95 protein-coding genes and 2 pseudogenes are annotated in these 106,100 nt (G+C 69.9%); 45 read left to right on the top strand and 52 right to left on the bottom strand.

Going from position 1 to position 106,100, the window contains the following annotated elements; genetic code table 11:
* The first annotated feature begins 840 nt into the window (after positions 1-840).
* The 3 genes from KBC94_RS16610 (at position 841) to KBC94_RS16600 (ending at position 5,142) form a co-directional block, all read left to right on the top strand.
* The gene (locus tag KBC94_RS16610; protein ID WP_294372408.1) at positions 841-3,774 is read left to right on the top strand and encodes a DEAD/DEAH box helicase family protein; all 2,934 of its coding nucleotides are present in this window, start codon (positions 841-843) and stop codon (positions 3,772-3,774) included.
* A gap of 219 nt (positions 3,775-3,993) precedes the next feature.
* Entirely contained in the window at positions 3,994-4,182 is a 189-nt protein-coding gene (locus KBC94_RS16605; protein ID WP_294372404.1) for a hypothetical protein, read from the top strand.
* 63 nt (positions 4,183-4,245) lie between these two features.
* Positions 4,246-5,142: a universal stress protein gene (locus KBC94_RS16600; RefSeq protein ID WP_294372401.1), complete on the top strand. Its 897-nt coding sequence runs from the start codon at positions 4,246-4,248 to the stop codon at positions 5,140-5,142.
* Between the two features lie 47 nt (positions 5,143-5,189).
* Here KBC94_RS16600 and KBC94_RS16595 read toward each other — a convergent pair whose 3' ends face one another.
* Entirely contained in the window at positions 5,190-6,518 is a 1,329-nt protein-coding gene (locus KBC94_RS16595) for a pitrilysin family protein (protein WP_294372399.1), read from the bottom strand.
* Between the two features lie 3 nt (positions 6,519-6,521).
* Complete coding sequence (locus KBC94_RS16590) at positions 6,522-6,779, bottom strand: helix-turn-helix transcriptional regulator (protein WP_294372396.1); 258 nt, start codon at positions 6,777-6,779, stop codon at positions 6,522-6,524.
* A gap of 192 nt (positions 6,780-6,971) precedes the next feature.
* Between KBC94_RS16590 and KBC94_RS16585 the strand changes: the two genes are divergently transcribed.
* Positions 6,972-8,705 carry a ShlB/FhaC/HecB family hemolysin secretion/activation protein gene (locus tag KBC94_RS16585; protein ID WP_294372392.1) on the top strand — a complete coding sequence of 578 codons (1,734 nt, stop codon included), beginning with the start codon at positions 6,972-6,974 and terminating at the stop codon, positions 8,703-8,705.
* 79 nt (positions 8,706-8,784) lie between these two features.
* Complete coding sequence (locus KBC94_RS16580) at positions 8,785-12,051, top strand: filamentous hemagglutinin N-terminal domain-containing protein (protein ID WP_294372390.1); 3,267 nt, start codon at positions 8,785-8,787, stop codon at positions 12,049-12,051.
* Here KBC94_RS16580 and KBC94_RS16575 read toward each other — a convergent pair.
* The gene (locus tag KBC94_RS16575; protein WP_294372387.1) at positions 12,017-13,942 is read right to left on the bottom strand and encodes an ATP-binding protein; all 1,926 of its coding nucleotides are present in this window, start codon (positions 13,940-13,942) and stop codon (positions 12,017-12,019) included. The two genes, KBC94_RS16580 and KBC94_RS16575, sit on opposite strands and share 35 nt — an antisense overlap.
* 8 nt (positions 13,943-13,950) lie before the next feature.
* Positions 13,951-14,640, bottom strand: a complete 690-nt coding sequence (locus KBC94_RS16570) for a response regulator transcription factor (RefSeq protein WP_294372384.1) — start codon at positions 14,638-14,640, stop codon at positions 13,951-13,953.
* 234 nt (positions 14,641-14,874) lie between these two features.
* Between KBC94_RS16570 and KBC94_RS16565 the strand changes: the two genes are divergently transcribed.
* Genes KBC94_RS16565 through KBC94_RS16545 form a run of 5 tightly spaced genes read left to right on the top strand, consistent with a single transcriptional unit; the run spans position 14,875 to position 19,040 of the window.
* Positions 14,875-16,392, top strand: a complete 1,518-nt coding sequence (locus tag KBC94_RS16565) for an AMP-binding protein (protein ID WP_294372382.1) — start codon at positions 14,875-14,877, stop codon at positions 16,390-16,392.
* The gene (locus KBC94_RS16560; protein WP_294372381.1) at positions 16,389-16,835 is read left to right on the top strand and encodes a PaaI family thioesterase; all 447 of its coding nucleotides are present in this window, start codon (positions 16,389-16,391) and stop codon (positions 16,833-16,835) included. Before KBC94_RS16565 ends, KBC94_RS16560 begins: the two co-directional genes overlap by 4 nt.
* A 46-nt stretch (positions 16,836-16,881) precedes the next feature.
* A complete protein-coding gene (locus KBC94_RS16555; RefSeq protein ID WP_294372379.1) occupies positions 16,882-17,868 on the top strand; it encodes a tripartite tricarboxylate transporter substrate binding protein in 987 nt (328 codons plus the stop codon).
* A gap of 39 nt (positions 17,869-17,907) precedes the next feature.
* Positions 17,908-18,726: an SDR family oxidoreductase gene (locus KBC94_RS16550; RefSeq protein WP_294372376.1), complete on the top strand. Its 819-nt coding sequence runs from the start codon at positions 17,908-17,910 to the stop codon at positions 18,724-18,726.
* The gene (locus KBC94_RS16545; protein ID WP_294372373.1) at positions 18,723-19,040 is read left to right on the top strand and encodes a hypothetical protein; all 318 of its coding nucleotides are present in this window, start codon (positions 18,723-18,725) and stop codon (positions 19,038-19,040) included. Before KBC94_RS16550 ends, KBC94_RS16545 begins: the two co-directional genes overlap by 4 nt.
* Before the next feature lie 143 nt (positions 19,041-19,183).
* Here KBC94_RS16545 and KBC94_RS16540 read toward each other — a convergent pair whose 3' ends face one another.
* The 12 genes and pseudogenes from KBC94_RS16540 to KBC94_RS16485 all read right to left on the bottom strand — a co-directional run bounded on the left by KBC94_RS16540 (position 19,184) and on the right by KBC94_RS16485 (position 29,868).
* The gene (locus tag KBC94_RS16540) at positions 19,184-20,182 is read right to left on the bottom strand and encodes a tripartite tricarboxylate transporter substrate binding protein (RefSeq protein WP_366934724.1); all 999 of its coding nucleotides are present in this window, start codon (positions 20,180-20,182) and stop codon (positions 19,184-19,186) included.
* Positions 20,183-20,224: 42 nt separating this feature from the next.
* Positions 20,225-20,398: pseudogene (locus KBC94_RS16535) on the bottom strand (acyl-CoA dehydrogenase family protein); the annotation flags it as partial.
* The gene (locus KBC94_RS16530) at positions 20,377-21,183 is read right to left on the bottom strand and encodes an enoyl-CoA hydratase/isomerase family protein (protein WP_294372369.1); all 807 of its coding nucleotides are present in this window, start codon (positions 21,181-21,183) and stop codon (positions 20,377-20,379) included. The gene KBC94_RS16530 and the pseudogene KBC94_RS16535, both read right to left, overlap by 22 nt.
* Entirely contained in the window at positions 21,180-22,880 is a 1,701-nt protein-coding gene (locus tag KBC94_RS16525) for a long-chain-fatty-acid--CoA ligase (protein WP_294372366.1), read from the bottom strand. Before KBC94_RS16525 ends, KBC94_RS16530 begins: the two co-directional genes overlap by 4 nt.
* Positions 22,881-22,944: 64 nt before the next feature.
* On the bottom strand, positions 22,945-24,096 hold the full coding sequence (locus tag KBC94_RS16520; RefSeq protein WP_294372363.1) for an acyl-CoA dehydrogenase family protein: 1,152 nt from the start codon (positions 24,094-24,096) through the stop codon (positions 22,945-22,947).
* A gap of 22 nt (positions 24,097-24,118) precedes the next feature.
* The gene (locus KBC94_RS16515) at positions 24,119-24,946 is read right to left on the bottom strand and encodes an SDR family oxidoreductase (RefSeq protein WP_294372360.1); all 828 of its coding nucleotides are present in this window, start codon (positions 24,944-24,946) and stop codon (positions 24,119-24,121) included.
* 45 nt (positions 24,947-24,991) lie between these two features.
* Entirely contained in the window at positions 24,992-25,453 is a 462-nt protein-coding gene (locus KBC94_RS16510) for a MaoC family dehydratase (protein ID WP_294372357.1), read from the bottom strand.
* Positions 25,446-25,889 (bottom strand): MaoC family dehydratase N-terminal domain-containing protein, encoded by a 444-nt coding sequence (locus KBC94_RS16505; RefSeq protein ID WP_294372355.1) that lies wholly within the window; start codon positions 25,887-25,889, stop codon positions 25,446-25,448. The genes KBC94_RS16510 and KBC94_RS16505 overlap by 8 nt, the downstream gene beginning before the upstream one ends.
* Positions 25,886-27,085, bottom strand: a complete 1,200-nt coding sequence (locus KBC94_RS16500) for a lipid-transfer protein (protein ID WP_294372350.1) — start codon at positions 27,083-27,085, stop codon at positions 25,886-25,888. Before KBC94_RS16500 ends, KBC94_RS16505 begins: the two co-directional genes overlap by 4 nt.
* A 124-nt stretch (positions 27,086-27,209) precedes the next feature.
* Positions 27,210-28,286 carry an AraC family transcriptional regulator gene (locus KBC94_RS16495; RefSeq protein ID WP_294372348.1) on the bottom strand — a complete coding sequence of 359 codons (1,077 nt, stop codon included), beginning with the start codon at positions 28,284-28,286 and terminating at the stop codon, positions 27,210-27,212.
* A gap of 70 nt (positions 28,287-28,356) precedes the next feature.
* Positions 28,357-29,553 (bottom strand): CaiB/BaiF CoA-transferase family protein, encoded by a 1,197-nt coding sequence (locus tag KBC94_RS16490; protein ID WP_294372346.1) that lies wholly within the window; start codon positions 29,551-29,553, stop codon positions 28,357-28,359.
* A gap of 93 nt (positions 29,554-29,646) precedes the next feature.
* Positions 29,647-29,868, bottom strand: coding sequence for a DUF3606 domain-containing protein (locus tag KBC94_RS16485; protein WP_294372344.1), 222 nt, complete (start codon positions 29,866-29,868; stop codon positions 29,647-29,649).
* 209 nt (positions 29,869-30,077) lie between these two features.
* Here KBC94_RS16485 and KBC94_RS16480 point away from each other — a divergent pair, with 209 nt between their 5' ends.
* The 3 genes from KBC94_RS16480 to KBC94_RS16470 all read left to right on the top strand — a co-directional run bounded on the left by KBC94_RS16480 (position 30,078) and on the right by KBC94_RS16470 (position 33,173).
* Positions 30,078-30,245 carry a hypothetical protein gene (locus tag KBC94_RS16480; protein WP_234196831.1) on the top strand — a complete coding sequence of 56 codons (168 nt, stop codon included), beginning with the start codon at positions 30,078-30,080 and terminating at the stop codon, positions 30,243-30,245.
* 235 nt (positions 30,246-30,480) lie between these two features.
* Positions 30,481-31,266 (top strand): 3-oxoacyl-ACP reductase FabG, encoded by a 786-nt coding sequence (gene fabG, locus KBC94_RS16475; protein ID WP_294372337.1) that lies wholly within the window; start codon positions 30,481-30,483, stop codon positions 31,264-31,266.
* Between the two features lie 56 nt (positions 31,267-31,322).
* Positions 31,323-33,173, top strand: coding sequence for a glycoside hydrolase family 15 protein (locus KBC94_RS16470; protein ID WP_294372334.1), 1,851 nt, complete (start codon positions 31,323-31,325; stop codon positions 33,171-33,173).
* Positions 33,174-33,322: 149 nt separating this feature from the next.
* Here KBC94_RS16470 and KBC94_RS16465 read toward each other — a convergent pair whose 3' ends face one another.
* The 3 genes from KBC94_RS16465 to KBC94_RS16455 are packed head-to-tail and all read right to left on the bottom strand — an operon-like array spanning position 33,323 to position 35,980.
* Positions 33,323-34,204 (bottom strand): glyoxalase/bleomycin resistance/dioxygenase family protein, encoded by an 882-nt coding sequence (locus KBC94_RS16465; protein ID WP_294372330.1) that lies wholly within the window; start codon positions 34,202-34,204, stop codon positions 33,323-33,325.
* A 10-nt stretch (positions 34,205-34,214) separates the two neighbouring features.
* The gene (locus tag KBC94_RS16460) at positions 34,215-35,111 is read right to left on the bottom strand and encodes an SMP-30/gluconolactonase/LRE family protein (protein WP_294372327.1); all 897 of its coding nucleotides are present in this window, start codon (positions 35,109-35,111) and stop codon (positions 34,215-34,217) included.
* 20 nt (positions 35,112-35,131) lie between these two features.
* Positions 35,132-35,980 carry an IclR family transcriptional regulator gene (locus KBC94_RS16455; RefSeq protein ID WP_017759483.1) on the bottom strand — a complete coding sequence of 283 codons (849 nt, stop codon included), beginning with the start codon at positions 35,978-35,980 and terminating at the stop codon, positions 35,132-35,134.
* A 196-nt stretch (positions 35,981-36,176) separates the two neighbouring features.
* Here KBC94_RS16455 and KBC94_RS16450 point away from each other — a divergent pair, with 196 nt between their 5' ends.
* From KBC94_RS16450 to KBC94_RS16435, 4 genes are all read left to right on the top strand, one after another.
* On the top strand, positions 36,177-36,860 hold the full coding sequence (locus KBC94_RS16450; RefSeq protein WP_294372318.1) for a hypothetical protein: 684 nt from the start codon (positions 36,177-36,179) through the stop codon (positions 36,858-36,860).
* A 78-nt stretch (positions 36,861-36,938) separates the two neighbouring features.
* Positions 36,939-38,528 (top strand): GMC family oxidoreductase N-terminal domain-containing protein, encoded by a 1,590-nt coding sequence (locus tag KBC94_RS16445; protein WP_294372317.1) that lies wholly within the window; start codon positions 36,939-36,941, stop codon positions 38,526-38,528.
* A 44-nt stretch (positions 38,529-38,572) separates the two neighbouring features.
* Positions 38,573-39,583: a TRAP transporter substrate-binding protein gene (locus KBC94_RS16440; protein ID WP_294372316.1), complete on the top strand. Its 1,011-nt coding sequence runs from the start codon at positions 38,573-38,575 to the stop codon at positions 39,581-39,583.
* 32 nt (positions 39,584-39,615) lie between these two features.
* Positions 39,616-40,377, top strand: a complete 762-nt coding sequence (locus KBC94_RS16435) for a glucose 1-dehydrogenase (protein WP_294372423.1) — start codon at positions 39,616-39,618, stop codon at positions 40,375-40,377.
* Positions 40,378-40,384: 7 nt separating this feature from the next.
* On the opposite strand, the gene putA is transcribed toward KBC94_RS16435, so the two are convergent.
* The gene (gene putA, locus KBC94_RS16430) at positions 40,385-44,152 is read right to left on the bottom strand and encodes a trifunctional transcriptional regulator/proline dehydrogenase/L-glutamate gamma-semialdehyde dehydrogenase (protein WP_294372419.1); all 3,768 of its coding nucleotides are present in this window, start codon (positions 44,150-44,152) and stop codon (positions 40,385-40,387) included.
* Positions 44,153-44,322: 170 nt separating this feature from the next.
* On the opposite strand from putA, the gene KBC94_RS16425 reads away from it, so the two are divergent.
* The gene (locus KBC94_RS16425) at positions 44,323-44,817 is read left to right on the top strand and encodes an Lrp/AsnC ligand binding domain-containing protein (RefSeq protein ID WP_294372315.1); all 495 of its coding nucleotides are present in this window, start codon (positions 44,323-44,325) and stop codon (positions 44,815-44,817) included.
* Positions 44,818-44,869: 52 nt separating this feature from the next.
* Here KBC94_RS16425 and KBC94_RS16420 read toward each other — a convergent pair whose 3' ends face one another.
* Entirely contained in the window at positions 44,870-45,769 is a 900-nt protein-coding gene (locus KBC94_RS16420; protein WP_294372416.1) for a formylglycine-generating enzyme family protein, read from the bottom strand.
* Positions 45,770-45,990: 221 nt separating this feature from the next.
* Between KBC94_RS16420 and KBC94_RS16415 the strand changes: the two genes are divergently transcribed.
* A complete protein-coding gene (locus KBC94_RS16415) occupies positions 45,991-46,464 on the top strand; it encodes a copper chaperone PCu(A)C (RefSeq protein WP_294372314.1) in 474 nt (157 codons plus the stop codon).
* A gap of 5 nt (positions 46,465-46,469) precedes the next feature.
* Here the strand turns inward: KBC94_RS16415 and KBC94_RS16410 are convergent, their stop codons facing one another.
* From KBC94_RS16410 to KBC94_RS16390, 5 genes are read right to left on the bottom strand one after another with little or no spacing between them, the layout of a single operon-like run.
* Entirely contained in the window at positions 46,470-46,766 is a 297-nt protein-coding gene (locus KBC94_RS16410) for a Dabb family protein (RefSeq protein WP_294372312.1), read from the bottom strand.
* Positions 46,767-46,769: 3 nt separating this feature from the next.
* Entirely contained in the window at positions 46,770-48,662 is a 1,893-nt protein-coding gene (locus KBC94_RS16405) for an ABC transporter permease (RefSeq protein WP_294372310.1), read from the bottom strand.
* A 22-nt stretch (positions 48,663-48,684) separates the two neighbouring features.
* Entirely contained in the window at positions 48,685-49,377 is a 693-nt protein-coding gene (locus tag KBC94_RS16400; protein WP_294372414.1) for an ABC transporter ATP-binding protein, read from the bottom strand.
* Entirely contained in the window at positions 49,377-50,144 is a 768-nt protein-coding gene (locus tag KBC94_RS16395; protein ID WP_294372307.1) for an ABC transporter ATP-binding protein, read from the bottom strand. Before KBC94_RS16395 ends, KBC94_RS16400 begins: the two co-directional genes overlap by 1 nt.
* 9 nt (positions 50,145-50,153) lie before the next feature.
* Complete coding sequence (locus KBC94_RS16390; RefSeq protein ID WP_294372304.1) at positions 50,154-50,933, bottom strand: SDR family oxidoreductase; 780 nt, start codon at positions 50,931-50,933, stop codon at positions 50,154-50,156.
* A gap of 186 nt (positions 50,934-51,119) precedes the next feature.
* Here KBC94_RS16390 and KBC94_RS16385 point away from each other — a divergent pair, with 186 nt between their 5' ends.
* The 3 genes from KBC94_RS16385 (at position 51,120) to KBC94_RS16375 (ending at position 53,740) form a co-directional block, all read left to right on the top strand.
* Positions 51,120-51,518 (top strand): cupin domain-containing protein, encoded by a 399-nt coding sequence (locus KBC94_RS16385; RefSeq protein ID WP_017759469.1) that lies wholly within the window; start codon positions 51,120-51,122, stop codon positions 51,516-51,518.
* Between the two features lie 49 nt (positions 51,519-51,567).
* The gene (locus KBC94_RS16380; protein WP_294372300.1) at positions 51,568-52,785 is read left to right on the top strand and encodes an ABC transporter substrate-binding protein; all 1,218 of its coding nucleotides are present in this window, start codon (positions 51,568-51,570) and stop codon (positions 52,783-52,785) included.
* A 91-nt stretch (positions 52,786-52,876) separates the two neighbouring features.
* Positions 52,877-53,740, top strand: coding sequence for an IclR family transcriptional regulator C-terminal domain-containing protein (locus KBC94_RS16375; protein ID WP_294372298.1), 864 nt, complete (start codon positions 52,877-52,879; stop codon positions 53,738-53,740).
* A 30-nt stretch (positions 53,741-53,770) separates the two neighbouring features.
* Here the strand turns inward: KBC94_RS16375 and KBC94_RS16370 are convergent, their stop codons facing one another.
* A complete protein-coding gene (locus KBC94_RS16370; protein ID WP_294372295.1) occupies positions 53,771-54,475 on the bottom strand; it encodes an FCD domain-containing protein in 705 nt (234 codons plus the stop codon).
* Between the two features lie 91 nt (positions 54,476-54,566).
* On the opposite strand from KBC94_RS16370, the gene KBC94_RS16365 reads away from it, so the two are divergent.
* The 5 genes from KBC94_RS16365 to KBC94_RS16345 all read left to right on the top strand — a co-directional run bounded on the left by KBC94_RS16365 (position 54,567) and on the right by KBC94_RS16345 (position 60,087).
* The gene (locus KBC94_RS16365) at positions 54,567-55,424 is read left to right on the top strand and encodes a fumarylacetoacetate hydrolase family protein (protein WP_294372292.1); all 858 of its coding nucleotides are present in this window, start codon (positions 54,567-54,569) and stop codon (positions 55,422-55,424) included.
* 1 nt (position 55,425) lies between these two features.
* Positions 55,426-56,274, top strand: a complete 849-nt coding sequence (locus KBC94_RS16360; RefSeq protein WP_294372290.1) for a polysaccharide deacetylase family protein — start codon at positions 55,426-55,428, stop codon at positions 56,272-56,274.
* A 76-nt stretch (positions 56,275-56,350) separates the two neighbouring features.
* A complete protein-coding gene (locus KBC94_RS16355) occupies positions 56,351-57,322 on the top strand; it encodes a tripartite tricarboxylate transporter substrate binding protein (protein ID WP_294372288.1) in 972 nt (323 codons plus the stop codon).
* A 46-nt stretch (positions 57,323-57,368) separates the two neighbouring features.
* Complete coding sequence (locus KBC94_RS16350) at positions 57,369-58,349, top strand: tripartite tricarboxylate transporter substrate binding protein (protein ID WP_294372286.1); 981 nt, start codon at positions 57,369-57,371, stop codon at positions 58,347-58,349.
* A gap of 28 nt (positions 58,350-58,377) precedes the next feature.
* Complete coding sequence (locus tag KBC94_RS16345) at positions 58,378-60,087, top strand: CocE/NonD family hydrolase (protein WP_294372284.1); 1,710 nt, start codon at positions 58,378-58,380, stop codon at positions 60,085-60,087.
* Positions 60,088-60,327: 240 nt separating this feature from the next.
* Here KBC94_RS16345 and KBC94_RS16340 read toward each other — a convergent pair whose 3' ends face one another.
* Entirely contained in the window at positions 60,328-60,582 is a 255-nt protein-coding gene (locus KBC94_RS16340) for a hypothetical protein (protein WP_294372282.1), read from the bottom strand.
* 204 nt (positions 60,583-60,786) lie between these two features.
* Between KBC94_RS16340 and KBC94_RS16335 the strand changes: the two genes are divergently transcribed.
* Positions 60,787-62,250, top strand: a complete 1,464-nt coding sequence (locus KBC94_RS16335; RefSeq protein WP_294372279.1) for an ELWxxDGT repeat protein — start codon at positions 60,787-60,789, stop codon at positions 62,248-62,250.
* An 8-nt stretch (positions 62,251-62,258) separates the two neighbouring features.
* Here the strand turns inward: KBC94_RS16335 and KBC94_RS16330 are convergent, their stop codons facing one another.
* Genes KBC94_RS16330 through KBC94_RS16320 form a run of 3 tightly spaced genes read right to left on the bottom strand, consistent with a single transcriptional unit; the run spans position 62,259 to position 64,925 of the window.
* Positions 62,259-63,062 (bottom strand): ABC-2 family transporter protein, encoded by an 804-nt coding sequence (locus KBC94_RS16330; RefSeq protein ID WP_294372275.1) that lies wholly within the window; start codon positions 63,060-63,062, stop codon positions 62,259-62,261.
* A 22-nt stretch (positions 63,063-63,084) separates the two neighbouring features.
* The gene (locus KBC94_RS16325) at positions 63,085-63,930 is read right to left on the bottom strand and encodes an ABC transporter permease (protein WP_294372272.1); all 846 of its coding nucleotides are present in this window, start codon (positions 63,928-63,930) and stop codon (positions 63,085-63,087) included.
* Positions 63,927-64,925, bottom strand: coding sequence for an ATP-binding cassette domain-containing protein (locus KBC94_RS16320; protein WP_294372269.1), 999 nt, complete (start codon positions 64,923-64,925; stop codon positions 63,927-63,929). Before KBC94_RS16320 ends, KBC94_RS16325 begins: the two co-directional genes overlap by 4 nt.
* Positions 64,926-65,228: 303 nt before the next feature.
* Here KBC94_RS16320 and KBC94_RS16315 point away from each other — a divergent pair, with 303 nt between their 5' ends.
* Positions 65,229-65,786: a DUF3592 domain-containing protein gene (locus tag KBC94_RS16315; protein ID WP_294372266.1), complete on the top strand. Its 558-nt coding sequence runs from the start codon at positions 65,229-65,231 to the stop codon at positions 65,784-65,786.
* 413 nt (positions 65,787-66,199) lie between these two features.
* On the top strand, positions 66,200-66,427 hold the full coding sequence (locus KBC94_RS16310; protein ID WP_294372264.1) for a hypothetical protein: 228 nt from the start codon (positions 66,200-66,202) through the stop codon (positions 66,425-66,427).
* Between the two features lie 140 nt (positions 66,428-66,567).
* On the opposite strand, the gene KBC94_RS16305 is transcribed toward KBC94_RS16310, so the two are convergent.
* The 3 genes from KBC94_RS16305 to KBC94_RS16295 all read right to left on the bottom strand — a co-directional run bounded on the left by KBC94_RS16305 (position 66,568) and on the right by KBC94_RS16295 (position 71,308).
* Complete coding sequence (locus KBC94_RS16305; protein ID WP_294372261.1) at positions 66,568-68,781, bottom strand: PQQ-binding-like beta-propeller repeat protein; 2,214 nt, start codon at positions 68,779-68,781, stop codon at positions 66,568-66,570.
* Between the two features lie 71 nt (positions 68,782-68,852).
* Positions 68,853-69,938: a ThuA domain-containing protein gene (locus KBC94_RS16300; RefSeq protein ID WP_294372258.1), complete on the bottom strand. Its 1,086-nt coding sequence runs from the start codon at positions 69,936-69,938 to the stop codon at positions 68,853-68,855.
* 587 nt (positions 69,939-70,525) lie between these two features.
* Positions 70,526-71,308 carry an IclR family transcriptional regulator gene (locus tag KBC94_RS16295; protein ID WP_294372256.1) on the bottom strand — a complete coding sequence of 261 codons (783 nt, stop codon included), beginning with the start codon at positions 71,306-71,308 and terminating at the stop codon, positions 70,526-70,528.
* Between the two features lie 154 nt (positions 71,309-71,462).
* On the opposite strand from KBC94_RS16295, the pseudogene KBC94_RS16290 reads away from it, so the two are divergent.
* The 7 genes and pseudogenes from KBC94_RS16290 (at position 71,463) to KBC94_RS16260 (ending at position 78,151) form a co-directional block, all read left to right on the top strand.
* Positions 71,463-72,479, top strand: a pseudogene (locus KBC94_RS16290) (TRAP transporter substrate-binding protein).
* Positions 72,480-72,505: 26 nt separating this feature from the next.
* The gene (locus KBC94_RS16285; protein WP_294372252.1) at positions 72,506-72,949 is read left to right on the top strand and encodes a type II 3-dehydroquinate dehydratase; all 444 of its coding nucleotides are present in this window, start codon (positions 72,506-72,508) and stop codon (positions 72,947-72,949) included.
* A gap of 55 nt (positions 72,950-73,004) precedes the next feature.
* Positions 73,005-73,592, top strand: a complete 588-nt coding sequence (locus KBC94_RS16280; RefSeq protein ID WP_294372250.1) for a TRAP transporter small permease — start codon at positions 73,005-73,007, stop codon at positions 73,590-73,592.
* The gene (locus tag KBC94_RS16275) at positions 73,589-74,869 is read left to right on the top strand and encodes a TRAP transporter large permease subunit (RefSeq protein WP_294372247.1); all 1,281 of its coding nucleotides are present in this window, start codon (positions 73,589-73,591) and stop codon (positions 74,867-74,869) included. The genes KBC94_RS16280 and KBC94_RS16275 overlap by 4 nt, the downstream gene beginning before the upstream one ends.
* A 166-nt stretch (positions 74,870-75,035) precedes the next feature.
* Entirely contained in the window at positions 75,036-75,986 is a 951-nt protein-coding gene (locus KBC94_RS16270) for a helix-turn-helix domain-containing protein (protein ID WP_294372244.1), read from the top strand.
* 216 nt (positions 75,987-76,202) lie between these two features.
* Positions 76,203-77,627, top strand: a complete 1,425-nt coding sequence (locus tag KBC94_RS16265) for an NtaA/DmoA family FMN-dependent monooxygenase (protein WP_294372242.1) — start codon at positions 76,203-76,205, stop codon at positions 77,625-77,627.
* Positions 77,628-77,650: 23 nt separating this feature from the next.
* The gene (locus KBC94_RS16260) at positions 77,651-78,151 is read left to right on the top strand and encodes a flavin reductase family protein (protein WP_294372240.1); all 501 of its coding nucleotides are present in this window, start codon (positions 77,651-77,653) and stop codon (positions 78,149-78,151) included.
* A gap of 69 nt (positions 78,152-78,220) precedes the next feature.
* Here the strand turns inward: KBC94_RS16260 and KBC94_RS16255 are convergent, their stop codons facing one another.
* From KBC94_RS16255 to KBC94_RS16235, 5 genes are all read right to left on the bottom strand, one after another.
* Entirely contained in the window at positions 78,221-78,907 is a 687-nt protein-coding gene (locus KBC94_RS16255) for a GntR family transcriptional regulator (protein WP_294372238.1), read from the bottom strand.
* Positions 78,908-79,020: 113 nt separating this feature from the next.
* The gene (gene hydA / locus KBC94_RS16250; RefSeq protein ID WP_294372236.1) at positions 79,021-80,475 is read right to left on the bottom strand and encodes a dihydropyrimidinase; all 1,455 of its coding nucleotides are present in this window, start codon (positions 80,473-80,475) and stop codon (positions 79,021-79,023) included.
* A 24-nt stretch (positions 80,476-80,499) separates the two neighbouring features.
* Positions 80,500-81,231, bottom strand: coding sequence for an amino acid ABC transporter permease (locus KBC94_RS16245; protein ID WP_294372234.1), 732 nt, complete (start codon positions 81,229-81,231; stop codon positions 80,500-80,502).
* A gap of 86 nt (positions 81,232-81,317) precedes the next feature.
* Positions 81,318-82,142 (bottom strand): ABC transporter substrate-binding protein, encoded by an 825-nt coding sequence (locus tag KBC94_RS16240; protein WP_294372231.1) that lies wholly within the window; start codon positions 82,140-82,142, stop codon positions 81,318-81,320.
* Positions 82,143-82,198: 56 nt separating this feature from the next.
* Positions 82,199-83,095, bottom strand: coding sequence for a dihydrodipicolinate synthase family protein (locus KBC94_RS16235; RefSeq protein WP_294372229.1), 897 nt, complete (start codon positions 83,093-83,095; stop codon positions 82,199-82,201).
* Positions 83,096-83,202: 107 nt separating this feature from the next.
* On the opposite strand from KBC94_RS16235, the gene KBC94_RS16230 reads away from it, so the two are divergent.
* Both KBC94_RS16230 and KBC94_RS16225 read left to right on the top strand, forming a co-directional pair.
* Positions 83,203-86,136 (top strand): FAD-dependent oxidoreductase, encoded by a 2,934-nt coding sequence (locus tag KBC94_RS16230; protein ID WP_294372226.1) that lies wholly within the window; start codon positions 83,203-83,205, stop codon positions 86,134-86,136.
* A gap of 11 nt (positions 86,137-86,147) precedes the next feature.
* Complete coding sequence (locus KBC94_RS16225; protein ID WP_294372224.1) at positions 86,148-87,410, top strand: M20/M25/M40 family metallo-hydrolase; 1,263 nt, start codon at positions 86,148-86,150, stop codon at positions 87,408-87,410.
* A gap of 71 nt (positions 87,411-87,481) precedes the next feature.
* Here KBC94_RS16225 and KBC94_RS16220 read toward each other — a convergent pair whose 3' ends face one another.
* From KBC94_RS16220 to KBC94_RS16190, 7 genes are read right to left on the bottom strand one after another with little or no spacing between them, the layout of a single operon-like run.
* Positions 87,482-88,273: an SDR family NAD(P)-dependent oxidoreductase gene (locus KBC94_RS16220; protein ID WP_294372222.1), complete on the bottom strand. Its 792-nt coding sequence runs from the start codon at positions 88,271-88,273 to the stop codon at positions 87,482-87,484.
* Positions 88,270-88,782, bottom strand: coding sequence for a nuclear transport factor 2 family protein (locus KBC94_RS16215; RefSeq protein ID WP_294372219.1), 513 nt, complete (start codon positions 88,780-88,782; stop codon positions 88,270-88,272). Before KBC94_RS16215 ends, KBC94_RS16220 begins: the two co-directional genes overlap by 4 nt.
* A gap of 11 nt (positions 88,783-88,793) precedes the next feature.
* Positions 88,794-89,648, bottom strand: a complete 855-nt coding sequence (locus tag KBC94_RS16210) for an SDR family NAD(P)-dependent oxidoreductase (RefSeq protein ID WP_294372216.1) — start codon at positions 89,646-89,648, stop codon at positions 88,794-88,796.
* The gene (locus tag KBC94_RS16205) at positions 89,645-90,616 is read right to left on the bottom strand and encodes a tripartite tricarboxylate transporter substrate binding protein (protein WP_294372213.1); all 972 of its coding nucleotides are present in this window, start codon (positions 90,614-90,616) and stop codon (positions 89,645-89,647) included. Before KBC94_RS16205 ends, KBC94_RS16210 begins: the two co-directional genes overlap by 4 nt.
* On the bottom strand, positions 90,613-91,206 hold the full coding sequence (locus tag KBC94_RS16200) for a carboxymuconolactone decarboxylase family protein (RefSeq protein WP_294372208.1): 594 nt from the start codon (positions 91,204-91,206) through the stop codon (positions 90,613-90,615). Before KBC94_RS16200 ends, KBC94_RS16205 begins: the two co-directional genes overlap by 4 nt.
* A 7-nt stretch (positions 91,207-91,213) precedes the next feature.
* A complete protein-coding gene (locus tag KBC94_RS16195; protein ID WP_294372204.1) occupies positions 91,214-92,209 on the bottom strand; it encodes a tripartite tricarboxylate transporter substrate binding protein in 996 nt (331 codons plus the stop codon).
* An 8-nt stretch (positions 92,210-92,217) separates the two neighbouring features.
* Positions 92,218-93,075: an SDR family oxidoreductase gene (locus KBC94_RS16190; RefSeq protein WP_294372202.1), complete on the bottom strand. Its 858-nt coding sequence runs from the start codon at positions 93,073-93,075 to the stop codon at positions 92,218-92,220.
* A gap of 139 nt (positions 93,076-93,214) precedes the next feature.
* Between KBC94_RS16190 and KBC94_RS16185 the strand changes: the two genes are divergently transcribed.
* The gene (locus KBC94_RS16185; protein ID WP_294372200.1) at positions 93,215-94,258 is read left to right on the top strand and encodes a substrate-binding domain-containing protein; all 1,044 of its coding nucleotides are present in this window, start codon (positions 93,215-93,217) and stop codon (positions 94,256-94,258) included.
* 24 nt (positions 94,259-94,282) lie between these two features.
* Here KBC94_RS16185 and KBC94_RS16180 read toward each other — a convergent pair whose 3' ends face one another.
* From KBC94_RS16180 to KBC94_RS16155, 6 genes are read right to left on the bottom strand one after another with little or no spacing between them, the layout of a single operon-like run.
* Positions 94,283-95,230 carry a nitronate monooxygenase gene (locus KBC94_RS16180; protein WP_294372199.1) on the bottom strand — a complete coding sequence of 316 codons (948 nt, stop codon included), beginning with the start codon at positions 95,228-95,230 and terminating at the stop codon, positions 94,283-94,285.
* Positions 95,227-96,219 (bottom strand): nitronate monooxygenase, encoded by a 993-nt coding sequence (locus tag KBC94_RS16175; RefSeq protein WP_294372197.1) that lies wholly within the window; start codon positions 96,217-96,219, stop codon positions 95,227-95,229. Before KBC94_RS16175 ends, KBC94_RS16180 begins: the two co-directional genes overlap by 4 nt.
* Positions 96,216-97,325, bottom strand: coding sequence for a CoA transferase (locus KBC94_RS16170; RefSeq protein WP_294372196.1), 1,110 nt, complete (start codon positions 97,323-97,325; stop codon positions 96,216-96,218). The genes KBC94_RS16175 and KBC94_RS16170 overlap by 4 nt, the downstream gene beginning before the upstream one ends.
* The gene (locus KBC94_RS16165; RefSeq protein ID WP_294372194.1) at positions 97,322-99,451 is read right to left on the bottom strand and encodes an acetate--CoA ligase family protein; all 2,130 of its coding nucleotides are present in this window, start codon (positions 99,449-99,451) and stop codon (positions 97,322-97,324) included. Before KBC94_RS16165 ends, KBC94_RS16170 begins: the two co-directional genes overlap by 4 nt.
* A 15-nt stretch (positions 99,452-99,466) precedes the next feature.
* Positions 99,467-100,612, bottom strand: a complete 1,146-nt coding sequence (locus KBC94_RS16160) for an acyl-CoA dehydrogenase family protein (RefSeq protein WP_294372193.1) — start codon at positions 100,610-100,612, stop codon at positions 99,467-99,469.
* Between the two features lie 59 nt (positions 100,613-100,671).
* Positions 100,672-101,487 (bottom strand): IclR family transcriptional regulator, encoded by an 816-nt coding sequence (locus KBC94_RS16155; RefSeq protein ID WP_294372190.1) that lies wholly within the window; start codon positions 101,485-101,487, stop codon positions 100,672-100,674.
* Positions 101,488-101,657: 170 nt separating this feature from the next.
* Between KBC94_RS16155 and KBC94_RS16150 the strand changes: the two genes are divergently transcribed.
* From KBC94_RS16150 to KBC94_RS16130, 5 genes are read left to right on the top strand one after another with little or no spacing between them, the layout of a single operon-like run.
* Positions 101,658-102,641 carry a tripartite tricarboxylate transporter substrate binding protein gene (locus tag KBC94_RS16150; protein WP_294372189.1) on the top strand — a complete coding sequence of 328 codons (984 nt, stop codon included), beginning with the start codon at positions 101,658-101,660 and terminating at the stop codon, positions 102,639-102,641.
* A gap of 42 nt (positions 102,642-102,683) precedes the next feature.
* Positions 102,684-103,115 carry an OB-fold domain-containing protein gene (locus KBC94_RS16145; RefSeq protein WP_294372177.1) on the top strand — a complete coding sequence of 144 codons (432 nt, stop codon included), beginning with the start codon at positions 102,684-102,686 and terminating at the stop codon, positions 103,113-103,115.
* Positions 103,112-104,266 (top strand): thiolase family protein, encoded by a 1,155-nt coding sequence (locus KBC94_RS16140; protein ID WP_294372173.1) that lies wholly within the window; start codon positions 103,112-103,114, stop codon positions 104,264-104,266. Before KBC94_RS16145 ends, KBC94_RS16140 begins: the two co-directional genes overlap by 4 nt.
* Positions 104,267-104,281: 15 nt before the next feature.
* Positions 104,282-105,103 carry an enoyl-CoA hydratase-related protein gene (locus tag KBC94_RS16135; protein WP_294372169.1) on the top strand — a complete coding sequence of 274 codons (822 nt, stop codon included), beginning with the start codon at positions 104,282-104,284 and terminating at the stop codon, positions 105,101-105,103.
* Positions 105,104-105,143: 40 nt separating this feature from the next.
* Positions 105,144-105,959: an SDR family NAD(P)-dependent oxidoreductase gene (locus KBC94_RS16130; RefSeq protein ID WP_294372166.1), complete on the top strand. Its 816-nt coding sequence runs from the start codon at positions 105,144-105,146 to the stop codon at positions 105,957-105,959.
* The last annotated feature ends 141 nt before the right edge of the window (positions 105,960-106,100 follow it).

Raw genomic sequence — 106,100 nt, 5'->3', positions numbered from 1 at the left:
TTGCGCCCTTCGAAGGTCAATCTGGCATTCTTATGGCTGTTCACTCGGAAGGTCCCTCTGGTGACTGAAGCGTGGTAACTCCAGTCTCCCAGACCCTTCCGGGTGAACAACCTATTGAGACATGACAGCTAGTGCTGCAGCAAACAGTATTGCGGTTGAGGATTGGCGTGCGCGTAACGCTGCCGTGCTCGGCGAGATTGAAACCCGTTGGCAAAGGTTACTTGAACAGAAGGCCGGGGGCAGCGTCAGTCGGCGTGAGGCGCTAGATGCTTGGTCTAAAGAGCTCTACGAAAGCACCAAGAAAGATTTCTACATCCAATTGAGAAGGGGTGGCGAAGACGTGTATCGAGCCCGGTGTGAAGGTTTCCCTCGTTACCTGCATACGGCCCAACGCATGCAACTTGGAGTCGCGTTTTCTGACACCCTTCGACGTATTCGTCAAGCGCCAAAGTGAAGTTAGCTGTGTGGCACACGAGCGTCTGCATTCTGGCGGCGCGAATGTCTCTGATGGGCCCTCAGCGGACTTTGGCGCCGCTCAAGACCGGACGCTCGCGGGCCTCTGCAGTCCAGTGGCCTTGCAGCCTTTTGGACCGCTGACCATGGGCGGCCATGTGTAGCTGGCGAAGACAACATCCGCCGGCTAATGGCTTAGCGTGTGCGCGAAGAGTTGGCAGATGCGCTGCTCTTCCCGCTGCAGCTGTCGTTGTTGAGTGATGTGAACTTGGACGAGGCGGTACGCTCTACGCCCGCGGTCAATGGGCAGAAGGATCCTAAGGGGGATTCCACGCCCAAGCGATAGACGTCAAGATTGGCGCAAAAACATCTCAAGGGAGGCATTCATTGTCGTACTTTCAAGATAACGCATCTCGATTTGTACTGCGCGAGGGGACTGGCCCAAACACGGGCCTGCGGCGAGGTCAGGTTGGAGCGCTTTATGCTCTGGCGGCGCACCTTATCGAACGACAGGAACCAGGCATCCTTTCGCTGCCAACGGGCTACGGAAAGACCGCCGTCCTCACCGCTGCCTGCTTTTTGGCCAGATGCCGGCGAGTTTTGGTGGTCACGCCAACCAACGCGCTGCGCACGCAAACTGCCAAGGCATTTCGCAGCCTTGAGACGCTCAGGAAGCTGACGGCGCTGCCCTCTGAAGCTGAGCTACCGGGCCCGGCCGTAGAAGTTGTCGAGGACCGCATCAACTCAATTGAAGATTGGCGGCGCCTCGAGGCCTTCGACGTGGTGGTCTGCACACCGTACTCCGCCAGCCCGGAGATTGCCGGAGTGCCCGTGCCACCCGACGACCTGTTTGACCTCGTGCTGATGGATGAGGGCCACCACTCGCCAGCCCGTACTTGGTCCGAGTTCATTCGAGCCACACCGAATGCTCGTCACGTACTGCTCTCGGCCACCCCGTTTCGACGTGACCGACGCCAGCTCCCAGGTCGGCTGGTCTTCTACTACCCCTTGCGAAGAGCCGTTGAAGAGAGTGCCTTTGGCAAGGTCAGTTTCGTCCCGGTCGTCGTAGCTCCTGAGGCGCTGCCAGAGGCGAAAGATGCTGCGCTTGTCGCTCGCGCGGTGGAGGTTTTCCGCCGTGACCAGGCGCTTGGCCTGCAGCACCGAATCCTGGCCCGCACCGAGCGCGTGGTGGATGCGGAGCGCCTCGCCACGGCCTACGTCGCGGCGGGTCTTCGCGTAGAGGCTGTCTCAAGCCGAAAGTCTAAGCAGCAGGTAGAGGAGACCGAGCGCAAGCTGCAAGACGGGGAGCTTGATGGCGTCGTCTGCGTGGACATGTTCGGAGAGGGCTACGACTTTCCGAAGTTCAAGATCGCGGTCCTGCATAGCGCCCACAAGACGCTCGTACCCACACTTCAATTCATCGGACGGTTTGCTCGTACCAACGACCAAAACACAGGCGCCGCTACCTTCCTTGCGGTGCCCCGTGAAGTTGACTCCGAGAGTTCCGAGCTCTACCGTGAAGGTGTCGACTGGGATGTTCTCCTTGCCGACGTGGTGGGGGTGCGCCAGCAACTTGCTATTCGGGAGCGAGAAGCTCTTCAGGCCTTTGCGCAGGCCGGACACCCTTCAGCCGACTACGAAGCTGTCAACCCAGGTGCTTTCCGTCTCTCACAGCACATAGCTGCTTACCGGACCGGTCAGCCGCCCGACTTCGACGAGTCGCCCGAGGCCTTGAAGGCGCTACAGGTGACGAATGCTTGGAAGAGCGACGATGGCACGACTTACCTGCTGCTGACCAAGTTGGTGCGCTCGCCGGTCTGGTACCGCGACGACCATCTCATCGACGCGTCGCACGAGTGCTTCTTGCTGAAGTATTTCCCTGCCTCGCAGCTGCTGTTTATCACTGCCACTGAAAGGTCCGAGCGTTACTACGCAGAGCTCATCGAGTTCTTCTTTGACGGCAGCGCCATACCGCTGGCGTTCGAGCAGCTGCGCAAGGTCCTCAATGGTATGAGCGACCAGGAGTTCTACAGCGTCGGCATACGAAGCACTTCACCCACCGCCACCGCAGAGTCCTACCGCATCGTTGCGGGCAGCAACGCTGACCGAGGAGTGCGCGACACGGACGCCGCGAACTTCACCCAGGGCCACTTCATGGGCCGCGGCCAAGTCAATGGTGCGGCTGAGGTGATCGGGGCAAGCGCAGGCGGCCGAGTATGGTCTAACGGCAAGCTATCGATTCCAGAGATCATTGACTGGATGGATGCCCTCCATGGCCGCATCACTGCAAACCAGGTCAACATCGGGCGTTCGGGTCTTGACTTGTTGTCGTTTGGTGAATCCCTTCAGCGCTTGCCTGCAACAACCTGCATGACGGACTGGGGCAAAGATGCGTACCGTGACAACCCGCAGGTCTTGATTGGCGATGGCGGTGAAGCCGTCTCGACCTGCGTGCTTGACCTCGAAGTCAGCAACATTGCGGTTGCTGGTGATGGCTTGTCCTTGCAGTTCCGTGTCGGGGATGGTGTCCGCCATCGGCGTGTGCGGTACCGGCTTGCCCAAAGCCCGCACTATGCATTGCTCGACGATGAGCCGCGCTTTCGCGTCAACTCTTCAGAGGGGCAGTACGAGTCCTTGGAGGAGTGGCTTGAAGACAACTCGCTCACCTTCTTCACCAAAGAGCTCGACTCGTTCACCCGCAGCACGCTGACTCGACGCCGGCAAGGAGCCGGACTGCGGCCAGAGAGCATCGTGGTGCACGACTGGGCAGGCTGCGACATAGACGTCGAGTTCGACAACCGCAACCCCGCGCGACCGACCGTCCAGAAGTTCTTGCAGGACCATCTTGTCGCCAATGCAGGCGCAGCCTTCGTCTTGTACGACCACCGATCAGGAGAGGCGGCCGACTTTATTGTTGCCAAGGAGCTACCTGGACAGCGCTTATCTATCTCGCTGTATCACTGCAAGGGCGCTGGTGGGCCGGTGTCGGGCGAGCGGGTTGACGACGTCTACGAGCTCGCGGGCCAGTCTGCCAAGTCAGGAAAGTTCCAGCGCAAAGAGCTTCTGCTGCGCCACGTCGAAAGGCGCACGTTGGCCCGGCCACGGGGCGGTGTGTCGCCGTTCATTGTTGGCAATCGGAATGATGCGCTTGAGCTGCTTAAAGCCTACGACCCAATCGCTTATCAGCTCAACGTCTATGCCGTTCAGCCTGGGTTGGCATCGCAAGGCATTGTGGAGAATGTTCGCACTGTCATGGCCGCAGCCAACGACAGCTTGACTGCACAGGGTGTCGAGCTGCGCTGGATGGTAAGCAATCCTTAGGCAAGTGGCCCGACCCTTTGGCCCCAGGCACAAGACGGACGAAGTCAATCGCGAGGTCCATCGCTGGCTGATCTCCGTCCAGCGTCTCCTCCCGCACTGCGGTCTTGCGTCCGCTCTCGGGCGTTACCCGTGATGTCAGCTTCTGGCCGGAACCGGCCGGTCGAGAGGATAGCCGGAAGGACGGCTACCGCTGCAAAGCCGCCGCTGAAGACGGGAGGCGTGGACACCGGCCCCGATGTCCCGCCCGAATACCAAGCACGGGTCTTTGACCGCTTCTTTCGTATGCCAGGCGGCAACACAGACGGCAGCAGGTTGGCGGCGCGGCTTGAGCAGGAAGCTACTGCTGGCGCCACGCTCGGCGAGATCAAGAGCCGCCGTGCCGGCGGACCTGCCCAGCCGGGCATTTGACAGAGCGCAAATCGCGTTCCTGAAGGACGCGCACGATGGCGACATCCCTTCTTCGTCGATGGGATGCGTCCGTTCCGCCTTGAGCGCCGACGCGGCGAGACGCTCGTGCCGTCGGCGCATGCGAGAGGCGCAACCATGTCGACCCTACCCCGATCCATCCTCGTCCACCTCGACAGCTCGCCGCACGGCGCCGCGCGGCTGAGACTCGCGGCGGAGCTCGCGCGGGCCTTCGATGCGCACTGCCATGCGCTCCCGTGCATCCTCAGCGCGTACGAGCGCTACCCCTACGCCATGGATTTCACCGGTGCGGCGCTGTCGTCGCTCCAGACCCTGGATCGGGAGGCGCTCGACCGGGCACGGACGACCTTCGACACCGTGGCCGCTGACACGGACCGCATCGGCTGGCTGTCACCGCGCGGCAGCACGCCCTGGGCCTTCGCGCAGTGCGCGCTGTTCCACGACCTGGTGGTGCTGGGTCAGCGCGATCCGTCCGATCCGCAGGTGGACGAGGTTTCCGCCGGCTTCGTCAGCGCCGTGATGATCGCGAGCGGCAAGCCCACGCTGATGGTGCCGTGGGCGGGCCGCTTCGACATCCTGGGCCGGCGCGTGCTGGTGGCCTGGCGGCCGACGCGGGAGTGCGCCAGGGCCGTCTCAGCGGCCATCCCTTGGATGCGGCTTGCGCGGGGCGTCGACCTGGTGTCGTATTCGGACGCGGCCCTGCAGGAACTGGCGCCGTTGAAGGAGTACCTGCAACAGCACGGCATCGACGCCGTGGTCCATGACGGCGGGCGCGAGCACGGCGACGCGCCCGAGCGCCTGCTTTCGCTCGCCGCCGATCTGGGCTCCGGGCTGCTGGTCATGGGTTGCTGGGGCCACAGTCGCGTTCACGAGTGGGCGACGGGCGGCATGACGCGGAGCGTGCTGGCATCGATGACCCTGCCGGTGTTGATGGTGCACTGACGGGCGACTCACGCCGGGCGTAGGCGCCGGCTCCGTGCAGCCTGCGTCTACCCTCGCGGCAGCGCGCTCAGGCGTGCCGACAGCGCCTTGGCCTGCCGTGCCGTGGCGGCCTTGCCCGTGATCGCCACCGCCGGCGCATGCGCGAGCATGCCCTCGAACACGGCGCGCACTTCATGGGCGCCGATGTCCTCGATCAGCGCCAGGGCCTCGTCCATGGGCATCACCGTGCCGGTGGCCAGCAGCTCTTCCACCGCCTGCTCCATCGTGCCGTAGGTGCGTTCGGCGGTGCGCACGCGCGACACGGTCAGCTGGTTGCGGGCGCGCTCCAGGTGCACGGGATCGACGGCCGTCGCATGCGCGCGCAGCAGGTCGCCGGTGGCCGTGACCAGCGCGTCCAGCTTGTCCGGCGTGGTCACCGCACTGACCACGAAGTTGGCCCAGATGTCGCCCTTGTCGATGCTGGCGTCCACGGTGTAGGCCAGACCCAGCTTCTCGCGGATGGTGTCCGACAGCGGGGACGACATGCCGTTGCCCAGCAGGTTGGCGGCCAGCTGGGCCGTGAGGCGCCAGCGTGTCTGCGCCACCGCATGCGTGTCCGACGGCGCGATGGGATAGGCGATGTTCACGAACACCTGCGACACCTGGGTGAAGCGCCGCGCCAGGGCCTGGCCGACGTAGGCGGCAGGCGCAGGCGCCTGCGTCGCTGGTGCAGCGGGTGAGGCCGGCATGGCGCCGAAGAGTTCTTCCGCCAGCGCCAGCCAGCCTTCGACGTCGAAGTGGCCGGCGGCCGCCACGACAGCATTGCCGCCCACATAGTGCGCCTGCACATGGCGCACGAGATCGTCACGGCGGAAACCTTCGATGTTCTCCAGCGTACCGATCACCGGCATGCCCATCGGGGCATCGCCCCAGATGGCGCGGTCAAGCAGGTCGTCGGCGCTGTCCTGGGGGTCCTCGTCGTACTCGATGGCCTCCTGCCGGATCACCTCCAGCTCGCGCTGCAGTTCGTCTTCGGGAAAGGTGCTGTTGAGCACGATGTCCGCCGTCATGCGAAGCAGGTCGTTCGCATGCCGACCCAGGCCGGTCATGAAGTAGGCGGTGCTGTCCTTGCCGGTGAAGGCGTTGACGTCGGCCCCCAGGCGCTCGGCGTCGAGGTTGATGGCCTGCACCGAGCGCGTGGCCGTGCCCTTGAAGGCCATGTGCTCCAGCACATGGCTGATGCCGTTGGTGGCCGGCGTCTCGTCGCGCGAGCCGACGCGCAGGAAGACGCCAACGCTGGCGCTTTGCACCTGCGGCATGGGCACGGCGAGCAAACGCACGCCATTGGGCAACGTGCGGACGAGGGCGGCCGAAGGCGAATGGGAGATCGACGCCATCGCTCAGCGGCCCCGCGCCTGCAGCGGCTGCACGCAGATGCCGTACAGCGCCAGCAGGCCGACCATGTGGCCGACGGAGACGCCCGGCTCGCCGGATTCGATGCGGCCGATGGTCTGCACGTGCACGCCCAGGCGCGCAGCCGCGGCGGCCTGGCCTTCGCCGGCGGCCAGCCGGGCCGCCTTGGCCGCGGCGCCGAGGGTCTGGATGGTGTGGAGGGCGTCGTCGCCGATGTCGGTGGAAATGCGCTTGCCTTGGGCCATCGGGGCATTGTCGCTGGCAGCCCGGCGTGGGGCTGCGCCACGTCGGCCCCATCACGCCCGCATCGCGCTGTCAAGGCCATGAGTATGGCTGTCGAGCCCTGTGCCGCCACTTCCATACTGCCCGCCAGACAGACCAAGCGGGGCATGACAAGGGTGATGGATGCGGATTCGGCACAACGCAGCCTGCCACGCATGAGGCGTGCGAGGGCATGGCAGGCCGGCGCGTGGTGTGTCGGCACGCTGGCCGTCGGCGCCTGGATGCCCTCGCAGGCGCAACCCCTGCCTGGCGCACAGGCACCCGTTCCGCCGCGCCTCGAAAGTGTGGTCATCCTGGGCCGCTCGGGTGTTCCGGCGGAGCGGCTGCAGGCCGCCGTGGCGGACCTGCAGGGGAAGCCGATGGACGAGGCCCTGCTGGAACGTGTGCGTTTGACGGTGGCCGCAGCCCACGATGCGGCAGGACTGCGGCTGGTCAGCGTGGACCGCCCCGTGGCACAGGGTGGCGTGCTGCTGGTCCGGGTGCATGCTTTGCGGGTCGCGCGCATCGCCGTGCTGGCCGACGACGGGACGACGGACGGGGCCGCCGCGGGTCTGGAGGCTGTACACGCGGCGCTGCCCGCGCTGCGCGAAGGCGAGAGCCCCAATCTGGACGTGCTGGACCAGCAGCTGCGACTCGCCAATCTGCAGCCGCACCGGCGCTGGGCGCTGGACTTCCGGCCGGTCGACGCGCCTGCGGCGCCCGCTGCGCCGCCCGCGCCCACGCAGCCCTTCGACAGCCAGCCGGGTCAGACCATCGCCTCCGCGCAGGACACGCCGCGCACGCAACCGCCGCCGGGGCGTCCGCGGCTGGCGCCCCGCGATGTCCCGCCGCCACTGGAGGCACGCGTGCGGGTCGAGGGCGACGGCGCGTTCTACGGCCGTGCGCTGCTGGACAACGCCGGCCAGGAAGCCACCGGCCGCGAGCGGCTGCGCATGCAGCTCGGCCATGGCGATCTGTTCGGCGCGGGTCGGTCGCTGGACCTCACGGCCATGACTTCGCTGCGCCAGCCCTCGCGCCAACACCAGTTCGCGCTGCGCTACCAGCAGCCGCTGCCGACATGGAGCAGCCTGGTGTCGGTGGAACTGCAGTCCTCGCGCAGCCGGCCCGGGCGCGTGAACGACTACTTCGACGTGGCCGGCAACAGCGACGGCGGCGTGCTGGCGCTGCGCCGGCTGCTGCCGCGCGTGGCCGGGCTGGAGCCCTATGCCGAGGTGGCGCTGGAGTATGCGGTGCATGAGGACGTGATCGATTTCTCGGGCACCAACCTCGGCGGCAAGGTGGGCATGGCACCGCTGGCATTCGCGCTGGGTGCCACCTGGCAGAGCGGGCCCTGGCGCGCATTCGGGCAGGTGCAGTGGCGGCACAACACCGGCTGGGGCGCCCATTCCTCGGCGGCCGACTATGCCCGTGCCCGCGCCCAGGCGCCGGTCCACTGGAACAGCCTGCAACTCGCGGCCGAGTTGCGTCGCGCGCAGGGCGCCGGGCAGGAATGGGTGCTGCGCGCGCAAGGCCAATGGAGCGACGACGCGCTGGTGCCGGCCCAGCAGATGCGCACCGGCGGCGCCACCCTGGTCCGCGGACTGGAGGAAAGCGAGCTGTCCGGCGACCGGGGCCTGGCGCTGGCCACCGAGTACTGGTGGCCGCTCAGCGCCGGCCATCGCTGGGGCCTGATGCTGGATGCCGCCGCCCTGCATCGCCAGGCGCCGCAGGCGGGCGAGGCCCGCTCGGCCAGCGCCGTGACGGCGGGGCTCGGCTGGCAATGGCAGCCCAACGCGGCCCGCGGCCCGCGCCTGTCGGCCGCCCTGGGCCAGGTGCTGCGCGAGCGCCATCTGCCCGTGAGCCGGCGCGGCGACCGGCGGCTGCACCTGCAGCTCGACTGGCCCTTCTGATGTGTGCGGCATGGGCTTGCGCCCGCAAAGGCTTCCGATGAAACCCAACACCTGCTCCGCGCGCCGCCCGCTTCGGCCGATGCGACCGCTGCGTCTCGCACCGCTGGCCCTGGCCGCGCTGCTCGCCTGCGCCCCGTCGGCCCGCGCCCAGTTGCCGCTCAATGCCCAGCTGGTCAACGGCTCGGCCGTGATCAACCAGTTCAGCAACGGGCTGCAGATCATCAACAGCCCGGGCGCCATCCTGAACTGGGACAGCTTTTCCATCGGCGCCAACCGCACCGTGCGCTTCGACCAGCAGACGGCGCTCAGCGCCGTGCTCAACCGCGTCACGGGCACCGCCTTCAGCGACATCCAGGGCACGCTGCAGTCCAACGGCCGGGTGTTCCTCATCAACCCCAACGGCATCGTCTTCGGTGCCGGTGCGCGGGTGGATGTGGCCGGGCTCGTGACTTCCACGCTGGCACTGCGCGACGAGGACTTCCTGGCCGGCAACTACCGCTTCGCCTGCGCCAACGCCATCGCATGCGAGTCCGGCGTGGACGTGCTGAATCCGAATGCCAACCGCATCCTGCTGCAGGATGGCGCGCAGATCACCACCCGCACGGCCGGCGAAGGCGGCCAGGTGTGGCTCATCGCGCGCGAACGCATCGTCAGCGAAAAGGGCAGCCGCATCGAGGCCCCCAGCGGCCAGGTGATCGCCGCTGCGGCGCGCGAGGTCAGCATCGCCAGCCCGCAGCTGGGACAGATGACATTCACGCTCACCGGGCCCGTGGGCAGCCGCATCGACCTGGCCGGAGAGATCGAGGCGCCACGGGGGGCGGCCGGCTTCTTTGCGGACACCGTCCGGCTGGCCGGGCCGGTGAGGGCGTTGTCCGATCCTCGGGCGGCGGGGCAGATCGTGGCGCGCGCCGCCAGCGAACTTCGCGTGGAAGGCGATGCGCGGCTGGACGTGTCGGGCACGCCCGGTGCCGATGCGGGCGCGATCCGGCTCTCGGCCGGCCAGACCGTGCGCCTGGCCCCGTCGGTGGACGTGGCGGCCGATGGTGGTACTGCCGTGGCGGGCCAACCCCTGGCCACCGGCGGGCTGATCGACATCGAGGCAGCGCAGGTGCTCCTGCCACCGGCGACGCGAGTCGTGCACGCACGCGGCCATTCCGCGGAGGGCCCCGACCTGAGGCAGTACGGCCGCGTCGACGTGCGCGAAACGGGCGAATTCACCTACGAACGATCCAGCCTCGTCGAGTTGACCGGCACCGGGCAGTCCACCAACACGGCAGGACCGGTCGGCAACGGCGGCTTCCAGTGGCAGAGCAGCGATTCGGCGGACAAGCACACGCTGGTCGATGTGGCGCAGGCCGGCGACGGCCAGTACGTCGTGCTCACCGTGCAGCGCCTGGAAAGCGGCGTCAGCACGTCGACCACCGCGGCCGACGAAACGCATACCGAGTCGCAGAGCCGATCCGTCTTCGAGACCTATACCCTGCGCCGCATCGACGCCACGGGCCGGGTGGTGCAGACACTCGCGGTGGGCACCCAGACCCGGTCGGGCACCGACACGGCACCGCCGACGGAATACAGCGTGAAGGGCCTGAGCCAGGGCGGGTGGGTGATCGTCGAGCGCGGCGGCAGCGACCGGATGCGCTTCCTCGACGCCAGTGGACGTGAAGCCGCCACGGTGGCACTGGCCTCCGGCAGCGTGGTGCAGGTGCTGGCCAGTGGCGGTGTCCTGGTCGACACGGGGGATGCCGCGACACGGCAGGTGTACGGCGCGGACGGTCGGCGGGTGACCAACGCCGCGGCAGTCCTGGCGGCCGAGCCGCCGACGGTCGCCGTGGCGCCGGGACGGCCGGAGCTGCAGTTCAGCGTGCAGCCCGGACTGGACGAACGTCGGGGCTGGCGCATGGGCGCCGACGGCACCACCGTCGAATACGTGGACCGCACCACGGGCGAAGTCGAGCGCAGCGTGCCGATGGCGGACCTGCGCGGACTGACGAATGGCGTCGGTGTCGATGCCATCGCCTATCCGACGCTGACGCTGCGGGGGTCGCCGGTTCAAAGCAGTGCCGCCAGCGGAGGACGATCCGAGTTCAGCGAAACCACCAGCGGCGCGCTGCTGGACGGCCAGGTTTTCTTCCGGCTGCCCGACAGCAGCAGCCGCAGGGTCTCCGAGCGCACCTCGGCGTCCACCGAGGCGATGCGCTACGACGAGAGCCTGGCCGGCGTCCGGGCCGTCGGCTTCGGCCGCCAGGTGCTGACCGTGAGCACCCTGGCTCAGCAGGGCCAGCGCGAAGGCCTGAATTCCAGCTCGACCGAGGCCCGCACGCTGGCGGTCAGCGAGTTGCGCCGGGTGCTGGTCCAAACGCCCGAGGCGCTGGCCACGGTGACTGCCTCGGCAGCCACGCCGCCGCAGCTGGCGACCGCCCCTGGCCAGTCGAATGGGGTGAGGGAGGTCCCGCCCCCCGCGCCACCGCCGCCATCGCCTCCGCCTCCGCCTCCGGGCCCTGGCCCTGGCCCTGGCCCTGGCCCTGGCCCGGCTCCGCAGCCGCCATCTCCAGCGCCACCGCCGTCTGCGCCTTCACCTACGCCGGCGCCAGCGCCTGCGGCAGCGCCCACCGCGCCCCCGGTACCGGCCGCGCCCGCGCCGGGCGTTGCGCTGGTCCCAGAGCCCCGGCCCAGCGATCTGCCACCGCCGCCGCGCCCCCTGTTCGAGCCGGGGCCGCCGGCACCATCGAGCATGCCGGGCGTGCCGGCTTCTGTGGTGCGCGACGACAGCGGGGACGGTGGGCTGGCCGAGTGGACGCAGGCGGCGGAGGACGTGGTGCGCGAGACCCTGGGCGAGCGTGGACTGAAGCGCTTCCGCGAGGCCGAGTCGCGCCGCGAGCAGGACGGGGTGCTCGCCGAGGCTGGCTATGCCCAGGCCGTGGGCCCCGAGCTGTACCAGGCCACCGAGTACATGGGGCCGCACATGCGCCAGGCACTGTTCAAGGGGCTCGGCACGCTGCAGGGCCTGGGCTACGGCGAGGGCGAGAGCGACCCCTTCTGGGAAGGCCTGCAGCGCGCGTTGACCGTCAAGAAGTCCAGCACCAATCCCGACGGCACACCCGGTGTCGCACGCACGCCGCTGGAGGTGCCGCTGGGCATCCTGGCCGCCGAGCTGGAACAGGCCGAGATGCCTGCCGAGCGCGACGCCGTCCGGGCCCGGATCCTGCGCGAGATGGTGATCGCCGGCCGCGAGGAAGCCGGCGAGACCGTGGACGACACCGAGGATGTGGTGATCTACGAAGGCGAGAAGGGCGGCACGCGCGTCGTCATCACGCCCGAGGGCGAGGTGCGGCAGACGCAGTGACGCGTTCCGTCGCGGGACTGGCCGCCGCGCCGGGCGCGGCCGCAGGTCCCGATGCGGCGGCCGGCAGCCGCAGCCGGACCAGGGTGCCGGGGCCCGGCCGCCGGGGCGCGACCGCCAGATCCACGCCGGCCTGCCGTGCACGCTGCGCCATCGATGCCAGCCCGTTGCCGCGTCCCTCGCCCAGGCCGCAGCCGTCGTCCTCCAGGCGCAGCGCGATCGCCGTCGGTTCCGCCTCGGCATGCACGACGAGCGTGGTGGCGCGGGCGTGCTGCAGCACGTTGGAGATGGCCTCGAGCAGGATGTACTGCAGGTGCCGCATGGCGGCTTCGGTGGCGCCCGCCCAGGGCGGCAGCATGGGGACCGACCATTCCAGCTGCAGGCCGGCGTCCTCGATGCGCCCTTGCAGGCGAAAGCGCAGGCTGGCCAGCAGGGCATTGACGTCGCCCAACGGCAGGTTCAGCGCGTCGATGGACAGGCGCAGCTGGTCCAGCGAATCGCGCAGCGTCTGCATGACCTGCGCCCGGGATGCCTGGCCGCCTTCGATCTGACGCATCGCCGTCACCAGGTGGGCCCCGGCGCCGTCATGCATGTCGCGAAGGATGCGCTGGCGCTCCGCGGCCACCGACCGCTCCACTTCCAGGCTCTGCAGCCGCGCGTGCTGCACGGCCAGCTCGCGCTCGCGCTCGGCCAGACGCGATTGCAGCGACTGCTGGAAGCGGTCGACCTGCCGGCGTGCCTGCTGGAACCGCGTCCCGGCGATGCACAGCACGGCGATGTCCACGAACATCGCAGCCAGGACGGTCCAGCCCAGTGCTTCGTAGCCCGCTCCCAGGATCCGCGCCAGCAGGACGTCGCGCACCAGGCTGGCCCAGCCGATGAGCAGCATGGCCAGCATCCACAGGCGCGCGCTGTCGGGTCGGACGCCTGCGCGCCAGAGCGTCCAGCCCAGGTGCAGCGCCAGGGCCAGCCAGGCGGTCACGAGCGCGACCATCCACGCGGTCACGGCATTGGCGGCCACAAGGGGCGGCAACCACCATCCGGATGCCGCGACCATCGGGCCGGCCGCGAACAGCGCCCACGCGAGGCGCGACTCCACGCGGGGCCGCCGCTCCCAGACGCTGCGCACCAGCAGGTAGGTGATCAGGCATCCGAGCCAGAAGATCAGCAGCGTGATGCGGAACCACAAGTGCCAGTCGAAGCGGTCGCTTTCCCAGGTCAGCGTGGCGATGCGCAGGCTCCACAGCAGCACGCAGCCGGCCGCCAGCAGGTACAGGCGTTCGCGTTGCTGCAGCCACAGCATCAGCGCGAAGGCGGCGATCATGGCCGACAGCAGCGACACCGCGCGCGGCAGGGTGACGCGGCGCCATTCCTGGGCGTCCCACGCCACGCGCATGGTGTGCTCCGGTCCGACCTGGACCACGCCGATGCCGGCGCGCCGGCTGCTGTCGGCGCGGATGACGATCTCCAGTTCGTTGTCCGCCCGCAGTTGTGCGACGGGCAGCAGGATCAGCACGGGCCGCTTGTTGGACCAGCCGTCGTTGATGCGGTCGATGCGGCCGGCGGCGCCCACCACCGCGCCATTGAGCCGCACACGGTAGGCATTGCCGATGCGCCCGATCATCAGGGCCATCGACTCGGCGCCAGCGGGCATGTCGGACTGGAAGCGCAGACGCAGCACGGCCCAGCCGGCCTGGCGGGGGCGCAGGACGTCCCAATGCAACGGCAGTCGAACTGGCAGGGCCTGTTCGGTGCCACCGCGCGCCAGACGGATGTCCACCACGCCCGTGTCCAGCGTCTGCACGCCGGCTGCATGGGCCCACGGCGATGCGGCGACGCCGGTCAGCACCAGCAGCAGCCACAGCGCCAGCGATGACAACGGCGCCCGGCCCACGGCTCGCCTCAGCGCCCGCCCAGCAGGCCCATGCGGCCTGCCTCGAAAACGGCTTCACCGCGCGAATGCACCGCGAGCTTGGCATAGAGGTTCTTGATGTGGCCCTGCACCGTGTGCTTGGTGATGCCCTGCAGCCGGGCGATCTCCGCATAGGAATAGCCGCGGGCGATCAGGTCCAGCACCTCGGCCTCGCGCGGCGTCAGGCCGGGGCTGCCACCCTGCTCCGCGGCCGGTGCTTCGTCCGCCGGACGCCGCATCCGCAGCAGGAGCTTGCGCGCGATCATCGGCGAGATGGGCGAGGCACCCTGCTTGATCTCCACGAGGGTGCGGGCCACGTCGGCCGGGGTGGAGTCCTTCTGGATGTAGCCGACGGCGCCGGCCTCGACGCAGGCGAGCACCGTGTCCTCGTCGCCGAAGACGGAGATGACGAGCACGTCGCACCCCGGCTGGCTGCGCGCCACCTCGCGCAGGAGCGACAGCGCATTGCCGTCCGGCAGTGCCAGGTCCGTCAGCAGGATGTCGGCCTGGCCCGCATCCCGGAACCAGGCCTGCGCGTCGGCCAGCAGGCCGAACTCGCCGGCCAGCGCCAGATCGGGATGCGCCCGAACGCAGTCGGCGAAGAAGCGTCGGATGTCTGCATCGTCCTCGAGGAGGACGACGCGCCAGCGCGAGGTCGGCGAAGGGGGCGGATTGGGCATGGGCAGGCCCGAGCTTAGCGTCAGGCTTGCAGGTGGAACCCCCATGGACATGGGGGCACCCTGCGTCCGGTCGGCCATCCTCGCTGGCGGCGAGGGGTACTTGGGCACCGCTCCCACGCACCGGCCCGATTGGAAGGTTTCGCCAACGCCCCCGACCGATCCAGCCATTGGGTGCGGCGCCGGCGCTGCCTACGCTCGGGCCGTCTGAACGAACCCGCCCCGAGCGTCCGCACCGTGTACCTCACCCAAGGCCTGCATCGCGCCCTGCAGAGACATCCCGAGAAGATTGCCCTTACCCACGTCGGTGACGGCTTCGTGCGGCAGCACCGCTTTGCGCAACTGCTGGACGACGTCGCGCACCATGCTGCGGCCTTGCGCGGGCGCGGCGTGGCGGCCGGCGATCGCGTGGCCCTGCTGGCGCCCAACGACGACCTGCTGGTGCGCGCCCTCCATGCCTGCTGGTGGCTGGGGGCCGTGGCCTGTCCGCTCAACGTGCGCTGGTCGGCGGCCGAGGTGGCCCACGCGGTGGCCGACAGCGGCGCGCGGCTGCTGCTGGTGGGCGACGGCCTGGCGTCCGCGATGCCGGACGGCCTCGATGTGCCGGTGCTGCGCCTGGCGGCGCTGGCGGACGAAGCCGCCACCTGCCCGCCGGTGCCCGACACCCGCACCGGCGGCGATGCGGTGGCCTGCCTGCTCTACACCGGCGGCACCACCGGGCGCGCCAAGGGCGTGGTGCTCAGCCATGCGAACTTCTGGACGGCGTCGATGACGCGCGGTGCGGAGCTCAACAACGCGCCGGAGTCGGTGTCGTTGCTGGTGGCGCCGCTCTTCCACGTGGCGGGCCTGGGCCGCCTGGTGGGCCAGACGCTGGTCAGCGGCAGCGCCATCACCATGGCCCAGTTCCGGCCGGCCGATGTGCTCGCGGCCATCGAGCGCCACGGCATCACCGACGTGATCCTGGTGCCGACCATGCTGCAGGCCCTGCTGGACGAGCCGGGCTTCGCGCCCCGGCGCGTGCGCAGCCTGGACCGCATCGCCTTCGGTGCGGCGCCCATGCCGCCCGACCTGCTCGACCGGGCCCTGCTGGCCTGGCCGCATGCCGAGTTCTTCCAGGCCTATGGCCTGACCGAGACGGCCGGCGCGGTGTGCATCAACCTGCCGGTCAACCACCGCTCGGCCGAGGCGCGTGCCGCGGGCCGCCTGCAGTCCGTGGGCCGCGCCGGGCTGGGCGCCGAGATCGAGATCGTCGACGAAGGCGGCCAGCCTGTGCCCCGTGGCACCGTGGGCGAGATCGTGGTGCGCGGACCCATGGTCACGCGCGGCTATTGGCGCAACGACGAGGCCACCGCGGCGGCCTTCCGTGACGGCTGGTTCCGCACGGGCGATGCGGGCTGCATGGACGCCGAGGGTTACCTGCGCATCGTCGACCGCATCAAGGACATGATCATCACGGGCGGCGAGAACGTGTACTGCGCCGAGGTGGAAGGCGCCCTGCGCAGCCATCCGTCCGTGGCCCAGGCGGCCGTGATCGGACTGCCCGATGCCCATTGGGGCGAGCACGTGCATGCGGTGGTTGTCGCCCGGCCGGGCACCGAAGCACCGACGCTCGATGCACTGCGCGACTGGTGCCGCGAGCGGCTGGCCGGCTACAAGTGCCCGCGAAGCCTGACGGTGCTGCCGCAACTGCCGCTGTCGGCCGCCGGCAAGGTGCTCAAGAACGTGCTGCGCGAGCAGGCGCGCGCCGCCTCATGAGCGCCGCGCCGCAGGCCCCCGTTGCCGGTCCGCGCCCGGTGACGGGCGACGATCCGCGCCAGCTCTTTGCCAGGGTGCCCTTCTGCGCGCTGCTGCAGATGCGGCGCGAGCACTCGGCGGGCGGCCGCGCACGCATGAGCCTGGACGCCCGCGAAGAGCTGGGCAATGTCATCGGCGCCGTGCATGGCGGCGTGGTGTCCACGCTGCTGGACGTGGCCATGGCCAGCGCGGCCGTCTCGCAGGTGGACTTCGCGCGCACCGCCGTCACGCTCAACCTGAGTACCAGCTTCCTGGAGCCGGGCCACGGCACGCTCACCGCCGATGCGCAGGTGGTGGCCACCGATGGCCAGGTGGTCTGGTGCCGCGCCGTCGCCACCGATGCCGGGGGCCGCACGGTGGCGCGGGCGCATGGCAGCTTCCGCTACCTGCCGCTTCCACGCTGACCGCGCACTGCCTGCCGACCCCACCACAACGAAGGAGACACGACCCATGACCACCGTCATCGCCTCGCCGCGCCGCCGGCGCCTCGTCGCCGGCCTGGCCGCACTGAGTGCCGTCCCGATGGCCTTCACGGCCCGGGCCAATGCGCCCTACCCCAGCCGCCCCATCCAGCTGGTGCTGCCCTTCCCGCCAGGCGGCTCCTTCGACCCCGTGATCCGCGCGCTGGCCGAGGCCGCCTCGCGCGAGCTCGGCCAGCCCGTGGTGCTCATGCACCATCCGGGCGCCGGCGGCGTGACGGGCACGGCCAACGTGGCGCTGATGAACGAGGCCGACGGCTACACCATCGCCGTGATCCACAACTCCGTGATCCGCGCCCCGCTGGTGCAGCGGGTGAACTGGGATCCGCTCAAGGACTTCAGCTACCTGGGCAACCTGTTCGGCCTGACCACCGGCGTGTGCGTGGCGGCCGATGCGCCCTGGAAGCGCTTCGACGAGCTCATGGCCGACGCCAAGGCGCGGCCCGGCAAGATCAGCTGGGGCAACGTGGGCGCCATCAGCATCAACCGCATCACGGCCGAGCGCCTGGCTCGCTCGGCGGGCACCTCCTTCAACATGGTGCCCTACAAGGGCGGCGGCGAAGCCTTCCAGGCGCTGATCGGACGCCACCTGGACGTGTACTCCGATCCCGGCTTCGGTGCCCAGGTGCAGGGCGGGCGCGTGCGCCTGCTGGCCACCTTCACCGCGCAGCGGCTGCCCAACCATCCGGACGTGCCCACGCTGCGCGAGCTGGGCCACGACTTCGTGATCGAGTCGCCCGTCGGCCTGGTCGCGCCCAAGCGGCTGCCTGCGCCCATGGTGCAGCGGCTGCACGAGGCCTTCCGCGCGGCTTCCGCCTCGCCGGCCTACCTGCGCCAGCTCGACCTGTACGACATGGTGCCGCAGCCGAGTTCGCCCGAGGCCCATGCCGCCTTCGCCCGCGAGCAGTTCGCGCGCGACCAGAAGATGCTGGCCGAGATCGGCTTCAAGCCCGAGTAGCGCAGCCCGCTGCCCACGCCCTTCCACAGGACCTTTGCCATGACTGCATCCCCCGCCGCTCCCGTGTTCGACTTCTCCGGCCGCCATGTCTTCGTGGCCGGCGGCTCTTCCGGCATCAACTTCGGCATCGCGCAGGGCTTTGCGCGGGCCGGTGCGCGCATCGCGCTCATCAGCCGCTCGGCCGACAAGGTGGCCACTGCCGTGTCGCAGCTCGAAGCCAAAGGCGCCGAGGCCTTCGGCCAGGCGGCCGACGTGCGCCAGCCCGAGGCCGTGCAGGCCGCGCTGGAAGCCGCGGCCGCCCGCTTCGGGCCCATCGACGTGCTGGTGTCCGGCGCGGCCGGCAACTTCCTGGCCAGCGTGCTGGACATGTCGCCCAATGCCTTCCGCACGGTGGTGGACATCGACCTGCTGGGCAGCTTCCATGTGGCCCGGCTGGCCCATGCGCACCTGCGACAGCCGGGGGCATGCGTGATCCAGATCTCCGCCAGCCAGGCTTTCACGCCCACGCCCTTCCAGGCGCATGTGTGCGCGGCCAAGGCGGGCGTGGACATGCTGACCCAGGTGCTGGCCATGGAGTGGGGCCCGCAGGGCATCCGCGTCAATTCCATCGTGCCCGGGCCCATCGCCGACACCGAAGGCCTGCGCCGCCTGGCGCCCACCGACGACACGCTGGCCGCCATGGCCCGGCGCGTGCCGCTGCGCCGGCTGGGGCAGACGCAGGACATCGCCCGCATGGCCATGCTGCTGGCCAGCGACTGGGGCAGCTATGTGACCGGCGCCATCATCCCGGTGGACGGCGGCCTGGCGCTGACCGGCCCGCGCGACTTCAGCGCCGCTGCCGCGGCCAGCCGCCGATGAGCGCCGGTGCCGGCAGCGACGTGGAGGCTTGCGCGGCAGGCGACGACGCCCTGCGCAGCACCGTGCTGCTGCATGCCGCCCTGGCCCGCGCGGCCCGCAGCCGGCTGGACGATGTTCGCCGCCCGCTGGCGGCCATCGACATGCAGCTGATGTTCAGCGGCGTGCCGGGGGATTCGCCACAGGCCCAGGCCCAGGCGACCGGTGGCGGACGGTCGGTGTGCTTCTGCGAGGCCGAGTTGCGCGATGCGCAGGGGCGGACCGTGGCGCGGGGCATGGCGACCTTCCGCTATGCGGCGGTGGGGGCGTCGAAATAGGGCGGAGAGCTGGGGCGGCTTTTGACCGAAGGGGGCCGATGGATGCGCCCCCTCTCCCCACCCCCTCTTCCGCGAGGGGAGAGAGGCTCTGGCTGCGGCGCGATGCGGCCCGCCTTGAGCCGTCCACCGCAGTCGAGGCTTCTTCAGTTCAACCGGATCTGCGCGTCCCGGATGATGGCCGCATAGGCCGCCGCATCGCTGCGCAGCACGGCGGCGAACTCGGCCGGCGTGTCGCCGGCGGGCACCAGGCCCAGCGCCTCGATCTTCTCGCGCACGTCCGGCAGCGCCAGGATGCGCAGCGACTCGGCCGAGAACTTCTGCACCACCGGCTGCGGCGTGCCCGCCGGCAGCAGCATGCCGAACCAGCCCAGCGGCTCGAAGCCGGTGAGGCCCTGCTCCTTGAAGGTGGGCACATCGGGCAGCCAGCTCACACGCTGCGTGCCGGTGATGCCCAGCAGCTTGAACTTGGGCAGGTGCGGCCGTGACGAGCCCGCGTCCACGAACGCGGCCGACAGCTGCCCGCCCATCATCGCGTTGACCAGCGGGGCGCCGCCCTGGTAGGGCACGTGCACCATGTCCAGGCCGCCCTGCAGGTTCAGCAGCGAGCCCTGGATGTGCGACGAACTGCCCGCCCCGTAGGAGCCGTAGCTGTACTTGCCCGGCTGCGCCTTCACCAGCTCCACGAACTCGCGCACGTTCGAGGCCGGCGTGCTGCGCGGCACGGCCAGGATGCTGGGGCTCAGGGCCACGCGCGTGACCGGCACGAAGTCCTTGAGCGGGTCATAGGGCAGGTTCATGAGCGGGATCTGCTGCACCAGCGCCACGATGCTGAAGAGCACGGTGTGGCCGTCGGGCGCGGCGCGCGCCACCAGCTGTGTGCCCAGGGTGCCGCTGGCACCGGGGCGGTTGTCGACCACCACCGGCACCTTCCAGGCCTCACCCAGCTTCTGCGCCACCAGGCGCGCGAGCACGTCGGTGGCGCCGCCGGCCGGATAGGGCACGACCATGCGGATGGGCCGGTTGGGATCGGGATAGGCGGGCGAGGCCTCGGCCGCGGCCGGCAGCGAGCCGGCGAGGCCCAGCGCTCCCGTGGTGCCGGCGAGGGCCAGCCCGAGCAGCGAACGGCGTGCAATGTGCATCATGGTGTGTCTCCTGGGTTCTTCGTGGTGGATGCGGGAAGCGGCTCAGCGCGCGGCCTGGCGCACCATGTTGCGCGCGATGACCATCTGCTGGATCTGCGTGGTGCCTTCGTAGATTCGGAACAGGCGCACGTCGCGGTCGAAGCGCTCGATGCCGTGCTCGGCCATGGAGCCCGCGCCGCCGAAGATCTGCACTGTCAGGCCGCGGGCGGCCAGCTGAAGGGCAGCGGGCGTTTGTCCAGGAAGGCGGCCACGGCTTCGCGGTGGGCCGGCGTACCGGCCGCCACGGTCTGGGCATTCGCCTCGGCGTCGAGCGCCTGGGCCAGGGAGGGCATGCCGTCGGCCAGTGCGCGCTTGATCAGGCTCACGGCCGTGGGCGATGCGCCGGTGAAGCTGCGCGCAATGGCCCAGGCGCGCGGCAGCAGCGCCTCCGGTGCATGCAGCTCGCTCACGATGCCCAGGCGCAGGGCCTCGTCGGCGCGCACGTCGCGGCCCGAAAGCATGAGCTCGCGCGCCCGCTGCACGCCGACCACGCGCGGCAGCGTGTAGAAGGCGCCCACGTCCGGCACCAGCCCGACCTTGATGAAGGACATGGCGAACCAGGCGCGCGGCGTGGCGATCACGAAGTCCGCCGCCAGCGCGAGGCTGAAGCCCGCCCCCGCCGCGGCGCCGTCGACCGCGGCGACCACCGGGCGGTCGAGCGTGAGCAGGTCGCGCAGCCATTCGTGCACGTTGCCCAGGCGCTCGCGCCACTGGCCGCTGTCGATCTGCAGGCTGCCGATGTTGCGCAGGTCGCCGCCGGCACAGAAGTGGCCGCCCGCGCCGGTGAGCACCACGGCGCGGATGTCGCGGTCGCGCCGCACCGTGCGCACGGCTTCGGCCAGCTGGTCACGCAGCACCAGGTCGAAGGCATTGCGCTTCTCGGGGCAGTCGAGGGTGAGGGTGGCGACCTGTTCGCGCACCTCCAGGCGCACCATGTGCCGGGCTTCTGGCGATGCCGTCATGCGGCCTCCTGGGTGGGGATGAGGGCCGCGCGGGCTTCGGCCTCCTGCAGGGCACGCCAGGCGACCTTGCCGGTGGCCGAGCGCGGCAGCGCGGACAGAAAGCGCACGCTGCGCGGCACCTTGTAGGCCGACATGCGCGTGCGGCACCAGTCGAGCAGGCCGGCCTCGGTGAGGGTGCGGCCGGGCCGCGCGACGACGAGCGCCCGCACCGTCTCGCCGCGGCGCGGGTCGGGCACGCCGACCACGCAGGCTTCGAGCACGGCCTCGTGCTCGTAGAGCATGGCCTCGACCTCGGCGGGCCAGACCTTGAAGCCGCTGGCATTGATCATGCGCTTGAGGCGGTCGCGCATGAAGAAGTAGCCCTCCTCGTCCACATGCGCGAGGTCGCCGGTGCGCAGGTAGCGCTGGCCGTCGATGGTGACGAAGGCCTGGGCATCGGCCTCGGGCTGGCGCCAGTAGCCGAGCATGAGCTGCGGACCGCGGGTGACCAGCTCGCCTACCTCGCCGGGCGGCAGCGGCGCCAGCGACTCCGGATCGACCACCAGCGAATGCACACCCTGCGTGGGCAGGCCCAGGCACTGGCGCTTGCCGCGGTCCACGGGGTTGGCATGCAGGAAGGCCGCCGTCTCGGTCAGACCGTAGGCCTCGTTGTAGGCCAGGCCGAAGCGCGCCTGCAGCATGGCGGCCACCGCCTCGGGCATCGCGGCGCCGCCGCCGGAGAGCATCGAGAGGCTGCTCAGGTCGGCCGTGGCCGCCTCGGACTGGGCGAAGAAGTCCATCACCATGGCCGGCGGTGCGGCCCACGCGCTCACGCGGTGGCGGGCCACCAGGGCCACGGCCTGGGCCGCGTTCCAGCGGGGCATCATGACCACGGTGGCGCCCAGCGTGATCGGCAGGTTCATGCCGTTCTGCATGCCCAGCATGTGGAACAGCGGCGCCACGCACAGGAAGACAGATTCCGAATGCAGCCCGCGCCACACCTGCGAGGCCAGGTTGGAGGCCAGCAGCGTGGCGTGCGAATGCCGGCAGCCCTTGGGCGCGCCGGTGGTGCCCGAGGTGTAGGGCAGCGCCGCCAGCGCATGCACATCGGCATGCCAAGGCGGCGGTGCCAGGCCTTCGGCAATGGCCGCCTCGAAGCCGTGGTAGGGCCCGTCGGGCAGCGGGCGTCGTGCCTCGGCCAGCGCCGGCACGCCCTGCACGGCCTCGGCCTGCGTCGAGGCGCCGTCGCCCGAGAGCGCATCGGCATAGGCCAGCACGAGCACCGCATCGAGCAGGCCGTCGGCCACCGCCTGCTGCACCGGCCCAAGCAACTCCTGCGCGCAGATGGCGACGCGTGCGCCGCTGTCGTGGGCATAGTGGGCCAGCTCCGGCGCGGTGCTCATCGGGTTGACCGGCACCACCGCCGCGCCGGCGCGCTGGATGCCGAAGGTGGCGACGACGAACTGCGGGCAGTTCTGTGCCACGAGCAGCACGCGGTCGCCCGGCCGCACGCCCAGGCGCTGCGCCAGATGGCCGGCCAGCGCGCAACTGCGCTGCCAGAGGCCCGTGTAGTCCAGCGTGCTGCCGGCGAACACGATGGCCGGCTTGTCGGGCCAGCGCTCGGCGGCGGTCTGCAGGAAATGCGTGAGCGGCACCTGGGGCACCCGCACGTCGGCGGGCACGCCACGGGGCCAGAAGGGACGGGGGAGCGAGGGCATCGGCGTTGTCTCCGTTCATGCGCGCCGCCCTGCACCGGGGCGGCGGAGTGGGATCACGGGGCGGTCACAGGTTGCGGGCGATGAGCTCCTTCATCACCTCGCTCGTGCCGCCGTAGATGCGCATCACGCGCGAGTCGACGAAGGCCCGGCAGATCGGGTAGTCCATCATGTAGCCGTAGCCGCCGTACAGCTGCAGCATCTCGTCCAGCGCGCGCCCGAGCTCCTCGGTGGCGAAGAGCTTGGCCATGGCGGCCTCGTCCAGCGTCAGCCGGCGGCGCAGGTGTTCCGCCAGGTACTGGTCGACCATCATGCGCACCGCCGTCGCGCGGGTGCGGATGCCGGCCAGCGCGAAGCGGGTGTTCTGCATGTCCAGCAGCGGCTTGCCGAAGACGATGCGCTCGCGGGTGTAGCGCACCGTCTCCTCGTACATGGCCTCCAGCTTGGCCGCCGCGCCGAGCGCGATGACGAAGCGCTCCTGGGCCAGCTCCTGCATCAGGTAGCCCAGCCCCTTGTTCTCCTCGCCCAGCAGGTTGCCGGCGGGAACGCGCACCCCATCGAAGAAGAGCTCGGCCGTGTCGGCGGCTTCCTGGCCCATCTTGTCGAGCTTGCGCCCGCGCCGGAAGCCCGGCCGGTCGGCCTCCACCAGCAGCAGCGAGACGCCCTTGCCGCCGAGGTCGGGGGCGGTCTTGGCGACGACGACCACCAGGTCGCAGTTCAGGCCGTTGGAGATGAAGGTCTTGCTGCCGTCGATGACGTAGTCGTCGCCCTCGCGCCGGGCCGTGGTGCGGACGGCGCGCAGGTCGCTGCCGGCGCCGGGCTCGCTCATGGCGATGGCCAGGATGGTCTCGCCGCTCACGCAACCGGGCAGCCAGCGCGCCTTCTGCGCCTCGGTGCCCAGCCGCGCGATGTACGGCGCGACCACATCGGAATGCAGGCCGAAGCCCAGGCCCGAGATGCCCGAGCGGCCGATCTCCTCGACGATCACGGCCGCATGGCCGAAGTCGCCACCGCCGCCGCCCCAGGCACTGTCGAGCGTGGGGCACAGCAGGCCCTCGCGGCCGGCCTTGAGCCAGGTCTCACGGTCCACGCGGCCTTCGCGGTCCCACTCGGCCTGGCGCGGGCGGCATTCGCGGTCCAGGAAGCGGCGCACGGTCTGGCGCAGCAGCTCATGGTCGTCGCGGAAGACCTGGCGGGGGTAGGTGAGGATGCTTTCCATGGTCGCCCTCGCGTGCGCCGGCTCAGGGCTTGCCGCCGCCGCAGACCAGCACCTGGCCGCTGACGAAGTCGGACTCGGGAATGCACAGCAGGTAGACGGCGCCCGCGGCTTCTTCGGGCGTGCCGCCGCGGCCCAGCGGAATGGTCTGCTCGATGGACTTGAGGATCTGCGGATTCACGCCCACGCGGATCTGCCGGCCGGCGATGTCGATGCTCGCGTCACTGCCCGCGGCCGCCTCGGTCAGGCGCGTCATGATGAGCCCGAAGGCCACGCTGTTGACGTTGACGCGGTAGCGGCCCCATTCCTTGGCCAGCGCCTTGGTCAGGCCGTTGATGCCGGCCTTGGCGGCGGCGTAGTTGGCCTGGCCGGCATTGCCGTAGACGCCCGACACCGACGAGATGTTGACCACCTTGCGATGCACCGGCCGGCCCTCGTCGGCCTCGCGGCGGGCGGCGTCGCGGATGAAGTCCGCGGCCGCACGCAGCACGCGGAAGGGCGCCGTCAGGTGCACGGCGAGCATGGCCTCCCATTGCTCGTCGCTCATCTTCTGCACCACGTTGTCCCAGGTGTAGCCGGCGTTGTTGACGATGATGTCGAGCCCGCCGAAGGTGTCGATGGCGGTGGCGACGAAGCGCTCGGCGAAGCCGGCTTCGGTGACGCTGCCGATGCAGGCCACCGCCTGCCCGTCGCGGGCCTGGATGTCGCGCACGGTCTGCTCGGCCGGGCCGGCGTCCAGGTCGTTGATGACCACGCGGGCGCCTTCGCCTGCGAGCTTGAGGGCGATCTCGCGGCCGATGCCGCGGCCGGAGCCCGAGACGATGGCGACCTTGCCTTCGAGTTTTCTTGACATGGAGTTCCTTCGGCGGAATGGGGAGCGGATGCGGTGGTCGGTGGTTCAGTCCAGGGCGACGACGGCCTCGCCCTGCAGCTTGATCTGGCCGGCCTCGTTGGTCGTCTGCAGCAGCAGCCGCGCGCGGCGCTCGCCCTGCTCGACGACGATCCCGGCCACTTCGCCGGTGCAGCGGATGGCCTCGCCGACCTGGGTGATGGCGGCAAAGCGCACATCGAAACGGCGCACGGCTTGCTGCGGCACCCAGTCGGTGAGCAGGCGGCCCAGCCAGGCCATGGACAGCATGCCGTGCGCGAACACGTCGGCCTGGCCGGCGGCGCGGGCGAAGTCCCTGTCCACGTGAATGGGGTTGTGGTCGCCCGAGGCACCGCAGTACAGCGCCAGCGTGAGGCGGCTCACCGGTGGCAGCTGCAGCGGCGGCAGCCGGTCGCCCACGCGCAGTGCGGCGAGCTGTGCGGGCGCGAGCCGGGTGGCGGCGGGCGCGGTGTCGGCCAGGACTTCAGCCATGGCGCATCACCGTCACGCTGCGCAGGTCGGCCACATGCTCGCCGCGCTGGTTGCTCACATGGGTCTGGCGTACGACGAACTCCAGCGCGCCGCCCTTCTTGTCGTAGATGTCCTCGATGCGCTGCGCAAAGCGCAGGCGGTCGCCGGCATGGGCGAGCCGGTGGTAGGCAAAGCCCTGCTCGCCATGCAGCAGCCGGCGGTAGTCCAGCCCGAGCAGGTTGCGGATGGCGGCCGGATCGGGCGACTCCATCTCCAGGCAGAACAGGAAGGTGGGCGGCACCGGCAGGCCCGGATGGCCCGCGGCGCGGGCTGCGGCCTCGTCGGCGTAGACGGGGTCCGTCTGGCCGGTGGCCTTGGCAAAGAAGCGCAGCCGGCCCGGCTCCACGTCCACCTCGAAGGGCGGCATGGCATGGCCGATGTACTGGCGGTCGATCATGCGCCGACCTTCTCGTAGAGCGTGACCACGCAGGCGCCGCCCAGCCCCAGGTTGTGCTGCAGCGCCAGCCGTGCGCCTTCCACCTGCCGCTGCTCGGCCTGGCCGCGCAGTTGCCAGACCAGTTCGGCGCACTGGGCCAGGCCCGTGGCGCCCAGCGGATGGCCCTTGGACAGCAGGCCGCCCGACGGGTTGGTCACCACCCGGCCGCCATAGGTGTTGTCGCCGTCGAGGATGAAGCGCTCGGCCGTGCCCTCGGGCGTGAGGCCCAGCGCCTCGTAGGTGATGAGTTCGTTGGCTGTGAAGCAGTCATGCAGTTCGACCACGTCCAGGTCTTCCGGACCCACGCCGGCGGTTTCGTAGACCTGATTGGCGGCGGCCACGCTCATGTCGTAGCCGACCACGCGGCGCATGTCGCCGCTGTCGAAGGTGCTGGGGCGGTCGGTGGTCATGGCCTGGGCGCGGATCGCCACGCTGGAATCCAGGCCGTGCTTGCGGGCGAACTCCGCCGAGCACACCACCGCGGCCGCCGCACCGCAGGTGGGCGGGCAGCACTGGTAGCGCGTGAGCGGGTCGAACACCGTGGGCGCGGCCATCACCTCTTCAAGGGTGAGCGTCTGCCGGAACACGGCCAGCGGATTGCGGGCCGCATGCTGGCGCGCCTTGACCGAGATGCGGCCGAAGGTGTCGGGCCGGATGCCATGCGCGCGGATGTAGTCGCGCCCCGCGCCGCCGAAGAACTGCGCCGCGCGCGGTGCGGCCGCGTCGAAGCCCTGGTGCTCGGTCATGACCTCGGCGAAGCGGGCCATGGGCGACGGGCGGTCGCCCCAGGCGCCCTTGAGCGCGCCGGGCTGCATCTGCTCGAAGCCGAGGGCGATGGCGCATTCGACCATGCCGCTTTCCACCGCCTGGCGCGCCAGGAAGAGCGCACTGGAGCCCGTGGCGCAGTTGTTGTTGACGTTGAACACCGGAATGCCGGTGAGGCCCACGCCGTAGATCGCGGCCTGGCCGGCGGTGGAGTCGCCGTAGACATAGCCCACATAGGCCTGCTGCACCTCGGCATAGTCGACGCCCGCATCGCGCAGGGCGGCCTGGGCGGCGCGCATGCCCATCACGGTGTAGGGCTCGCTGGCGCCGGGCTTGGTGAAGGGGATCATGCCCACGCCCACGACGTGGACGGTTCGGCCGGTTCGGGTCATCGGTGGTTCCTCTGGCGTTGCTCCATGGCAGCCAGTGTGGCCAGCGCCCCCCGGACGGCCAATCGCGGATCGGCGCAAAAGGATTGGCAGAAAACATCGCCGGCCCGGGGGCCGACAGTCGCCGTCAGTGCGACAGCTGCGGCTCGGCGGACGGCGCCGCCGCGTCCTGCGCCCGCGCCAGGTAGCGCTCGCGATACGCGCCGGGCGCGAGCCCCGTCCACGCCTTGAAGGCACGGTGGAAGGTGCTGGCCTCCGAATAGCCCAGGCGCTCGGCGATCTCGATCAGCGTGAGGTCGGGCCTCGACAGGTACTCCACCGCCACGTCGCGGCGCAGGCTGTCCTTGATGGCCTGGAAGCCCTGCCCTTCGCGCTGCAGCCGCCGGCGCAGGGTCTGCGGCGTCATGGCGAGCGAGGCGCTCACCTGCTCCAGCGACGGCAGCTCCTCGTGCAGGTGACGGCGCAACACGCGGCGGATGCGTTCGGTCAGGCTGGTGTGGTCGCGGTAGCGCACCAGCAGGTCGCCGGGCACGCTTCGCAGGAAGCCTTCCACGCTCTCGGTGCTCTGCACCACCGGCAGGTCGAGCCAGCGCGACTCGAAGCGCAGGCCCATCCAGTCGCGGCCCGCACTGACCGGCGCCTGGAAGAGGCGCGAGGCCTCGGAGCGCTGCACATTGACCGAGCGGTCGTAGACCACCTCCTGCAGGGGAATGCGGCGCGCCACCAGCCAGCAGGCCACGCCGAAGGCGAAGAACATGAAGGAGCGCTGGGCATACTCGAGCGGTGCCGAAGGGGGCTGCCGCGTGTCGATGCGCAGCGTGACCAGGCCGCCGTGGCGCTGCACATGCACGCCGATATCGGGCAGCACCTGGTGCGCATAGCGGGCGCCCTGGCGCAGGGCCTCGCCCAGCGTCTCGCAGCGCACCAGCATGCGGCAGCCGGTGGCGAAGGTGCCCAGCGGCACCGGTCGGCCGGCCAGGCCCCAGAGCTCGTCGCGCATGCGGCGCGTGAGCTGCACGACCAGCGTGGCGTACTGCGCCTGCGTGACGCGTGCGAGGTTCGAGCCCAGCAGCGTGGGCGCGATGCCCGCGCGGCGCAGCAGCGCATCGCAGTCCAGCCCGCGTGCGCGGGCCCCCTGCAGGATCTGGTCGACCTGCGCGATGGCGATGGTGTGCTGGACGGGGCGGGCGAAGCTGGGAGGCATGGCAAGGGGCGCGGGCCGCGGCGGGCCGGCGCCGACCGTACCCGAAAGCCACCAGCGGCTCAATGGGGCCTCAGCCGATGGCGGCCACGCGCCGGAGCTGCTCCCGCTCCTCCTCGCTCCAGCCGAGTTCGGCCAGCACCTCGTCGGTGTGCTGGCCCGGCGCGGGTGCATCGTGCCGGACGGCGAAGTCATGGCCGCTGATGCGCACCGGCGGGCCAAGCTGTTTGTCGCCCGCAGGAGCGGTGACGGCCATGCCCCGGGCCTGCATCTGGGGATGGGCCAGGGCCTCGTCCAGCCGAAGCACGGGCGTGACGCAGCAGTCCTCCTGCGCGAAAAGGGCGGCCCAGTGGGCCTGGCTGTGTTGGCGCAGCACGGCGGCGACCTCGGCCTTGACGGCATGGCGGTCGGGCGCCTCGGCGTCGGGCAGGTGGTCCGCCAGGTCGGGACGGCCGATGCACGTGCAGAAGCGGCGCCAGAACTTCGGCTCCAGGGCACCCACCGCCATCCAGCGGCCGTCGGCGGTGGCGTAATGGTCGTAGCAGGCCAGCGCGCCGGTGAGCTTGTCGGTGCCCAGGGGCCGAGCCCGGCCACCGCGCGCGACGGCCATGTGGGGAATGACGGCATGGGCCAGCAGCCCGTCGGCGATGGCGACATCCACATGGCGCCCGCGGCCGGTGCGAGACGCGTCGAAGAGCGCCGCCAGGATGCCCATCACCGCGGGCATGGTGCCGCCCAGCAGATCGGCCACAGGGATGCTGGACAGCGCGGGCGGCGCGTCGGCGCGGCCCATCTGGTCGGCCACGCCGGTCAACGCGGCGTAGTTCATGTCGTGGCCCGCGGCATCGCGCATCGGCCCGGTCTGGCCATAGCCGGTGATGCTGCAGTAGATCAGCCGAGGGTTGTGCGCCTGGACGGCGGACACGCCCACGCCCAGCCTGTCCATGACGCCCGGGCGAAAGGACTCCACCAGCACGTCGGCCCGCTCGCACAGCCGCAGCAGCGTCTGTACGCCCTGGGGCTGCTTGAGGTCGAGGCGGATGCCGCGCTTGTTGCGGTTGACCTGCCGGCGCACGCCGTCGACGGCATAGTCGCCGGCCCCCAGGTCCTCGATCTTGATCACGTCCGCGCCCAGGTCGGCGAGGTGCAGGGTGCACATGGGGCCCGGCAGCAGCCGGGTCAGGTCCAGCACGCGCACGCCCGCCAGCGGCGCGCCCTGGGCGCTGGCGGCGGGCGAGGTCGGGAGTCGGTCTTGGGTGTCGTTCCACATGCGGGCCACTCTAGGCAGCGCGGGGCTGCGCGGGAATGGCCCAAAGCCTCATCCGGCTTCGCAGGAACGATCAAGCCCCGGAAGGGTCGAGGTTCAGCCGCCCGCCTTGTCGACCTGGTCGTCGTTGGTCGAGGCCCGCGTGCCCTTGAGGTGCATCTCGACGTCGGGGGCCTTGTCACCCACGGCGGCCACGGCCTCCTTCAGCTGGACGGCCGTGACGTCGAGCTTGCGGCCCCAGCGCTCGAGGGCTTCGGGGGAGTCGACGTCGATGCGTTCAATGCCGTCGGCGCGTGCGGAATCGTTGGAAGGGGTCATGTTCAGGGTCTCCATAGGAAAGGGGCGACGACCCATGCTGCGGTGTGGGACGCTTGGCGCCTGTAGGCTGTCGCCGCCCGGCGTCGCGGGCCATTCAAGCCTTCGGGATCGCCGGGGCGGATGAAGACTCGTCCGACAGCGGGTGGCGCTGCCCACGCGCGGCGTGCCGCCGGGCCACTGGCACACTGCCCGATTTGCAAGGAGTTGCCGTGTCCTCTTCCGCCTCACCCCAGACCGCCGTGCTGAACGTGAGCACGCGGCCCTTCTCGGTCAGCGCACGGGTCGAGGTCACGCCCGGCGGCATGCTGGCCATTGCCGCGCTGGTGACGGGCATCCTGCTTTCCACCGCCTTGATCGTCCAGGTCGCCAAGCGCTGAGCGGGTGAAGACGGGCGTGCTCGCCAGCGTCCGCTTCGGCACGTCCGCTCGAACGCGTTCGACCTGCCGGCACCGACCGGCAAGGCTTCCCGTCAGCCAACCATCCGTCCGGACGCTCAGCCGCTGTCTGCCTCGTCCGACGCGCATGGGCCCCGGCCGATGCGCCAATGAATCCGTGCCATCAATGTGGCGCCGCGGCCCCCGCATCGGCGGGCTGTGTCGAACAGGGATTCGCATGGACCTTCATCTCGAACAGAAGCGCGTGCTCGTGACCGGCGGCAGCTCCGGCCTGGGGGCCGCCATCGTCAAGGCCTTCGCCGACGCCGGCGCCCGCGTCGCCATCAATTACCGCTCCAAGCCCGAGGCCGCGGAGGCGCTGGCCGATGCCTGCCGTCACACGCCGGCTGGCCGGCCGATCACGGTGCATGCCGACATCGCCGACGCGCAGGCCGTGGACGGCATGTTCGAGGCGCTCGACCAGGCGTGGGGCGGCATCGATGTGCTGGTCAACAACGCCGGCATCGACGGCGAGCATGCCCTGGCCTGGGAAGCCGATGCGAAGGCCTGGGGCCGCGTGATCGACGTGAACCTCAAGGGGGCCTTCCTGTGCGCGCACCATGCGCTGCGTCGCATGGTGCCGCAGAAGTCGGGCGTGATCCTCAACACCACCAGCGTGCACGAGACCATCGCCTGGAGCGGCTACAGCGCCTACTGCGCCAGCAAGGCCGGCCTCACCATGATGGGCCGCACGCTCGCGCAGGAGGCGGCGCCGCACGGCGTGCGCGTGCTCAGTCTGGCGCCCGGCGCCATCAGGACGCCGATCAACCGCGACGTGTGGGAAGACCCGGAAGGCCATGCCGACCTGCTGCGCAAGATCCCGCTTGGCCGCATGGGGGAGCCGGAGGACATCGCCGACATGGCGGTGGTGCTGGCCTCGCATGCGGCGCGCTACATGACCGGCACCACGGTGTTCGTGGACGGCGGCATGACCGATTACCCCGACTTTGCGCACGGCGGATGAACGGCCCGCGTCCGACCACGACCCCTCGCGCCGCGGTGGCCGAGGGCGAAGCCGCCGTGCCTTCCGTCCCGCACCGCCGCATCGAGGACTACGCGCTCATCGGCAACATGCTGTCGGCGGCGCTGGTGGGCCGCGACGGTGCCATCGACTGGCTGTGCCTGCCGCGCTTCGATTCGCCCGCCTGCTTCGCGGCCTTGCTGGGCGAAGAGCGCCATGGTCGCTGGAAGGTGGCCCCCGTCGACGCAGACCCGCAGGTGAGCCGGCGCTACCTGGCCGACTCGGCGGTGCTGGAGACCCGCTTCCAGACCGCCACCGGCGTGGTCACTGTCACCGACTTCATGCCCCGCAGCGACGACGACCCCGCCCATGTCGACGTGGTGCGCATCGTGGCGGGCGTCGAGGGCGAGGTGGCGATGCAGCTCGACCTGACGGTGCGCTTCGCCCATGGCTGCACGGTGCCGTGGGTGCAACGCAAGGACTATGGCCTCAGCATGGTCGCGGGGCCGGATGCCATCGAGCTGCATGCCGACCTGCCGCTGGAAGGCCACGGCATGAGCACGCGTGCGCGCTTCACCGTACGCGCCGGCGAGCGCGTGCCGATGACGCTGGCCTATCACCCCTCCAACCGGCGCCCGCACTTCGTGGAGGACCGGGACGAATCGCTGGAGCGCACGGTTCTCTGGTGGCACGACTGGGTCGGCCGCGCCACCCTGCCGCCGATGCCGCCGGCTTGGCGCGGCGCCGTGGTGCGCTCGCTCATCACGCTCAAGCTGCTGACCTATGCGCCCACCGGCGCCATCGTCGCGGCGCCCACCACCTCGCTGCCCGAGGCCATCGGTGGCACGCGCAACTGGGACTACCGCTACTGCTGGGTGCGCGACTCCGCGCTCACGCTGTATGCGCTGCTCAATGCCGGCTACCGCGAGGAGGCGCAGCACTGGCGCCAGTGGCTGATGCGCGCCGTGGCCGGCTCGCCGAACCAGCTGCAGATCATGTACGGCATCGGCGGCGAGCGATGGTTGCCCGAGTACGAGTTGCCATGGCTGCCCGGCTTCGAAGGCAGCCGGCCGGTGCGCGTGGGCAACGGCGCCGCGGGCCAGATGCAGATCGACGTGTACGGCGAGCTCATGGACACCCTGCATGCCGCCCGGTGCGCCGAGCTGCAGCCCAATGCCGAGGGCTGGGCCATGCAGAAGGCCCTGCTGGTGCACCTGGAGAAGGTCTGGCGCGAACCGGACCAGGGCATCTGGGAGACACGTGGCCCGCCTCAGGCGTATACCCATTCGCGCCTGATGGCCTGGGTGGCCTTCGACCGCGCGGTCGCTGCTGTGGAACACCATGGCCGGGACGGCCCCGTCGAGCACTGGCGCGAGGTGCGCGACGCCATTCATGCGGACATCTGCGTGCACGGCTTCGACTCGCAGCTCGACACCTTCGTGCAGTACTACGGCGGCAAGAGCCTGGATGCGGGGCTGCTGCTGATGCCGCAGGTGGGCTTCCTGCCGGCCACGGATCCGCGCGTGGCCGGCACCATCGCCGCCATCGAGCACGGGCTGATGCAGGACGGGCTGGTCCAGCGCTATTCGACCGGCGCCACGGACGATGGCGTGGGCGGTCGGGAAGGCGCCTTCCTGGCCTGCAGCTTCTGGCTGGCCGATGCCTATGTGATGGCGGGGCGGCACCACGATGCCGCGGCACTCTTCGACCGCCTGCTGGGCCTGTGCAACGACGTCGGCCTGCTCTCGGAGGAATACGACATGCAGGCCGGCCGGCAACTGGGCAACTTTCCGCAGGCCTTCTCCCACATCGGGCTGATCAACACGGCGCACAACCTGGCGACCGCGCAGGGGCCGGCGCGGCAGCGCGCCGCGCGGTCGGCGCCGGGAGGCCGTGCTCAGAAGGTGTGAGTGAATCCGGCGTGGCCGAGCGGGCTGCGAAAACGCGGCCAATCAAGGCGCAAAGCGCAGCCATAGCTCGGGCTATGGCGAGCATTTGCAACGCCGAGTGGGCGTGTTTTGGCAGGACGAGCGGACATGGCGGGTTCGCTCGCACCTTCTCAGTAGACGCCGTCGAAGTCCTCGCGCCCGCGCCGGTAGTTGACGTTGGTCAGCGCCGTGTCGCGGTTGACGAGCACGCGGTTGTACAGAGGGTGACGGGTGCTGCGCACCTCGTGCTCGACCTGGAAGAGGCGACGACCATCCCGTGGATCACAGATCCACTCGAAGCGCCACTCGTGAGGCGCGTCGTCCCGCGTGAGCAGGCCGTGCTCGCGCAGCCAGGCATGCGGGCTGGCGAAGTCCGCCAGGTAGATCAGGAAGTGGTGGCCGTCGTAGTCCGGCAGTGGCGCTTCGCGCTCGGTGAAGCGCAGGGTCTGGAACAGGCCGGCGCGCACGATGGCCCGGCGACCATTCACCTGCGCAGGGGTCCCGATCACCTGGGTGTAGAAGCGGGCGATGCCGTCCACGGTGCCTGGCGGCACGTCGAAGTCAATATAGACCAGGCCGAGGTGCACGCCATCGAAGGCGTCGGAGGGGGCATGGCAACGCACACGGGTGCCCCAGGGGCAGTACAGGTCGATGCAGTCGGGCCCGTCCATGGCGTCGAACTGCAGGGCGCGGCCGGGCGCCACACGCTGCATCTCTGCCCGGGCAAAGCCGAGGCGTGCGCGCATCGCGTACAGGTCCGGCACCACGAAGCCCAGCGTGCCTCGCAGCAACTGCGACCGGGGCGACGCGCCGCGGCTGGGCAGGTGCACCTGCGTGCGGCCGAAGTTGACCCACATGTTGTCCAGGCCCGTGAACAGGTAGGGGTCGCGCGTGCCGCCCAGCGCGGTCACGTAGAAGAGCGTGGCCAGGCGCTGGTCGTCCACGGTGGCGTTGTAGTGCTCCAGCAGCACGATGTTGCCGATGCTGTCGGCGGCGCGGTCGGGGGCGGTCATCGTCGTTTCCTCAGTGGCCGTGTGCCGGATGGGCGAAGCGGTGTTCGGGCAGGCCGGGCACGTCCACATCGATGGCCAGCACCGAGCCGGCCAGCGGTTCACGCAGCAGCTGCGTGCGATCCAGGAACTTGCGGGCGGTGGTGACGAACAGGGTGCGTCGCTCGGGGCCGCCCAGGCAGACGCAGGTGGGGTTGGTGACCGGCAGCTCGACCACGCGGTCGACCTTGCCGTCGGGCGTGAAGCGGATGACCTTGCCGGCCGCGAAGATCGCGTTCCAGACATGCCCCTGCGCGTCGACGCAGGCGCCGTCGGGTCGCCAGCGTTGCGCGCCATGGTCCACGAAGACGCGCCGGTTCGTGGCCGTGCCGGCGGCCGCGTCGAAGTCGAACTGCCATGTCGTGAATCGGCGCGTGTCCGAGAAGTACAGCCGCCGCTGGTTGGGCGAGAAGGCCACGGTGTTCGACACGATCACGTCGCCGAACTGGCGATGCACGGATCCGTCGGCGTCGACGCGGTAGAACGCACCGTGCGGTCGGTGCAGTTGGTTGTCCATGGTGCCCACCCAGAAGCGGCCCTGCGCGTCGCAGCGGCCGTCGTTGAGCCGGTTGTCCAGCGCGGCGTCTTCCACCTGGCAGAGCGGCTGCAGTTCACCGCGGCCCATGTGGAACAGGTACAACCCCAGGTCGATGCCCAGCAGCACCACGGATGGATCGCGCGTCAGCGCGAGCGAGCCGACGAAGCGCTGCGTGAAGTCGTGGCTGTCGTGGCGGCCGCTCTCCGGATGAAAGCGCTGCAGTCGGCCGCCATCGATGTCCAGCCACAGCAGGGATTGCGTCGCTTCGCACCACAGGGGCGACTCGCCCAGGAGGTCATGGCCGGGAACAAGGCAGCGGATGTCGGTGCTCATGAGGGGCTCCATGTCAGGGGTCATCGTGCGGCGCGCACGGTCTTGCGCGCTGGCGGCGGCGGCTTGTCGCCCACATTGCCCCAGGTGCCCAGGTTGGCCGACTTGAGCAGGGGGGAGGCCGCGCCCGTCGCGGCCAGCTCGTTCGCCGCGGCGAGCAGGGCCGGGCCGAAGCGGTTCATCTTGGCCGTGCTCAGCCGCAGCGACGGACCGGCGATCACCAGCACGCCGGTGGCTGCTTCGCCCTGCCGCTGGATGGGCGCCGCCATCGAGCTCATGCCGGGCGCATACACGTCCTGGATGATGCTGAAGCCCCGCTTGCGGTGCTCGTCGAGCATCTTGAGCAGGGCCCGCACCGAGGTGGGTGCATTGGGACCGAAGTTGCGCGGCGTGCCCAGGCCCTGGCGGCTCACATGCCCGATGGCCAGGTCCTCCGGCAGCGTCATCAGCCAGGCATGGCCGGCCGCGCTGCAGGACAGCCGCAGGTCGATGCCCATGTCGGGGTCATAGAGCAGGCCCGAGCGTGCGCCCTGCGCCTTGGCGATGAGCGTCAGGCGCTCGCCGTCCACGATGGCCAGGCGGACCAGTTCCTCGGTGCTGCGGGCCAGCCGGTCGATCACCGGCTGGGCGATGTCCACCACGCCGGACTTGCCGATGAAGTTGAGTCCCATGGCGGGCAGTCGCGTGGTGAGGGCGTAGTCGCCGCGGGGGGTCTGTCGCACATAGCCGAAGCGCACGAGTTCCTGCAGCGTGCGATGGCAGCCACTGCGCAGCTGGTTGAGCTCGGTCGCGATCTGGCCGAGGCTGACGCCGTCGGGATGGTCGACGAGGTATTCGAGGATGGCCAGTGATTTTTCGAGGGCGCCGCTCATGCCACTTCTTTCGTGGAAGCCATTCAAATTTTGAATCTTATCGCCAAGTTGAATGGCATTCACAACTCTGGCAGCATCCGGCCCAATTTCAGGAACACGGGTTGGAGACGAGTCATGAAGCAAGCGATGGATGGGGCGGCTGCAGGGCGGCTGCGACGGTGCGGCCCGGGCCCGCAGGTCTGCTGAGGGCGCGGCAATGGCAATGCTTGGCAATGCGGCCCTGGCCATGTGGTGGGACATGGCACCGGCGATGCGACCGGACTTCGAAGACTGGCACGCGCACGAACATTTTCCGGAGCGCCTGGGCATCCCGGGCTTCCGACGGGCCAGCCGCTGGTCCTGCGCGGAAGGGGGCGAAGGCGTGTTCGTGCTCTACGAGCTCGAGGACTTCTCGGTGCTCTCGTCGCCGGGCTATGCGGCGCGGCTGAACGCACCCACGCCGTGGTCCACGCGCATGATGCCGCACCACCGGCACATGGTGCGCAGCCAGTGCCGTGTGCTGGGCAGCGAGGGCGCGGTCACGGCGCGCCAGGCGCTCACGGTGCGGCTCTCGCCCGCGCCAGGTCAGGAGGCCGCGCTGCGTGACGCGTTGGGCCGCCTGGGTCGGGAGCTTCGCCTGCGTCCGGGCCTGGTGGGGTTGCACGTGATCCGTCATGAGGCGCCACCGATTGCGCCCACCGAGGAGCAGCGCATGCGCGGCCTGGCCGACCGCTTTGCCGACTGGGTCCTGATCGCCTGTGGCTACGACGCGCAGGCCGTGCAGGCGCTGGCACAGGCCGAGTTGTGCGCCGACGCGCTGCAGGTCCTGGGCGCGCAGGAAGGTGCGGTGCACCAGCGCTTCGCCCTGGCCTATTCGGCCACACCTGGAGACGTGCGATGAGCGTCGCGCGGTGCGCCCGGCCTTCGCCCGGGGCTGCGCATGGCCGCGTCCTTCAGCCATCGACGACCCGTCGGCACCATGGCCTGGGACGCTGAATTCGACTTCGTCGTGGTCGGCGCCGGCAGCGCCGGTTGCGTGCTCGCCGACCGCCTCACGGAGGATGGCCGGCACCGGGTTCTTCTGATCGAGGCTGGCCCGCCCGACCGCAGCCCCTTCATCCACGTACCCGCGGGCTTCCTGCGCCTCATCGACCACCCGCAGCTGAGCTGGCGCTACCGGATGGCCGCCGACCCCGAACTCGGTGGCCGCGAGGTTCCGCTGCCACAGGGCCGCATGCTGGGCGGCACCGGCTCGATGAACGGCATGCTGTACGTGCGCACCTCGCCCGAGGAGCATCGTCGTTGGCTGGCGATGGGCTGCGCCGGCTGGAGCCATGAAGAAGCGCTGGCCTGCTACGCGCGCATCGAGGCGACGCTGCCCGACACGGCCGGGCCTCCGCTGCCCGTGAGCGAGTTCATGGAGACGCATGCACTCAGCGCCGCCTTTCTAGCGGCCTGCGGCGAGGCGGGCATGCGGGTGCGGCCGAGCGTGAATGGCCCGGAGCGAGAAGGCGCGGCGCCCTTCCAGCAGAACCGCCATGGCCGCTTCCGCCGAGGTCCGGCCCAGACCTATTTGCGCCGTGCGCGGCGCCGCCCCAATCTTCGGATCATGACCGGGGCGCTGGCGCAGCAGGTGCTGTTCGACGGCATGCAGGCGGTCGGCGTACAGGTGCGGCACCAGGGCCGCATCGAGCAGTTGCGGGCGCGGCGCGAGGTGATCGTGGCCTGCGGCGCGATCCGCTCGCCGCACCTGCTGCAGCTGTCGGGCATCGGCCCGGCCGAGCTGCTGCGCACGCTGGGCGTGCCCATCGTGGCCGATCGCCCTGCCGTGGGCGAGAACCTGCGCGACCACTACTCGGTGCGGCTGACCCAGCGCGTACGCGGCATCCGCACGCTGAACGAGCGCACCCATGGCCTGGCGATGCTGGGAGAACTGGCGCGTTACGCCGTGCAGGGCCGGGGACTGCTCACGCTGGGCGCCAGCACCTGCGCCGCCTTCGCGCGCAGCGATGCCGGACAGTCCTTTCCCGATCTTCAACTGAGCTTCGCGCCGGCCAGCTTCGAGCCGGGGACCTACCGGCTCGAACAGGCGCCGGGCATGACCATCAATGTCTACCAGTCCCTGCCCGAGAGCCGCGGCACCGTGCGGGCGCGCTCGCGGGACGCAGCCCAACCGCCACACATCGCGGCCCGTTACCTGAGCCATGAGGCCGACCGCGCCGCCGTCGTGGCCGGACTGCGGCTGGGCCGCCGTCTGTTCGCCATGCCGGCGCTGCGGCAATGGGGCATCCAGGAGACGCTGCCGGGCCCCGCCGTCGACGACGACGCGGCCCTGCTGCGCTATGCCCTCGACCGCGGCGTCTCGGGCTACCACCTCGTCGGCACCTGCCGCATGGGCGGCGACGAGGACTCGGTCGTCGATCCGCAGCTGCGGGTGCGCGGCGCCCAGGGTCTGCGGGTCGTCGATGCCTCGGTCATGCCTACCTGCACCTCGGGCAATTCCAACGCGCCGACGCTGATGGTGGCCGAACGCGGCGCAGCGATGGTGCTGGCCGCGCACCGGGCCTGATCCTGCGCCTTCTTTTCCCTTCCCAACCAGAACAGGAGACCTCCGTGAAGCTCATTCAATTGATCCGTGCGGCCGCGATCGCGCTGGCCTGCGCCACCGCGGCCCATGCCCAGTCGCCAGCGCCGATTACGCTGCGCTTCGGCCATGTGGTGCAGCCGGGCCATCCGATCTCGCTGGGCGCGCAGAAGCTTGCCGAGATCCTCAATACGCGCAGCAACGGGCGCATCAAGCTGATGGAACTGGGCGGCGGCTCCATCGGCGGTGAGGCGCAGCAGCTCAGCGCCGTGCAGGGCGGCGTGCAGGACATCACCCTGCCCTCCGCCACCATCATGGGCGGGGTGATCAAGGAGTTCACGCTGCTGGACATTCCCTTCTCCTTCAACAGCGCGCAGCAGGTCGATGCGCTGCTGCAGGGGCCCTTCGGCCAGCTGCTGATGAGCCGCCTGCCCGACAAGGGCATGGTCGGCCTGGACTTCTGGGAGACGGGCTTTCGCAACTTCACCAACAGCCGCAAGCCCATCGTCAATGTCGAGGACCTCAAGGGCCTGAAGCTGCGGGTCATTCCCAACCCGCTGTTCCTCGACAGCTTCGCGGCCCTGGGCACCAACCCGGCGCCCATGCCCTTCCCCGAGCTGTATGGTGCGCTGGAGTCCCGCGCCATGGACGCGCAGGAAAACCCGTTCTCCGTGGTGCTGACCAGCAAGTTCTACGAGGTGCAGAAGTACCTGAGCGTGACCAACCATGTGTACACCGCCAACCCGGTGGTGATCAGCCGCAAGACCTGGGAGAAGCTCTCGCCCGCCGACCAGCAGCTCGTCAAGGCGGCCGTGCAGGAAGCGGGCGCCTTCCAGCGCCAGACCAGCCGGGAGGCCTCCACCGTGGCCCGCAAGGAGCTGGAGTCGAAGATGCAGGTCAACGACGTGCCGCCCGCCACGCTGGCGCGCATGCGTGAGCTGACCAAGCCCGTGGGCGAGAAGTTCGCCGCTTCCTACGACCAGAGCGTCGTCAAGGTCTACCGCGCGGAGCTCGAGAAGGTCCACGCCAGCGTCAAGTGAGTGCCACTTCCATGGCCGCAACGGCACTGTGCATTCCGGACCTGCGGAGCCAGGTGGCGCTGGTGACCGGCGCCAGCCTGGGCATCGGCGCGGCCGTAGCGCGCGCCTGCGGTGCCCAGGGCATGCGGGTGGCGGTGCACTTCCACAGCTCGCGCGGTCCCGCCGAGGCGGTGGCCGCCGACATCGAGTCCGCCGGCGGACAGGCGCTGCTGGTGCAGGGCGATGTGCGCGACCCCGCGGCGATCGCGCGTTGCGTGGCCGAGGTGGAGGCCGCCTTCGGCGAGATCGCGGTGCTGGTCAACAACGCGGGCAGCATGGTGGCGCGGGTGCCGTTGGCGGACCAGTCGGACGCCTTCTTCGACGAGGTCATGCACACCAACGGCCGTTCGGTGGTGGCCTTCACGCGCGCGGTGCTGCCTGGCATGCGGCGACGCGGCGGTGGCAGCGTGGTGAGCACGACCTCGGTGTCGGCCCGCAGCGGCGGCACGGCCGGTGCGTCGCTCTATGCCGCGTCGAAGGGCTTCGTGAGCACACTGACGCGCTCGCTGGCCCGTGAGCTGGCCGCCGACCGCATCCGGGTGAATGCGGTGGCGCCGGGCGTGATCCAGACGCCGCTGCAGGACAAGTTCTCGACGCCGGAGATGCTCCGCGGCTTTACCGCAGGCATTCCGCTCGGCCGCATCGGCACGCCGGAGGACTGCGTGGGCGCCTACCTGTACCTCGCCTCGGAGGCGCTGTCGGGCTACATGACCGGGCAGGTGCTCGAGGTCAACGGCGGGCAGCTGATGCCCTGAGCATCGATCAGCCCATCGTCATCAGGCTGGCATTGCCGCCCGCAGCGGCGGTGTTGACGCTCAGCGAACGCTCGCTGAGCAACGCCGCGAGCACCGTGTCGGCATCGGCCGGCGGCCAGGGATCCAGTGCGACGATGGGCCCCTGGCGCTCGGCCAGCTGACGGGCCACGGCCAGCCGCTGTGCTGCGTCGCCCTCGTGAAGGACCCGTTCGAGCACTGGGCCGTCCGCGCCCAACGGATCGGCGGCGAGCGTCACACGGGCCTGCACGCTCGCTGGCAGCCCGGCAAGCAGTGAGGCCGTCGATGGGCTGGCGGGCCATACGGCGCGGCTTCCGGCAGCCAGCACGGCTGCGAGTTGTGCCAGGCGCGAGGGGTCGTCCTGCGCCAGGCACAGCACCTCGGTACGCGGATGCAGGGCGTAGCGGTTGCGCTCGCCCGTCGGCCCGTCGAGCAGCCAGGCCGTGGTGCGCGGCATGGCGTGGTGCAGCTGCGCGCACTGCTCGGCGAGCTGCGCGTCGCCTGTGCTGCGGGCCCAGTCCTGCAGGGCCCGCAGCGGCGCGCGGTCCGCCGCGGTCATTTCGTCGGCCTTGGCGTTTGGCAGCGCGCAGGCGACGGCGCCGGCCAGGAAGCCTCTAGGCCGTTGCGCCAGCAGCCGGTACAGGTACAGCGGCCCGCCGGCCTTGGGCCCGGTGCCCGACAGGCCTTCGCCACCGAAGGGCTGCACGCCCACCACGGCGCCCACGATGTTGCGGTTCACATAGACATTGCCCACCGGCGCGGCCTGCACCACACGCTCGATGGTCTCGTCGATGCGGGTGTGCAGGCCCAGGGTCAGGCCATATCCCGTTGCGGCGATCTGTGCGAGGAGCGCGTTGAGTTCGGGGCGCCGCCAGCGCAGCACATGCAGCACCGGGCCGAAGACCTCGCGCTGCAGCTCGGCCAGGCTGTCGATCTCGATCAGCGTGGGTGGCACGAAGGTGCCCTTCGCCGTGGCGCCCGTGCTCGCGCGGCCGGCGCGTTGCACGCGGCGGCCGCGTGCCTGCATGGCCTGCACATGGGCCTCAATGCCGGCCTGCGCCTCGGCGTCGATGACCGGGCCGACATCGGTGGGCAGCAGCGCAGGATCGCCCAGATTCAGCTCGGCCATGGCGCCGCGCAGCATGTGCAGCAGCGCGTCGGCCGACTCCTCCTGCACGCACAGCACGCGCAGCGCCGAGCAACGCTGGCCCGCGCTGTCGAAGGCCGAGGCGAGCACGTCGGCCACCACCTGCTCGGTGAGCGCGGACGAGTCCACGATCATGGCGTTCTGCCCGCCCGTTTCGGCGATCAGTGGAACGGGGCCGCCATGTGCGCCGAGTCGCTGCGCGAGGCTGCGCTGCAGCAGGCGCGCGACCTCGGTGGAGCCGGTGAACATCACGCCCTGCACGCGGCCGTCGGCCACCAGTGCAGCACCGACTGTCTCGCCGTCGCCGGGCAGCAACTGCAAAGCCGCGCGAGGGATGCCGCCCTCGTACAACAAGCGCACGGCCTCGGCCGCGATCAGCGGCGTCTGCTCGGCGGGCTTGGCGAGCACCGGGTTGCCGGCCGCGAGTGCGGCGGCGATCTGGCCGGTGAAGATGGCCAGCGGGAAGTTCCAGGGGCTGATGCACACGACAGGGCCCAGCGGCGCGTGGTCGTCGCCCTGCAGCGCGCGGCGGGCCTGGCCGGCGTAGAAGCGCAGGAAGTCGATGGCCTCGCGCACTTCGGCGATGCCGTTGGCGAAGGTCTTGCCGGCCTCGCGGGAGAGCAGCGCGACCAGCCGTGGCATGCGGGCCTGCATCAGATCGGCCGCGCGTTCGAGCGAAGCGGCGCGCTCCGCGGGCGGCGTGGCGGCCCAGGGGCTGGCGAAGTCGTGCGCTGCGGCCAGCGCGGCGGCCACGTCGTCGGGCGTGGCGGGCCGCACGATGCCGACGATGTCGCCGTGGCCGGCGGGGTTACGAACGGGCAAGGGGGCGGAGGTGGATGTGTTCGCCGTGGCCAGATGGTCGACGGCCGAAGGGGCTGCCAGCGGCGCCGCCGTCGCCTGTGGCCCACCCGCGACCATCGGCGCGGCCTGCCAGTCGATGCGCCTGCTTTCGGCCACGGCCGCGTCCAGCTTCGTCAGTTGCGCGTCGTCCGCCAGGTCCATGCCCTGCGAATTGGCGCGCGCCTCGCCGTACAGCCGCAGCGGATGGGCGATGGCCGGGTGCGGGGTGCCGGCTCGGCCCTCCCTGGTCGCCAGTCGGTCCACGGTGGCGACAGGGTCTTCCACCAGCGCCTCGATGGGCAGCGTGCAGTCGGCAATGCGATGCACGAAGGAAGTGTTGGCGCCGTTCTCCAGCAGGCGGCGCACCAGGTAGGCCAGCAGCGTCTCGTGGGTGCCCACGGGCGCATAGATGCGGCAGGGCCGGCCCAGGCGGCCGTCCTCGGTGCGGCCCACCACCTGCTCGTACAGTGGCTCGCCCATGCCGTGCAGGCACTGGAACTCGTACTGGCCCGGCTGCCAGCGGGACGGATCGGCCATCGTGTAAATGGCCGCCAGGGTGTGGGCGTTGTGGGTGGCGAACTGCGGATATACCTGCGCGGGCGCGGCCAGCAGCCTGCGTGCGCAGGCCAGGTAGGCCACGTCGGTGTGCGCCTTGCGGGTGTAGACCGGAAAGCCGTCCTGCCCGTCCACCTGCGCGCGCTTGATCTCGCTGTCCCAGTAGGCGCCCTTGACGAGGCGCACCATCAGCCGCCGGCCGCTGCGCGCCGCCAGGTCGATGAGAAAGTCGATGACGAAGGGGCAGCGCTTTTGATAAGCCTGCACCACGAAGCCCAGGCCGTTCCACCCCGCCAGGGCCGGCTCGAAGCACAGGCGCTCCAGCAGGTCGAGCGACAGTTCCAGACGGTCGGCCTCTTCTGCGTCGATGTTGAGGCCGATGTCGTGCTGCCGGGCCAGGGCGCTCAGGTCGCGCAGCACCGGGTACAGCTCGTTCATCACCCGCGACTTCTGCGCCCGGCTATAGCGCGGATGCAGGGCCGAGAGCTTGATCGAGATGCCCGGCCCGTCGATGGGCCCGCGGCCGGCGGAGGCCTGTCCGATTGAACGGATGGCCTCTTCGTAGGCGCGGCGGTAGCGCGCGGCGTCCTCGGCGGTCATGGCGGCTTCGCCCAGCATGTCGTAGGAGTGGCGAAAGCCTTGCGCCTCCAGGGGGCGCGCCTTTGTCAGCGCCTCGGCGATGGTCTGGCCGGTGACGAACTGCTCGCCCATCATGCGCATGGCCAGGTCCACGCCCTTGCGGATCAGCGGCTCGCCGCCCTTGGCCACCAGCCGGCCGAGCTGGGCCGAGAGACCTGTCTCGCTGTGCGTGGCCACCAGCCGGCCCGTCAGCAGCAGGCCCCAGCTGGCGGCGTTGACGAACAGCGAGGGGCTGCGGCCGAGGTGGGCCTGCCATTCGCCCTGGGCGATCTTGTCGCGGATGAGGGCATCGCGGGTGGCCGCATCGGGAATGCGCAGCAGCGCCTCGGCCAGGCACATCAGGGCGACGCCCTCCTGCGAAGACAGGGTGTATTCCTGCAGCAGGCCCTGCACCAGGCCGCTGCGGCCGCTGCCCGTGCCGCGCTCGCGCAGGTGCTGGGCCAGGCGGCAGGCGAGTTCGTGGGTGGCGCGGGCCTGTGCGGGCGACAGGCGGGCCTCGCCCAGCAATGCCTGGACCGCCGTGGCCTCGTCCTGCCGGCAGGCCCCGGCGACGGCATGGCGCAGGCGCGGTGCCATGGTGGCTGCATCGATGGTGCCGCTGCCGGCATGGTGTGCAGCGGGGACGGCGAGGGTCGGTCGAGGCGTGGCGAGGGCAGTCATGGCAGTCCCGCAGATGGGCGCTGGGTTAGCGGATGCCTGAATAATCCCGCAGACTTCGCCGAATATTCGTTCAAATCCTTCTCATCATGCCGAACAAACCACTGGACGCAGCACCGGAACTGGACCGCCTGGACCTGCGCATCCTGGCCACGCTGCAGGCCGACGGCCGAATCACCAACGTCAAGCTGGCCGAGACCATCGGCCTCTCGCCCACGGCGGTGCTGGCGCGGGTGCAGCGGCTCACCGACGAGGGCTACATCCTGGGCTACGAGGCGCGGCTGAACCCGCTCAAGCTGGGCGCGGGCATGCTGGTCTTCGTGGAGGTGCTGCTGGACCGCACCACGCCCAACGTGTTCGACGCCTTCAAGGCCGCGGTGCAGGTGCACCCGGAGATCATGGAGTGCCACATGGTGGCCGGCGGCTTCGACTACCTGCTCAAGACCCGCAGCGCCGACATGGCCGACTACCGCCGCTTTGCGGGCGCGGTGCTGTGGCAGTTGCCGGGCGTGCGCGAGACGCGGACCTATGCGGTGATGGAAGAGGTCAAGGATTCGGCCCGGCTGCATCTGCCGGGAGGCTGATGCCGGCGAGGTCGTGCGCTGCGGAACGCACCCCGGCGCCGATCCGCAGGGCTCAGGGCGCGGCCTCACGCACCAGCCGGATGCCCACCAGCGTGTAGCGCGTGTCCGGCGCATTCCAGTTGCGGTAGCTGGCGCGGGCATAGAAGGGCCAGGTGTGCCACGAGCCGCCGCGCCGCACCCGCACCGAACCATCGGCAGGGCCCTGCGGATCGTCGTCGGGCGAGCGGGCGTAGTAGTCCTCGCCGTACCAGTCGGCCACCCATTCCCAGGCGTTGCCGTGCATGTCGTACAGGCCCCAGGCATTGGGGGCGCCGCTGCCCACCGGCGCCGTGAAGGCGAAGCCGTCGTCGGCCGGCAGGGCCATCGCCTTCCACTGTGGCCAGTAGGCCGCGGTGCGCTGGTCGAAGACGTTGGCGCTGCCGCGCAGCGAGGCCGGGTCGTCGCTGGTGCTGTAGCGGGTGCGGGCGCCAGCCCGGCAGGCGTATTCCCATTCGGCCTCGGTCGGCAGGCGGTAGCGGCGGCCCTCGGTGCGGCTGAGCCACGCGGCCAGGGCCTGCGCGTCGTTCCAGGTGACGTTGACCACCGGGTGGTCGTCGCCCTGCGCAAAGCCGGGGTTGTTCCAGGCGTAGCGCGGGTCGCGGCCTTCGAAGGCATCGCCGCGCGCGGTCTTGGCGGGGTCGTAGTCGGCGCGCCAGCCATAGCCGCCGGTGCCATCGGCGATGGATTCCGGCACGTAGCCCGAGCGTTCGAGGAAGCGGCGGAACTGGCCCACCGTGACCTCGTGCTGGCCCATCCAGAAGGCGTGCGTGATGCGCACCTTGTGCACCGGGCCTTCGTCACCCAGCTGGGCAAAGCGCTCGGGCGGCAGCTGCGGAAAGTCGCGGGCCAGGGTGGCGGCCGGCTCCTCGCTGCCCATCAGGAATTCGCCCGCAGGGATGCGCACGAAGCGCATGCCCAGGCTGTTCGTCTGCACGGCGGGCGCATCGGCCGACGGCGGTGGCGCGGCGATGGGAAGCGCGCATCCGGCGATGGCCAGCGCGGCAGACACGATCCAGAGGCGGCGGCGGAAGTCCATCGGCCCATGCTAGCCAGGGCCCGGGCTGGCGCCAACTGGGCGAACGGCCGAGCCCTGCCGCTATTCTTCGGACGTCTTCTTTCTGCCGGAGCCCTGCCATGCCTTCCCTCATCCGCCCGTTGGCCCTTGCCGCTGCCCTCCTGGCCGTCGCCTCTGCCCATGCCCAGGTCACCGTCAAGGACGCCTGGGTGCGCGCCACCGTGCCGCAGCAGAAGGCCACGGGCGCCTTCATGCAACTGCAGTCGGCGCAGGATGCGCGGCTGGTGTCGGTGAGCACGCCGCTCACCGCCAGCGCCGAGGTCCACGAGATGGCGCTGCAGGACAACGTGATGCGGATGCGGCCGATGCCTGCGCTGGACTTGCCCGCTGGCAAGCCGGTGGAACTCAAGCCCGGCGGCTACCACGTGATGCTGATGGACCTGAAGCAGCAGGTGAAGGAAGGCGAGACGGTGCCGCTCACGCTGGTCTTCGAAGGCAAGGACGGCAAGCGCCAGACGGTGCAGGTGCAGGCGCCGGTGCGGCCGCTGCGGCCCGAGGCCATGCCGATGCAGCACGGCGAGCACAAGCACTGAGGCTGTCAGCGCCAGTGGCCGGAGTCGAAGACCACCAGTCGCTCCGTCCGACCGGCCATGAAGGCCTTCATCTCCTGGTGCACGGCGCTGACCTGGTAGCGCTCGTGGGCCGCCTCGTCGTCGAAGCAGGCGACCACCGCATGGCTGAAGCCTTGCGCGCGGCTGGCCTCGTTGGGCGCGTAGAGGTAGCTCACCAGGCCGGGTGAGCCCGCGCGGACCTGCGCCGCGAAGTCCTGCACGCGCTGGTGGAAGGCGTCATCGGTGCCCGGCTTGAAGGCCATCAGGACGGCATGGATGAACATGGCTCAGCCCCCCTTGCCCGCGCCGGCCGGATTGCGCCGGCCCAGGCGGTTCCACGCCTGCACGGCCAGGCCCACCAGCCCTTCGCGGAAGAGCAGCACGCAGGCGATGAAGATGACGCCCTGCACGATCAGCACCCAGGAGCCCAGCGGCGCCAGGTAGTTCTGCAGCGTGACGAAGGTCAGCGCGCCGACGATGGGCCCCAGCAGGGTGCCGATGCCGCCCAGCAGGCTCATCAGCACCACCTCGCCCGAGGCGTGCCAGTGCACGTCGGTGAGCGAGGCCACGCCGAACACCAGCACCTTCATCGAGCCCGCCAGCCCCGCCAGCCCCGCCGACAGGGCGAAGGCCTGGAGCTTGTAGCGCGACGTGCCGTAGCCCAGCGAGCGGGCGCGCTGCTCGTTGTCGCGCACCGCGCGGATCACCTCACCGAAGGGCGACTGCAGGATGCGCACCACGAACAGGTAGGCCGCCAGGAAGACGGCGAGCACCACGTAGTACATGACCATCGAGTTGCCCAGGTCGAACAGGCCGAAGAGCCTGCCGCGGGGCACGTTCTGCAGGCCGTCCTCGCCCCCCGTGAAGCCGGCCTGCACGGCCACGAAGTACACCACCTGCGACAGCGCCAGGGTGATCATGGAGAAGTAGATGCCCTGCCGGCGGATGGCCAACGCGCCGAACACCAGCCCCAACAGCACGCCGGTGGCCGTGCCGGCCAGCAGGCCGAGCTCGGGCGTGAGCGCCCAGGCCTTCATGGCCATGCCGGTCGAATAGGCCGCCGCGCCAAAGAACGCCGCATGGCCGAAGGACAGCAGGCCGACGTAGCCCAGCAGCAGGTTGAAGGCCGCCGCGAAGAGCGCGAAGCACAGCACCTTCATCAGGAAGGTGGGGTAGAGCACCAGCGGCGCCACCAGCGCCAGGGCCAGCAGCAGCCACCAGCCCAGCACCTGGTACCGGCGCGCCAGGCGCAAGCTGACGCGGGTGGCCTCGGCCGCCACGGTGTTCTGCACCTGCAGCGGCCGGCCGAACAGGCCCGAAGGCTTGACCAGCAGCACGATGGCCATGATCACGAAGATCACGAAGTTCGACGCCTCGGGATAGACGACCTTGGTGAGCCCCTCGATCACGCCCAGGCCGAGGCCGCTCACGATGGCGCCGCCGATCGAACCCATGCCGCCGATGACCACCACCGCGAACACCACGACCACCAGGTTGGAGCCCATGAGCGGGCTGACCTGGTAGATGGGCGCGGCCACCACGCCGGCGATGGCCGCCAGCGCGACGCCCAGGGCATAGGTCAGCGTGATGTAGCGAGGAACATTGATGCCGAAGGACTTGACCGTCGCGGGGTTCTCGGTGGCGGCGCGCAGCACCGCGCCCAGCCGCGTGCGCTCCATCAGCAGCCAGACGCCCACGCACACCACCAGCGAGACGACGATGGCCCAGGTGCGGTACAGCGGCAGGAACATGAAGCCCAGGTCGATGCCGCCCAGCAGCTGCTCCGGGATGGCATAGGGCAGCCCCGACACGCCATAGGCCTGCCGGAACGCGCCCTCGATGCACAGCGCCAGCCCGAAGGTCAGCAGCAGGCCGTAGAGGTGATCCATCTTGTAGGTGCGCGCGATGATGGTCTTCTCCAGCACCACGGCGAGCACGGCCATGATGAGCGGCGCCAGCACCAGCGCCCCCCAGTAGCCGATGCCCAGGTAATTCAGCAGCATCCAGGCGATGAAGGCGCCGGCCGTGTACTGCGCACCGTGTGCGAAGTTGATGATGTTGAGCAGCCCGAAGATGACGGCCAGGCCGATGGACAGCGTGGCGTAGAAGGCGCCGTTGATCAGCCCCAGCAGCAGCTGGCTCAGCAGCGCGGAGGACGGAATCCCGAAGATGTCGAACATGGTGTGATTTCCTGCTGCTGCGTCAGACGCCGAGCTGGCGCCGGATGCGCTCCGGCTGCGCCGCGGCTTCGGCGGCGTTCAGGTGATCGACCACGATGCCGTGGTCCATGATGTAGAGGCGGTCCGCCACCGAAGAGGCGAAGTGGAAGTTCTGCTCCACCAGCACGATGGTGAAACCGCGCTGCTTGAGGGCACGGATGGCGGTGGCGATCTGCTTGACGATCACGGGCGCCAGGCCCTCGGTGGGCTCGTCCAGCAGCAGCATGCGCGCGCCGGTGCGCAGGATGCGGCCGATGGCCAGCATCTGCTGCTCGCCGCCCGACAGATTGCCGCCGGTGCTGCCGGCGCGCTCCTTCAGGTTGGGAAAGAGCGCATGGATCTCGTCGACGCCCAGGCCGCCAGGCGCGAGCACCGGCGGCAGCATCAGGTTCTCGGTCACCGTCAGGCTGCGGAACACGGCCCGTTCTTCCGGGCAGTAGGCCAGACCCAGGCGCGGGATGCGGTGGTCGGCCATCGCGATGGTCTCGGTGCCGTCGAACACGATGGAGCCGGTGCGCCGCTCGATCATGCCCATCAGGGCGCGCAGCGTGGTCGTCTTGCCGGCGCCGTTGCGCCCGAGGATGGTCACCAGTTCGCCCTGGCGCACTTCGAGGTTCACGCCCTGCAGGATGTGCGACTCGCCATACCAGGCGTGCAGGTTGCTGACCTGGAGCATCATGCGGCCTCCTGCGCGGGTTCGACGCCCATGTAGGCGGTGATGACGCGCTCGTCGGTCGAGACGCGCTGGTAGTCGCCTTCGGCCAGGATGCTGCCCCGCGCCAGCACGGTGATCGTGTGGCACAGCTCCGAGACCACCGACAGGTTGTGCTCCACCATGAGCACGGTGCGATGGGCCGACACGCGCCGGATCAGCGCGGTGATGCGGGCGACATCTTCCTGGCCCAGGCCGGCCATGGGTTCGTCGAGCAGCAGCATGCGCGGGTCCAGCGCCAGCGTCATCGCGATCTCGAGCGCGCGCTTGCGGCCATAGGGCAGTTGCGCGGCGCGGGTGTTGGCATCGGCCTCCAGCCCGACCTCGCCCAGCAGCCGCACGGCCTCACCGTCCAGATGGCTCATGGCGCGGGCCGGTCGCCAGAACTGCGGGCCCAGGCCGGGGCGCTGCAGCAGCGCGACGCGCACGTTCTGCAGGGCCGTGAGGCCCAGGAACACGGCCGAGATCTGGAAGGAGCGGACCATTCCCAGCCGCGCGACCGCCTCCTGCTGCAACCGGGTGACGTCGCGACCGAAATAGGCGATGCGGCCGGCATCGGGCTGCAGCACCTTGGTCAGCAGGTTGAAGCAGGTGGTCTTGCCGGCCCCGTTGGGACCGATCAGCGCGTGGATGGTGCCCTCGCGCACGGTCAGCGACACGTTGTCGACGGCCTTGAAGCCGCCGAAGCGCTTGGTGAGGCCCTCGCAGGCGAGGGCGATGCGTTCAGCCATGCGGTCTCCTCACATGCGGGCGAGCATGCCGCCGTCGATGGCCACCACCTGGCCGTTGATGAAGGCACCGCCCCGGCCGGCAAAGGCCACGACCAGCGGCGCGATGTCTTCGGGCTCGGCCCAGCGGCCGGCGGGTACGGCCTGCTCGATGAAGGCCTGGAAGTCTTCGCGGGCCTGCAGCGCCGACGTGAAGCGCGTCTTGACGAAGCCGGGTGCCAGCGCATTGCAGGTGATGCCGTGGGGGCCGTACTCGACGGCGATGGCCCGCGTGAGGGCGGCCAGTGCGCCCTTGGCCGTGGCATAGGCCGCGATGCCCGGCATGGTGGCCTGGCCCGCCACCGACGACATGTTGACCACCGTGCCGCGGCCGGCCGCCACCATGCCCGGCAGCACGGCGTGGCAGCAGTTGAAGGCGCCTTCCACATGCACCGCCTGGATCTGCTTCCACTCGTCGAGGGACATCTCGACCAGCGGCTTGCGGTTCTGGTTGCCGGCGTTGTTGACCAGGATGTCGGGGGCCCAGCCCGTCGTCTGCAGCTGCGCGACTTCGGCATGCACGGCATCGCTGTCGGTCACGCTGAAGACGGCACCGCGGGCCTCGATGCCCGTGGCCTCCAGCTGCGCGACGGCGGCAGCGCAGGCGTCGGCGGCCAGGTCGTTGACCACGACGCGGGCGCCCGCGCCCCCGAGGCTGCGCGCAATGGCGAAGCCCAGGCCCGAGGCCGCGCCGCTCACCAGCGCGGTGCGGCCGGCAAGGCCGAAGGTCTCGGCCAGAAAGGCTGAATTCAAGCTTGTCTCCTTGTTCGATGGCGGCAGCCAGGTGCCGCACGCATGGCGTTGCGCCATGTGCTGAATAAATAAAAGTCTCGTTTCATGAGACTTGACACGATTTCTACTATACGAAAGAATTTTTCGGCCATCCAAGCTTTCGACCTCCGGGGAAACCCGGCCCATCCATCCAAGGAGACATCCGTCATGGCGCTAGAAACACCCGGCGAGGCCGGGGCCCATCTGCTCGGCCCGCTGGCCTCCCATTACCTCGATGTGGAGGCACTGCCGTGGAAGCCGACGCAGGTGCCCGGCATCGACATCAAGGTGCTCGTGCAGGACAAGGAGACGGGGCTGCTCACGGCCCTCTTCCGCTGGCAGCCGGGCACGGAGCTGCCCATGCACGAGCATGTGGAGATCGAGCAGAGCTACATCCTCGAAGGCTCCATCGTGGATGCCGAGGGCGAGGCGCGGGCCGGCGGCTATGTCTGGCGACCGCGCGGCAATCGCCACGTGGCCCGGTCGCCCCACGGCGCGCTGGTGCTCTCGTTCTTCCTCAAGCCCAACGTGTTCATCGACCAGTTCGCCGGCCAGAAGCTGGAATAGCGCGGACGACTGCCGCCTTGCATCCCATACCGACAACAGGAGACAACCCATGAAGAAGCATCCCACCCTCGCCTGCGCCGCCGCGGGCCTGCTGAGCCTGGCCGTGGCCGGCGCCGCCCATGCGCAGACGGTGTCCAACGACGTCGTCAAGATCGGCCTGCTGAACGACCAGTCGGGCCTGTTTGCCGACATGTCGGGCAAGATGTCCATCGAGGCCGTGAAGATGGCCATCGACGACTTCGGCGGCAAGGTGCTGGGCAAGCCGATCCAGATCGTGTCGGCCGACCACCAGAACAAGGTCGACATCGGCCTGGCCATCGCCCGCAAGTGGTACGAGCAGGAAGGCGTGGACATGATCCTGGACGTGCCCAACTCGGCCATCGCGCTGGGCGTGCAGGAGCTGACCAGGCAGATGAACCGCGTGGCCATCTTCACCAGCCCCGGCACCTCCGACCTCACCGGCAAGGCCTGCTCGCCCAATGGCGTGCACTGGACCTACGACACCTATGCCTATGCCTCCGGCGCAGCGTCGGGCGTGATGGCCGAGGGCGGCAAGAGCTGGTTCTTCATCACCTCCGACTACGCCTTCGGCCATGCCCTGGAGCGCGACGCCTCCGCCGTCGTCAAGGCGCAGGGCGGGCAGGTGCTCGGGGCCATCCGGCACCCCATCGGCAGCTCGGATTTCTCGTCCTATCTGGTGCAGGCCCAGGCCAGCAAGGCGCAGGTGATCGGCCTGGCCAACGGCAGCGCCGACACCATCAACACCATGAAGCAGGCACGCGAGTTCGGCATCGGCACCGGCAAGCAGCGCATCGCGGCGCTCTACATGGGCATCAACGACGTGCACAGCATGGGCCTGGCCATCGGCCAGGACATCAACCTGGTGGAGGCCTTCTACTGGGACCAGAGCCCCGAGAGCCGCCAATGGTCCGAGCGCTTCTACAAGGTCGCGGGCCGCATGCCTTCGGGCGTGCAGGCCAGCAACTATGCGGCCACGCTGCACTACCTCAAGGCCGTGCAGGCGGCCGGCACCGACGAGGCCGGCGCGGTCATGAAGAAGATGCACGAGATGAAGATCAACGACCTGATGACCAAGGACGGCACCATCCGCGAGGACGGCCGCGTGATGCGCGACCTGTACCTCTACAAGATCAAGAAGCCGTCCGAGTCCAAGCGCCCCTGGGACTACTACACGGTGGTGCGCACCATCCCCGCGCAGCAGGCCTTCAAGGCGCCGGACCCGGCCTGCCCGCTGGTCAGGAAGTAAGCCGGAACACACAGCGGCCGGCATGCGCGCGGGCCTGCCCGCAAGGGCCCGCGCGATAAACTGCCGCCGCACCTGGAGAGCCCCGTCCCCGATGTCCCACAGCGATCCTGACGAGTCCACCGACGCTGGCGGCGCCCGCGGCAATGGCACGCCCGATGGCAGCCTGGACAAGATGCTCAGCATCCTGAACCTCTTCACCGAGGACAACAGCGCCATCACCCAGGAGGGCATCGTGGCGCACATCGGCTGCTCGCGCGCCACGGCCTATCGCTACCTGAAGTCGCTGTCCACCGCGGGCCTGATCAGCCCGGTGCACGGCGGCGCGTATGTGGTCGGCTCGCGCATCATCGAGCTAGATCGCCTGCTGCGCCTGCGTGATCCGATCCTGCTGGCCGCCCGGGAGGTGATGGCCACGCTGGCCAGAGAGCAGAAGGTCAACGTCATGCTGTGCGCCTATTACGGCGACAAGGTGATGTGCGCCGACACCGAGTGGCCCGACACCAGCTACACCTCCAGCTACGAGCGCGGCAAGCCGATGCCGATGTTCCTGGGCGCGACGGCCAAGGCCATCCTGGCCCACCTCACGCCCTACCAGCTGCGCAACCTGATGCTGTGGCACCCCGCGGAGATCCGGGCGGCAGGTCTGGGCGACAACTGGGACGAGTTCCGCGCCAACATGCGCCGCGTGCGCAAGGAGGGCGTGGTCGTCTCGCACGGCGAGATCGACAAGGGCCTGATCGGCGTGGGTGCACCCATCTTCAGCGCCGAGCAGAAGGTGCTGGGCAGCCTGGTGGCCATCGTGCCGGCCAAGGGCCGGGCGGCCAGCGCGACGGCACTCGAACGCCTGCGCGGTGCGGTGCAGCAGGCTGCGCAGGCCCTCACGGACAAGTTGCGCGCCGGGCAGCGCGATGCTCCGCCCGCGCGCGCCTCGCGGCCTCGGCGCATCGAGGGCTGACCGCGCGGCCCGCGGCGCGGGCCGGGCCGATCAACCCTTCTTGCCGGGTGCAGCGGCACTGTCGCGCTCGTGCTCGAAGATGCTGGCCGTGCGCCGGTAGTGCTCCGCCAGCAGCGTCCGTGCCTGTTCCAGCTCGCCCTGCATGACGGCGTCGAAGATGGCGCGGTGCTCGTCGTGCTCGTTGCGTCGTTTGTAGGCTACGCGGGCGGCGAGCTGGCGGAAGCGGTAGGCCTGGTCGTAGAGCTGCTCGCAGAAGCCCAGCAAAAGTGAGGAGCCGCAGCCCGCCAGCAGGGCGCGATGGAAGGCCCGGTGCTGGCGCTCCCACTCCGGGTTCTCGGCATACGCGTCGTCGGAGATCGACCGGGGCGTGCGCGACAGGCGATGGAAGGCCAGCACCAGCGGCTCCTCCCACTCCGGTCCGCGGCGGGCGAAGGCCTGGCCGATGGCCAGCGACTCCACCGCGACGCGGGTGTTCACGAGGTCTTCCAGCTGGGCCTGCGTGGCTTGGGCCACCGCGAAGCCACGCTGGTCGTTGTGCACCACCCATTCCTCGCTGGCCAGGCGGTTGAGTGCCTCCCGCAGCGGACTCGCGCCCACCTGGTAGCGCTCGCGCAGCTCGTGCATCAGCAGCTTGCGCCCGGGCTGCCAGTGGCCAGCCAGCACGTCGGCACGCAGGCGCTCGTAGGTCTGGCGCGCCAGCGTGGGCGACGAGGCGTCGGCGACAGCCCCGGGCACTGGGAAAATCCCTGAATCCATTTTTATCGACAAAACATCCTCTAGATACTTAATATCGCCAAACACCAGTGAACAAGGGTTTGTCGAAATTATGTCCAGATATGCGCGCGTGACGCCACCAGGGCGCCCCACCCAATGGGCCGTGGAGCGCGGAGGCGAGTTGTGGGGCCTGGGTGACCAGGTGCCCGCCGGAGTGCACGACACGGCCTGGCTCGACCTGCTGGCCCATGGCCTGAGCGCCCGGCAACTCGGGCAGGCCGAGCCGTTGGCGCCCGAGTCGGTCCGCTGGGAGCTGCCGGTCGCGCGCCCGGGCAAGGTGATCTGCCTGGGCCTGAACTACGCCGCCCATGCCGCCGAGGGCGGCAACGCGGCGCCCGAGTACCCCAGCTTCTTCATGCGCGGTGCCAGTTCGCTGATCGCCCATGGCGCGCCGCTGGTGCGGCCGCGCGTGTCCGACAAGCTGGACTTCGAGGCCGAACTTGCGGTGGTGATCGGCCGCCGCGCACGGCACCTCACCGAAGCGGATGCCCTGTCGGCCGTGGCGGGCTATGCCTGCTTCAACGACGGCACGCTGCGCGACTACCAGCGCCGCACGGCCCAATGGACCATCGGCAAGAACTTCGACGGCACCGGCGGCTTCGGCCCCTGGCTGGTGCCGGCAGCCGACCTGCCGCCCGGCGCGGCGGGCCTGAAGGTCGAGTCGCGCCTGAACGGCCGCGTGATGCAGAGCGACGACACCGGCCACATGATCGTGACGGTGGCCCGGGCGCTGGTGCTGCTGAGCGAGGTGCTCACGCTGGAGCCGGGCGACGTCATCGCCATGGGCACGCCCTCGGGCGTGGGCTATGCGCGCACGCCGCCGGTGTGGATGCAGCCGGGCGATCGCATCGAGATCGAGATCGAGGGCGTGGGCCTGCTGGCCAACCCCGTGGTGCAGGAGGAAGTCTGAGATGGAACCCGTCATCACCCGCCTGCCCGACGACTTCCGCTGGCCGGGCGGCCACCGGCTCGCCGTCATCTTCAACATCGCCTACGAGGCCTGGTCGGACGGCCAGGCGCCGGGCATCGGACCGATGGGCAATGTGCTCAAGCCGGGCTTCTTCGACACCAATGCGCATTCCTGGGCGAGCTTCGGCCTGGTGCGCGGCATCCACCGCCTGCTGGGCATTGCGCAGAAGCACGGCGTGCGCACCAGCGTGATGGTCAATGGCGTGATCTGCGAGCGCGACCCGGCCACGGTGCGCAAGCTGGCCGAACTGGGCCACGAGGTCATCAACCACTCGTGGGGCATGGACGTGATCCCGGTCTACTTTGACGAGGCCGGCGAGCGCGCCAACCTCGCCCGCAATCACGAGCTGCTCACGGCCACGGCCGGCGTGGCGCCCCTCGGCTGGATCAGCCCGCGCGGCACCGGCAGCCCCATCAGCTCGCGCCTGCTGGCCGAGGCGGGCTACCTGCACCACGGCGACGTCAACGACGACGACCGGCCCTATGTGATGGACTTCGGCGGCAGGCGCATCGTGGGCATTCCGCTCACCATGGACGTGAACGACCTGCCCACCTGCATCCGCTACGGCCAGGGGCCGCGGCACATGCTGGAGACCTTCGAGGACACCTTCGCCGCCATGCGCGCCGAGCCGGTGCCGCTGATGTTGGACGTGACGGCCCACACGCACGTGATGGGCCGGCCCTCCGGCGCCTGGGTCTACGACGAGATCATGGCCCGCGTGAAGCAGGCCGGCGACGTGTGGATCTGCACCCGCGAGGAGATGGCGCGGCACGTGCTCGCTTCCGTCTGAGCCACCGGGCTGCCGGGCAGCCCACCGGTCCGAGCCGTCGCAGAAGCGGCCGGGCCATTTCCCAGGAGACAAAGACATGGCATCCAAGCTCTGGCGGCGCCTGCTGCCGGCCCTCGCCCTCGCGGCGCTGCCGCTGGCGGCGCCGGCGCAGGACAAGTGGCCCACGCGTCCGGTGCGCTTCGTGGTCGCCTTTGCGCCGGCCGGCCCGGCGGACATCATTGCCCGGCTGCTGGCGCATCGGCTGGCTCAGCCGCTGGGCCAGAGCGTGGTGGTGGAGAACAAGCCCGGCGCCGGCGGCAGCGTGGCCTCGGCGCTGGTCGCGCGGGCCGAGCCCGATGGGTACACGCTGCTGATCAACACCAGCTCCTATGCCGTCAACCCGTCGATGCAGCGGCAGCTGGGCTTCGACCCCAAGGGCGACCTCACGCTCGCGGCATTGGTCGCGGCCAGCCCCAACCTGATCGTCACGGCGCCCAACCTCAAGGCCCGCACGCTGCAGGAGGTGGTGGCCGACGCCAAGGGCGGCAGCTACAACTACGGCACGGCCGGTGCCGGCACCACACCGCACCTCACCGCCGAGTACCTGTTCAAGGTGCTGGCCAAGGTGCCGGTCACGCATGTGCCCTACCAGGGCGCGGCGCCGGCGCTCAACGCCGCGATGAGCGGCCAGACGCAGCTGGCCAGCGTGGCGCTGCCCGCGGCGGTGGAGCTGGTCAAGTCCGGCCGCGTGCATGGGCTGGTGGTGACGGGCGCGCAACGCTCGCCGGCCCTGCCGGAGGTGCCGACCGTGGCGGAGTCGGGCTTTCCCGGCTTCGAGGACGTGACCTGGGTCGGCGTCTTCGCGCCGGCCAAGACGCCGCCTGCCGTGTTGCAGCGGATCAACGACGAGGTGGCGCGCCTGCAGAAGGACCCGGAATTCCTGGCCCGCCTCGCCGCCACCGGCTTCGAGCCCATGGGCGGCAACCTGGAGGCCGTGCGCGGCTACCTGGACCGCGAGCTGGACAAGTGGGCGCGCGTGGTGCGCGAAACCGGCGCACTGCCGAACTGACGCTTCGACGCACGCGTCCGAGCTTCACAAGAGAGGAGACATCGCCATGATCCATCGCCGGCACTGCCTGGCCACGCTGGGTGCGCTCGCTGCGGCCCCGTTCACGTCCGCCTTCGCGCAGGGCGCCTACCCCAACCGGGCGATCAAGCTGCTGGTGCCTTTTTCGGCCGGCGGCAGTCCAGACCTGCTGGCCCGCGTCATTGGCACCCAGCTCGGCCAGCAGATGGGTCAGGCCGTGTTGGTGGACAACCGCCTGGGCGCCAACGGCATCGTGGCCGCGGAGGCCGTGGCCCGCTCCGCGCCCGATGGCTACACGCTGCTGGTGACCACCGGTTCGCAGGCCATCAACCCGAGCATCTACAAGAGCCTGCCCTACGACACGCTGGCCGACTTCGCGCCGGTCACGCTGTTCACCATCGCACCGGCGCTGACGCTGGTGGTGGCGCCCGACTCGCCGTACAGGAACTTCGGCCAGTTCCTGGAGGCGGCGCGCAAGCCCGATGCCCAGATCACCTACGGCTCGCCCGGCAACGGCAACACCCTGCACCTGGCCGGCGAGCTGCTCAACGAGACGGCCGGCACCCGCATGCTGCATGTGCCCTACAAGGGCGCGGCACCGGCACTCAATGCGGTGATGAGCAAGGAGGTGACGGCCTGCTTCCTCAGCACCGCCGCGGCCACGATGGCGGTGAAGGCCGGGCAGGTCCGGCCGCTGGCCGTCACCAGTGCCAAGCGCATCGCGGCCTTTCCGGACGTGCCCGCCATGGCCGAGAGCGGCGTCGCAGGCATGGACTACAACGGCGGCTGGGTCGGCCTGTTCGCGCCCGGCAAGACGCCCGAGGCCGTGGTACAGAAGCTGGCCGCCGAAGTGCAGCGCGCCATGCAGGTGCCGCAGGTCAAGGACAAGATGGTCGGCTGGGACAGTCCGCCCGCCACGCTGAGCACGCAGGAGTTCGCTGTCTTCTTCCGCCAGGAGATGGACAAATTCGCCCGCATCGTCAAACAGGCCAACGTGCCGCTGCAGTAAGAAAAGGAGCCCGAGGAGGATGAGCGCCATGCCCAATCTGGAAACCCGCACCACCGTCGAGAACGGCCTGGTGTTCATGCGTGACGTGGCCGTGGCCATGTCCGACGGCGTGACCTTGCGCGCCAACGTGTTCCGCCCCGAGGCGCCCGGCCGCTATCCGGTGGTGATGGCCATGGGCGCCTACGGCAAGGACGTGCACTTCGAAGACGCCTTCAACCCGCAGTGGCAGGTGCTCAAGCGCATCTACCCGGGCCTGGACACCGAGGGAAGCACCGGCCGCTACCTGCGCTGGGAAGTGGTGGACCCGGAACGCTGGGTGCCCGAAGGCTTCGTGGTCATCCAGGTCGACTCGCGCGGCACCGGCCGGTCTGAGGGCTACCTGGACCCTTTCGGCCCGGTGGAGACGCGCGACTTCTACGAATGGATCGAATGGGCCGGCACGCAGCCGTGGAGCAACGGCAAGGTGGGGCTCATCGGCGTGTCGTACCTGGCCATCAAGCAGTGGCAGGTCGCGGCTTTGCGGCCACCGCACTTGGCGGCCATCGTGCCGTGGGAGGGCTCCAGCGAGTTCTACCGCGACGGCGGGCACCACGGCGGCATCCTGAGCAACAGCTTCACCTTCGAATGGTGGCCGCGCCAGGTGCTGGCCAACCAGTACGGCAGTGGCAAGAGCACGCACCGCGACCGGCTCACGGGCGAGCGCACCACTGGCCCCGCGCTGTCGGACGAGCTGCTGGAAGGCAGCCGCGCCGACCATCCCAACGACCGCCTCTCGCACCCGCTGGACGACGCCTGGAACCAGGCGCGTGCCGCCAACCTGCCGGCCATCGAGGTTCCGCTGCTGTCCGCCGCCAACTGGGGCGGCCCGGGCATGCACCTGCGTGGCAACTTCGAAGGCTGGCTGCGTGCCGGGTCGCGGCAGAAGTGGCTCTTCGCGCACATCGGCACGCACTACGAAAGCTTCTACCTGCCGCACTACGTGGCCATCCAGCAGCGCTTCTTCAAGCACTTCCTGGCGGGCGAGGACAACGGCTGGGACCGCGAGCCGCCTGTGCAACTCGCCATCCGTCATGCCGATGGCACGGCCGAGATGCGAACGGAGCAGGAATGGCCGCTCGCGTGCACCGCCTGGACGCCCTTCCACCTGGACGCCGCCGACGGCTCGCTGGGCGACGTGCCGCCGCGCGGCGCCGGCCGGGCCAGTTTCGAAGCCATGGGCGAAGGCCTGAGCTTTTCGACCGCGCCCTTCGCGCAGGACACCGAGTTCACCGGCCCGGCCGTGCTGCGGCTGTGGGTCTCGTCCAGTACCACCGATGCCGACCTGTTCGTCGTACTGCGCGTCTTCGATCCGGACGGGCAGGAGATGAGCTACGTGGGCGCGCATGAACGCGTGCCCATGGCCATGGGCTGGCTGCGTGCCTCTCACCGCAAGCTGGACCCGGCGCGCAGCCTGCCCTGGCGGCCCTGGCATGCCCATGACGAGGTGCAGGAGCTCGTGCCCGGCGAGGCCTATCCGGTGGAGGTGGAGATCTGGCCCACCTGCCTGGTCTTTCCCAAGGGGTGGCGTCTTGTGCTCACGGTGCAGGGCCACGATTTCATCGTGACCCCGCCCGGTCGCATGCGCCACGACCATCCCGAGGACCGGCCTGTGGCGGAGTTCGGCGGCGTGACCACGGTCCTCACGGGTGGCGACCACGACAGCCGACTGCTGATGCCGCTGATTCCGGCGCGACGCTAGGGCCGCGAGGCTTTCAATCCCGGTGGCTGGCGCATTGGCCGTTCGGCTTGCGATAGCCGGGCCCGCCGCGCGAGCCGCAGCCCCCGCTGCCACCCCCGCCCCCAACCCCGCCTGCACCGCCCCTGTAGGTCGCGTGGCGGCTGCCGGACGAGTGACCCCCACGTCGGCCCCGCGCGTCGGCGTTGGCGCCCACACCCCCGAAGAGGGTGGCAATCAAAACCGCTCCCAGCAATCGGCGCTTCATGGCTTGCGTGTCCCTTCCTTGCCGGTGTAGGGATTGACGTTGCCTTTGGTGCTCCAGTTGTCCAGCTTGGTCTGGTTCGGATTGGTGGCATGGCTGGGCGCGACGTGGGTTCCGTCGTGCCGGGTGTAGCTGCTCACCGAGTGGCTGCCCGAATGAAGGCCGCCGCCGCTGCTGTGCCCTCCGCCTCCGCCCTTGGCGGCCACGGCGGCACACAGCGACAAGGCTGCGGCCAGGATCATTGCTTTCTTCATGTGCCTGTCTCCTCTCGCGCCGGGTTCGGCGCAACGGGATGCTGCACTTAAGCATTTGGCAATACAAGTCAACATTCGGCCGTTTGGTCTAAGGGGTTTGCCGAGGCCGGGGTGAGGGACGGCGCGGCATGGGGCTGTGAACCCGCCGCGACCCGGGTGGAATCTCCAAGTGGAAAACATTTCCTCTTTAGATAGAGTGCACGCATGCATGCGTTCACGCCCTCCCCTTTTCTCTATGCCTGCCGTCTGGCGCTCTCGCTGGCGGCCGTCGCGACGCTGTCCCTCGGCACGGCCATGGCTCAGCCGGCAGCGGCCGCCGACCCCGACCGCACCGTTCTGCCCGAGCAGCGCGCGCCCCTCGCCTTCGTCTCGCCCACACAGCTCACGCCGCTGGGTGAGCGCCGTGCGGTCTTCACCGCGGTGCATGCGCTCAGCGGCCAGGAGCTGTGGATCACCGACGGCACGCCTGGCGGCACACGCTTGGTCAAGGACATCCTTCCGGGTTTCCGCGGCGCCTATCCCTCCAGCCTGACGCCATACCGGGGCCGCATCTATTTCGCCGCGACCGACGGTGAGCACGGCGTGCAGCTGTGGCGCACCGATGGCACCGGGCGCGGCACCGTGCCCGTCGCGCGCCTCCCCGGCGCGCCCGGCAGCGATGGCGCCCTGCCCGCCGAACTGACGGTCTTCAAGGACGCGCTTTATTTCGTGGCCAAGGAGCCGGACGGCGGCTTCCAGCTCTGGAAGACGCAGGGCACGGCCCAGAGCACCGTACGCGTGGCGGCCATCGCGCCGGGGCCACGGGCCCTGGTGCGGCAGCTCACCGTGGTGGGCGACCGGTTGTTCTTCACCGCCACCACGGCCGAGCATGGCCATGAACTCTGGGTGACCGATGGCGGTGCCAAGGGCACCCGGCTTGTGAAGGATGTCAGAGCCGGGCCCGAGGACGGCGGCATCGCGCGCCTGACGGCCGTGGGGCGGCAGCTGTACTTCACCGCCAACGACGGCCAGCACGGCACCGAGCTGTGGACGAGCGATGGCACGGCGGAGGGCACGCGTCTGGTGAAGGATGTCCGAGCCGGCGAGGCCGCGTCGCAACCGCGGCACCTGACGGCGATGAAGGGCGCGCTGTACTTCGCGGCCGACGACGGCCGCCACGGCATCGAGCTGTGGCGCAGCGACGGCACCGTCGACGGCACGCGCCTGGTCAAGGACATCCAGCCCGGGCCGCGCGGCAGCCTGTCGAGCCCCATGGCCGTGATGAACGGGCGGCTCTACTTCGCGGCCACCGATGGCGAATCCGGTGCCGAGCTGTGGAGCTCGGACGGCACGGAGGCCGTCACGCGCCGCGTGGCCGACATTGCCACCGGCGCATCGAGCGCGACGCCCTCACGCTTCGAGGTGGCGGCGGGCCGGCTGTGGTTTTCGGCCGGCGATGCCACGCATGGCGTGGAGCCCTGGTCCACCGACGGCACGGCCGCCGGCACGCGCCGCATGGCCGACGTGGTGCCCGGCGCGGCGCATTCGATGCCGGTGGGCTTCACTGCAGTCGGCGATGCCGTTCTGTTCACCGCCGATGACGGCCACGGCAACGAGCGGCTCTGGCGCATCGACCGCGCCGGGCGGCTCAGCCTGCTGGGCGATCCGCTTCAGCAGCGGCTGCGCTGAGCACGCGGCTAGCTGCCGCTGGACGCATAGCGGCGCAGGCCCAGGCGCCACACGCCGAACGCGAGCCCCAGAAAGACAAAGCCCGCCAGGGGCGAGACGGCGCCCACCCAGGCGGGCGCGCCCAGCGGATCGGCGCGGCCCAGCACCCACAGTGCGGGGTAGTAGGCCACGCAGGCCAGCGGCACGCCGAAGGTGAGCAGGCGCCTGAACCACCGCGCGTACAGCGACATGGGGTACTGCCCCGCCTCCACGCCGCCATAGGTGAACACGTTGGCGATCTCCAGGCTCTCCACCGTCCAGAAGGCGAGCGCGCCCTGCAGCACCAGGATGCCCAGGAAGAGCGCCACGCCGCCCGCGACGGCGAACACGGCCACCGCGATGGCGGCCGGCGTCCAGTCGATGCCCGCCTGCACGCTGCCGAAGGCCAGCACCAGCCCGGCCTGCAGCAGCCGGCCCAGGCGGCTCAGCCGCAGATCGTGCCCCATCAGCTGCAGCGCCACCGGCCTCGGGCGCAGCAACAGTCGGTCGAAGGCGCCGGTACGCAGCAAGTCGGTGCCCAGCACGTCGAAACCGCGGCCCAGCATGTCAGCCAGCGCGAACATGGCGTGCACCAGTCCGTAGAACAGCGCCACCTCGCCGAGACGCCAGCCCTGAAGGCTGCCGAAGCGGTCGAACAGCGCCCAGATGCCGACGACCTCGATGCCCGTGGCCAGGAACTGGCCGGCGGCCAGCATCAGCGCCGATGCGGGATAGCGGGCCTGGCCCGCGATCGAGGCCGCGGCGAAGCGCAGGAACAGGCGGGCGTTGCCCATGGAGCCGCTGCGTGCCATGGCCTCAGCCGCCCTGCACTTCCAGGCGCGCGAAGGCAGCCTGCAGCGCCCACCGACCGGCGGCCGCCAATGCCGCGATCCAGAAGACCTGCAGCAGCAGACCGCCAACTGCGTCCGCGCCCGCCAACTGCCCGAAGTAGATCCGCGCCGGGATGTCCAGCAGCCCCGCCAACGGCTGCAGCAGCAGCCAGCGCTGCCAGCCGTCCGGCAGCAGCGCCAGCGGCACCAGGTTGCCCGACAGGAGGATCACCACGGGCAGCGCCAGCATGTTGATGCCGCGGGCGTCCAGCGCTGCCACGGCGGCCACGTTGAGCAGCATCACCAGCGCTGCCGACAGCAGCAGCGCCAGCACCATCGATACCCCGAAGGCCGCCCCGGCCGCGATGCTCACGGGCGGGCGCCATGACCAGTCGCCCCAGCCCGCCAGGGGCAGCAGGATCGCCGCGAAGGCGGCCATCAGCGCCAGGCGCGGCAGCACCCGCGCCGCGATCCAGCCCGCGCTGCGGACGAACCACAGCCCGTAGGCGTCCACCGGCCGCAGGCGGTCGTAGGCGACGGCACCGGTGCGCACCGCCTGCGCCACCTCGGGGTCGCCCGCCCACGGCAGCAAGGCCAGCAGCCCCTGCGCGAGCCAGGTGTAGGTGACCGCCTGGGCGAGCGGCATGGGCGCAGCGTCGGCCGCGTAGAAGGCCGCGAGCACCATGACCTTGATGCCGCCCCACCAGCACTGGGTGCCAAAGCCGGCAAAGGCCGCGGTGCGGTACTGCAGCATCTGCAGGAAGCGCGAGACGAAGGCCGCGCGGTAGGGCCGCAGCGCGCGGCCATCCGGCACCGATCGGCGGCCGCTCATGCCTCGGCCGCGCCGTGCAGGGCGTAGAAGCGGGCGATGACCTCCTCGATCGACGGCGACTCGATGCGGATGTCCTCCACCGCATGGGCCGCTGCGATGCGGGCGATCAGGTCGGCCGCGGGCGTCTGCTGCGGGTCGAAGCGCAGCACCAGCGTGCGTCCCTCCCGCGTCGCGACGGGCGTGCCGGCGAGTTCAGTTCCGTCCGGCGGCGTGCCGGCGAAGTCCACCACCAGGCGGCGCTCGGCCAGCACCTGCCGCCGCAGCGCCTCCACCGGGCTGTCGGCCAGCACCCGGCCATGGCCGACGATGATGACCCGCTGGGCCAGCGCCTCGATGTCGTGCATGTCGTGCGTGGTGAGCAGCACCGTGGTGCCACGCTCGCGATTGGCCCTGCGCACGAAGTCGCGCACCGCGAGCTTGGAAGGCGCATCGAGGCCGATGGTGGGCTCGTCCAGGAACAGGATGTCGGGCCGGTGCAGCAGCGCCGCGGCGATCTCGGCACGCATGCGCTGGCCGAGCGAGAGCTGGCGCACCGGCTGGCCGAGCACGCCCTCCAGGTTGAGCAGCGCGACGAGTTCGTCGCGCGTGCGGCGGTAGTCGGCCGCGTCCACCCGGTAGATGTCGCGCAGCAGGTCGAAGCCGTCTTCCACCGGCAGGTCCCACCACAGCTGGGTGCGCTGCCCGAACACCACGCCGATGCGGCCCACATGCGCTTCGCGCTCGGCAAATGGATCGCGGCCGTCGATGGTGATGCGTCCGCCATCGGGCCGCAGGATGCCGGCGAGCAGCTTGACCGTGGTGGACTTGCCGGCGCCATTGGGCCCGATGAGCCCCAGCAATTCGCCGCGCTGCAGCGCGAAGGAAACCCCGGCGAGCGCCTCCACCGTCCGGTAGCGCCGCCGCCAGAGGCCGCGCAGCGCCCCGCGCAGGCCCGGATCGCGCTCGGCGATGCGGTAGACCTTGGTGAGGCGGTCGACGTGGATGTGGGCAGTCATGGGGGCGTGTCCGCACGGCGCAGGCGCCTGCGATGCAGAGGCTGCGGCCGTGGGGGGCGCGATGCTATCCGATGGCCTGGGTGACGGCATGCGACGGTGGTTGAGGCTTTGGCTTTGGTGCGCTGGCTGGGGCGGGCGGACGATGCGGCGACGTGCCGGGGCGAAGGGCCGGCCTCGGTCTGAGAGCGGCTGCGGTTGGTCTGGGCCAGCCACTCGCTTGAGCGTCTTGAACTTACGCTTTGCAGCGGACGCCGGCGTTCGGGCTATCCTCTCTGCCGGCGGGTTTCGGCCAATGGCAGACGTTTGGAACAGATCCGTGAACATGCGCTTGTCAGCAAGGAATTCATCAGTCGATGCGGAATCTGCCGCATTGATAGTTTGCGCACGATGATGGTCGCCAAGAGACAATTGATTTTTGCGTTCGTGATTGCCACGTTTGGTGTTTCGCTCCTTGTCTACGGCGTGAAGGGGGTCCTCCTCGAGCGCTCGCAAAGTAGTTGGCCGCGAACTGACGGCATCGTGCGCTCAGTGAAGATCGTTTCGTCGGATGGAAAAGCCGGCCGCTTATGGTGTCCCGAATGGAGCTATGAGTACGTTGTGGATGACAGGCGCTACGTCAGTCGTCGTGTGGCGTTTGGCACATACGGGTGCAAACACCAACACAGCCAAGCAGAATTGCAGGCGAGCACTCGTCCCATTGGGAGTTGGGTCTCCGTTATCTACGAACCAGGCAATCCACATAATGCTGCGCTCGAGGTTACACAGGACGGTGGCGCGTTCCACTGGCTTCTTGTTGCGTCGGGTCTCTTGCTTGGCATCACCACGCTCCATCCAGCATCGTGGCGTGGGAAGGAAAAGTGACGCACCTTAATGCCGCAAGCGCCGCAAATTCTTCTGGCGGACCGGAAGTCTGCTACGGACGAAGTAGGCGCTATCGCTGAGGTGCGCAACGAACTGGCCGTTGGCCGGTTGATCGGTCGCATACGCCAAAACGACCATCCCGCGCCCGGCCTCGATCTCAACAAGGCCGTCATCAGCTCCCCGGATGGTGCAACGGTCAGAGACGACCGGGCGGCCTGCGCACTGGCGCGTCCCTCCGTCCGACGGCAGCACCGTATCCGACCACACGACGGTCACCAGCGCGCCACGGCCGACGCGCCGAACGGCGATAGCGCCACGATGCACGCAAGCACACACCCGCGCGTCGAATGAACCGTGCGCTAGGACAATTTGCCCAGTTCCCGCCCAACGCACCGACGTATCCAATCTGTCCCATGGAATGGGTTCCCGTCGGCTTCATCACTCTGAAGGCGCTCGTCTTCTGCGCAACGATGTTCTTCGCCATCAAGTGGCATTACGAACAGGGTCAGGGCTTGAGCAAACGCGCGCTACTGCTCACGGCGGGCAAGGTCGCTGCCGTCTTCATCCTGGTGCTCACGGCCGTGCTGCTCCTCACCTTCGGCGTGGCCCAGGCGCTCGGCATGGACCTGAGGCTTCCTTAGGAAAAAAGGGCCGCGGTCGTGAACCGACGCGGCCCATGCCAGGGCACCCGAGGAACTGGCTCCGCCAGGCCTCTGGGTGCGCCCCCTCCAAGCCGAAGGCGCTAGAGAGGGGGAGCCGCGAAGCGGCTTGGGGGTGCCTGTCAATACACCACGATCTTCCCCGTAGGCCGCGGGCTGTAGCAGTCGTTGTAGAAGTACTCGCCCTTCTGCGTGAAGGTGTAGTTGGCCGACTGCCCCGGCGCCAGACGGAAGTTGAACGCTCCTTCGAAGAACTGCGTGGCGCAGTGCGTGTTGGGGTTGTCGGCCGGATTGGTGAAGGTCACCGTCGTATTGGCCGGCACACGCATCCAGGTGGGCGTCATGGCATTCACCGCCGTCGACTCGGTGGTGCCGGGTGCGTTGGTGGCGGTCTGCACGCGGGCCAGGAACACCGTGTTGGGCGTTGGCAGCGCGGCGCCTTCCACCGCTGAGCCTGAGACCGGCCGGCGCACCTCGGGCGGCGTGGGCGTGGCGGCCGGTGGCACGGTGCCGCCCACCTTGAAGGCCCAAAGGTAGTCGCCCCGCGGTGCCGAGTTGCCGTATGGGATGCTCGTGCCGCCCGCATACACGGCGATGTACTGCTCGCCATCGATCTCGTAGGCGATGGGGCTGGCACTGATGCCCGAGCCGGTCTGGAAACGCCACAGCTCGCTGCCGTCCTGTGCGTCCAGGGCCAGCAGATTGCCGTCGGGCTGGCCGATGAACAGCAGGTTCGACGCCGTGCTCAGGATGCCGTTCCCATGGGCGAGCGAGTACGGCATCGGCTTCTTCCACTTGACCAGGTTGGTGCTCGGGTCGACCGCCACCACGGCACCGGTCTGGTACTCGCCCGGCGGCCGCAGGCCGTTGCTGGCCTCGGTGAGCGAATGGGCCGCGGCCACATAGCCCATGCCGGTGTAGACCAGCCCGGTGCGCGGACTGAAGGACTGGTGATTCCAGTTGGCGCCGCCCCCATGGCCGGGGATGGTGAGCACCGGCACGTCCCAGTGCGGGTCGAACAGGCAACCCGTCAGGTAGTTGGGAACGGCGCGGTTCGGATCGCCCGGAATCGCGGTGCCCAAGGCCTGATTGACCATGCAGGTCTCGGTCCAGGCGCCTTGCCGCGGGAAGGGCTGCGTGGGCGACGTGGCCTGCCGCACGTCCTGCTTGACCGGGATCTCGTCGATGCCCAGCGGCGCGCTGCCGTCGCGGCGGTCGAGGATGTAGTACATGCCCGTCTTGCTGCCGTAGATGACGACCTTGCGGTCGGCACCGTTGATCTTCACATCGGCCAGCACCGGCGACATGACGTTGTCCATGTCCCAGATGTCGTGGTGCACGGACTGGAAGTGCCACTTGTAGGCGCCCGTGTCCATGTCCAGCGCCACGATGGAGTTGGCGAACAGGTTCTGCCCCGGCCGCGTCGAGCCGTTCTGCGACGAGCCGCCGCGCACGTTGCCGAAGGTCCAATACACGGTCTTGAGGGCCGGGTCCACCGCCGGGTGGATCCAGGGCGTGGCGCCGGTGCGGTCGCTGTCGGGTGCACCGCCCCAGGTGTCGTAGCCCATCTCGCCGGCGCGGGGCACGCCCCAGAAGGCATTGAGCACCTTGCCGGTGGCCGCGTCGGCCGTGAAGGCGGCGCCGCGGTTGCCGTCGTTGGTGCCGATGAACAGGCGCTTGTCGTGGTAGACCAGCGCCACCTTCTGCACCGCGCCCAGGAAGGCCGCATCGGACGACGAGGTGGGGTACTGCTTGACGTAGACGACCTTGCCCGTGTCCTTGTCCAGGGCCACCAGCCGGTTGCCGCCGCCGATGGTGAAGACCAGGCCCAGGTCCTTGGCCACCGCGGCGCCGCGGCGGGTGATGGCGCCGTAGGGCGTCGTCCACTTCCATTTGGTGGCGCCGGTCTTGCCGTCGACCGCGATCAGGTTGCCCTGCGCCGATTCGATGTACAGCACGCCGTCCACGGCCACCGTGGTGCTCTGGCTGTTGCCGCTCACGACGCCGCCTTCGACGCGGTTGACCCAGGCGCCGCCGAGCTGGCCGACGCGGCTCTTGTCGATGGCGCCCAGGCTCGTGTAGTTCTGGTTGCCGAGGTTGCCGCCCACCTTCGGGAAGTCCTTGTCGCCGGCGGTGCAGCAGTCGGACAACGCGGCGGCCGGGGCTGGCGCGGGCTGTGGGGCGGGCGTTGGCGATGGGGACGGCGCCGGGGTGGGCGCGGGCACGATGGGCAGCACGCCGCCGTTGTTCGAGTCGCCGCCGCAGCCGGCCAGCAGAAGGGGGGAACCGATGACGCCGGCGGAAAGCAGCACCGTCGCCAGGTGGGTGAGTCTCATGACGTTGTCTCCGAAGAATGCGTGAGGCAGAACGAGGCGCGGCCGGCAGATGCCGGCCGCGTGTGGCCCGGTCAGGGCGTGGTGCAGAAGGGCGTCAGGCCCATGGCCGACTTCACGCCCTGCACGACCAGCTTCTGGAAGAACTCCGAGCCCACGCCGGAGTAGTTCTCCGCGAAGGAGTCGCCGTTGTGGCCCAGCGAGGTGACCCAGGCGCGGCCGCCGTCGTAGTACTGGCACCAGGCCACCGGATGGAAGCCTTCATGGCCCGGATGCGGCGCGGCCGTCAAGGGCTTGAGCGTGGAGGTGTCCACGGTCGCGAGGAACTTCACGTTCGTCGGAAAGGGCTCGAGGTTGTACCACTCGTCCTGGAAGGAGAAGCGCTTGGGCAGGTCCTTGGTGGAGGGGTCATCGGCCACGATCAGCACGTCGCCCGCGCGGTTGGGGCCGTGGTTGTAGAAGTTGGCATTGCCCAGCAGGCCTTCGTAGTAGGGCCAGGTGTATTCCGCACCGAAGGCGTTGTGCAGGCCCACGAAGCCACCGCCACGGCGCATGTAGTTACGCAGCGCGGTGCGGGCCGCGTCCTTGCTGGTGGTGACCGCGTCGTTCCACAGCGTGTCGCGGTTGGGGCTGGCGAAGATCACTGCCTTGTAGTTGTTGATGCGGCCCGAGAGCACCGACACATCCTCCGTCCAGTCGGCCGTGATGCCCTCTGCCTTGAGCATGCGGATCAGCCCGGCCTGCATGAGGTTGTCGGGGTTGAGCGTCGGGTTCAGCCCCGCGGCCATCGGTGTGCCCAGGTTGGCGTGGCGCGGACCGGCGGTGCGCGAGTAGATCAGCACACGGTCAGGCGTCGAGGCGAAGGCGCCCCAGTCGTGATAGCACTTGGGATTGGTGCCCCGGCACACGTTGTAGTAGGTGTCGAAGCTGTCGTCGTCAGGATCGGCGGGTGCCGGATCGTCGGGTGGGGTGGTCGTCGGCGGTGTGGTGGCCGGTGGGTTGTTGCCGCTGGCGGGCGGGTTGTTGGCCGAGGCGGCGGCCAGCAGCGCAGCGGCCGCTGCGTTGTCGTTGCCGCCACTGCCGCCGCCGCATGCGGCCAGCGCCAGGCCGAGGCATGCGGCCGTTGCGGCGCGCAAGAGTTGGGCATGAAAGAGGGTCAAGGTTGTCTCCTGGGTTTGCTGAGAAGGGCGGCCGGGGCGCGCAGGGGCACGCCCGGCCATGGCGCATCGGCGCCGGGCGGTGAAAGGGGTTGGGGAAAGGCGCGACGACGGACGGCCCGCACTTCAGGCGGGTCGGTCGGGGAATCGTGGGGGTGGGTCGCCGCGCGCACCCGGCGCGCTGCGTGCATGCATGGCGTTGGTCTCAAGGTCCGTCGTACGAAGGCGCAGGCACCTTCGACGCGGCCATCTGGCTGCGTTCACGCGTGTCTCCTGTTCTCTTGATGCTTCCCGTGTGGGCGCATCGTAATCAAACAGGAAAAGTTTTCCAAGAAAAAATGTTGTTCCGATTCGAGCCTCGGTGGCTGCTCAGGGCTGGCCGCGAATGGATGGGACGCCTGCGCACAGGCACAGGCACGCGCATGTCGTGGCGCGATGAAGGCAATAAGGGCGGGCGGCTTGACCGGCGCCGCAGGCGTGGGCGCGCACGCGGCTCACAAGGAGCAGTTGCGCGACGGCGGGGCTGCGAAGCAGCGCCAAAGAGCCGGCAGGATGATCCGCGTGCGGCCTGCCTGCCGAGTGCGGGTGGCTCAGGCCCGGCGGCGGAACAGCGGCGAGGCGCCGCTGGCGCGTGAGACGTCCTGTGCGGTCTCCAGCAGCGCGGGGCCCAGCTCTTCCATGCGCTGTGGCGTCAGGCGCACGGCCGGCCCGGCGATGGTGATGACGCCGATGGCCTTGTCGCCGGGGCCGGCCACAGGCGCTGCCATGGCGGTCATGCCGGGTGCGAACACCTCGTTGATCATGCTGAAGCCGCGTTGGCGGGCGGCCTTCACATAGGTCATCACGGCCTTGATCGAGGTGGGTGCCTTGGGGCCGAAGTCCTTGGGGCTGCCCAGCCCGCGCCGCGCCACGATGGCCAGTGCCTCGTCGTCGCCCAGGGTCGACAGCCAGGCATGACCGGCCGCGCTGCACGACAGCTCCACCGACAGGCCCATGTCCGGGTCATAGCGCAGGCCGCGCGTGGCGCCCTGGGCCTTGGCGACGAAGGTCAGTTCCTCGCCATCGACCACCGCCAGCCGCACCAGCTCGCCCGAGGTCTGCGCCAGCTGCTCGAGCAGCGGCTGCGCCACATCCACGACGCCGGAGCGGCTGAGGAAGGCCAGGCCCAGGGCAGCGAGCTTGATGGTGATCTGGTAGTGGCCGTCGCGCTCGTCCTGCCGCACATGGCCGCAGCGCACGAGGTCCGAGAGGATGCGATGGGTGGCCGACAGCGGCAGCTGCAGCTCGCTGGCGAGCACCGACAGCGCGCAACCCTGAGGATGGTCGGCAAGGTATTCGAGCACCTTGAAGCTGCGTTCCATCACACCACTCATGTTTCGGCTCCCGGCCGACAGAGGTCGGCGATTTCTTGGACGGGCGCCACTGTACCAAAGCACCGAATAGATTTTCACTGTGGAAATTCTTTCCACATGTGCTTATGATCGCGCCGCCTGGCGGGTCCGAGTGGCCGGCCACCGTCCAACCCTCATGGAGACAACCTTGAAGAAATTCGTCCGAGCCTTCGTCGCCGCGGGCCTCGCCGCCGCGTTCGCCCTGCCCGCCGTTGCCCAGCAGGAGCGCACCATCCGCTTCGGCCACCTCAACAACCCCGACCATCCGGTGAGCTTCGGCGTCAAGCGCTTCGCCGAACTGCTCTCGACCAAGAGCGGCGGCAAGATGAAGGTGCAGGAGTACCCGTCCAACCAGCTGGGCAACGAGATGCAGCAGCAGGCCGCGCTGCAGGGCGGCGTGCAGCAGATGTCGGCGCCGGCCACCACCTCGCTCGCGGGCATCGTCAAGGAGTTCGGACTGGTCGACTTCCCCTTCTCGGTGGCCACCTTCGAGCAGGCCGATGCCCTGCTCGACGGCCCGCTGGGCCAGGCGCTGATCGCCAAGCTGCCCGAGAAGGGCCTGGTGGCACTGGGCTACTGGGACCTGGGCTTCCGCAACGTGACCAACAGCCGCCAGGCCATCACCAAGCCGGAAGACCTGGAGGGTTTGAAGATCCGCGTGATCCCGAACCCCGTGTTCCTCGACACCTTCAAGGCCTTCAAGGCCAACCCCGTGCCGATGCCTTTCGCGGAGCTCTATGGTGCGCTCGAATCCAAGGCGGTGGACGGCCAGGAAAACCCCTTCTCGGTGATCCTGTCCAACAAGTTCTACGAAGTGCAGAAGTAAGTCAGCGCCACCAACCACGTGTACGCCGCCAACATCGTGCTGGTGAGCAAGAAGTTCTGGGACCAGCTCACGCCCCAGGAGCAGAAGTGGATGCGCGAGGCCGCCGACGAGTCGCGTGCCTACCAGCGCCAGGTGAGCCGCGCCGCCGCGCAGAAGGCGCTGGGCGAGCTGCAGGCCAAGGGCGCGCAGTTCAACGAGCTGTCGGCCGACCAGCAGGCCCGCATGCGTCAGATCGCCCAGCCGGTGATCGACAAGTTCGCCGCGCAGTACGACCCCGCCATGGTCAAGCTCTACAAGGATGAGCTGGCCCGCATCCGCAAGCAGTGATTTCCGCAACCCGCATGAGCGCTTCCATGAACATCCTCGTCCTGCACGGACCCAACCTCAACCTGTTCGGCCGCCGCGAGCCGCACATCTACGGCACCACCACGCTGGCGGAGATCAATGCGCGCATCGCCGCCCTGGCGGAAGAGCTGCGCGTGCAGGTCCACACGCTGCAGTCCAACCACGAAGGCGCGTTGATCGACTTCCTGCACGAGCACATCGACAGCGCCGACGGCGCGCTGGTCAACCCTGCCGGCCTGACGCAGCACGGCGTGCCGCTGCACGATGCCATCAAGGCCATGCCCTTCCCCGTGCTGGAAGTGCACATGTCCAACATTGCCGCCCGCGAGAGCTGGCGGGCGCATTCCATCATCTCGCCCGCCGTGCGCGGCACGATCCAGGGCCTTGGGCCTCAGTCGTACCTTGCGGCGCTGCGCGGGCTGGTCGAGATCGTGCGCGAGGCCCGGCGCTGACGCCCGGCCTCCACAGGAGCGCGCCCGCTGCGGCGCGCTCCGGGAGATCCTCATCATGAATCGCTGGATCGACCGCGCCTGCCGCGCGGTGGAGAACCTGGTTGCGCTCATGCTGGCCGTGATGGTCGTGCTCGTGTTCGGCAACGTCGTGCTGCGCTACGGCTTCAACTCGGGCATCCTGCTGTCCGAAGAAGTCTCGCGCTGGCTCTTCATCTGGATGACCTTCCTCGGCGCGCTGGTGGCGTTGCACGAGCGCGCCCATCTGGGCGTGGACATGGTCGTCGGCCGCCTGCCGCCTGCCGGCAAGAAGCTGTGCCTGCTGCTGAGCCAGCTGCTGATGCTCTACATGCTGTGGCTGCTTCTGCAGGGCAGCATCGTGCAGACGCGCATCAACTGGGACGTGGAGGCGCCGGTCACCGGCCTCTCGATGGCCATCGTCTACAGCGTGGGCATCGTGTTCGCCATCGGCGGTGGCCTGCTGCTGCTGATCGACCTGGGCCGCCTGCTTACGGGCCGCCTGCGCGAGGACGAACTCGTCGCCGTGCAGGAGTCGGAAGAGGCCGCGGCGCTGGCACAGGTGCTGGGCAACGCCCAGGCCTCGCAGGCACAACCGAACCCACATTCCCAGAAAGGCCGGCCATGACGCTGACCGTGTTCATCGGATCGCTGCTGCTGGCCATGGCCATCGGCATGCCGATCTCCTTCGCGCTGCTGGCCAGCGGCGTGGCCCTGATGTGGCAGCTGGACCTGTTCGACGCGCAGATCCTCACGCAGAACCTCATCGGCGGTGCCGACAGCTTTCCGCTGCTGGCCGTGCCCTTCTTCATGCTCGCCGGCGAGATCATGAACGTGGGCGGCCTGTCCAAGCGCATCGTCAACCTGGCGCTCTCGTTGGTGGGGCATGTGCGCGGCGGGCTGGGCTATGTGACCATCATGGCGGGCTGCCTGCTGTCGGCCCTCTCGGGCTCGGCCGTGGCCGATGCCGCGGCGCTCACGGCACTGCTGCTGCCCATGATGACTGCCGCCGGTCACGACAAGGCCCGCGCGGGCGGGCTGATCGCGGCCACCGGCATCATCGGGCCGGTGATCCCGCCCAGCATCGGGCTGGTGATCTTCGGCGTGGCGGCCAATGTGTCGATCTCCAAGCTCTTCCTCGCGGCCATCGCGCCGGGGCTGATGATCGGCGGCGCGCTGTGGATCACCTGGGCCTGGGTGGTGCGGCGCGAGAAGGTCGCGCCGCCGCCGCGCAAGAGCCGCCGTGAGATCCTCGCGGCCGCGCGCGAGGCGGGCTGGGCGCTGCTGCTGCCGGTGATCATCCTGGTGGGCCTGCGCATGGGCGTGTTCACGCCCACCGAAGCGGCGGTGGTCGCGGCGGTGTATGCCTTTGCCGTGGCGACCTTCGTCTACCGCGAGCTGAACTTCTGGCAGTTGCGCGACGTGTTCGTAGCGGCGGCCAAGACCAGCGCGGTGGTGATGTTCCTGATCGCGGCGGCCATGGTCAGCGCCTGGCTCATCACCGTGGCCGACCTGCCATCGAAGGTGGTGGGACTGCTGGAGCCCTTCATGGGCAACAAGGTGCTGTTGATGATCGGCATCATGGTGCTGGTGATGGTGGTCGGCACCGCGCTGGACATGACGCCGACCATCCTGATCCTCACGCCGGTGCTGATGCCGGTGGTGATCAAGGCGGGCATCGACCCGGTCTACTTCGGCGTGATGTTCATCATCAACAACTCCATCGGTCTGATCACGCCGCCGGTGGGCGTGGTACTGAACGTGGTGGCGGGTGTGGGCCGCATGAAGATGGACGAGGTCACCCGCGGGGTGCTGCCCTTCATGGCGGCGGAGTTCGCCATCATGTTCGTGATGGTGCTGTTTCCCCAACTGGTGATCGTGCCGGCGCGCTGGTTCGGCGGCTGAGGCGCAGCGGGGCGAGGCGGGTCGCCTCGCCGCGCCTCGCCGCTGCGGCACGGCTCGCGGCGTGACATCGCGTTGCGGCCCCGGGGCTGCGAGGGCTCGCCGGCGGAAGAATTCGGCATGGTTATTGCTGTCGTCGCGGACCGCCTGACGTCCCTGCGCCAAAACCATGCATACCTGGACCACCGAGAACCTTTCAGGCCGGGACAAGTTCGGGTTCTGGCGTGACGTGCTCTGCCAGACCTATGTGGCGCTGGATCCGCGGGTGGCCGACGAGCGGCAGTTCGTGGGGCGGGTCAGCGCACATCCGCTATCCACGATCAACGTCACCACGATCTCGTCGTCGCGCCAGGAGATCTACCGGGGAGCATCCGAGATCCGGCGCATGCCGACCGAGGTGTACTTCCTCAACCTGCAGACGCGGGGACAGTGCCGAATGATCCAGGGCGGACGCGACGCACTCCTCGGTCCCGGTGAGTTTTCGATCGTGGATTCGACGCAGCCTTACCTGAACGATTACTGCAGCGACGACTGGGAGCAGCATTCGTTCCGGATTCCGCACCATCTGCTGCGACCGCTGGTGCAGCGCCCGGAACAGAAGACTGCGATCAAGGTCGCCAACGATGGCGGGTTGGGGAGCATGGCCATCGATTTCCTGACCCTGATCGCGCAGCGCGCGCAAGCCGTTCCGGATGCCGCCGGTGCGAAGCTGGGAGAGAGCCTCGTCAACCTGGTCGCGCTCTCCCTTGGTGCCACGGCGCAAGCCCGCGAGTCCGCCCAGCAAAGCGCCCGGCAAGGTTTCTGTGCCACCGTCACCAAGCACATCGAGCTGAACGCGGCGGACCCGCATCTTTCACCATCGAGCGTGGCTGCCCACTTCCGGGTATCTGCACGCTACCTGCACAAGGTGCTCGAAGAAGGTGGTCGGTCCTTCGGGCGGATCCTTCTGGAGAGCCGGCTCGAGCACTGTGCGCAGGACCTGCGCAGCGCCGAGCCGGCGCTGTCCATCTCGCAGATTGCCTACCGTTGGGGCTTCAACGACCTCTCGCATTTCAGCCGCACCTTCCGCGCGAAGTTCGGCCATACGCCGAGGGAACATCGGGCCGCAGCCGCCCGCTGAATACGCACGAAGCTCGGCCGAGCGCTCGCGCATCGTGCGCGAGGCGGCAGGCGACATCCCTGTTTCACTGTCGCGCAGACGCCGCGGCTTTGCGCCGTCGACGTGCCGCATCAAGCCATTCCCTCGCAGAACAATGCGCGTGCGCGCAGAGCCAAGACCCGGGTCGGAGGGCTTCCTAGACTGGAATCTCCCAACGCCCACAACCCGGAACTCCTCATGCGTAAACGTCTGATCTTCAATTGCTTCTCGATGAATGTGGTCTCCCACATCTATCACGGCACCTGGCGTCATCCCGAAACGACGCAGATGAACTTCGATGACCTGGACACCTGGAAAGACCTGTGCAGGCTCCTCGAAAAAGGCAAGTTCGATGCGCTGTTCCTGGCGGACATCCTGGGCATCGATCCGGCCTACAACGGATCGTGGGACACGTACATCAAGGAAGGAATGCAGATCCCGTGCAACGACACCGGCGCGCTGTGTGCCGCGCTGATCGGGGTGACCGAGCACCTGGGGCTGACCTTCACCAGCTCCATCATGTCGGAGCATCCGTTCAGCTTCGCGCGCCGCATGTCCACCCTCGATCACCTGAGCAAGGGCCGCATCGGCTGGAACATCGTCACCAGCGCCACCCACAACGCCGCCCAGAACTTCGGCTTCGACCAGATCGTCGAGCATGACGAGCGCTACCGCTGGGCCGAGGAATACATGGACGTGGTCTACAAGCTGTGGGAAGGCTCCTGGGACGAAGGCGCGGTTCTGGCGGACCGTGCCAACGGCATCTATGCCGATGCGGACAAGATCCATCGCATCTATCACCAAAGCAAGCGCTACAGCGTCCTCGGACCGCACATGGTGTCGCCCACACCGCAGCGCGTGCCCGTGCTCTATCAGGCGGGCTCCTCCAAGGTGGGACGCGAGTTTGCTGCCAGGCATGCCGAAGGCACCTTCGTGCTCTACCCAACGCTGGAAGGCGCGCGCAAGGGCATCGCGGAGCAGCGCGAGCTGGCCGTGGCCGCAGGACGTCGTGCCGACGACATCAAGTTCATTCAGGGCTTCTCCTTCGTGGTGGGAAGCACCATGGAGGAAGCCTGGCGCAAGTCGGAAGAGATCGACCGGTGGGTGAGCTACGACGGCCTGGCCGCGCACATCAGCCGCGACATGGGCATCGACCTGGGCGGCCTCGACCCCGACATGACGCTTGACCAGGCCAACATGTCGGGCGTCCAGGGCTATGCCCGCATGTACGAGGACTCCCACAACGGCCAGAAGGCCAAGGTGTCCGACCTGGTCAAGGCCCTGTCGTACAGCGGCCGGATGGTCGGAACGCCCGAAAGCATTGCCGATGAACTGGAGAAGTGGCAGGACGCGGGCATCGATGGCGTGAACATGATCGCGCAGTTCTTCCCGCAGTCGTACAAGGACTTCATCGAGCATGTCATTCCCCTGCTGCAGGATCGTGGCCTGGCCCAGCGCGAGTACGCCTCGGGTTCGCTTCGCCAGAAGATGTTCCCCGAGACGGGCGGGCGCCTGCCCGAGCGGCACGCGGCCGCCCGATACCGCGGTGCCTTCAAGGGCGCGGCCGAGAAGAGCGCTGGCGGGACGGGCGTCAGCTGGAACAAGGAGACGGCGGCGGCTTGAGGTGCCGCTGCCGGAAGCACTCCATGGTCACCGATGAACTCCACGTCCCGGACGCTTTCAAGACCGGCATGCGCCGGCTGGCCGCTGGCGTTTCTCTGATCACCAGCCAGCTGGACGAGCGGCGCGTCGGACTGATCGCCACCGCGGTCAGCTCGGTGGTGGCGGATCCGCCGACCCTGCTGGTCTGCATCAACCAGGGTGCCTCGGCGCACGCCGACATCCTGGCGGCAGGCATCTTCGCGGTGAATGTGCTGGCGGCGTCCGACCAGGGCATGGCTCAGGTCTTCAGTGATCCGTCACGGCGTCATGAGCGCTTCCAGACCGGCGTCTGGGACCGCGCAGTGACGGGGGCGCCGCTGCTTGGCTCCGCCATCGTGGCATTCGATTGCGCGGTGGTTCGGCAGATACCCTACACCACGCACACGATCTTTCTCGGCGAAGTGCGTGCGGTGCGGACGGCCGGGTCGACGTGCGACCCGCTGGTGTACCTCAACCAGCAGTTCAGGCGCGTGGCGGCGCTCTGAGTCTCACGTGGACGGCGGGGGTGATGCCAGTCCCGAGCCGGGGATCGTGCGGCTCGCTGCCTCGGCGGCTCAGTCCAGGATGGCGCGGCGCACGTCTTCCTGCAGGCTGCGCAGGTGCGCGCGCATGGCCTCGCGCGCGCGGTCCGCGTCGCGGCTGCGCAGCGCCTCCAGGATGCGGCCGTGCTCGTCGTGGTTCTCGCGCTGGCGGTGCAGCGGACTGTGCAGGCGGAAGAGCCGGGCATTCACCCGCAGCTCCTCCACCAGGCGCGGAAACACGACGTTGCCGCTGGCGCCGGCCAGGAACAGGTGCAGCTTGTCGTCGAAATGCCAGTGGGCGGTCTCGTCGTGCTCGCCCTCGTCCAGGGCGCGTACCTCGGCTTCGAGCGCGTCGAGTTCCTCGTTGGAGATGCGCGGCGCGGCCAACGCGATGGCTTCGCCCTCGATCACCTCGCGCGCGCGCATGCAGTCGAAATATTCCTTGGTGCCCAGCGCGCGCACGGCGTACGAGCGCGCGTCGCGCCGCACCAGCAGGCCTTCGCCGGCCAGGCGTACCAGGGCCTCGCGCATGGGCGTGCGGGAGATGCCCAGCTCTTCGGCCAGGCGGCCTTCCTGCAGCGGGCTGCCGCCCGAGATCTTGCGGTCGAGGATGAGCGTGCGCAGCCGGTCGTAGGCCTGCTCGGCCAGACTGGTCGAGCGCACCTCGAGCGGCGCGATCGTGATGGTGGCCGGCTGGGCGGGGCTGGGCAGGGTGGGCATGCGAAACGGCGTGGCGCGAAGGGCAAAAGCTTAGCAGGCCGACACGTTCGCGAGCGGGGCGCCGCAGGCTGCGCCTGTGATGGACGCGCCCGTCGCAACGGCGGGATGGGCACTCAGAGCCATTTTTCCAGCGGATTGCCGTCGCGGGGCGCGCGCGGCCGCAGGCAAGGCAGGAAGAGCCCGGAGCCCGGCGCCGCATCGAATCGCCCCCCGTGCCACACAGGCCGGCCACGGGAGACCGTGGTCGCGGGCCAGGCACGCAGCTTCATGCCTTCGTAGGGCGTGTAGTCGGCCGCATGGTGGAGCATGTCGTTGCGGATGGTGATCTCTTCGCCCGGCGCGAACTGGTCCCAGATCACGAGGTCGGCGTCGCCACCGACCGCGATGGTGCCCTTGCGCGGGTACAGGCCATACAGGCGCGCGGGGTTGGTGGCGGTCAGCTCTACGAAGCGGTGGATGTCGATGCGCCCGGCCATCACGCCCTCGCTCATCAGCAGCGGCAGGCGCGTCTCCACGCCCGGGATGCCGTTGGGAATGCGGTCGAAGGAGGCATCGTCGCCCGCGACGCGCTTGCCATCGGGCCCGTTCATGTTGAAGGGCGCGTGGTCGGACGAGACGATGGTGAAGAGCCCGCTGGAAAGGCCGTTCCAGATGAACTGCTGGTTGGCCTTGTCGCGCGGCGGCGGGCTGCAGATGCAGCGGGCGCCGTGCATCGGGTCGCTCTCGTCGATGCCCAGGTCCTCGGCGCTGAGGAAGAGGTACTGCGGGCAGGTCTCGGCGTGGATCGGCAGGCCGCGGCCCCGGGCCCAGTGGATCTGCTCCACCGCCTCGCGGCCCGAGACATGCACGATCAGGATCGGCGTGTCGATCAGTTCCGCCAGGGCGATGGCGCGGTGCGTGGCCTCGCGCTCCACGGCCATCGGCCGCGAGGCGGCGTGGTAGCGCGGCGCGGTGAGGCCGGCGTCCAGCAGCTGTTCGGTGAGCCAGGCGATGCAGTCGCTGTTCTCCGCATGGATCATGGTCATGGCGCCATGGCGGCGGGCCGTGGCCAGGACCTCGATGATCTGGCGGTCTCCCAGCTTCAGATCGTCGTAGGTCATGTAGATCTTGAAGGAGGTGTAGCCCTTCTCGATCAGCTGCGGCAGCTCGCGCTGCGTCACGTCCTTGGTGGCGTCGGCGACGATGAGGTGGAAGGCGTAGTCGATGCAGGCCTTGCCTTCGGCGCGGCGGTGGTATTCGTCCACCGCGGCCTGGATGCTGTGGCCGCGCTGCTGCAGCGCGAAGGGCAGCACGGTGGTGGTGCCGCCGCAGGCGGCGGAGCGGGTGCCGCTTTCGAAGTCGTCGGCGAACTTCGAGCCGTCGCTGGTGGGCTGGTCGAAATGGCAGTGCCCGTCCACGCCGCCCGGCGTGACCAGGCGGCCGGCGGCGTCCAGCTCGCGGGCGGCACTGCCTTCGAGGTCCTGCGCGATGGCGCTGATGCGGCCACCCTTGACGCCGATGTCGGCGCGGTAGCGGTCGCCGACGGTGGCGATGTCCGCGTTGCGGACGATGAGGTCGTAGTGGGCCATGGTGGGGCGATGCGGGTCTGTACTTCAGCGCTGCTCAAGGGCGGCTTCGCCGGGTACGGGCCCATGCGACTTGGACTCGGCGCCGTGCCCGTAGGCGCGGCCGAAGTGGCGCTCGATGCGGCGCTGGATCAGGTCCCAGGCCGTCGTCATGAGCAGGTAGTAGATGGCCGCGACGAGGAACAGCTCCAGCACCATGAACTTCTCCTGGATCAGCACCTGCGTGCGGCGCAGCAGCTCTTCCATCGAAATCACGGAGGTGACCGAGGTGGTCTTGAGCAGGCCGTTGATGCTGTTGCCCAGTGTGGGGATGATCAGCCGCATGGCCTGTGGCAGCACGACGTAGCGCATGGTCTGCGCGCCGGTGAAGCCCATCGCCCGCGCGGCATTGGTCTGTCCGGCCGGGATGGACTGGATGCCGCCGCGCACGATCTCGGCCAGGTAGGCCGCCTCGTTGAGGATCAGGCCCAGCAGCGCCGACTCGATCACCGACAGCTTCAGGCCCATCTGCGGCAGGCCGGTGTAGATGATGATGAGCTGGACCAAGAGCGGCGTGCCGCGGAACACCCAGATGTAGAAGTGCGCCGGGGCCGAGAGCCAGCGGTGGCGCGACAGCCGCGCCAGCGCCAGGGCGCAGCCCAGGAGCAGGCCGCCCGCGATGGCGGCCAGCGTCAGCCACAGGGTCGTCACCGCGCCCTGGAGGATGTAGGGGTTGAACAAGTAGTCGGCGAATCCCGACCAGCTCCAGCCTTGGCCCATGTGGCGTCCTTCGTGTCGCTTCGATGGCACCCCCGCCGGGGGTGCGCCTCACGCCCATCCCGTCGTGGGACGGGCGCCCTGCCCTGTCAGGCCGCCGGTCCCTTGACGACCACCGGGCCGTCGATGGGCTTCACGCCGTACTGGTCGAACAGCTTCTGGAAGCTGCCGTCGGCCTTCATGTCGTTGAGCACCTTGGCCACGGCGTTGGCCAGCTCCTTGTTCTTGGTGGCCAGCGCCACGGGCGTGGGGAAGAGGCCCGACAGCACGCGGTCGAAGTCGCCGCGCTTCTGGTACTCGGCCCCCGTGGAGTCGATGGACAGGGCCACTTCCACCTGGCCGGCGCGCAGCGCCTGGAAGGCCATCGCGAAGTTCTCGAAGGTGCGGATGGTCATGCCCTTGAGGCCCTTGTCGGTGAGCTGCTTGTCCAGCTCGCGTGCCTTGCGCTCCTCGAAGCCGCCGATCTCCACGCCGATGGTCTTGCCCGACAGGTCCTCGGGCTTGGCGATCTTCAGCGGGTTGCCCTTGGCGGTGCTGATGCTGATGGCCTGGTCTTCGTACTGCAGCATCTGCATCAGCTTGGCGCGTTCCTCGGTGTAGAAAATGCCGGTGTTGATCAGGTCCCAGCGGCCGGCCTGCAGGCCCGGGATCATGGCCGAGAACTCGATGCGCACGTACTCCGGCGTCAGGCACAGGCGCTTGGCGATGGCTTCGCCCAGCTCCACGCGCATGCCCTTGAGCGCACCGGTCTGGTCCACGAACTGCATCGGCGGCAGCGTCGGGTTGACCGACATGGTCAGCGTGCCCTTCTTCACCAGTGCCGAATCGGGCACGGGCGACTTGCAGGTCTGGGCGGAGGCGAGGCCGGTGGCCAGCAGGGCCGCGGCGGCGACGGAGGCGAAGCGCAGTTTCATGGGAAGTCCTCGGGGGCAGGTCGAAGTGAAGGGAATGGGGTGAGGCGCGGCGGTGCTCAGGCGGCGATGGAGTCGAGCAGGCCCAGGCGGTCGAGCTCGGCGCGCAGGTCGGCCTGGTCTTCGGGCGGCAGCGGCAGGCGCGGCGCGCGGGGCTGGCCCACGGGCAGGCCCATCATGGCCAGGCCGTCCTTGGAGGCGGCGACATAGCGGTGGCCGCCGACCCAGCGCACGATGGGCAGGATCTTCTTGTAGAGCGCCAGGGCCGATTCCATGTCGCGCTCGTCGGCCACGAGCTCGAAGAGGCGGGCCGAGTCCTTCGGAATGAGGTTGGAGCACACGGCCACCCAGCCCTGCGCGCCCAGCCAGAAGGACTCGTAGCCCAGGATGCCTGCGAACACGGTCATGCGGTCGCCGCACAGCTCGATGATGTCGCGCACCCGCGTCACCTCGAGCGTGGACTCCTTGATGTACTGGCAAGCGTCGATGCGCGACAGGCGTGCCACCAGTTCGGGCTTGAGGTCCACATTGGCCGTGGCCGGGTTGTTGTAGACCATGATGGGGATGTCGATGGCCTCGCCCACCTTGCGGTAGTGCGCGAACAGCTCGTCGTCGGTGGGCGTGCTGTAGAAGGGCGGAATGATCATGACGCCGTCCGCGCCCATGGTCTGGGCTTCGCGCGACAGGCGCACGCATTCGTCGGTCCATTCTGCGCCGGTGCCGATCAGCACGGGCACGCGTTTTGCTGCCGTGGACACGCAGGTCTCGATCACCAGATTGCGTTCCTCGGCATCCAAAGACAGGAATTCGCCGGTGCTGCCCAGGGGGATCAGCCCGTGGATCCCCTCCTCGATCTGCCAGTTGACCAGCTTCTTCAGGGCCGGCACGTCCACATGCTTGCCGTCGGCGGTGAGAGGGGTGATGAGCACCGTATAGGTGCCACGGAACGCTGTCATGCCCGGTCCTTGCTCGAAAAAGGGTCGCGATACGGTTGGTATACGTGCAGTATACGTATACGATATGTGAAATCAACACGATTTCGCAGCCGTTCTTTTTCGCGCCGATGACCGACCTTCGCCTTCGCCATCCCTCTATCGCCACGGCCGGCCGCACCATCCGCATCCATTACGACGGGCAGCCCGTTGCGGCCCTCGAAGGCGAGACGGTCGCTGCGGCGCTGACCGCTGCCGGCCATGTGGCGTTGCGCCACACCCGCAGCGGCGAGCGTCGCGGCCTCTATTGCGGCATGGGCGCCTGCCAGGACTGCCTGGTCACCATCGACGGCCGGGCCAGCCAGCGGGCCTGCCTGGCCAAGGTCGAGGACGGCCAGGACATCCGTTCACAGATGCCGGCCGGCACGCCGGACGATCCCCTTCAGCCCTTGACGCCGGCCGCCGGCGCGGCACCCGACGAGCGCACGGTCGACGTGCTGGTGATCGGCGCCGGCCCCGCCGGCCTGGCCGCCGCGCGCACGGCCGCGCGCACCGGACTCTCGGTGCTGGTGCTGGACGAGCGACCGCAGGCCGGCGGCCAGTACTTCAAGCCGCTGGCGCCTTCGCACCGCAGCGATACCCCGCTGGACCGGCAGTTCGCCCAGGGCGAAACCTTGCGCCGGCAAGCCGAGGCGGCCGGCGTCCGCTTCGAACAGGGCGCCCAGGTCTGGGCGGCGTTCTCGCCCCAGGAGGTTGGTGCGCTCATCGACGGGCGGGCGACGGTGGTTCGCTGCCGCCAGCTGGTGATCGCCCCGGGCGCCTACGAGCGGCCCGTGCCCTTTCCGGGTTGGACGCTGCCCGGCGTGATGACGACCGGCGCAGCGCAGACCCTGGCTCGCGCCTACCGCGTCGCACCGGGCGAGCGGGTGCTCATCGCCGGCAACGGTCCGCTCAATCTGCAGTTGGCAGTGGAACTGCTGCAAGGCGGCGCCAAGGTGCTGGCCGTGGTGGAGTCCGCGCCGGCGCCTTCCGCCGCGCAGATCAAGCCCGCCCTGGCGGCGATGCGTGCGGCGCCCGACCTTGTGTGGCAGGGCGCCCGCTACCTCAGGCTCCTGCGTCGCGCCGGCGTGCCCGTGCTTTGGGGCCGCCATGTGGTCGCGGCCGAGGGGGACGCGCGGGTATGCCGCGTGGTGATCGCCGAGCACGCCGCGCCGACGCAGACCACTGCCTTCGACGTGGACACGCTGTGCCTGGGCTACGGCTTCATCCCGTCGACGGAGCTGGCCCGCATGCTGGGCTGCGCGCACCATGCGGCTGGCCGGCACCTGGGCCATCTCGCCACGACGACGGCCGAGGACGGCGCCACGTCCATCCCTGGCGTCTACGTGGTGGGCGACGGCGCCGACCTGGGCGGCGCGCGGGTGGCGCTGGCCCGCGGCACGCTGGCCGGCGGCGCAGCGGCGCGTGCCCTGGGCCGCACCGTGGCCGCCGACGCGCGCACGCGGACCGACCTGCATCGGGCCGAGGCCTTCCAGCGCGCCCTGTGGACGCTCTACCAGGCACCGCCGATGTCGCTGGCCGAAGTGCCCGACGAGACCGTGCTATGCCGCTGCGAAGAGATCCGCTTCGGCGACGTGCGTGCGCAGATCCGCGCCGGCCGCGACTCGCTGGCCGCCATCAAGCGCAACACCCGGCTCGGGATGGGCCGCTGTCAGGGCCGCTACTGCGCCGTGACCGCCGCCAAACTGGTGACCGAGATGACCGGCCGCGCCGTGGCGCCGGAGCAGTACCTGGCACCGCGCCCCCCGGCCAAGCCGGTGCCCGCGGGGGCACTGGGTTTCGAGAAGCCCGAATGGGGCGGCCACAAGCCGGCCATCACGCCCAACCTGGCGCGGCCCGTCGAGAGCGCGCCGCTGCCCGACATGCAGGCCGACGTGGTCGTCATCGGCGCGGGCGTGCTCGGCGCCTCGCTCGCCTACTACCTGTCGCAGGCCGGCCAGGATGTGCTGGTGCTCGACCGGGACGAGCTCAACCTGCAGGCCTCGGGCGCCAACGCCGGCAGCCTGCATGTGCAGCTGCTGAGCTTCGACTTCGGCGCCAAGGCCCAGGCCGGTGGCGGGCCGGCCGCCGCCACGCTGCCGCTCGGGCCGCTGTCGGTGCGGCTGTGGCAGCAGATCGAGCAGGACTGCGGCGAGGACCTGGAAATCAAGATCACCGGCGGTCTGATGGTGGCCGACAGCGAGGCCGGCATGCGCTTCATCGAAGCCAAGGCCGCGCTGGAGCGCCAGCACGGCATCGAGGCCCATGTGATCGACGGCACCGAACTGCGGCGGCTCTCCCCTGCCCTGTCCGAAAGCCTGCTGGGCGCGGAGCTGTGCCCCATGGAAGGCAAGATCAACCCGCTGCGCGCCACCTATGCGCTGGCCGCCCGCGCGCAGGCCCGCGGGGCGCGCTTCGTGCGAGGCTGCAACGTGCAGTCCATCGAACGGCAGCCCGGCAACGGCGCCGGTTTCGTGCTCGCCACCTCGCGCGGCACCGTGCGTGCGCGCCGGCTGGTCAACGCCAGCGGGGCCTGGTCCAGCACCGTGGGCGACATGCTGGGCGTGCGCATCCCGGTGCAGGGCGCGCCGCTGCAGATGATCGTGACCGAGCCCGCGCCGCCGGTGGTGGATCACCTGATCGCCCACGCCGACCGGCACCTCAGTCTCAAGCAGGCGGCCAGTGGCGGCCTGCTCATCGGGGGCGGCTGGACGGCCGCCTTCGATCCGGCCATGCGCCTCAACCGCGCGGTGCGCGACAGCCTCGAAGGCAGCCTCTGGGTTGCGCGGCACGTGCTGCCGGCGGTGGCGGGCCTGCACATGGTGCGTTGCTGGGCCGGCATGAACGTCAACATCGACGGCGCGCCGATCCTGGGCGAGGTGCCCGGTGTGCCGGGCTTCTACAACGCCGTGACCTCCAACGGCTACACGCTGGCGCCCATCGCCGGCAAGCTGGTGACCGAACTGCTCGTACATGGCGATGCCGGCATGGACCTCACGCCCTTTCGCATCGACCGCTTCCTGTGACCTTCTCTCGAATGACCGAACCGACCCTGACGCCCGAGGCCGCGCGCACGCTGATGCGCGGCTTCATCGACGACCACTTCGACGCGCAGGTCGACATGCTCGCGGCGCTGGTGCGCTGCCCATCCGACAACCCACCCGGCGACTGCGCGCCCCATGCCGAACTGGCCGCCCAGCTGTACGAGGCGCAGGGCTTCACCGTCGAGCGCCACCCGGTGCCGGCCGAAGAGGCCGCCCGCCACGGCATGCGCAGCGTGGTCAATCTGATCGTGCGCGAGCGCTTCGGCGACGGCCCGGTGGTGGCGCTCAACGCGCATGGCGACGTGGTGCCGCCCGGTGCCGGCTGGACCACCGACCCCTATGGCGGCAAGGTGCAGGGCGGCTGGCTCTATGGCCGCGGCGCGGCCGTGTCCAAGTCCGACTTCACCACCTACGGCCAGGCCCTGCGCGCACTGCGCGCCGCCCATGCGGCCGGCCTTTCGCTGGCCGGCAGCGTCGAACTGCACCTGACCTACGACGAAGAGACCGGTGGCATGACAGGTCCCGGCTGGCTGCTGTCGCAGGGGCTGAGCCGGCCCGACTATGTGCTGTCGGCCGCCTTCAGCCACCATGTGGTGGTCGCCCACAACGGCTGCCTGCACCTCGAAGTGACGCTGCACGGCCTGTCGGCCCATGCGGCGCGGCCCGACACCGGCCACGATGCCATCGAGGCCGCCGCCCATCTGCTGCCGGCCCTCTACCGCTACCGCGACACCCTTGCGCAGCGACCCTCGGCCACGCCGGGCATTACGCATCCGACCCTGGTCGTTGGACTGATCGAAGGCGGCATCAACACCAACGTGGTGGCCGACCGGCTGACGCTGCGCATCGACCGACGCATCGTGCCCGAGGAAGTGCCGGAGCAGGTCGACGCTGAGCTGCGCGAGGTGATCGAAGGTGCCTGCTCGGCGCTGCCCGGCATCCGCGCCGAGGTGCGACAGATCCTGCTGGCGCGGCCCTTCGCGCCCGCGCCCGGCAGCGAAGCCTTTGTCGAACTGGTCTGCCGCGAGGCCAGCGCGGTGATGGGCCAGCCGGTCACGCCCATCGGCGTGCCGCTCTACACCGATGCGCGCCTCTATGCCGAGGCCGGCATCCCCACTGTCATGTTCGGCGCCGGGCCGAAGAGCCTGATCGAGGCCAACGGCCACCGGGCCGACGAGCGCGTGCCGCTGCACGAGCTGCGGCTGGCCACGGTGGCGGTGGCCAACGTGCTGCTGGAACTGCTGACGCCTCGCTGAGTGCGGGCGCAGGCGCCCGCGGATGCTGCGCCGGCCCGCGTCCTGCTCGCGCCCGGCGCACGAGCGGGTGCCTAACGCGCCGAGGCGCCGCCGTCCACCGGAATGATGGCGCCCGTCATGTAGCTGGAGGCCGGCGAGGCCAGCAGCAGGGCCAGGCCCTGGATCTCGCGCGGGTCGGCCACGCGGCCCAGCGGGATGTAGGTGCGCATGCGCTCGACCGATTCGGGCAGGCGCAGCCGGCCGCCATTGATGCCGGTCGCAAAGGGGCCCGGCGCGATGGCGTTGACCAGCACGTTGAAGGGCGCAAGCTCCATCGCCGCCTGCCGCACCAGGTTGTTCACCGCCGCCTTGGACGCCACATAGGCATAGCCCGACAGCGCCTCCGAGCGCAGCCCGGCGATGGACGAGGTGACCACGATGCGTCCCTGGCCGCGCGGCTTCATGTGCCGGGCGGCAGCACGCACCGTCACCAGCACGCTGTCGAGGTTGATGCGCAGCACACGGTCCCAGTGGGCCATGTCCAGGTTCTCCAGCCGGCCGGTGTCGACCATGAAGCCGCGGCCTGCGCTGATGCCTGCATTCGCGAACACGCAGTCCAGCGCGCCGTGCCGCGCGGCGACATCGTCGATCAGCGCATCGACCGCGCCGGGCGCGGTGACATCGAGCACGGCGGACTCGGCCAGGGGATGCGTGGCGTGAAGGCGCGCATGCTCGGTGGCGAGCGCGTCGGCGTCCACGTCGGTCATCACCGTGCGTGCGCCGGCCTGCAGCATGGCCTCCGCGATGGCCAGGCCCAGGCCGCTCGCCGCGCCGGTCACGACCACCGTGCGGCCGGCGAGGTCGAAGAGCGCGGGCACGCTCATTGCGCAGCCTCCTTCTTCTTCTGCACGGGCAGCAGGTGTTCCCAGTGCTCGGCGGCCTCGATCATGTAGTGCACGGTCAGCACCACGCGCTGGAAGAGCCAGCGCCCGTCGAGGCGGATGTATTCGTCGTCGAAGCGGCCGACCACGTACAGGCTCTTGCCCTGGCTGACGGGGCGGCCGTCCATGTAGCTGCGGCCGGTGCCGCGGTCGCCCTGCAGCTCGATCTCGTGCTGATGGATGAACTGCCGCGCATGCTGCACCGGAAAGTCCTGGAAGAAGCGGCGGATGGCCTCGCGGCCCCGCACCTCGGGTCGGCCGTTGTAGACCACCGTGGCGTCGGGCGCGAAGAGTTCGTACAGGCGCGGGCCCTCGTCCTCGTTGACCAGTTCGTGGTAGCGGTTGCGCAGGGCGCGGATGGCGTCCAGGTCGTCCTGCCGGTCGAGCCGGGCCTGGAGCTGCGCGACCTGGGCGGCCAGGCGCGCCAGTTCGGTGTCGGGGGTGGTCGTCATCAAGGGTTCCTTCAGGGTTGCGCGGTCGGCCCGCCCTCCGCCGTGGGCAGATGCTGGGCACGGAAGTCGTCGAGGATGCGGTGCATGCGGCGCTCGACGGAAGCGCCGGTGTGGGCATGGGGAATCACATAGAAGCACTGCTGCCGGATCGCCTCGATCGTCAACGCGGCCACGTCGGCAGCGTCGATGGTGGAGGCCGCCATGCCGACCCGCACCCGCTCTTCGTAGGCCGCAGCCGGGGGCACGGTGCGATCGAGGCCGGCGGGTCGGTTGCGGCCCGACTGGTGGATGCCCGTGGGCAGCAGCGAGGGACACAACACCGACACGCCGATGGCGGCACCGGCCTGTTGCAGGTCGTGCGCGAGGCATTCGCTGAACGCCACCACCGCATGCTTGGTGGCCACGTAGACGCTCGACCCCGCCAGCGTGGCGAGCCCGGCGGCAGACGCGGTGTTGACCACATGCGCGGGCGTGCCGCGGGCCAGCATGCGGGGCACGAAGCTGCGCACACCATGCGCCACGCCCATCACGTTGACGTGCCACAGCCATTGCCAGTCGTCCGCGGTCGCCAGCCAGGCCGGACCGAGGATGGCCACGCCGGCGTTGTTGAAGAGCCAGTCCGTGCCGCCGTACTCGGCCTCGCAGGCCAGGGCGAAGGCCTCGACGTCCTGGGCCTTGCCGACATCGCCCGCCTGGCTGATGACCGGTGCGCCGAGCGCGACGGCCAGGGCCGCGGTCTCGGCGAGCGCGCCGGGCTCGATGTCGGTCAGCGCCAGGGCCATGCCCTCGCGTGCGCAGGCGAGCGCCAGCGCGCGGCCGATGCCGCTGCCCGCGCCGGTGATGGCGGCGACCTTGCGGGTGCTCATTCGGGCGTCACCCCGGCCTCGCGCAGCACCGTGGTCCACTTGGCGGCCTCGGTGGCGACATAGGCCTGGAACTGCGCATGCGGCATGTCGACGGTGAAGCTCTCCACCGACTCCAGGGCGCCCCGGACCTCGGGCGTCTTCAGCGTCTCGTCCACCGCGTCGGACAGGCGCTGCACGATGGCCTGGGGTGTCCTGGCGGGTGCGAACAGGCCGCCCCAGCTCTGTGACTCGATGCCCGGAAAGCCGGCCTCGGCCATCGTCGGCACCTCGGGCAGGCTCGGCATGCGCTGCGTGCGGGTGACGGCCAGCGGCCGCAGCTTGCCGCTGCGGATCTGCGGGCCCGAGGTCTGGACGAAGTCGAACATGGCATCCAGGTTGCCCGCCATCAGGTCCACCAGCGCGGTCGAGCTGGACTTGTACGGGATATGCGTGAAGCGCGCGCCGGTGCGCGTCTGCAGCAGTTCCAGGCAGAGGTGGCCCGAGGTGCCCTTGCCGCCCGAGCCGAAGTTGAGCTTGCCGGGGTTCGCCTTGCCGTAGGCGACGAGCTCGGCCACTGTCTCGATCTTCAGCGTCGGGTTGACCACCAGCACCGACGCATTGCCGGACAGCCCGTGGATCGCGACGAAGTCCTTCACCGGGTCGTAGCGGATGGTCTTGTAGATGGCGCTGTTGGTGCCCTGGGTGCCCTGCGTGCCGATCAGCAGGGTGTAGCCATCGGGCGCGGCGCGCGATGCGACCTCGGCGCCGAGCGAGCCGCTCACGCCGACGCGGTTGTCGATCACGATGGGCTGGCCGAGCCGGCTGGCGAGCACGCGGGCGATCGTGCGGGCCTGCTGGTCCACCACGCTGCCCGCGCTGAAGGGCACGATCAGCGTGATGGGCCCCTGCGGGTAGGCCTGGGCGCGAGCCAGCGGCGCGACGCCCAGCGCGCCGATCGCGAGCGAGAAATGGCGGCGGTTCAGGTTCATGGCCGGTCTCCTTGTGCGGCTTGCGCGCCGAGCACGCCCGACCAGCCCGCAAAGCCGGCCAGCGGGTCCTTGTCCTCGATGTCCACCTCGAAGTTCTCGAGGATGCGGCACACCATCATGTAGTAGCCGATGGTCATGACGATCTCCATCAGCTGCTGGTGTGGCAGGTGGGCCGCCAGCGCGTCGAAGCAGTCGGCGGGCGCCTTCACCTGGCGCACCACGGCATCGGTGAAGCGCAGCACCTGCTGCTCCAAGGGGTCGAAGGAATCGTCGGGCGCGTGGCCGCCCTTCCCCGACAGAACGGCCTCGATCTGCGCCGCCGGCACGCCCGCCTGCGCGGCCACGCGGCGGTGCTGGAACACCTCGTATGACGAACCGCACAGCGCGCCCACGCGCAGGATCACCAGCTCGCGCAGCGTGGCCGGCAGCGATGAGTGGCGCAGGATCGCGCTGCCCAGCCCCAGGAAGCCCTCGCCCGTGCGCCCGCCGTGAGCCACCATGCGGTAGATGTTGAGCGGCGGCCGGTCGTTCAGCAGGCGCTGGAAGCCCTCGGGCGCCTGGCTCAGGTCGAAATAGGGAATGCGTGCCATGGTTCGTTCAGTCCAGTCGGATGCCGGCGGCGTGGAGCACCTCGCGCCAGCGTTGGGTTTCTTCGATGACGAAGGCGGCGGCGGCTTCGGAACTGCCACCCACGGGCTCGACGGTGAGCTCGCGCATGCGGTCGACCACGGCGGCGGTGGCCAGGGCCTGGTTCATCTCGGCATTGAGCCGCTGCACGATGGGCGCCGGCGTGCCCGCAGGCGCCCACAGGCCACCCCAGGCCGCCATGACGCAGTCGCGCAGGCCCAGTTCCTCGAAGGTCGGCACGTCGGGCAGCAGCGGCAGGCGCTTGGCGGCCGTCACCGCCAGCGGGCGCAGCTTGCCCGCGCGGATGTGGGTGATGGTGCCGGCCACGTTGTCGAACAGGATCGGCACCTGCCCGCCGATCACGTCGGTGACCGCTGGCGCGCTGCCCTTGTAGGGCACATGGGTGAACTGCACGCGGGCCGAGCGCTGCAGCAGCACCAGAGACAGGTGGCCGCTGGTGGCATTGCCCGGCGTGGCCACGGCCAGGCTGCCCGGCGATGCCCGCACCTGCGACAGCAGGGACGCCACATCCGCCGGGCGGAAGGCCGGGTGGGTGCACATCACGTTGTAGACCTTGCCTTCCAGCGCGATGGGCACGAAGTCCTTGATGGGGTCGTAGTCCAGCCGGGGGTACAGGCTGACGTTCATCGCCTGGGTGGCGTTGGTGTCATAGAACAGCGTGTAGCCATCGGCCGCACTGCGGGCCGCCGCGGCGGCGGCGATGTTGCCGGAGGCGCCGGGGCGGTTGTCGATCACGATCGGCTTGCCGAGCTGGCGTGACATCTGGTCGGCGAGCCGGCGCGCCGACTGGTCCGCCGAGCCGCCGGCCGGAAAGCCGACGATGAGCCGGATCGGCCGCTCGGGATAGGTCGAGGCCTCGCCCGCGGCCAGGGCCGTGCGGGCACCGATGCCGGCCAGTGCCGTGCCCAGGACCAGTTGCCGGCGTCGAAGCGATGAAGGCTGCATGGCCGCTCCTACTTGCGCGAGATGCCGCCGATCAGGCCGCCGTCGACCACCAGCGCATGCGCATTGACGTACGACGATTCGTGCGACATGAGGAAGAGCGCGGCATGCGCCACTTCCCAGCCCGTGCCCTGCCGGCCGAAGGGCAGCGGCATGGCCAGGCGGTCGGTGCGGCGGCGCGTGGCCGCGCGGCCGATGGGCGTGTCCATGAGGCCCGGCAGCAGGCTGTTGCAGCGCACGCCCTTGGCCTGCCCTGCCATCGCGATGGAACGCGCCAGCGAGACCTGCGCCGCCTTGGTGGTCTCGTAGGCCGGGTTGAAGCTGGAGTTGCGCAGCGCCGCGATGGACGACAGAAGAATGATCGAGCCGCCCGGCGCCATGTGCCGCAGCGCCTGCTGGCCGAACAGCATGCAGGCGCGCACGTTGACCGCATGCTCCGCGTCCCATGCCTCGGCCGACTGCGCGTCGAGCGCGAGGCCACTGGCCACGCCCACCACCATCACCAGCCCGTCCAGGCCCTGCATGCGGGCGGCGGCGCGCTCGACCACACCGGGAATGGCCTGGGCATCGGCCACGTCGGCCACCTCTTCATGCGCGGTGCCGCCGGCCTCGCGCACCAGGGCGCAGGTCTGCGCCAGCGCGGCGGGGTTGATGTCCACGCAGGTGAGCGTGGCGCCCTCATGGGCGAACAGCTGCGAGATGGCGCGGCCGTTGCCCACGGGCGGCTGCGGATCGTCGATGTCGCGCTGGCCCGCGCCCACCACGAGGATGCGGCGCCCCGCCAATCGGCCGGACGATGGACGCAACCGGCCCAGCGCCTCGTCGTAGAGCTGGGCATCGGGTTGGATGGCGGGGGCGGATGAGGACATGGGGGATGGCTCCTTGTGTTGTCTGCAACGCTTCGGGAAGGCTGCATCGTGCCGAGGTGGAAACGTTTCCGGCCTAGCGCTAACCCTCGACTGCTGTCACCTAAGATGCAGCCATGCTGTGGACTGGAAACGTATCCGGATGAAGACGGACAAGGCACGCGTGGACCTGCGCGACGTGGCGCGGCTGGCGGGTGTGTCGCTGGGCAGCGCCTCGCGCGCGATGAACGGTGCGGGCGCTTCTGCGGCAACGCGCGAGAAGGTCGAGCGGGCCGCCGCCACCCTGGGCTGGCGGCCCAACCATGCCGCGCAGGCCCTGCGCTCGCGGCTCAGCCGCACGGTGGGCTGCCTGCTGCCGGACATCGGCAATCCGCTCTATGCACAGGTCTTTCGCGCGCTCGAGGACGAGTTCCTGGCACTGGGCTATCTGCCGCTGCTGGCCAACGGCGCCAACGACCTGGAGCGTGAGCTGCGCACGCTGTCGATGTTCATGCAGCGCGGCATGGACGGCGTGATCCTGGCGCCCGGCAACGAGCGCAGCCCCGAACTCGTCGAGGCGCTACGGACGCTGCCCATGCCGGCTGTGGTCTTCGACCGCGAACTGCCAGGCGTGCACGACAGCGTGGTGATCGACCATGCGGCCGGCGTGCGGGCGGCGGTGGAGCGGCTCATGGCGCTGGGCCACCGCGCCATCGCGCTGGTGCTGTGGCAGGGCGAGACGCGGCCCGTGCGCCGGCGTATCCAGGGCTACAAGGCGGCCTATGCCGGTGCGGGCCTGCCGGTGCCCGCGCTGATCGTGCAGGCGCAGAGCGTGACGGCCTCCGCCTTCGACGAGATTGCGGAACTGTTGGCCCGGCCCGGCCGGCCGACGGCGCTGATCGTGCAGGGCACGCACATGCTCAACAGCGCCCTGCGCGCGGTGGCCTCGCGCGGCCTGCGCATGCCGCAGGATGTCTCCATCGTCGCCATCGGCGACACGGCCTTCGCCCGCGACCATGAGCCTGCGGTATCGGTGCTGACCATCGACATGGCGGATGCGGCGCGGCGGCTCGCCAGGCTGCTCGTGGACCGCATTGCCGAGCCGGGCCTGCCGGCGCGGCGCGAGCGGGTGGAGCTGCGCTATGAAGAGCGGGACTCCGTCGTCCCGCTCGGCGACGAGGCCAAGCCTGCCGGCCGGCGCCGCTGAATCGCGACCGGCCATGCGCACGGCTCAGCGCGCCGCGCCCTTGTACTCCGCCCGCAGCTGCCGCACGAGCGCTTCCACGCTCTGCACCTCGCGCACGGCCGACACCGTGTGGCCGCCGCTCCAGATGTCGGTCCAGCGCTGGCTGGCCGCGCCTTCCGATCCCCCGCCCCAGCGGCGGCGTGCCTCTTCGACCGACACGCTTTCGTCCAGCGTGTTCACGTCGATGCCCAGCCGCTCGGCCGACTGGCGCAGGAAGCTGGCCGGCAGTCCGGTGAAGGCCCGCGTCAGCAGCACGTCGTCGATGTCCGCATCGCACAGCATCTGGCGGTAGCCCTCGCTGGCCAGGCTCTCCTGCGCGGCGATGAAGCGCGTGCCCATGATCCCGAGGTTGCAGCCCAGCGTGATGGCGGCGCGCAGGGCCACGCCGTCGGCCATGCCGCCGGCCAGCACGATCGGGCCGTCGAACACGCGGCGCACGGCGCGCACGAAGGCGAAGGGATTCGCCCAGCCCGTGTGGCCGCCGGCACCCGCGGTCAGAAGCACCAGGCCGTCCACGCCCGACTGGATGGCGCGCTCCGCATGGTGCAGCGAGGCCACGTCCGCAAAGACCCGGCAGCCGCCGTCGTGCAGCACCGGCACCACCGACGACGGCGAGCCCACGCTGGTAATGACCAGCTGCGCGCCATGGCGGGCGATGAGGTCCACCTCGGCCCGCACCTTGGCCGGGTCGCGCCGCATGATCAGGTTGGGGCAGTACGGTGCCACCGTGTCGCCGCCGGCGCGTGCCTCCTCGTCCAGGCGCGACATCCAGGCGTCCAGCTCGTCGAGCGAGCGGCAGTTGGCGGTGGGAAAGGCGCCGATCACGCCGCTGCGGCAGGCAGCGGACACCAGCTCGATGCCCGACACGCGCAGCATGGGTGCGGCGATCACGGGCACGGCCAGGCGGCCGAGGAAGTCCAGGGAGGAGTTCATGGCAGAAGTGCTGGAAGGGCGCGCATCGCGTCCCGGCACTGGGCCAGGAACTCGTCGACGATGGCGTCCAGGGGTTGGATGCGGTGGGCGAAGGCGATGGCGGGGCCCAGGGACAGCATGCCCTGCTGCCAGTCGCCGCCTTCGTAGCAGGCGTCGCGCGCGAGGCGTCCGGCGATCAGCGGGCCGAAGGCCGCGTGGTCGGTGACGCCGGCGCGTTCGATGGCTTCAATCCGGCGCGCCGTCTCGTTGCGCAGCACGCGCCAGGTGTTGCCCAGCGATTGCAGCAGCCGAACGGTGCTGTGCTCGTCGCAACCCACCAGGTGCGCCTTGTAGGCCGGATGGGCCGAGATCTCCTCGCAGACCAGGAAGCGGCTGCCCATGAGCACGCCGTCCGCGCCCAGGGCCAGTGCGGCAGCCAGTTGGCGACCGTGGCCGATGCCGCCGCCCAGCACCAGCGGCACGCTGATGCGCCCGCGCGCCAGTGCGCCCATCAGCATGGTCGGCAACTCGTTCATGCCGGGATGGCCGCCCTCCTCCATGCCCACCAGCGCAATCGCGTCGGCACCAGCGGCCTGCGCGGCCAGGCCATGGCGCAGGCTGGAGGCCTTGTGGATCACCACGCCGCCCGCGGCATGGATGGTCTCGATCAGCGTCTGCGGGCCGTAGCCCGCCGTCTCGAAATGGCGCACGCCATGAGCGAGCGCCATGTCGAGCCAGCGCGGGACGTCGGCGTTGGCCTCGGGCCGGGCCGAAAGCGTGAGGTTGACGCCGAAGGCGTGGCCCTCGGCCAGCTCGCTGCAGCGCTGCAGTTGGGCGCGCCATTCGGCCTCGCCCGGAAAGGAGCGCGGCGTCAGGAAGCCCATGCAGCCGGCCCGGGCCAGCGCACTCACGTACGCGGCATCGGACAGCCACATGAGCCCGCCGCCCAGCACCGGATGGCGGATGCCGAACAGCTGCGTCAGCCGGGTCTGCAGCAGGGCGGGCGTCACGGTGCAGTGCCGGCGCTGTCCAGGCGCGGGGCGCCAGCGAGCGCCCGCGGGTCGACCCCGCGCAGGTTCACGGGAAAGGGCACCGCTGCCAGCGGCTCGCTGCCGAGGAAGCGGCCACGCTCGGCGAACTGCGCGGTGGCGGCCAGCTCCGTCGGTGCCACCACCGGCGCGACCGGCAGGTCGGCCCGTGCCATGCGCTCGAAAGCCGCATCGGCATCGAGCGCCGCGACCTGCGCGGCCAGCCGCGCATTGATGTCTTCGGCCTCGGCCTTGCGGGCCGCGAAGCCGCCGTACCGGGCATCGTCGAAGGGGCCCATGTCCACCACCATGCACAGCCGCGCCCAGAAGTGGTCTTCCAGGGCGGCGACCGACAGGTGCCGGCCATCGCGGCAGCGGAAGATGCCGTAGGCCGGCTTGACCAGCGCCACGCTGCGCTGCTCCTCCAGCTGGGTCGTGCCGCCATCGCGGAAGCTGCCCAGCCGCGGCGTCATCCAGTGCAGGGCGCAATCGGCGAGGGCCACGTCCAGGTGCTGGCCCAGGCCGCTGTGCTGGCGTTGCAGCAGGGCCGCCAGCGTGGCTGAAAGCGCATACATCGCACCGCACAGGTCCGCGGCCGGCAGCCCGAAGCCCGGCGCCGGTGGCCCGCCCGGCTCGCCCGACAGCGCCATCACGCCCGCGGCCGCCAGGTAGTTGATGTCGTGGCCGGGCAGCTGGGCCCAGGGCCCGTCCTGCCCGTAGCCGCTCAGCGACACATAGACCAGGCGCGGATGCGCGGCCTGCAGGCTGGCGTGGTCCAGGCCCAGGCGGGTCATCACGCCCGGCCGGTAGGACTCGACCAGCACGTCGGCGCCCGCCAGCAGGGCATGGGCCCGGGCGCGGCCGGCCTCGTCCTTCAGGTCCAGCAGCACGCTCTTCTTGCCGCGGTTGACGGCCTCGAAGCCGCCGGGCCCGAGGCGCCGGGCGTTGTCGCCATGCGGCGGACGCTCGACCTTGATCACCTCGGCGCCCATCTCCGCCAGCATCTGCGTGAAGAAGGGGCCGGGCAGCAGCTCGCTGAAGTCGAGCACGGTGATGCCGGCGAGCGGCGGAGCGGGTTCGCTCTTCATTCGCTCTCCAGCATCACGATGACGGCATCCAGCGGCAGCGCGCCCTCGCCCTCGCTGCCCACCCATACCGGGTTCAGGTCCATCTCCTCCAGGCGGGCCGAATGGGCCGTGACGAAGTCCGACACTGCGAGCAGCAGCCGCTCCAACGCGGCCACGTCGGCGGGCGGCTTGCCGCGCGCGCCCTGCAGCAGCGGGTAGCAGCGCATTTCGCGCACCATGGCGCTGGCATCGGCGGGCCGCAGCGGCAGCAGGCGGCGCGTGACGTCGCGCAGCAGCTCCACATAGATGCCGCCCAGGCCGAAGGTCATGACATGGCCGAAGACCGGGTCGCGCGTGACGCCCACCATCAGCTCGAAGCCGCCGCGCGGGGCCATCTTCTCGATCAGCAGGCCATCGATGGCCGCCTGGGGCTTGTGGTGGCGCACCGAGGCCATGATGTCGTCCCAGGCCAGCTCGACCTGGGCACCGTCGCCGATCCCTACCTTCACGCCGCCAATGTCTGACTTGTGCACCACGTCCGGGCTGGCGATCTTGGCGACCACCGGATAGCCCATGCCGTCGGCGATGCGGCGCGCTTCTTCGCGCGTGGCGGCCACGGCGGCAGGCAGCAGCGCGATGCCGGACTGCGCCAGCAGCTGCTTGGCCTCCAGCTCCGAGAGATTGCGCACCATGCCCGTCGCCGGCATCGCGGAGGGCGCGGGCAGCGGCCTGCGAGGCTCGCCCAGCCCGCCGGCACGCTGCCAGCGGCCCCACTCCGTCCAGCGCTGCACGGCCTTGAGGGCCTTGCCCACCGAGCGCGGCGGCGCGAAGCCGCCCTCGACGAGCAGCCTGTAGCCCTCGCCCAGGCGATCGCTCATCCAGATCGGGATGATGGGCGTGCTGCTGCGCTGCTGCGCGGCGCGGATGGTGTGGGCCAGGCTCACCGTCGTCGCGCCGTATTCGAGCGCGATGGGCGCGAGCACGCAGCCCAGGTTGGGGTCGGTGGTGACGGCGCCCAGCGTCTGCTCGATCAGGTCGGCATCGCTCAGGATGGCGGCCGTGGTGTCCACCGGGTTGTCGATGGCGGCGTAGTCGGGCAGGCGGCTGCGCAGCAACTCGCGGGTGTGCGGCGCGAATTCGGCCAGCTTCAGGCCCGCGGTGCCCACGGCATCGGCCGCGAGCGCGGCCGTGCCGCCCGAGGAGCAGTAGATGCCGATGGCCTCCTGCGCCGGCGGCATCGCACGGGCAAAGAGCCAGGCCGTGTCCACCAGCTCGTCGATGTCGTCCACCTCGATCACGCCGTACTGGCGGAAGACGGCACTGTTGACCTCGGCCGAGCCGGTGAGCGACGCCGTGTGCGACTGGGCGGCGCGCTGGCCGTATTCGGACTTGCCCACCTTCAGCGCGATGACGGGCTTGCCGTTGTCGGCCGCGCACTGCAGTGCGGCCAGCAGGCGGGGGCCGTCCTTGATGCCTTCCAGCAGGGTGACGATGACCTTGATGTCCGGCGCGGTGGCCATGTAGTGGATGAAGTCGGCCACCTGCAGGTCGACTTCGTTGCCGGTGGAGGCCCACAGGCCGATGCCCACCCCGCGCTCCATGGCCTGCATGACGTTGCGGCCCAGGCCGCCGCCCTGCGTGGCCAGGCCGATGGGGCCGGGCACCAGGTCGTGCGGGAAGGAGGGCGAGAAGGTCATGCCCAGCCGGGCGTTGATGTTGCACAGGCCCGGGCAGTTGGGCCCGTAGATGCGCATGCCGGCGGCGTCGGCGATCTCCTTCAGGCGCTGCTGGGCGCGCTCGCCTTCGGCGCCGGCCTCGCCGAAGCCGGAGGTCAGGATGACCAGGAAGGGCACGCCGCGGGCCGCGCATTCCTCGGCGACGGCCAGCACGCCGGCCGCGGGCACCGCGATGATGGCCACATCGGGCGTCTGCGGCAGCGCGGCGACGCTGGGCCAGCAGCGTCGGCCGCGCAGCTCGGTCTTGGTGGGATTGACCAGGTACAGCTCGCCGCGGATGGTCGAGTGGTCCATCAGGTTGGTCAGCGTGCGGCCGCCGATGCTATGGGGCCGGTCGGAGGCACCGACCAGGGCGATGCAGGCAGGGTCGATCAGGCGCGCCAGGTCGGCGCGGTGGGTGGAGGTCGTCATGCGTGCTCCTGCGGCTCAGGCGATGGCCGAGATGCCCAGGATCTCGCGGCCGACGATCAGCGTCTGCACCTCGGTCGTGCCTTCGGGGATGGTGCCGCCGCGCGTGTCGCGGAAGATGCGCTCGATGGGATAGTCGGTGGCATAGCCCAGGCCACCGTGCACCTGCAGCGCCATGCTCGCCACCTCGTGCGCGGCCTCGGTGGCATAGAGCTTGGCGATGGAGGCGGCCGTGCGGGCCTCGCCTTCGGAATCCAGCGCGGCGGCGGCGCGCAGGCCCAGCGCGCGGGCGGCCTCGACGCGGATCGTCATGTCCACGATCAGCTTCTGCACCAGCTGGAAGCTGCCGATGGGCTTGCCGAACTGCGTGCGCGTGCGCGCATGCGCGATGGACAGGTCCAGCGCGGACTGCGCCGCGCCCACGGCACCCATGGCGATGTTGACGCGGGCGCTGTCCAGGCCGATCAGCATCTTCTTGAGGGCCTTGCCCTCCTCGCCCAGCAGGTTCTCGCGCGGGATGCGGACGTTGTCGAAGTTCAGCTCGGCGGTGCCGGTGCTGCGCAGCACCATGGTGTCCACGCGCCGCACCTCGAAGGGCGACACATCGCGCTCGACCAGGAAGGTCGACAGCTGGCCGTTGCAGTCCGGGCTGAAGGTGCGGGCCACCACGATGCCGAAGTCGCCGAAGGCGCCGTTGGTGATCCACAGCTTGCGGCCGTTGAGCACGTAGTGGTCGCCCTGCAGGTCGGCACGGGTCTGCACCTGCGCGATGTTGGAGCCGGTGCCCGGCTCGCTGATGGCGCTGAAGCAGCGGCGCTCATTGGTCAGCAGCGGCCGCAGGAAGCGCTCCTTCTGCTCGGGCGTGGCTTCCTGGGCCAGCTTGTTGATGGCGGCGTTGGTGATGTTGAGGATGGTGCGCAGCGACAGCCAGGCATAGCCCGCCTCTTCCATCAGCAGGGCCCAGGTGAGCTGGTCCATGCCCATGCCGCCTTCTTCCTCCGGCAGGCGCCCGCCCAGGTAGCCGAACTCGGCCAGCTTGCCGAGCACCTCGAAGGGAAAGGTGCGGTCCTGGTCGTGGCGCGACACGATGGGCGCGATCTCGGCCTTCATGAAGCGGCGGATGCTGTCGCGCAGCATCGTCTGCTCGGAAGAAAGGGTGAACATGGTTTTGTCTCCTGGGTGGTCGGATGGATGGCCGGCCTGGGGGCCGTGCCGGGGTGGCACTAAGCCCGGGCCTTGGTTCGTTTGGAAGGTGCGGGCGCTGGGGATTCGGCGGACGCCGCGGCTTCGGCCACGGCCGCGTGTTTGCGGAAGACGAGGGCCTGCACTTCCTGCAGGGCCTCGATGCACAGGGTGCGCTGGGCGCGCATGCGGTCGGTGAGGCCAGCCACCGACAGGGCGATGGCCTCGCCGCCGATCTGGCCGGCGACGGCGACGGCCGTGAGGCCTTCGCTGCCTTCGTTCTCGATCCAGATCCAGCCCTGCTCCTTGGCCTTCGCCACCTGGGCCTCCAGCGCGGCCAGGTCGGTCAGCGTGCCCGAGGCCAGGCTGCGCAGCGGCTTGAGCCGCAGCTGGCGCGCCGCCTCCTCGGGCGTGCCGATGGACAGGATGGCCTTGCCCAGCGCCGAGACGTGCAACGCCAGCTTGTCGCCCACGTGCTGCATGTAGCGCAGCGGATGGCGGCCTTCGCTGAGCGCGATCACCTTGACGATGCCGTTCTCCAGCCGGCCGCACAGGCCGGTCTCGCCCGTGCGGTCGCGCAGCAGTTCGCAGGCCTCGGCGCCCACGGCATAGAGCGGGTCGCTGGCCGAGATCTCCTTGGCCACGGCCAGCAGGCGGGCCGTGGGATAGAAGCGCCGGCTGCGCGCCGTGCGCAGCAGGTAGCCCAGCTCATGCAGGGTGTGCAGCAGGTCGGAGCAGCTGCTTTCGGGCAGGTCCATCAGCCGGGCCAGGTCGGAGTTGGACAGCTCCCGCTTCTCGCGGGCGAAGACCTCCAGCAGGGTCATGGTGCGGGCAGCGGCGGGGACAAGGGTGGGCATCGTCTCTCCGATATTTCGTAGAAAAACACGATGGTACAGACCGTGCCGGTTCCGGCGTCTGGCTGACTTTCCGTGGTTGCGCTGTGAGTTCATCGATTTCGATTTGCTTTTCTACGAGGTGTTGAAGTAGTCTACGGCATACCGAATATCAAGAGCAACCGGAGACATCCATGAAACGCGCTTTCCACGCCCTCGCGCTGACCCTCGCGGCGCTCGTCGCCCACGGCCCCGCCAGCGCCGCACCCGACGACGCCTGGCCCACCAAGCCGCTGACCTTCGTCGTGCCCTTCCCGCCCGGCGGCATCACCGACAACACCGCCCGCGTGCTGGCGCAGAAGGTGGGCGACAAGCTGGGCCAGCAGGTGGTGGTGGACAACCGGCCGGGTGCGGGCGGCTCCATCGGCGCCGAGTACGCGGCGCGGCAGCCGGCCGATGGCTACACCTTCCTGTATGGCACCCAGGGCACCCATGGCGCCAATCTGGCGCTCTACAAGAACATCCGCTACGACCCGGTCAAGGACTTCGTGGCGGTGCACGGCATCTCGGAGTCGCCGCTGGTCCTGGTCATCAACCCGAGCCGCAGCTTCAAGACCGTGCCCGAGCTGGTCGCCTATGCGAAACAGAACCCGGGCAAGCTGAACTTCGGCTCCGCCGGGGCCGGCACCGGCACGCACCTCACGGCCGAGCTGTTCCAGGCTGCGACAGGGACCAAGCTGACCCATGTGCCCTACAAGGGCAGCAGCCCGGCCCTGACCGACCTGATCGCCGGCAACCTGGACCTGGCCTTCGACTACGCGGCGGTGGTGATGCCTTTCGTTCAGGCCGGCAAGCTCAAGGCCCTGGCGGTGACCAGCAAGACCCGACTGGCGAACGTGCCCCAGCTGCCCACGCTGGGCGAACTGGGCATCTCGGGCGCGGACTCCACCGCCTGGGGCGCGGTCTTCGTGCCCGCCAAGACGCCGGCCCCGGTCGTGCAGCGTCTGTCCGATGCCGTGGCCGCCGCCATCGTCGACCCCGAGTTCGTGGCCATCAGCGAGAAGAACGGCAGCCTGCCCATGCGCGGCATGCGCGGCGAGAAGCTCGATGCTTTCGTCAAGTCGGAGATGACCCGCTGGCGCGAGGTGGTGCAGAACTCCGGCGCCAAGGTCGACTGACCGGCCTTGCCTCCCATTTGCTCTTTCATCCCTAGGACTCTCATGACCCTCGACCTGCGGGGCTACCAGCCCCGCCATCCCACGCTCTACCAGCTGGCCGCCGACGGCGAATCGCTGGACTTCGTCTTCGCCCAGTGCCCGGCCTGCGGCCACCTGGCCTTTCCGGCCGACGCGCCCGGCTGCAGCCAGTGCGGCGACCCGATGAAAGACGCCGCGCGCATCACGCGCCCCGGCACGGGCACGCTGCTGGAGTTCGTGACCCTGCACGTACCCCTGCTGCCCGGCATGCAAGTGCCGCGCATCGCCGCCGACATCCGCCTGGGCGAGGACGGCCCCATCGAGGAAGGGGTGATGGCCACCACCGACGAGTCGCAGTTGCGCGTGGGCATGCCGCTGCGCGCGGTGGCTCATCCCTTGCCGGAGGGCGAGGTGTTCGACTGCCGCTTCGTGCCGGCGACGGAGGCCCAGCGATGAGCGCGTGGATCGACGACAACGACGGCGTGTACGTGGCCGGCATCGGCATGCATGCGTACCAGTTCCCCACCGAGACGCCCTACACCCACCTGGGCCTGACCGCGGTGCGCCAGGCCCTGGCCGACGCGGGCCTGGCCTGGCCGCAGGTGAACAGCGCCTACATCGGCACCACCTCCATCGGCATGGCGGCGGGGCGGGTGATGCTGCGCCATCTGGGCTCGACCGGGCTGGCCGTCACCCAGGTCGAGAACGCCTCGGCCTCGGGCTCCTTCGCCTTCCGGCAGGCCTGCCTCGAGGTGGCGCGTGGCGTCAGCGACGTGGTGCTGGCCGTGGGTGTGGACAAGCACGGCGACGGTCGCCGCGCGGCCGACAAGGACGGCCTGGCGCACCTGAGCGACACCGCCAACGTCCCGGCGGTCAAGTTCGCCATGATGGCGCGCACCTACCTGCGCGAGCGCAATGCCGACGTCGCCTCGATGGCGCAGGTGGCGGTCAAGAACCATGGCAACGCTTCGCGCAACCCCTATGCACAGTACCGCAAGCCGCGCACGCTGGAGCAGGTGCTGGCCTCGCCGCGCGTGGCCGGCGACCTGACGGTGCAGCAGTGCTGCCCGCGCGGCGAAGGCGCGGCGGCGGCCATCGTGGTCTCGGGCCGCGCCCTGCGCCGGCTGGGCCTGGACCCCAGGCGCTGCGTGCGCGTGCGGGCCTCCACTGCCTGCAGCGAGACGCCCGAGACTGCCTACGGCCAGGCCGCCGTCGACCTGGTGCGCAGCAGTGCGCAGTCGGCGCTGGAGCAGGCGGCCATCTCGGCCGAGACGCTGGACCTGCTCGAACTGCACGACGCCTTCTCGGTGGAGGAGCTGCTCTACAGCGAGGCCATCGGCGTGTGCCCGCCCGGCGAGGGCGCGAGCTTTTTGATGCGCGGCGACTCGCGCATCGGCGGGCGCTGCGCCATCAATGCCTCGGGCGGCCTGATCGGCATGGGCCATCCGCTGGGGCCGACCGGCATCGGCCAGATCGCCGAGTTGACCCGGCAGCTGCGCGGCGAGGCCGGCGAGCGCCAGCACAGCCATTCGCGCTGGGCCATGGCCCACATGATCGGGCTGGGCTCGGTGGCCATCGCCCATGTTCTTTCCGCACCCGACGCCTGAAGGAGGTCGATTCGCATGACCACCCCGACCACGCCCCCCGACCACGTCGAACTCGGCACCCTCACCTATGCGGTGCAGGGCCATGTCGCCGTGATCACCCTCAACCGCCCCGAGCGCATGAACACCATCGGCAGCACGATGAAGCCCGACCTGGCGCAGGCCTTCCTGCAGCTGGCGCGGGCCGACGAGCGCGTGCGCGCCGTGGTGCTGACTGGCGCCGGCGACCGCGCCTTCTGCGCCGGTGCCGACATCAAGGAGCGCGCCGACCACCAGATCAGCGCCAATGAATTCTTCGTCGCGCAGAAGGCCACGCACGACCTGCTGCGCGACATCGAGGAGTTCGAGAAGCCCGTCATCGCCGCCATCAACGGCGTCGCCCTGGGCGGCGGGCTGGAGATCGCGCTGTGCTGCGACCTGCGGATCGCCGCCGACCATGCGAAGTTCGGCCTGCCCGAGGCCCGCATTGGCGCCCTGCCGGCGGCCGGCGGCACGCAGCGGCTGCCGCGGCTGATCGGCGAGGCGCGCGCCAAGCACCTGATGTTCACCGCCGCCCAGATCGACGCGGCCCAGGCCCTGCAGATGGGCATCGTCACGCAGGTCTGCCCCGGCGCCGAGCTGATGACCGACGCGATGAAGTTGGCCGGTACCGTGGCCGCGATGCCGCCGCTGTCCATCCGACTCATCAAGCGCGCGGTCAACCGCGGCATGCAGACCGACCTGGACAGCGGCCTCGAATACGAACGCTACGCCGCCGCCATGCTGATCGACAGCGAGGACCGCAAGGAAGGCATGCGCGCCTTCGTCGAGAAGCGGGCGCCTGTCTTCAAGGGCCGCTGAAGCGCGGACTCTCCAATCCCATCATTCACAAGGAAACACCATGAAACTCAATCTGGAGCGCCGCGTCGCGCTCGTCACCGGGGGCGGCCAGGGCGTGGGCCGTCAGATCTGCATCGAGCTGGCGCGCGAGGGCGCGCGCGTGGTGGTCAACGACCTGTTCGCACCGCGCGCCGAAGCGGTGGCGGCCGAGATCCGCGCCCAGGGCGGCGAGACCCTGGCCGCACCGGCCGATATCACCCAGGCCGAGCAGGTGCGCGCCATGGTGGACCAGGCCGCGAGCCATTTCGATGCGCCGGTGGAGATCCTGGTGAACAACGCCGGCATCATTCCCGAGCGCCGCGAGAAGGGCGGGCGCACGCCGGCCTTCGTCGACATGCCGGTGGAGGACTGGGCCAAGATCATCAACCTCAACGTGTACGGCACGTTGCACTGCTGCCACGCCGTGCTGCCGGGCATGGTGGCGCGCAAGGGTGGGCGCATCGTCAACATCATTTCCGAGGCCGGCCGCATCGGCGAGGCCAACATGGCCGTCTACTCCGGCGCCAAGGCAGCCATCGCCGGCTTTGCCAAGGCCCTGGCCAAGGAGCATGGCCGCCATGCGGTGACCGTCAACTCCATCGCGCTGGGCGCCGTCTCGCACGAGGGCATCAAGGACGGCCCGCTGCATGTGGACGCCACGCCGCAGAACAACGAGCTGCTGGCCAAGATGCTGGGCATCTACCCCATCTCCAAGGGCGTGGGCCGGCTGTCGCGGCCGGACGACGTGTCGGGGCTGGTGGCCTTCCTGGCCTCGGACCGGGCGCTGTTCATCACCGGGCAGACCATCGGCGCCTCGGGCGGCTTCGCGATGGTCTGAGGGGCAGGGCGGCGGCGGCCCGCCGCCGGCCCGCCCTTTATGATCCGGCCCGCGTGCAAGACGCCTCCGGGTCCGCGGGAAGGGTTGAACCCACTTGCCTGTCTTGCGGCATCCATCGCGGTGCCGCCTCCTCACCACCTT

Source organism: Pseudacidovorax sp., assembly GCF_017991995.1.
Lineage (GTDB): Bacteria > Pseudomonadota > Gammaproteobacteria > Burkholderiales > Burkholderiaceae_C > Xenophilus.
This window is presented reverse-complemented; position numbering and strand designations above follow the sequence as displayed.

Bases quoted from the DNA above. Each gene is read 5' to 3' on its own strand.
- KBC94_RS16350 (WP_294372286.1), top strand. From the start codon at position 57,369: ATGATCCATCGCCGGCACTGCCTGGCCACGCTGGGTGCGCTCGCTGCG.
- KBC94_RS16165 (WP_294372194.1), bottom strand. From the start codon at position 99,451: ATGACGACCTCCACCCACCGCGCCGACCTGGCGCGCCTGATCGACCCT.
- KBC94_RS16145 (WP_294372177.1), top strand. From the start codon at position 102,684: ATGACCCTCGACCTGCGGGGCTACCAGCCCCGCCATCCCACGCTCTAC.
- KBC94_RS16275 (WP_294372247.1), top strand. From the start codon at position 73,589: ATGACGCTGACCGTGTTCATCGGATCGCTGCTGCTGGCCATGGCCATC.
- KBC94_RS16460 (WP_294372327.1), bottom strand. From the start codon at position 35,111: ATGAGCACCGACATCCGCTGCCTTGTTCCCGGCCATGACCTCCTGGGC.
- KBC94_RS16155 (WP_294372190.1), bottom strand. From the start codon at position 101,487: ATGCCCACCCTTGTCCCCGCCGCTGCCCGCACCATGACCCTGCTGGAG.
- KBC94_RS16255 (WP_294372238.1), bottom strand. From the start codon at position 78,907: ATGCCCACCCTGCCCAGCCCCGCCCAGCCGGCCACCATCACGATCGCG.
- KBC94_RS16555 (WP_294372379.1), top strand. From the start codon at position 16,882: ATGACCACCGTCATCGCCTCGCCGCGCCGCCGGCGCCTCGTCGCCGGC.
- KBC94_RS16410 (WP_294372312.1), bottom strand. From the start codon at position 46,766: ATGTTCATCCATGCCGTCCTGATGGCCTTCAAGCCGGGCACCGATGAC.
- KBC94_RS16570 (WP_294372384.1), bottom strand. From the start codon at position 14,640: ATGCCCAATCCGCCCCCTTCGCCGACCTCGCGCTGGCGCGTCGTCCTC.
- hydA (WP_294372236.1), bottom strand. From the start codon at position 80,475: ATGGCCCACTACGACCTCATCGTCCGCAACGCGGACATCGCCACCGTC.
- KBC94_RS16505 (WP_294372355.1), bottom strand. From the start codon at position 25,889: ATGATCGACCGCCAGTACATCGGCCATGCCATGCCGCCCTTCGAGGTG.
- KBC94_RS16495 (WP_294372348.1), bottom strand. From the start codon at position 28,286: ATGCCTCCCAGCTTCGCCCGCCCCGTCCAGCACACCATCGCCATCGCG.
- KBC94_RS16465 (WP_294372330.1), bottom strand. From the start codon at position 34,204: ATGACCGCCCCCGACCGCGCCGCCGACAGCATCGGCAACATCGTGCTG.
- KBC94_RS16270 (WP_294372244.1), top strand. From the start codon at position 75,036: ATGCATACCTGGACCACCGAGAACCTTTCAGGCCGGGACAAGTTCGGG.
- KBC94_RS16160 (WP_294372193.1), bottom strand. From the start codon at position 100,612: ATGTTCACCCTTTCTTCCGAGCAGACGATGCTGCGCGACAGCATCCGC.
- KBC94_RS16230 (WP_294372226.1), top strand. From the start codon at position 83,203: ATGACCGACCTTCGCCTTCGCCATCCCTCTATCGCCACGGCCGGCCGC.
- KBC94_RS16325 (WP_294372272.1), bottom strand. From the start codon at position 63,930: ATGAGCGGCCGCCGATCGGTGCCGGATGGCCGCGCGCTGCGGCCCTAC.
- KBC94_RS16380 (WP_294372300.1), top strand. From the start codon at position 51,568: ATGAAGAAGCATCCCACCCTCGCCTGCGCCGCCGCGGGCCTGCTGAGC.
- KBC94_RS16540 (WP_366934724.1), bottom strand. From the start codon at position 20,182: ATGATGCACATTGCACGCCGTTCGCTGCTCGGGCTGGCCCTCGCCGGC.
- KBC94_RS16450 (WP_294372318.1), top strand. From the start codon at position 36,177: ATGGCAATGCTTGGCAATGCGGCCCTGGCCATGTGGTGGGACATGGCA.
- KBC94_RS16525 (WP_294372366.1), bottom strand. From the start codon at position 22,880: ATGCCCTCGCTCCCCCGTCCCTTCTGGCCCCGTGGCGTGCCCGCCGAC.
- KBC94_RS16515 (WP_294372360.1), bottom strand. From the start codon at position 24,946: ATGTCAAGAAAACTCGAAGGCAAGGTCGCCATCGTCTCGGGCTCCGGC.
- KBC94_RS16140 (WP_294372173.1), top strand. From the start codon at position 103,112: ATGAGCGCGTGGATCGACGACAACGACGGCGTGTACGTGGCCGGCATC.
- KBC94_RS16590 (WP_294372396.1), bottom strand. From the start codon at position 6,779: ATGGCCCAAGGCAAGCGCATTTCCACCGACATCGGCGACGACGCCCTC.
- KBC94_RS16215 (WP_294372219.1), bottom strand. From the start codon at position 88,782: ATGACGACCACCCCCGACACCGAACTGGCGCGCCTGGCCGCCCAGGTC.
- KBC94_RS16365 (WP_294372292.1), top strand. From the start codon at position 54,567: ATGTCCAGATATGCGCGCGTGACGCCACCAGGGCGCCCCACCCAATGG.
- KBC94_RS16355 (WP_294372288.1), top strand. From the start codon at position 56,351: ATGGCATCCAAGCTCTGGCGGCGCCTGCTGCCGGCCCTCGCCCTCGCG.
- KBC94_RS16330 (WP_294372275.1), bottom strand. From the start codon at position 63,062: ATGGGCAACGCCCGCCTGTTCCTGCGCTTCGCCGCGGCCTCGATCGCG.
- KBC94_RS16580 (WP_294372390.1), top strand. From the start codon at position 8,785: ATGCGACCGCTGCGTCTCGCACCGCTGGCCCTGGCCGCGCTGCTCGCC.
- KBC94_RS16595 (WP_294372399.1), bottom strand. From the start codon at position 6,518: ATGGCGTCGATCTCCCATTCGCCTTCGGCCGCCCTCGTCCGCACGTTG.
- KBC94_RS16585 (WP_294372392.1), top strand. From the start codon at position 6,972: ATGAGGCGTGCGAGGGCATGGCAGGCCGGCGCGTGGTGTGTCGGCACG.
- KBC94_RS16245 (WP_294372234.1), bottom strand. From the start codon at position 81,231: ATGGGCCAAGGCTGGAGCTGGTCGGGATTCGCCGACTACTTGTTCAAC.
- KBC94_RS16510 (WP_294372357.1), bottom strand. From the start codon at position 25,453: ATGGCTGAAGTCCTGGCCGACACCGCGCCCGCCGCCACCCGGCTCGCG.
- KBC94_RS16425 (WP_294372315.1), top strand. From the start codon at position 44,323: ATGCCGAACAAACCACTGGACGCAGCACCGGAACTGGACCGCCTGGAC.
- KBC94_RS16170 (WP_294372196.1), bottom strand. From the start codon at position 97,325: ATGAAGAGCGAACCCGCTCCGCCGCTCGCCGGCATCACCGTGCTCGAC.
- KBC94_RS16265 (WP_294372242.1), top strand. From the start codon at position 76,203: ATGCGTAAACGTCTGATCTTCAATTGCTTCTCGATGAATGTGGTCTCC.
- KBC94_RS16195 (WP_294372204.1), bottom strand. From the start codon at position 92,209: ATGCAGCCTTCATCGCTTCGACGCCGGCAACTGGTCCTGGGCACGGCA.
- KBC94_RS16235 (WP_294372229.1), bottom strand. From the start codon at position 83,095: ATGACAGCGTTCCGTGGCACCTATACGGTGCTCATCACCCCTCTCACC.
- KBC94_RS16560 (WP_294372381.1), top strand. From the start codon at position 16,389: ATGAGCGCCGCGCCGCAGGCCCCCGTTGCCGGTCCGCGCCCGGTGACG.
- KBC94_RS16340 (WP_294372282.1), bottom strand. From the start codon at position 60,582: ATGAAGAAAGCAATGATCCTGGCCGCAGCCTTGTCGCTGTGTGCCGCC.
- KBC94_RS16500 (WP_294372350.1), bottom strand. From the start codon at position 27,085: ATGACCCGAACCGGCCGAACCGTCCACGTCGTGGGCGTGGGCATGATC.
- KBC94_RS16210 (WP_294372216.1), bottom strand. From the start codon at position 89,648: ATGAGCACCCGCAAGGTCGCCGCCATCACCGGCGCGGGCAGCGGCATC.
- KBC94_RS16190 (WP_294372202.1), bottom strand. From the start codon at position 93,075: ATGTCCTCATCCGCCCCCGCCATCCAACCCGATGCCCAGCTCTACGAC.
- KBC94_RS16205 (WP_294372213.1), bottom strand. From the start codon at position 90,616: ATGAACCTGAACCGCCGCCATTTCTCGCTCGCGATCGGCGCGCTGGGC.
- KBC94_RS16345 (WP_294372284.1), top strand. From the start codon at position 58,378: ATGCCCAATCTGGAAACCCGCACCACCGTCGAGAACGGCCTGGTGTTC.
- KBC94_RS16305 (WP_294372261.1), bottom strand. From the start codon at position 68,781: ATGAGACTCACCCACCTGGCGACGGTGCTGCTTTCCGCCGGCGTCATC.
- KBC94_RS16375 (WP_294372298.1), top strand. From the start codon at position 52,877: ATGTCCCACAGCGATCCTGACGAGTCCACCGACGCTGGCGGCGCCCGC.
- KBC94_RS16185 (WP_294372200.1), top strand. From the start codon at position 93,215: ATGAAGACGGACAAGGCACGCGTGGACCTGCGCGACGTGGCGCGGCTG.
- KBC94_RS16180 (WP_294372199.1), bottom strand. From the start codon at position 95,230: ATGAACTCCTCCCTGGACTTCCTCGGCCGCCTGGCCGTGCCCGTGATC.
- KBC94_RS16280 (WP_294372250.1), top strand. From the start codon at position 73,005: ATGAATCGCTGGATCGACCGCGCCTGCCGCGCGGTGGAGAACCTGGTT.
- KBC94_RS16360 (WP_294372290.1), top strand. From the start codon at position 55,426: ATGGAACCCGTCATCACCCGCCTGCCCGACGACTTCCGCTGGCCGGGC.
- fabG (WP_294372337.1), top strand. From the start codon at position 30,481: ATGGACCTTCATCTCGAACAGAAGCGCGTGCTCGTGACCGGCGGCAGC.
- KBC94_RS16200 (WP_294372208.1), bottom strand. From the start codon at position 91,206: ATGGCACGCATTCCCTATTTCGACCTGAGCCAGGCGCCCGAGGGCTTC.
- KBC94_RS16485 (WP_294372344.1), bottom strand. From the start codon at position 29,868: ATGACCCCTTCCAACGATTCCGCACGCGCCGACGGCATTGAACGCATC.
- KBC94_RS16395 (WP_294372307.1), bottom strand. From the start codon at position 50,144: ATGGCTGAACGCATCGCCCTCGCCTGCGAGGGCCTCACCAAGCGCTTC.
- KBC94_RS16545 (WP_294372373.1), top strand. From the start codon at position 18,723: ATGAGCGCCGGTGCCGGCAGCGACGTGGAGGCTTGCGCGGCAGGCGAC.
- KBC94_RS16310 (WP_294372264.1), top strand. From the start codon at position 66,200: ATGGAATGGGTTCCCGTCGGCTTCATCACTCTGAAGGCGCTCGTCTTC.
- putA (WP_294372419.1), bottom strand. From the start codon at position 44,152: ATGGCACCGCGCCTGCGCCATGCCGTCGCCGGGGCCTGCCGGCAGGAC.
- KBC94_RS16530 (WP_294372369.1), bottom strand. From the start codon at position 21,183: ATGACGGCATCGCCAGAAGCCCGGCACATGGTGCGCCTGGAGGTGCGC.
- KBC94_RS16455 (WP_017759483.1), bottom strand. From the start codon at position 35,980: ATGAGCGGCGCCCTCGAAAAATCACTGGCCATCCTCGAATACCTCGTC.
- KBC94_RS16130 (WP_294372166.1), top strand. From the start codon at position 105,144: ATGAAACTCAATCTGGAGCGCCGCGTCGCGCTCGTCACCGGGGGCGGC.
- KBC94_RS16420 (WP_294372416.1), bottom strand. From the start codon at position 45,769: ATGCGCTTCGTGCGCATCCCTGCGGGCGAATTCCTGATGGGCAGCGAG.
- KBC94_RS16335 (WP_294372279.1), top strand. From the start codon at position 60,787: ATGCATGCGTTCACGCCCTCCCCTTTTCTCTATGCCTGCCGTCTGGCG.
- KBC94_RS16400 (WP_294372414.1), bottom strand. From the start codon at position 49,377: ATGCTCCAGGTCAGCAACCTGCACGCCTGGTATGGCGAGTCGCACATC.
- KBC94_RS16385 (WP_017759469.1), top strand. From the start codon at position 51,120: ATGGCGCTAGAAACACCCGGCGAGGCCGGGGCCCATCTGCTCGGCCCG.
- KBC94_RS16600 (WP_294372401.1), top strand. From the start codon at position 4,246: ATGCGTCCGTTCCGCCTTGAGCGCCGACGCGGCGAGACGCTCGTGCCG.
- KBC94_RS16320 (WP_294372269.1), bottom strand. From the start codon at position 64,925: ATGACTGCCCACATCCACGTCGACCGCCTCACCAAGGTCTACCGCATC.
- KBC94_RS16220 (WP_294372222.1), bottom strand. From the start codon at position 88,273: ATGAGCGTGCCCGCGCTCTTCGACCTCGCCGGCCGCACGGTGGTCGTG.
- KBC94_RS16445 (WP_294372317.1), top strand. From the start codon at position 36,939: ATGGCCTGGGACGCTGAATTCGACTTCGTCGTGGTCGGCGCCGGCAGC.
- KBC94_RS16405 (WP_294372310.1), bottom strand. From the start codon at position 48,662: ATGTTCGACATCTTCGGGATTCCGTCCTCCGCGCTGCTGAGCCAGCTG.
- KBC94_RS16260 (WP_294372240.1), top strand. From the start codon at position 77,651: ATGGTCACCGATGAACTCCACGTCCCGGACGCTTTCAAGACCGGCATG.
- KBC94_RS16285 (WP_294372252.1), top strand. From the start codon at position 72,506: ATGAACATCCTCGTCCTGCACGGACCCAACCTCAACCTGTTCGGCCGC.
- KBC94_RS16240 (WP_294372231.1), bottom strand. From the start codon at position 82,142: ATGAAACTGCGCTTCGCCTCCGTCGCCGCCGCGGCCCTGCTGGCCACC.
- KBC94_RS16550 (WP_294372376.1), top strand. From the start codon at position 17,908: ATGACTGCATCCCCCGCCGCTCCCGTGTTCGACTTCTCCGGCCGCCAT.
- KBC94_RS16520 (WP_294372363.1), bottom strand. From the start codon at position 24,096: ATGGAAAGCATCCTCACCTACCCCCGCCAGGTCTTCCGCGACGACCAT.
- KBC94_RS16490 (WP_294372346.1), bottom strand. From the start codon at position 29,553: ATGTGGAACGACACCCAAGACCGACTCCCGACCTCGCCCGCCGCCAGC.
- KBC94_RS16295 (WP_294372256.1), bottom strand. From the start codon at position 71,308: ATGAGTGGTGTGATGGAACGCAGCTTCAAGGTGCTCGAATACCTTGCC.
- KBC94_RS16150 (WP_294372189.1), top strand. From the start codon at position 101,658: ATGAAACGCGCTTTCCACGCCCTCGCGCTGACCCTCGCGGCGCTCGTC.
- KBC94_RS16135 (WP_294372169.1), top strand. From the start codon at position 104,282: ATGACCACCCCGACCACGCCCCCCGACCACGTCGAACTCGGCACCCTC.
- KBC94_RS16225 (WP_294372224.1), top strand. From the start codon at position 86,148: ATGACCGAACCGACCCTGACGCCCGAGGCCGCGCGCACGCTGATGCGC.
- KBC94_RS16415 (WP_294372314.1), top strand. From the start codon at position 45,991: ATGCCTTCCCTCATCCGCCCGTTGGCCCTTGCCGCTGCCCTCCTGGCC.